Annotated in this window: 115 protein-coding genes (1 of these 115 running past the window's edge); 70 read left to right on the forward strand and 45 right to left on the reverse strand. The window is 66.6% G+C overall.

Going from position 1 to position 111414, the window contains the following annotated elements; translation table 11 throughout:
• Nucleotides 1-128: 128 nt before the first annotated feature.
• From MU856_RS14550 to MU856_RS14580, 7 genes are all read right to left on the reverse strand, one after another.
• On the reverse strand, nt 129-911 hold the full coding sequence (locus tag MU856_RS14550) for an enoyl-CoA hydratase-related protein (RefSeq protein ID WP_263587803.1): 783 nt from the start codon (nt 909-911) through the stop codon (nt 129-131).
• A 74-nt stretch (nt 912-985) separates the two neighbouring features.
• Nucleotides 986-2032 carry an enoyl-CoA hydratase/isomerase family protein gene (locus MU856_RS14555; RefSeq protein WP_062901650.1) on the reverse strand — a complete coding sequence of 349 codons (1047 nt, stop codon included), beginning with the start codon at nt 2030-2032 and terminating at the stop codon, nt 986-988.
• Nucleotides 2029-3174: an acyl-CoA dehydrogenase family protein gene (locus MU856_RS14560; protein WP_062901649.1), complete on the reverse strand. Its 1146-nt coding sequence runs from the start codon at nt 3172-3174 to the stop codon at nt 2029-2031. Before MU856_RS14560 ends, MU856_RS14555 begins: the two co-directional genes overlap by 4 nt.
• Nucleotides 3171-3572, reverse strand: a complete 402-nt coding sequence (locus MU856_RS14565) for a RidA family protein (protein WP_062901648.1) — start codon at nt 3570-3572, stop codon at nt 3171-3173. The genes MU856_RS14560 and MU856_RS14565 overlap by 4 nt, the downstream gene beginning before the upstream one ends.
• The gene (locus MU856_RS14570) at nt 3565-3873 is read right to left on the reverse strand and encodes an I78 family peptidase inhibitor (RefSeq protein WP_062901647.1); all 309 of its coding nucleotides are present in this window, start codon (nt 3871-3873) and stop codon (nt 3565-3567) included. The genes MU856_RS14565 and MU856_RS14570 overlap by 8 nt, the downstream gene beginning before the upstream one ends.
• A 21-nt stretch (nt 3874-3894) precedes the next feature.
• A complete protein-coding gene (locus MU856_RS14575) occupies nt 3895-4470 on the reverse strand; it encodes a hypothetical protein (protein ID WP_238929623.1) in 576 nt (191 codons plus the stop codon).
• Nucleotides 4471-4557: 87 nt separating this feature from the next.
• Nucleotides 4558-6054, reverse strand: coding sequence for a CoA-acylating methylmalonate-semialdehyde dehydrogenase (locus MU856_RS14580; RefSeq protein ID WP_263587804.1), 1497 nt, complete (start codon nt 6052-6054; stop codon nt 4558-4560).
• Between the two features lie 101 nt (nt 6055-6155).
• Here MU856_RS14580 and MU856_RS14585 point away from each other — a divergent pair, with 101 nt between their 5' ends.
• The 7 genes from MU856_RS14585 (at nt 6156) to MU856_RS14615 (ending at nt 18559) form a co-directional block, all read left to right on the forward strand.
• Nucleotides 6156-7103, forward strand: coding sequence for a LysR family transcriptional regulator (locus MU856_RS14585; protein ID WP_263587805.1), 948 nt, complete (start codon nt 6156-6158; stop codon nt 7101-7103).
• A 59-nt stretch (nt 7104-7162) separates the two neighbouring features.
• Entirely contained in the window at nt 7163-8353 is a 1191-nt protein-coding gene (locus MU856_RS14590; protein ID WP_263587806.1) for an efflux RND transporter periplasmic adaptor subunit, read from the forward strand.
• A gap of 6 nt (nt 8354-8359) precedes the next feature.
• Complete coding sequence (locus tag MU856_RS14595) at nt 8360-11554, forward strand: efflux RND transporter permease subunit (RefSeq protein ID WP_263587807.1); 3195 nt, start codon at nt 8360-8362, stop codon at nt 11552-11554.
• Nucleotides 11551-12960: an efflux transporter outer membrane subunit gene (locus tag MU856_RS14600; protein ID WP_263587808.1), complete on the forward strand. Its 1410-nt coding sequence runs from the start codon at nt 11551-11553 to the stop codon at nt 12958-12960. Before MU856_RS14595 ends, MU856_RS14600 begins: the two co-directional genes overlap by 4 nt.
• A 79-nt stretch (nt 12961-13039) precedes the next feature.
• Nucleotides 13040-13825 (forward strand): ImuA family protein, encoded by a 786-nt coding sequence (locus MU856_RS14605; protein ID WP_263587809.1) that lies wholly within the window; start codon nt 13040-13042, stop codon nt 13823-13825.
• Nucleotides 13734-15278, forward strand: coding sequence for a Y-family DNA polymerase (locus MU856_RS14610; RefSeq protein ID WP_263587810.1), 1545 nt, complete (start codon nt 13734-13736; stop codon nt 15276-15278). Before MU856_RS14605 ends, MU856_RS14610 begins: the two co-directional genes overlap by 92 nt.
• Nucleotides 15275-18559: an error-prone DNA polymerase gene (locus tag MU856_RS14615; protein WP_263587811.1), complete on the forward strand. Its 3285-nt coding sequence runs from the start codon at nt 15275-15277 to the stop codon at nt 18557-18559. Before MU856_RS14610 ends, MU856_RS14615 begins: the two co-directional genes overlap by 4 nt.
• A 125-nt stretch (nt 18560-18684) precedes the next feature.
• Here the strand turns inward: MU856_RS14615 and MU856_RS14620 are convergent, their stop codons facing one another.
• Nucleotides 18685-19503: a flagellin gene (locus MU856_RS14620; RefSeq protein ID WP_003041418.1), complete on the reverse strand. Its 819-nt coding sequence runs from the start codon at nt 19501-19503 to the stop codon at nt 18685-18687.
• Nucleotides 19504-19749: 246 nt separating this feature from the next.
• Between MU856_RS14620 and fliE the strand changes: the two genes are divergently transcribed.
• Genes fliE through fliS form a run of 17 tightly spaced genes read left to right on the forward strand, consistent with a single transcriptional unit; the run spans nt 19750 to nt 33555 of the window.
• Nucleotides 19750-20091, forward strand: a complete 342-nt coding sequence (fliE, locus tag MU856_RS14625) for a flagellar hook-basal body complex protein FliE (RefSeq protein ID WP_003041419.1) — start codon at nt 19750-19752, stop codon at nt 20089-20091.
• Between the two features lie 3 nt (nt 20092-20094).
• Nucleotides 20095-21747, forward strand: coding sequence for a flagellar basal-body MS-ring/collar protein FliF (gene fliF, locus MU856_RS14630; RefSeq protein WP_263587812.1), 1653 nt, complete (start codon nt 20095-20097; stop codon nt 21745-21747).
• Complete coding sequence (locus MU856_RS14635) at nt 21740-22786, forward strand: flagellar motor switch protein FliG (RefSeq protein ID WP_263587813.1); 1047 nt, start codon at nt 21740-21742, stop codon at nt 22784-22786. Before fliF ends, MU856_RS14635 begins: the two co-directional genes overlap by 8 nt.
• The gene (locus tag MU856_RS14640; RefSeq protein WP_062901636.1) at nt 22779-23375 is read left to right on the forward strand and encodes a FliH/SctL family protein; all 597 of its coding nucleotides are present in this window, start codon (nt 22779-22781) and stop codon (nt 23373-23375) included. The genes MU856_RS14635 and MU856_RS14640 overlap by 8 nt, the downstream gene beginning before the upstream one ends.
• A complete protein-coding gene (locus MU856_RS14645; RefSeq protein ID WP_062901635.1) occupies nt 23372-24703 on the forward strand; it encodes a FliI/YscN family ATPase in 1332 nt (443 codons plus the stop codon). Before MU856_RS14640 ends, MU856_RS14645 begins: the two co-directional genes overlap by 4 nt.
• The gene (locus MU856_RS14650; RefSeq protein ID WP_263587814.1) at nt 24700-25143 is read left to right on the forward strand and encodes a hypothetical protein; all 444 of its coding nucleotides are present in this window, start codon (nt 24700-24702) and stop codon (nt 25141-25143) included. The genes MU856_RS14645 and MU856_RS14650 overlap by 4 nt, the downstream gene beginning before the upstream one ends.
• Complete coding sequence (locus MU856_RS14655) at nt 25140-26564, forward strand: flagellar hook-length control protein FliK (RefSeq protein ID WP_263587815.1); 1425 nt, start codon at nt 25140-25142, stop codon at nt 26562-26564. The genes MU856_RS14650 and MU856_RS14655 overlap by 4 nt, the downstream gene beginning before the upstream one ends.
• A 20-nt stretch (nt 26565-26584) precedes the next feature.
• Nucleotides 26585-27202, forward strand: a complete 618-nt coding sequence (gene fliL / locus MU856_RS14660; RefSeq protein WP_062901632.1) for a flagellar basal body-associated protein FliL — start codon at nt 26585-26587, stop codon at nt 27200-27202.
• Complete coding sequence (locus tag MU856_RS14665) at nt 27199-28128, forward strand: flagellar motor switch protein FliM (protein WP_263587816.1); 930 nt, start codon at nt 27199-27201, stop codon at nt 28126-28128. The genes fliL and MU856_RS14665 overlap by 4 nt, the downstream gene beginning before the upstream one ends.
• Nucleotides 28121-28459: a flagellar motor switch protein FliN gene (gene fliN / locus MU856_RS14670; RefSeq protein ID WP_003041437.1), complete on the forward strand. Its 339-nt coding sequence runs from the start codon at nt 28121-28123 to the stop codon at nt 28457-28459. The genes MU856_RS14665 and fliN overlap by 8 nt, the downstream gene beginning before the upstream one ends.
• Nucleotides 28459-28737, forward strand: a complete 279-nt coding sequence (locus tag MU856_RS14675) for a flagellar biosynthetic protein FliO (protein ID WP_003041439.1) — start codon at nt 28459-28461, stop codon at nt 28735-28737. Before fliN ends, MU856_RS14675 begins: the two co-directional genes overlap by 1 nt.
• Complete coding sequence (gene fliP, locus MU856_RS14680; RefSeq protein WP_058812233.1) at nt 28727-29512, forward strand: flagellar type III secretion system pore protein FliP; 786 nt, start codon at nt 28727-28729, stop codon at nt 29510-29512. Before MU856_RS14675 ends, fliP begins: the two co-directional genes overlap by 11 nt.
• Nucleotides 29513-29516: 4 nt before the next feature.
• The gene (locus MU856_RS14685) at nt 29517-29786 is read left to right on the forward strand and encodes a flagellar biosynthetic protein FliQ (RefSeq protein WP_058812234.1); all 270 of its coding nucleotides are present in this window, start codon (nt 29517-29519) and stop codon (nt 29784-29786) included.
• A gap of 7 nt (nt 29787-29793) precedes the next feature.
• On the forward strand, nt 29794-30573 hold the full coding sequence (gene fliR / locus MU856_RS14690; protein WP_003041447.1) for a flagellar biosynthetic protein FliR: 780 nt from the start codon (nt 29794-29796) through the stop codon (nt 30571-30573).
• Nucleotides 30574-30575: 2 nt separating this feature from the next.
• The gene (flhB, locus tag MU856_RS14695) at nt 30576-31715 is read left to right on the forward strand and encodes a flagellar type III secretion system protein FlhB (RefSeq protein ID WP_062901630.1); all 1140 of its coding nucleotides are present in this window, start codon (nt 30576-30578) and stop codon (nt 31713-31715) included.
• Nucleotides 31716-31771: 56 nt separating this feature from the next.
• On the forward strand, nt 31772-33154 hold the full coding sequence (gene fliD, locus MU856_RS14700; protein ID WP_062901629.1) for a flagellar filament capping protein FliD: 1383 nt from the start codon (nt 31772-31774) through the stop codon (nt 33152-33154).
• Nucleotides 33155-33165: 11 nt separating this feature from the next.
• A complete protein-coding gene (gene fliS / locus MU856_RS14705) occupies nt 33166-33555 on the forward strand; it encodes a flagellar export chaperone FliS (RefSeq protein WP_062766132.1) in 390 nt (129 codons plus the stop codon).
• A gap of 152 nt (nt 33556-33707) precedes the next feature.
• Here fliS and MU856_RS14710 read toward each other — a convergent pair whose 3' ends face one another.
• The 14 genes from MU856_RS14710 to flgB form a co-directional block, all read right to left on the reverse strand.
• Entirely contained in the window at nt 33708-34778 is a 1071-nt protein-coding gene (locus tag MU856_RS14710; protein ID WP_120694154.1) for a sigma-54 interaction domain-containing protein, read from the reverse strand.
• A 179-nt stretch (nt 34779-34957) separates the two neighbouring features.
• Nucleotides 34958-35818, reverse strand: coding sequence for a flagellar motor protein MotB (locus MU856_RS14715; RefSeq protein ID WP_263587817.1), 861 nt, complete (start codon nt 35816-35818; stop codon nt 34958-34960).
• Complete coding sequence (gene motA, locus MU856_RS14720) at nt 35818-36681, reverse strand: flagellar motor stator protein MotA (protein WP_003041465.1); 864 nt, start codon at nt 36679-36681, stop codon at nt 35818-35820. Before motA ends, MU856_RS14715 begins: the two co-directional genes overlap by 1 nt.
• Nucleotides 36682-36774: 93 nt before the next feature.
• Nucleotides 36775-37605, reverse strand: a complete 831-nt coding sequence (locus MU856_RS14725; RefSeq protein ID WP_186402825.1) for a flagellin — start codon at nt 37603-37605, stop codon at nt 36775-36777.
• 39 nt (nt 37606-37644) lie between these two features.
• A complete protein-coding gene (flgK, locus tag MU856_RS14730; protein ID WP_062766134.1) occupies nt 37645-38973 on the reverse strand; it encodes a flagellar hook-associated protein FlgK in 1329 nt (442 codons plus the stop codon).
• Nucleotides 38970-39263: a rod-binding protein gene (locus MU856_RS14735; protein ID WP_082819888.1), complete on the reverse strand. Its 294-nt coding sequence runs from the start codon at nt 39261-39263 to the stop codon at nt 38970-38972. The genes flgK and MU856_RS14735 overlap by 4 nt, the downstream gene beginning before the upstream one ends.
• Entirely contained in the window at nt 39260-40372 is a 1113-nt protein-coding gene (locus MU856_RS14740) for a flagellar basal body P-ring protein FlgI (RefSeq protein WP_062901626.1), read from the reverse strand. The genes MU856_RS14735 and MU856_RS14740 overlap by 4 nt, the downstream gene beginning before the upstream one ends.
• A 23-nt stretch (nt 40373-40395) precedes the next feature.
• Nucleotides 40396-41079 carry a flagellar basal body L-ring protein FlgH gene (locus MU856_RS14745; protein ID WP_062901625.1) on the reverse strand — a complete coding sequence of 228 codons (684 nt, stop codon included), beginning with the start codon at nt 41077-41079 and terminating at the stop codon, nt 40396-40398.
• On the reverse strand, nt 41060-41848 hold the full coding sequence (gene flgG / locus MU856_RS14750; RefSeq protein ID WP_062901624.1) for a flagellar basal-body rod protein FlgG: 789 nt from the start codon (nt 41846-41848) through the stop codon (nt 41060-41062). Before flgG ends, MU856_RS14745 begins: the two co-directional genes overlap by 20 nt.
• A 12-nt stretch (nt 41849-41860) precedes the next feature.
• On the reverse strand, nt 41861-42604 hold the full coding sequence (flgF, locus tag MU856_RS14755) for a flagellar basal-body rod protein FlgF (protein ID WP_062901623.1): 744 nt from the start codon (nt 42602-42604) through the stop codon (nt 41861-41863).
• Nucleotides 42605-42636: 32 nt separating this feature from the next.
• On the reverse strand, nt 42637-43467 hold the full coding sequence (locus tag MU856_RS14760; RefSeq protein WP_003041489.1) for a flagellar hook-basal body complex protein: 831 nt from the start codon (nt 43465-43467) through the stop codon (nt 42637-42639).
• Nucleotides 43468-43471: 4 nt separating this feature from the next.
• Nucleotides 43472-43798 (reverse strand): flagellar hook assembly protein FlgD, encoded by a 327-nt coding sequence (locus MU856_RS14765; protein WP_003041492.1) that lies wholly within the window; start codon nt 43796-43798, stop codon nt 43472-43474.
• A 3-nt stretch (nt 43799-43801) separates the two neighbouring features.
• Nucleotides 43802-44209, reverse strand: a complete 408-nt coding sequence (flgC, locus tag MU856_RS14770) for a flagellar basal body rod protein FlgC (protein WP_003041494.1) — start codon at nt 44207-44209, stop codon at nt 43802-43804.
• Nucleotides 44206-44559 (reverse strand): flagellar basal body rod protein FlgB, encoded by a 354-nt coding sequence (flgB, locus tag MU856_RS14775; protein ID WP_062766137.1) that lies wholly within the window; start codon nt 44557-44559, stop codon nt 44206-44208. Before flgB ends, flgC begins: the two co-directional genes overlap by 4 nt.
• 335 nt (nt 44560-44894) lie before the next feature.
• On the opposite strand from flgB, the gene MU856_RS14780 reads away from it, so the two are divergent.
• From MU856_RS14780 to MU856_RS14805, 6 genes are all read left to right on the forward strand, one after another.
• The gene (locus tag MU856_RS14780) at nt 44895-45401 is read left to right on the forward strand and encodes a flagella basal body P-ring formation protein FlgA (protein ID WP_062901622.1); all 507 of its coding nucleotides are present in this window, start codon (nt 44895-44897) and stop codon (nt 45399-45401) included.
• A 169-nt stretch (nt 45402-45570) separates the two neighbouring features.
• A complete protein-coding gene (gene flgM, locus MU856_RS14785; protein WP_062901621.1) occupies nt 45571-45876 on the forward strand; it encodes a flagellar biosynthesis anti-sigma factor FlgM in 306 nt (101 codons plus the stop codon).
• Complete coding sequence (locus tag MU856_RS14790) at nt 45876-46181, forward strand: hypothetical protein (RefSeq protein ID WP_058812243.1); 306 nt, start codon at nt 45876-45878, stop codon at nt 46179-46181. The genes flgM and MU856_RS14790 overlap by 1 nt, the downstream gene beginning before the upstream one ends.
• A gap of 78 nt (nt 46182-46259) precedes the next feature.
• Nucleotides 46260-47081, forward strand: a complete 822-nt coding sequence (locus MU856_RS14795; RefSeq protein ID WP_062901620.1) for a transglycosylase SLT domain-containing protein — start codon at nt 46260-46262, stop codon at nt 47079-47081.
• On the forward strand, nt 47078-49198 hold the full coding sequence (gene flhA, locus MU856_RS14800; RefSeq protein ID WP_058812245.1) for a flagellar biosynthesis protein FlhA: 2121 nt from the start codon (nt 47078-47080) through the stop codon (nt 49196-49198). The genes MU856_RS14795 and flhA overlap by 4 nt, the downstream gene beginning before the upstream one ends.
• Nucleotides 49188-49934 (forward strand): sigma-70 family RNA polymerase sigma factor, encoded by a 747-nt coding sequence (locus MU856_RS14805; protein ID WP_062901619.1) that lies wholly within the window; start codon nt 49188-49190, stop codon nt 49932-49934. Before flhA ends, MU856_RS14805 begins: the two co-directional genes overlap by 11 nt.
• A gap of 54 nt (nt 49935-49988) precedes the next feature.
• Here MU856_RS14805 and MU856_RS14810 read toward each other — a convergent pair whose 3' ends face one another.
• Genes MU856_RS14810 through MU856_RS14825 form a run of 4 tightly spaced genes read right to left on the reverse strand, consistent with a single transcriptional unit; the run spans nt 49989 to nt 51863 of the window.
• On the reverse strand, nt 49989-50483 hold the full coding sequence (locus MU856_RS14810) for a MarR family winged helix-turn-helix transcriptional regulator (protein ID WP_003041520.1): 495 nt from the start codon (nt 50481-50483) through the stop codon (nt 49989-49991).
• 30 nt (nt 50484-50513) lie between these two features.
• Entirely contained in the window at nt 50514-50927 is a 414-nt protein-coding gene (locus tag MU856_RS14815) for a hypothetical protein (RefSeq protein ID WP_003041525.1), read from the reverse strand.
• 27 nt (nt 50928-50954) lie between these two features.
• Nucleotides 50955-51335, reverse strand: a complete 381-nt coding sequence (locus MU856_RS14820) for a hypothetical protein (protein WP_062901618.1) — start codon at nt 51333-51335, stop codon at nt 50955-50957.
• A gap of 48 nt (nt 51336-51383) precedes the next feature.
• On the reverse strand, nt 51384-51863 hold the full coding sequence (locus MU856_RS14825; protein WP_231292865.1) for a response regulator transcription factor: 480 nt from the start codon (nt 51861-51863) through the stop codon (nt 51384-51386).
• A gap of 181 nt (nt 51864-52044) precedes the next feature.
• On the opposite strand from MU856_RS14825, the gene MU856_RS14830 reads away from it, so the two are divergent.
• On the forward strand, nt 52045-52737 hold the full coding sequence (locus MU856_RS14830; protein WP_003041534.1) for a Crp/Fnr family transcriptional regulator: 693 nt from the start codon (nt 52045-52047) through the stop codon (nt 52735-52737).
• A gap of 69 nt (nt 52738-52806) precedes the next feature.
• On the opposite strand, the gene MU856_RS14835 is transcribed toward MU856_RS14830, so the two are convergent.
• Nucleotides 52807-53478 (reverse strand): OmpW/AlkL family protein, encoded by a 672-nt coding sequence (locus tag MU856_RS14835; RefSeq protein ID WP_003041537.1) that lies wholly within the window; start codon nt 53476-53478, stop codon nt 52807-52809.
• A gap of 171 nt (nt 53479-53649) precedes the next feature.
• On the opposite strand from MU856_RS14835, the gene ccoN reads away from it, so the two are divergent.
• From ccoN to hemN, 10 genes are all read left to right on the forward strand, one after another.
• Entirely contained in the window at nt 53650-55308 is a 1659-nt protein-coding gene (gene ccoN, locus MU856_RS14840) for a cytochrome-c oxidase, cbb3-type subunit I (RefSeq protein ID WP_003041542.1), read from the forward strand.
• A 14-nt stretch (nt 55309-55322) separates the two neighbouring features.
• The gene (ccoO, locus tag MU856_RS14845) at nt 55323-56096 is read left to right on the forward strand and encodes a cytochrome-c oxidase, cbb3-type subunit II (RefSeq protein WP_003041545.1); all 774 of its coding nucleotides are present in this window, start codon (nt 55323-55325) and stop codon (nt 56094-56096) included.
• Complete coding sequence (locus MU856_RS14850; protein ID WP_003041548.1) at nt 56093-56257, forward strand: cbb3-type cytochrome c oxidase subunit 3; 165 nt, start codon at nt 56093-56095, stop codon at nt 56255-56257. Before ccoO ends, MU856_RS14850 begins: the two co-directional genes overlap by 4 nt.
• Nucleotides 56244-57185 carry a cytochrome-c oxidase, cbb3-type subunit III gene (ccoP, locus tag MU856_RS14855; RefSeq protein ID WP_263587818.1) on the forward strand — a complete coding sequence of 314 codons (942 nt, stop codon included), beginning with the start codon at nt 56244-56246 and terminating at the stop codon, nt 57183-57185. Before MU856_RS14850 ends, ccoP begins: the two co-directional genes overlap by 14 nt.
• Nucleotides 57172-58644 carry a cytochrome c oxidase accessory protein CcoG gene (ccoG, locus tag MU856_RS14860; protein WP_062901616.1) on the forward strand — a complete coding sequence of 491 codons (1473 nt, stop codon included), beginning with the start codon at nt 57172-57174 and terminating at the stop codon, nt 58642-58644. The genes ccoP and ccoG overlap by 14 nt, the downstream gene beginning before the upstream one ends.
• Nucleotides 58641-59102: a FixH family protein gene (locus MU856_RS14865; RefSeq protein WP_062901615.1), complete on the forward strand. Its 462-nt coding sequence runs from the start codon at nt 58641-58643 to the stop codon at nt 59100-59102. Before ccoG ends, MU856_RS14865 begins: the two co-directional genes overlap by 4 nt.
• Nucleotides 59099-61222 (forward strand): heavy metal translocating P-type ATPase, encoded by a 2124-nt coding sequence (locus MU856_RS14870; RefSeq protein ID WP_234178470.1) that lies wholly within the window; start codon nt 59099-59101, stop codon nt 61220-61222. Before MU856_RS14865 ends, MU856_RS14870 begins: the two co-directional genes overlap by 4 nt.
• Nucleotides 61219-61374: a cbb3-type cytochrome oxidase assembly protein CcoS gene (gene ccoS, locus MU856_RS14875; protein WP_062901613.1), complete on the forward strand. Its 156-nt coding sequence runs from the start codon at nt 61219-61221 to the stop codon at nt 61372-61374. Before MU856_RS14870 ends, ccoS begins: the two co-directional genes overlap by 4 nt.
• Nucleotides 61371-61598 carry a hypothetical protein gene (locus MU856_RS14880; RefSeq protein WP_003041565.1) on the forward strand — a complete coding sequence of 76 codons (228 nt, stop codon included), beginning with the start codon at nt 61371-61373 and terminating at the stop codon, nt 61596-61598. The genes ccoS and MU856_RS14880 overlap by 4 nt, the downstream gene beginning before the upstream one ends.
• A gap of 65 nt (nt 61599-61663) precedes the next feature.
• A complete protein-coding gene (gene hemN, locus MU856_RS14885) occupies nt 61664-62989 on the forward strand; it encodes an oxygen-independent coproporphyrinogen III oxidase (protein ID WP_202988478.1) in 1326 nt (441 codons plus the stop codon).
• A gap of 93 nt (nt 62990-63082) precedes the next feature.
• On the opposite strand, the gene MU856_RS14890 is transcribed toward hemN, so the two are convergent.
• The gene (locus MU856_RS14890) at nt 63083-63367 is read right to left on the reverse strand and encodes a hypothetical protein (protein ID WP_003041572.1); all 285 of its coding nucleotides are present in this window, start codon (nt 63365-63367) and stop codon (nt 63083-63085) included.
• Between the two features lie 242 nt (nt 63368-63609).
• On the opposite strand from MU856_RS14890, the gene MU856_RS14895 reads away from it, so the two are divergent.
• From MU856_RS14895 to MU856_RS14930, 8 genes are all read left to right on the forward strand, one after another.
• Entirely contained in the window at nt 63610-64419 is an 810-nt protein-coding gene (locus MU856_RS14895; protein WP_202988459.1) for an AcvB/VirJ family lysyl-phosphatidylglycerol hydrolase, read from the forward strand.
• 1 nt (nt 64420) lies between these two features.
• A complete protein-coding gene (locus MU856_RS14900) occupies nt 64421-64819 on the forward strand; it encodes a DUF2147 domain-containing protein (RefSeq protein WP_062901610.1) in 399 nt (132 codons plus the stop codon).
• On the forward strand, nt 64816-67413 hold the full coding sequence (mprF, locus tag MU856_RS14905; RefSeq protein WP_062903101.1) for a bifunctional lysylphosphatidylglycerol flippase/synthetase MprF: 2598 nt from the start codon (nt 64816-64818) through the stop codon (nt 67411-67413). Before MU856_RS14900 ends, mprF begins: the two co-directional genes overlap by 4 nt.
• Before the next feature lie 72 nt (nt 67414-67485).
• Complete coding sequence (locus MU856_RS14910; RefSeq protein ID WP_062901609.1) at nt 67486-67917, forward strand: PDZ domain-containing protein; 432 nt, start codon at nt 67486-67488, stop codon at nt 67915-67917.
• Entirely contained in the window at nt 67886-68572 is a 687-nt protein-coding gene (locus MU856_RS14915) for a response regulator transcription factor (RefSeq protein WP_058812258.1), read from the forward strand. Before MU856_RS14910 ends, MU856_RS14915 begins: the two co-directional genes overlap by 32 nt.
• A 7-nt stretch (nt 68573-68579) precedes the next feature.
• Nucleotides 68580-69959 (forward strand): ATP-binding protein, encoded by a 1380-nt coding sequence (locus MU856_RS14920; protein WP_263587819.1) that lies wholly within the window; start codon nt 68580-68582, stop codon nt 69957-69959.
• A gap of 87 nt (nt 69960-70046) precedes the next feature.
• The gene (locus MU856_RS14925) at nt 70047-70217 is read left to right on the forward strand and encodes a hypothetical protein (RefSeq protein ID WP_263587820.1); all 171 of its coding nucleotides are present in this window, start codon (nt 70047-70049) and stop codon (nt 70215-70217) included.
• Between the two features lie 30 nt (nt 70218-70247).
• Complete coding sequence (locus tag MU856_RS14930) at nt 70248-70697, forward strand: response regulator transcription factor (RefSeq protein WP_263587821.1); 450 nt, start codon at nt 70248-70250, stop codon at nt 70695-70697.
• A 212-nt stretch (nt 70698-70909) separates the two neighbouring features.
• On the opposite strand, the gene MU856_RS14935 is transcribed toward MU856_RS14930, so the two are convergent.
• Nucleotides 70910-71959 (reverse strand): hypothetical protein, encoded by a 1050-nt coding sequence (locus MU856_RS14935; RefSeq protein WP_003041586.1) that lies wholly within the window; start codon nt 71957-71959, stop codon nt 70910-70912.
• Complete coding sequence (locus MU856_RS14940) at nt 71956-74157, reverse strand: thiamine pyrophosphate-dependent enzyme (RefSeq protein WP_263587822.1); 2202 nt, start codon at nt 74155-74157, stop codon at nt 71956-71958. The genes MU856_RS14935 and MU856_RS14940 overlap by 4 nt, the downstream gene beginning before the upstream one ends.
• A gap of 164 nt (nt 74158-74321) precedes the next feature.
• Between MU856_RS14940 and MU856_RS14945 the strand changes: the two genes are divergently transcribed.
• From MU856_RS14945 to MU856_RS14980, 8 genes are read left to right on the forward strand one after another with little or no spacing between them, the layout of a single operon-like run.
• Nucleotides 74322-75017 carry a DUF4129 domain-containing protein gene (locus MU856_RS14945; protein WP_263587823.1) on the forward strand — a complete coding sequence of 232 codons (696 nt, stop codon included), beginning with the start codon at nt 74322-74324 and terminating at the stop codon, nt 75015-75017.
• Entirely contained in the window at nt 75014-76249 is a 1236-nt protein-coding gene (locus MU856_RS14950; RefSeq protein ID WP_263587824.1) for a DUF4350 domain-containing protein, read from the forward strand. Before MU856_RS14945 ends, MU856_RS14950 begins: the two co-directional genes overlap by 4 nt.
• Nucleotides 76239-77204, forward strand: a complete 966-nt coding sequence (locus MU856_RS14955; RefSeq protein WP_086456496.1) for an AAA family ATPase — start codon at nt 76239-76241, stop codon at nt 77202-77204. Before MU856_RS14950 ends, MU856_RS14955 begins: the two co-directional genes overlap by 11 nt.
• The gene (locus MU856_RS14960; protein ID WP_062766190.1) at nt 77201-78523 is read left to right on the forward strand and encodes a DUF58 domain-containing protein; all 1323 of its coding nucleotides are present in this window, start codon (nt 77201-77203) and stop codon (nt 78521-78523) included. Before MU856_RS14955 ends, MU856_RS14960 begins: the two co-directional genes overlap by 4 nt.
• Complete coding sequence (locus MU856_RS14965) at nt 78523-79548, forward strand: stage II sporulation protein M (protein ID WP_263587825.1); 1026 nt, start codon at nt 78523-78525, stop codon at nt 79546-79548. Before MU856_RS14960 ends, MU856_RS14965 begins: the two co-directional genes overlap by 1 nt.
• A complete protein-coding gene (locus tag MU856_RS14970) occupies nt 79545-80414 on the forward strand; it encodes an RDD family protein (protein WP_263587826.1) in 870 nt (289 codons plus the stop codon). The genes MU856_RS14965 and MU856_RS14970 overlap by 4 nt, the downstream gene beginning before the upstream one ends.
• Nucleotides 80401-81090 carry a nitroreductase gene (locus tag MU856_RS14975; RefSeq protein WP_263587827.1) on the forward strand — a complete coding sequence of 230 codons (690 nt, stop codon included), beginning with the start codon at nt 80401-80403 and terminating at the stop codon, nt 81088-81090. Before MU856_RS14970 ends, MU856_RS14975 begins: the two co-directional genes overlap by 14 nt.
• 2 nt (nt 81091-81092) lie before the next feature.
• Nucleotides 81093-81602 carry a hypothetical protein gene (locus MU856_RS14980; protein ID WP_062901600.1) on the forward strand — a complete coding sequence of 170 codons (510 nt, stop codon included), beginning with the start codon at nt 81093-81095 and terminating at the stop codon, nt 81600-81602.
• Between the two features lie 9 nt (nt 81603-81611).
• On the opposite strand, the gene MU856_RS14985 is transcribed toward MU856_RS14980, so the two are convergent.
• Nucleotides 81612-82046 (reverse strand): hypothetical protein, encoded by a 435-nt coding sequence (locus MU856_RS14985; RefSeq protein WP_263587828.1) that lies wholly within the window; start codon nt 82044-82046, stop codon nt 81612-81614.
• Between the two features lie 118 nt (nt 82047-82164).
• Here MU856_RS14985 and gyrB point away from each other — a divergent pair, with 118 nt between their 5' ends.
• Nucleotides 82165-84714, forward strand: a complete 2550-nt coding sequence (gene gyrB, locus MU856_RS14990; RefSeq protein WP_263587829.1) for a DNA topoisomerase (ATP-hydrolyzing) subunit B — start codon at nt 82165-82167, stop codon at nt 84712-84714.
• Nucleotides 84715-84820: 106 nt separating this feature from the next.
• Nucleotides 84821-85198, forward strand: a complete 378-nt coding sequence (locus MU856_RS14995) for a septal ring lytic transglycosylase RlpA family protein (protein WP_003041611.1) — start codon at nt 84821-84823, stop codon at nt 85196-85198.
• A 2-nt stretch (nt 85199-85200) separates the two neighbouring features.
• Here the strand turns inward: MU856_RS14995 and MU856_RS15000 are convergent, their stop codons facing one another.
• Nucleotides 85201-86127, reverse strand: coding sequence for a glutaminase (locus MU856_RS15000; RefSeq protein ID WP_263587830.1), 927 nt, complete (start codon nt 86125-86127; stop codon nt 85201-85203).
• A gap of 97 nt (nt 86128-86224) precedes the next feature.
• Here MU856_RS15000 and MU856_RS15005 point away from each other — a divergent pair, with 97 nt between their 5' ends.
• Genes MU856_RS15005 through MU856_RS15015 form a run of 3 tightly spaced genes read left to right on the forward strand, consistent with a single transcriptional unit; the run spans nt 86225 to nt 87508 of the window.
• Complete coding sequence (locus MU856_RS15005; RefSeq protein WP_263587831.1) at nt 86225-86698, forward strand: VOC family protein; 474 nt, start codon at nt 86225-86227, stop codon at nt 86696-86698.
• Nucleotides 86695-87027: an ArsR/SmtB family transcription factor gene (locus tag MU856_RS15010; protein WP_202988456.1), complete on the forward strand. Its 333-nt coding sequence runs from the start codon at nt 86695-86697 to the stop codon at nt 87025-87027. Before MU856_RS15005 ends, MU856_RS15010 begins: the two co-directional genes overlap by 4 nt.
• The gene (locus MU856_RS15015; RefSeq protein WP_263587832.1) at nt 87005-87508 is read left to right on the forward strand and encodes an SRPBCC domain-containing protein; all 504 of its coding nucleotides are present in this window, start codon (nt 87005-87007) and stop codon (nt 87506-87508) included. The genes MU856_RS15010 and MU856_RS15015 overlap by 23 nt, the downstream gene beginning before the upstream one ends.
• A 31-nt stretch (nt 87509-87539) precedes the next feature.
• On the opposite strand, the gene MU856_RS15020 is transcribed toward MU856_RS15015, so the two are convergent.
• The gene (locus MU856_RS15020) at nt 87540-88202 is read right to left on the reverse strand and encodes a YggS family pyridoxal phosphate-dependent enzyme (RefSeq protein ID WP_062901592.1); all 663 of its coding nucleotides are present in this window, start codon (nt 88200-88202) and stop codon (nt 87540-87542) included.
• 93 nt (nt 88203-88295) lie between these two features.
• Between MU856_RS15020 and MU856_RS15025 the strand changes: the two genes are divergently transcribed.
• Nucleotides 88296-88874, forward strand: coding sequence for a thiamine phosphate synthase (locus tag MU856_RS15025; RefSeq protein WP_238929768.1), 579 nt, complete (start codon nt 88296-88298; stop codon nt 88872-88874).
• A 60-nt stretch (nt 88875-88934) separates the two neighbouring features.
• On the opposite strand, the gene MU856_RS15030 is transcribed toward MU856_RS15025, so the two are convergent.
• Entirely contained in the window at nt 88935-89564 is a 630-nt protein-coding gene (locus tag MU856_RS15030; RefSeq protein WP_231292868.1) for a hypothetical protein, read from the reverse strand.
• A gap of 363 nt (nt 89565-89927) precedes the next feature.
• On the opposite strand from MU856_RS15030, the gene MU856_RS15035 reads away from it, so the two are divergent.
• The 4 genes from MU856_RS15035 (at nt 89928) to holA (ending at nt 94708) form a co-directional block, all read left to right on the forward strand.
• Nucleotides 89928-90389, forward strand: a complete 462-nt coding sequence (locus tag MU856_RS15035) for a DUF3576 domain-containing protein (protein ID WP_058812276.1) — start codon at nt 89928-89930, stop codon at nt 90387-90389.
• A gap of 194 nt (nt 90390-90583) precedes the next feature.
• Nucleotides 90584-93133 (forward strand): leucine--tRNA ligase, encoded by a 2550-nt coding sequence (leuS, locus tag MU856_RS15040; RefSeq protein ID WP_062901590.1) that lies wholly within the window; start codon nt 90584-90586, stop codon nt 93131-93133.
• Nucleotide 93134: 1 nt separating this feature from the next.
• Complete coding sequence (gene lptE, locus MU856_RS15045) at nt 93135-93671, forward strand: LPS assembly lipoprotein LptE (protein ID WP_003041627.1); 537 nt, start codon at nt 93135-93137, stop codon at nt 93669-93671.
• Between the two features lie 5 nt (nt 93672-93676).
• Entirely contained in the window at nt 93677-94708 is a 1032-nt protein-coding gene (holA, locus tag MU856_RS15050; RefSeq protein WP_263587833.1) for a DNA polymerase III subunit delta, read from the forward strand.
• Nucleotides 94709-94718: 10 nt separating this feature from the next.
• On the opposite strand, the gene MU856_RS15055 is transcribed toward holA, so the two are convergent.
• The 8 genes from MU856_RS15055 to MU856_RS15090 form a co-directional block, all read right to left on the reverse strand.
• Nucleotides 94719-96542, reverse strand: coding sequence for a cation:proton antiporter (locus MU856_RS15055; protein ID WP_062901588.1), 1824 nt, complete (start codon nt 96540-96542; stop codon nt 94719-94721).
• A gap of 116 nt (nt 96543-96658) precedes the next feature.
• A complete protein-coding gene (locus MU856_RS15060) occupies nt 96659-99475 on the reverse strand; it encodes a TonB-dependent receptor (RefSeq protein WP_062903099.1) in 2817 nt (938 codons plus the stop codon).
• A 159-nt stretch (nt 99476-99634) separates the two neighbouring features.
• A complete protein-coding gene (gene pdeM, locus MU856_RS15065; RefSeq protein ID WP_412072832.1) occupies nt 99635-100351 on the reverse strand; it encodes a ligase-associated DNA damage response endonuclease PdeM in 717 nt (238 codons plus the stop codon).
• 57 nt (nt 100352-100408) lie between these two features.
• On the reverse strand, nt 100409-101467 hold the full coding sequence (locus MU856_RS15070; RefSeq protein ID WP_062901587.1) for an aspartyl protease family protein: 1059 nt from the start codon (nt 101465-101467) through the stop codon (nt 100409-100411).
• A gap of 77 nt (nt 101468-101544) precedes the next feature.
• Entirely contained in the window at nt 101545-103953 is a 2409-nt protein-coding gene (locus tag MU856_RS15075; RefSeq protein WP_062903097.1) for a ligase-associated DNA damage response DEXH box helicase, read from the reverse strand.
• 100 nt (nt 103954-104053) lie between these two features.
• Nucleotides 104054-104935 (reverse strand): OmpA family protein, encoded by an 882-nt coding sequence (locus MU856_RS15080; RefSeq protein WP_062901586.1) that lies wholly within the window; start codon nt 104933-104935, stop codon nt 104054-104056.
• Nucleotides 104936-105094: 159 nt separating this feature from the next.
• The gene (locus MU856_RS15085) at nt 105095-105715 is read right to left on the reverse strand and encodes a LysE family translocator (RefSeq protein WP_263587835.1); all 621 of its coding nucleotides are present in this window, start codon (nt 105713-105715) and stop codon (nt 105095-105097) included.
• Nucleotides 105712-106179: a cupin domain-containing protein gene (locus MU856_RS15090; RefSeq protein ID WP_062901584.1), complete on the reverse strand. Its 468-nt coding sequence runs from the start codon at nt 106177-106179 to the stop codon at nt 105712-105714. The genes MU856_RS15085 and MU856_RS15090 overlap by 4 nt, the downstream gene beginning before the upstream one ends.
• Nucleotides 106180-106298: 119 nt before the next feature.
• Here MU856_RS15090 and dapE point away from each other — a divergent pair, with 119 nt between their 5' ends.
• A complete protein-coding gene (gene dapE / locus MU856_RS15095) occupies nt 106299-107432 on the forward strand; it encodes a succinyl-diaminopimelate desuccinylase (RefSeq protein ID WP_062903096.1) in 1134 nt (377 codons plus the stop codon).
• 3 nt (nt 107433-107435) lie between these two features.
• Here the strand turns inward: dapE and MU856_RS15100 are convergent, their stop codons facing one another.
• Genes MU856_RS15100 through MU856_RS15110 form a run of 3 tightly spaced genes read right to left on the reverse strand, consistent with a single transcriptional unit; the run spans nt 107436 to nt 110044 of the window.
• Complete coding sequence (locus tag MU856_RS15100; protein ID WP_062901583.1) at nt 107436-108008, reverse strand: Smr/MutS family protein; 573 nt, start codon at nt 108006-108008, stop codon at nt 107436-107438.
• Between the two features lie 6 nt (nt 108009-108014).
• Nucleotides 108015-109367, reverse strand: coding sequence for a murein transglycosylase A (locus MU856_RS15105; RefSeq protein ID WP_062901582.1), 1353 nt, complete (start codon nt 109365-109367; stop codon nt 108015-108017).
• 8 nt (nt 109368-109375) lie between these two features.
• Nucleotides 109376-110044 (reverse strand): Tim44/TimA family putative adaptor protein, encoded by a 669-nt coding sequence (locus tag MU856_RS15110; protein ID WP_238929766.1) that lies wholly within the window; start codon nt 110042-110044, stop codon nt 109376-109378.
• A 262-nt stretch (nt 110045-110306) separates the two neighbouring features.
• Here MU856_RS15110 and secB point away from each other — a divergent pair, with 262 nt between their 5' ends.
• Both secB and murJ read left to right on the forward strand, forming a co-directional pair.
• The gene (secB, locus tag MU856_RS15115; RefSeq protein WP_003041665.1) at nt 110307-110819 is read left to right on the forward strand and encodes a protein-export chaperone SecB; all 513 of its coding nucleotides are present in this window, start codon (nt 110307-110309) and stop codon (nt 110817-110819) included.
• A gap of 27 nt (nt 110820-110846) precedes the next feature.
• A protein-coding gene (gene murJ, locus MU856_RS15120) for a murein biosynthesis integral membrane protein MurJ (protein WP_263587836.1) crosses the window boundary here: on the forward strand, nt 110847-111414 show its 5' end (the start). The gene runs 1031 nt beyond the window's last position; only the first 568 of its 1599 coding nucleotides appear in the window; its start codon is at nt 110847-110849; the stop codon falls past the right edge of the window.

Raw genomic sequence — 111414 nt, forward strand, 5'->3', positions numbered from 1 at the left:
ACTTGTGTGTCCCCGCGAAGGCGGGGATCCATCATCCGGCAGTTTGAATTGCGCCGTCCGATGATGGGCCCCCGCCTTCGCGGGGGCACACAGCTTTTCACTCAAAAGATGGATTATGTTCGAGACGATCACCGCCCCTTCCACAAGCCTTCGCGTTTTTCGATGAACGCGGCCATGCCTTCGACCTTGTCCTCGGTCGCGGCGAGGATCTGGAACAGGCGGCGTTCGTAGAGAAGGCCCTGGTCGAGCGTCGTTTCGAACGCCGCGTTGACCATATCCTTGTTCACCATCGCAGCCATCGGCGGCATGCCTGCAATCGTGGTCGCGGTCTTCACCGCTTCGTCGACGAGCGTTTCATGCGCAACCACGCGTGCAACAAGGCCCGAACGCTCGGCTTCGGCGGCGTCCATCATCCGGCCGGTGAGGCACATTTCCATCGCCTTCGCCTTGCCCACCGCGCGGGTCAGCCGCTGCGACCCGCCCATGCCGGGGGCGACGCCGAGCTTGATTTCGGGCTGGCCGAATTTCGCTTTTTCCGACGCGATGATGAAGTCAGCCATCATCGCCAGTTCGCAGCCACCGCCCAAGGCAAAACCGTTGACCGCGGCGATCCACGGCTTCCTGACCTTCTTCGCGAAGTCGCTCGTCCATTTCGAGAAGAAGTCCTCGAGATAGAAATCGGCGGCGGGCTTGTCGGCCATTTCCTTGATGTCGGCGCCCGCGGCGAACGCCTTGTCGCCCGATCCGGTAAGAACGGCGCAGCGCTGGCTGTCATCGGCCTCGAAAGCCGCGAATGCGGCGATAAGGTCGTTCAGCACATCGGAGTTCAGGGCATTGAGCGCCTGCGGGCGGTTGAGCGTGACGAGCGTGACGGCGCCGCGCTGTTCGACGAGGAGGGTTTCGTAAGTCATTCGGTATCTCCTTCGTCATTCCGGCGAAGGCCGGAATCTCAACGGTGAGACCCCGGCCTTCGCCGGGGTGACGGTTAGGCTAGAGGGGTCCATTTCTCATTCTCGGGCAGCGGCGCGAAGATCGCGTCGATCCAGTCGTCGGTGACTGCCTCTGGTGTCGGCGGGTCCCATTTCGGGCTGTTGTCCTTGTCGATGATCAGCGCGCGGACGCCCTCGATGAAATCGTGCATCTGCACCACCCGGCTGCCGATCGCATATTCCTGCGTCATCTGCGCGGCGAAGTCGTGCATCGCACCGCCTTCCTTGAGCTGGCGGAGCGCGACCTTGCAGGTTTGCGGCGATTTGCCGTGGAGCGTCGCCAGTTCCTTTTCGGCCCATTCTCCGCCATCGGCTTCGAGCGCGGCAAGAATCTCTTCATAGCTGTCGCTGGCGAACAGGCGGTTGATCCGGTCGATATGCTGCATGATCGCGGCGGGCGGCGCGGTGACCGACAGCTCGCCCAATATGCCGCCAATGCGGTCGGGGTGCTGCGCGATGCGCGCCTTTGCCTCGGCGAGCTTTTCGGACGGCAGATAGTGGGTCGCGAGGCCCAGCGCGAGACATTCGGCCCCGTCGAGCCGCGCGCCGGTGAGCGCGAGATACGCGCCGACGCGCCCTTCCAGCCGCGGCAGATACCAGCCGCCGCCGACGTCAGGGAACAGGCCGATCCCGGTTTCGGGCATCGCAAAGCGCGTATGTTCGGTCGCGACACGATATTTCGCCGGCTGCGAAATGCCGACCCCGCCGCCCATGGTAATGCCGTCCATGAAGGCGACGACGGGCTTCGCATAGGTGAAAAGCAGATGGTTGAGGCGATATTCGGTGTGGAAGAACTGCCGCGCCTCCATTCCGTCCTTGGCGCCGCTTTCCGCAAGCATGCGAATGTCGCCCCCGGCGCAGAAGCCGCGGCCTTCGCTATGGTCGATAATGACCGCCTCGACGGCCTCGTCATCGCGCCATCCGAGCAGCGCATCGATCATCGCCCGGCACATCGGCAGGTTGAGCGCGTGGATCGCCTTCGGACGATTGAGCGACAAGCGGCCGGCATGGCCGTCGATCGAAATCAGAACATCTTCGGTCATTGGCGCAGCAAATCCCTTCCCACGATCATCCGCATGACCTGATTGGTGCCTTCGAGGATCGAATGGACGCGCAGGTCGCGCCAGAAACGCTCGATCGGATAATCCTTCAGATAGCCGTAACCGCCGAACAATTGCAGCGCGTCGTTGACGATCTTGCTGCCGTTGTCGGTCGCAAGCCGCTTCGCCATCGCCGAGAAGCGCGACTTGTCGGGCGCGTTCGCGGTGACCTTTGCCGCCGCCATATAGAGGAGGGCACGCGCGGCTTCGAGGTCGGTTGCCATGTCGGCAAGCATGAACTGGGTGTTCTGGAAATCCGAAATCGGCTGGCCGAACTGCTGGCGGTCCTTGGTATAGGCGATCGCCTCGTCAAGGCAGCGCTGCGCCCCGCCGAGCGAGCAGGCGCCGATGTTGAGGCGGCCGCCGTCGAGCCCCGCCATCGCAAAGCGGAAGCCGTCGCCTTCCGCACCGACGCGGTTTTCGACCGGCACCTTCACATTGTCGAAGATCACCTGCGCGGTCGGCGAGGCGTTCCAGCCGAGCTTGCGTTCCTTCGCGCCGAAGCTGACACCGGGCATGTCCTTTTCGATGACGAGGCAACTGATCCCCTTCGGTCCCGGCTGGCCGGTGCGCACCATCGTCACATAAAGGTCGTTGACGCCGGCGCCCGAGATGAACTGCTTGGTGCCATTGACGACATAATGGTCGCCGTCGAGCGTCGCGGTGGTCTTGAGCGCCGCAGCGTCGGACCCCGAACCGGGTTCGGTGAGGCAGTAGCTGGCCATGCGGTCCATGGTGACGAGATCGGGAAGATATTTCGACTTCACCGCAGCGCCGCCGAAGCTGTCGATCATCCAGCTCGCCATATTGTGGATCGAGATGAAGGCGCTCGTCGCCGGGCAACCGTAGGACATCGCCTCCATGATCAATGCCGCCTCGAGCCGGCCGAGGCCGATACCGCCCGATTCCTCGCTGACATAGATCGCCGCAAAGCCGAGTTCGGCCGCCTGCTTGATCACGTCGCGCGGGAAATGCGCCTTTTCGTCCCATTCGGCCGCAAAGGGCGTGATGGCGTCGGCGGTGAACTTGCGCGCCATGTCCTGGATCGCGCGCTGGTCGTCGGTAAGCTGGAACTGGTCGGTCATATCCCTGTCTCTAAAATGGCCTCGGCCTCGATTTCGACTTTCCATTCGGGGCGGATCAGCGCCGGAATGACGAGCATCGTGGCGGCCGGGCGGATCGCGCCGAATATGGCGCCATGCGCCTGTCCGACGCGATCGGCATCGGCGGCGTCGGTGATATACATGCGGGTGCGCACGACGTCGGCGAAGCTGCCGCCCAGGGCTTCGAGCGCTTCGCCGATGATCGTCAGGCAGCGCGCGGCCTGCACTCCGGCGTCGCCGACGGTCGACGAACCGTCGGGCTCGATCGGCGCGCAGCCGGCGACGTCGATGCGATTGCCGACCCGGACCGCGCGGCTGTAACCGTACACGGGCTCAAAGGGCGACGCCGAGCCGTGATTGCGCCGCCAACCGTCAGCCACACGTAACCTGCGTGATCTTGTAGGCGTCGTCGTACATGACGTTCACCCGGTCCTGCCGATAATCCATCGTCATCGCGCTGCGCGGCGGGCCCCAGCGCAGCGTGCGCGCGCCGGTCGCTTTCAGGATGGCGCCGCCCAGCTCGGGGCTCGCGGTCTGGCCGACATAGCTTTGCGCCGCATCGGCGCTGCACGTCATCGCGGCCGGCGGCGGCGCGGCATCGGAGGGAGAACCGTCCCCGGCGCTGGCGCAGGCGGCGAGCGGCAGGACGGCGGTGAGGGTCAGAAAACGGATATCCATCATATATCTCCCTTTCTTCGCAAGTCAGGCGCAGCGGGTATAGCGCATCGCGTCGGGCGCGGCACCATCGCCATAATCGCGGCGAACGAGCGTCTTGCCGCCGTCGGCGAGGCCGAGCAGCATCAGCCGGTCCCACTGCTGCCCTTCGCCGCTGAATTTATAATCGGCGACGATGCGGTTTACATCGCGGTCGCGCACCCGCGCCAGATCGCCCGCCGATTCGAAGAAGCGCAGCGTCTTTGCGTCGATCACCAGCGCGGTCAGGTCGGTGCCGGGACGCGCGCCGCAATCCTCCGCCTTCAGCGCCCAGCGACCGCGGATGGCAACCGGAATCGCCTGCTCGCCGATACCGACCCCCGCTTCGGGTGCCTTCGGCGGGGCCACCGACGGATCGGCAACATAGGCGAGGTCGGCATCGCTGGCGCCGCCCGCGGCGGGCGCCGGTTGAGCAGGCGCGTTTTGCGAAGGCCCGGCCGGCGCATCGGCCGCCTGTTCCTCAGCGGCGGGTGCCTTGTCATCGGTGCCATCGGTGCCGTCGCTGCCGCCGCTGCACCCGGCAAGCAGCAGCAAGGGAGCGGAAAACAGCCAGCGCGTCATCATTCGATCTCCTGCACGGCGCCAGCGACCGGCCGGCGCCCCAACAGGAAATGCCCGATGACGGGGGCCGGTTTCATCGCCAGCGCGCCGTCAGCCCATGGTCGGGATGACGAAGGCGTTGCCGCCGTCAAGCGACCCATCGGGCCAGCGCGCGGTCACGGTCTTGACCTTGGTCCAGAATTTGACCCCCTCCATGCCGTGCTGGTTGGTATCGCCGAACGCCGAGCGCTTCCAGCCGCCGAAGGTGTGATAGGCGACGGGCACCGGAATCGGCACGTTGATGCCGACCATGCCGACATTGACGCGCGCGGCAAATTCGCGCGCGGCGTGGCCGTTGCGCGTGAAGATGGCGACGCCGTTGCCATACTGATGCCTCGACGGCAGTTCGAGCGCGGTTTCGAAATCGGGCGCGCGGACGATCTGCAGCACCGGGCCGAAGATTTCTTCCTTGTAGCTTTCCATCTCGGGGGTGACATGGTCGAACAGCGTCGGGCCGACGAAGAAGCCCTTTTCATGCCCCTGCAAGGTAAAGCCGCGCCCGTCGACGACCAGCTCGGCGCCTTCGTCGGCACATTTCGCGATCCAGCCTTCGACCTTTTCCTTGTGCGCCTGCGTCACCACGGGGCCGTAATGCGCGTCGGGATCGGTCGATACGCCGACGCGCAGCGCCTCGATCGCCGGGACCAGCTTGTCGCGCAGTCGCTGCGCCGTATCCTCGCCCACCGGGACGACGACGGGCAGCGCCATGCAGCGTTCGCCCGCCGAGCCGAAGGCGGCGCCGGTCAGGTCGCTGACCACCTGGTCGAGATCGGCGTCGGGCATGACGATGCCGTGATTCTTCGCGCCGCCCATCGCCTGCACCCGCTTGCCCGCGCGCACGCCGCGTTCATAGACATAATGGGCGATGTCCGACGAGCCGACGAAGCTGACCGCGGCGATGTCGGGATGATCGAGGATGGCATCGACCATTTCCTTGTCACCGTGGACGACCTGGAAAATCCCCTCGGGCATTCCGGCTTCGAGGAACAGTTCGGCCAGGCGGACGGGAACCGACGGGTCGCGTTCGCTGGGCTTCAGGATGAAGGCATTGCCGACCGCGGTGGCGACCGCGCCCATCCACAACGGAATCATCGCGGGAAAGTTGAACGGCGTGATGCCGACGCCGATGCCGAGCGGCTGGCGCATCGAATAGACGTCGATGCCGGGGCCGGCGCCCTGCGTATATTCGCCCTTCAGCACATGCGGGATGCCGCAACAGAATTCGACGACCTCCAGCCCGCGCTGGATGTCGCCCTTGGCATCGGCGATCACCTTGCCATGTTCGGCCGAGAGCATCTGGGCAAGCTCGTCCATATTGGCCTCTACCAGCCGCTTATATTCGAACATCACCCGCGCGCGGCGCTGGGGATTCACTGCGGCCCAGGCCGGCTGCGCCGCCTTGGCCGCCGCGACCGCGCGATCGAGGAGCGCCTTGTCGCCAAGCGCCACCTGCGCCTGAACGCCGCCATTGTTCGGATCGAGCACGTCGCCGAGCCGTCCCGCATTGCCGCCGGCGCCGCCGACGATGTGATGATCGATCTGTCGCATGAGGGTCGAGTCTCCCGTTTCTGACGTGTCGCAGCCACAAACCAAAACCAGCGCGATTGCAAGGGATAGACTTGCAGCCATATCCTGCATATTTGCAGCATATGGATTGGGACAGCCTGCAATATTTCCTGATGGTCGCGCGTCATGGCACGCTGGCGCGAGCCGGCCAGGCGCTCCACGTCGACGCCACGACGGTCAGCCGCCGCATCAGTGCACTGGAAAGCGCCTTGCAGCAGACGCTGTTCGAACGCGCGCCGACGGGTTTCGTTCTGACCGCGGCCGGTCGGGCGCTCGTTCCGCACGCCGAAGCGATGGCGGCAGCGGCCGCGCGCATCCATTCGGCAGGCGATGGCGGCGCGGCGCTGTCGGGGCAATTGCGGATCAGCGTCTCCGAAGGTTTTGGGGGCAGCTTCATCGCGCCGCGCCTCGCCGCCTTCGTCGCGGCGCACCCCGAGCTCGAGATCGACCTTGTCGCTTCGTCAGGTTTCCTCAACCCCTCGCGGCGCGAGGCCGATATGGCGGTGCTGCTCGCGCGGCCCCGCAAGGGCCCGCTGATCACGCGCAAGCTCGCGGACTACAGCCTCGGCCTCTACGCCCCCGCCGACCGCCGCGACTGGCATCGGGCGGTCGAAGCGGCGCCCCTCTCGCGTACCGGTATTCCCGTCGTCGGCTATGTCCCCGACATCCTCTATGCCCCCGAACTCGACTATCTGGGCGAGATCGAACCGGGGTTGCGCGCTGGCATCCGATCCTCTTCGATCCTCGCGCAGCGGCGGATGATCGCGGGCGGTGCCGGAGTCGGCGTCCTGCCCTGCTTCCTTGCCGCGGGTGACCCCGCGCTCGTCCGCGTCCGCCGAGACCAGACGATCGCGCGCGCCTTCTGGCTGGCGCTGCACCGCGACATCGCGCCGCAACCGCGGATCCGCGCCTTCATCGACTGGCTCGACGCCGAAGTGCAGGCCGCACGCACGCTGTTCGTCCCTGCGCCAGGAAAATTGTCGCAATTTGTCGCAAAGCCGCCACGGGGCTTGCATGGTGCGGCGCAATAGGTTGAATAGGCGCCCTTCCCCCCGCCCTCCCCGGCGGTTTCGACACGAGACAACAGACTATGCTGCACAAGAAGCCGCTGCTCCTTGCCGGAGCGCTGTGCGCGATGACGCTTTCGCTGGGCGCCTGTTCGGGCAAGGACGACAAGGGCGGCAACCGTGCGGCGCAGGTCGGCTTTGTCGTGGTGCGCGAGGAGGCCGTGCCGATCACCACCGCGCTCGGCGGCCGCACCGTCGCCTTCGAGACGAGCGAAGTCCGGCCGCAGGTAAACGGCATTGTCCGCCAGCGCCTGTTTACCGAGGGCGGGACGGTGCGCGCCGGCCAGCCGCTGTTCCAGATCGACGCGAGCCTTTACAAGGCGGCGGTCGATCAGGCCGCGGCCAATCTGGCGAGCGCCCGCGCGAGCGCGCAGGCGGCCGAGGAAAAGGCCAAGCGCTTCGAGCCGCTCGCCAAAATGCAGGCGGTGGCCGAACAGGATTATACCGACGCGCTGGCACAGGCGCGCGTCGCGCGCGCCGCCGTCGCGCAGAGCGCCGCATCGCTCGAAACTGCGCGGATCAACCTGCGCTATTCGACGATCACCGCGCCGATCGGGGGCCATATCGGCCGCTCGCTCGTTACTCCCGGCGCGCTCGTCAGCGCCAGCCAGGCGACGCCGCTCGCGGTGATCCAGCGCACCGACCCCATGTATGTCGACATCCAGCAATCGGCCGCCGACATGACGCGCCTGCGCCAGTCGCTTGCCAGCGGCGGGGTGACCGCCGGCAGCACGAGCGTGCGGCTGAAGCTGGAGGACGGCAGCGATTACGGCCTGCCCGGCACCGTGCAGTTTTCCGAAGTGACGGTGAACGAAGCGACGGGGACGGTGACGCTGCGCGCGCGCTTCCCCAACCCCTCGGGCCTGCTGATGCCCGGCATGTTCGTGACCGCGCTGTTCGACCAGGCGGTGAACCCCGCGGCAATGCTGGTGCCGCAGGCCGCGGTGCAGCGCGATTTCGACGGATCGGCTTTCGTCTATCTGGTCGGCAACGACAATAAGGCCGAACGGCGCAAGGTCGACGCGGACCGCACGGTCGGCGCGAACTGGGTCGTCACCGGCGGGCTGAAACCGGGCGACCGGGTCATCACGCAGGGTGTCGGCAACCTGAAGCAGGGATCGGCGATCAAGCCAGTGCCCGCGACCAGTCCGCAGCGGGTGGGGGCGCCCGCGGGGAAGAGCGCCGACAAGAGCGCCGCGACGAAAGGACAATAACGCCCCATGTCGCGCATTTTCATCGATCGGCCGATCTTCGCCTGGGTGCTGGCCATCGTCGTCATGCTCGGCGGGCTCGGCGCGCTGTTTTCGCTGCCGATCGAACAATATCCCGACATCGCGCCGACGCAGGTCAATATCCGCGCCAGCTATCCCGGCGCCTCCGCCGAGACGATCGAGAACAGCGTCACGCAGGTGCTCGAGCAACAGCTCACCGGTATCGACGGCCTGCTCTATTTCAGCTCGCAGTCGAGTTCGCGCGGGCAGGCGACGATTACTGCCATCTTCGCCAAGGGCACCGATCCCGACATCGCGCAGGTGCAGGTGCAGAACAAGATCGCCTCCGCCATCTCGCGCCTGCCGCAACAGGTGCAGAGTCAGGGCGTGCGCGTCACCAAGTCCAATTCGGATTCGCTGCTGCTCGTCGGCGTCTATGACACCACCGACACGCGATCGAACCAGGATGTGTCCGACTATCTGTCGTCGAACGTGCAGGATCCGCTGTCGCGCGTCGAAGGCGTAGGCGACGTCAATGTCTATGGCTCGCCGCATGCGATGCGCATCTGGCTGAACCCGCAGCGGCTCGCCGCGGTGTCGCTGATGCCCGGCGACGTCGTCACCGCGATCACCGCGCAGAACAGCGAGGTCGCGGCGGGCGAGGTCGGCGGTACCCCGGCGCCCGAGGGACAGATGCTGAATGCGACCGTAACCGCCCAGTCGCGGTTGCAGACGCCCGAAGAGTTCGAGAATATCCTGCTCAAGACGCTGCCCGACGGGTCGACCGTAAGGATCAGAGACGTCGCGCGGGTCGAGGTCGGCGCCGAAAATTACGGCACCATCGTGCGCATCAACGGCCATCCGGGCGCGGGCATCTCGATCTCGCTGTCGCCCGGCTCCGACGCGCTGGAAACCGCCGACCGGGTCAAGACGCGCGTTGCCGAACTGGCGCAGGATTTCCCCGACGGCCTGACCTATGCCTATGCCAACGACGCCACCGCCTTCATCAAGCTGTCGGTGAGCGAAGTGCAGAAATCGCTGTTCGAGGCGATCCTGCTTGTCGTGCTGGTGATGTTCGTCTTTCTGCAAAGCTGGCGCGCGGTGCTGATCCCGGCGATCGCTGTGCCGGTCGTGCTGCTTGGCACCTTCGGCGTCTTCTATATCGCCGGTTTCACGATCAACACGCTCACCCTGTTCGGCCTGACGCTCGCGATCGGCCTGCTCGTCGACGACGCGATCGTGGTGGTCGAGAATGTCGAGCGGCTGATGGAAGAGAATCCCGGCATGTCGGCGCGCGAGGCGACGATCCAGTCGATGAAGGAATTGCAGGTCGCCTTGATCGCGATCGCGATGGTGCTGTCGGCGGTGTTTCTGCCGATGGCCTTTTTCGGCGGATCGACGGGCGTCATCTATCGTCAGTTCTCGATCACCATCGTGTCGGCGATGGCTCTGTCGGTACTCGTCGCTCTGATCCTCAGCCCGGCGCTGACCTCGACCCTGCTGAAGCCGCGCAGCCATGGCGGGGACGAGGATCGGCCGCACCGTTTCCCGCGCGTGCACGCCGCGATGATCCGCGCCCGCGACGGCTTCAACACGCGGTTCGACCGCACGGTTCGCGGCTATGTCGGCAGCGTGACCCGCGTCGTCGATCGCAAATGGCTGTTCCTTGGCATTTACGCCATCATTCTGGTGCTGCTGGTGCTGATGTTCGTGCGCCTGCCGACCGGCTTTCTTCCCAATGAGGATCAGGGCCGCGTTTCGGTGCAGTTCCGCTTGCCCGCGGGCGCGACGCAGGAACGCACGCTCGCAGTGCGCGACAGCGTCGAAAAATATCTGCTGAGCCAGGAAAAGGCCAATGTCGGCGCGCTCTTCCTCGTCGCGGGCGGCGGCGGGGGCGGTGCTACCGGCCAGAATACCGGCCAGGGCTTTTTGAATCTCGTCCACTGGGACGACCGTCCCGGCAAGGAAAACACCGCCGACGCGATCGCCGACCGGACGCGCAAGGCGCTGTCGGGCCTGCGCGACGCGCAGGTCTTCGCCCTCGTTCCCGGCGCGGTGCGGGGTCTTGGCGATTCGTCGGGCTTTACGATGGAGTTCCAGAACCGCAGCGGGATGAGCCGCGCCGAATTCATCGCGGCGCGCGACCGGCTGCTCGACATGGCCAATGCCAATCCCAAGCTCACCTCGGTTCGGCTCAGCGATCTTCCCGATGTCGCGACGTTGAAGGTCGATATCGATACGCAGCGGCTGACCGCCTATGGCCTCAGCAACGGCGATGTGAACAACACGCTGGCGACCGCCTGGGGCGGCCGCTACGTCAACGACTTCATCGACAAGGGCCGCGTCAAGCGCGTCTATGTCCAGGGCGACGCCCCCTATCGCGCGAAGCCCGACGATATCGGGCAATGGTATGTCCGATCGTCCGATGGCGAGATGTCACCTTTCTCGGCCTTTTCGAGCATCGGCTGGTCAACCACCCCGGCAAGCACGTCGCGCTTTCAGGGCGTCCCGGCGTTCGAAATTTCGGGGCAGGCAGCCGCCGGCGTCAGTTCGGGCGAGGCGATGGATGAGATGGAGCGGATGGCGGCCGAAATTCCCGGCACCAGCGTCGCCTGGGCGGGCGCGTCCTATCAGGAACGCCTGTCATCGGGGCAGGCGCCCCTGCTCTATGGCCTGTCGCTGCTCGTCGTCTTCCTCTGCCTTGCCGCGCTTTACGAAAGCTGGTCGATCCCGCTTGCGGTGCTGCTCATCATTCCGCTCGGGCTGGTCGGCGCGGTTTTCGCGGTGACGCTGCGCGGGCTGGAAAACGACGTCTATCTGCAGATCGGGTTGCTGACGACGATGGGACTGGCGGCGAAAAATGCGATCCTGATGATCGAGTTCGCCGAACAGGAGGAACGCAAGGGTCGCCGCGTCATCGAAGCGGCGGTCGAGGCGGCGCGTATCCGTTTGCGTCCAATCCTGATGACCAGCTTTGCCTTCATCTTCGGCGTCCTGCCGCTCGCCATTGCGACCGGTGCGGGGGCCAACAGCCGCGTCGCGATCGGCACCTCGGTGATCGGCGGCATGCTGACCGCCGCGCTGCTCGCCATTTTCTTCATTCCGCTCTTCTTCGTGCTCGTCCGCCGCGGCGTGCGCGACGGGCTTGCCGCGCTGCGCCGGCGCTTCGGCAAAAAGGATGGCGGCGCGGAGGTGACGGCATGAAACGCGCGCCCTTCCTGATGATCGCATCGGCGCTGCTGCTCGCGGGCTGTTCGCTTGCGCCGAAGACGGCGTTGCCGTCGCCCCCGGTGCCGCAGGGCTGGCCGGTCGGCGACGCCTATCTGATCCAGAGCGAGGCAGCGCTGCCGATCCTGTCCTACAAACAATTGTTCACCGACGCGCGCCTGCAATCGCTCGTCGAACAGGCGCTCGCGAACAATCGCGACCTGCGCACCGCCTATGCCAATCTGGCGGCGGCGCGCGCGCAGGTGCGGGTCAGCCGGGCGGCGCAATTCCCGGCGATCGGCGTCAGCGCGAGCGGCGACTATGCCGACCGTGGCGGCACCGGGGGCTCCGGCGGCGCGGGCAGCAGTTTCGCGCTTCAAGGCGGGGTCACCGCCTTCGAACTCGACCTGTTCGGGCGCCTCGCCAATGCGAATGCCGCCGACCGCGACCGCGCGCTGGCGACCGAGGCCGCGTCGCGCACCGTGCGGCTGAGCCTGATTGCCGATCTTGCCAATGCCTGGGCCGCCTATGGCGCCGACCGCGACCTGCTCGCCATTGCACAGGAAACCGCGACCAATGCGCGCGAAAATGTCCGGCTGACGAAGGCGCGGCTCGACGGCGGTGTCGCGCCGCGCACCGACCTCAGGCAAGCCGAACAGATATTGGCGACCGCCGAGGACGCGATCGCGCAGCAGCAGACTGCGATCGCGCAGGGCGAAAATCTGATCCGCCTGCTCGTCGGCGGCGATGTCGATCCGGCGCTGTTCCCCGCCAGCCTGGCCGAGGTGACGCCCGCGGTTGCGGCGCCCCCGGCCGGGATGCGGTCGGAAATCCTGTTGCGGCGGCCCGACGTGATCCAGGCCGAATATCTGCTGCGCGCCGCCAATGCCGATATCGGCGTCGCGCGCGCGCGGTTGTTCCCGACGATTTCGCTGACCGGCCTGCTGGGCTTTGCCAGCGACGCGCTGTCGAGCCTGTTCGACAAGGGTTCCTTCGCCTGGTCGGCGGGCGGCGATGCCAGCGCCTCGATCTTCGATTTCGGTGGCCGCCGCGCCGGGGTGGCGGTGAGCGAGGCGCAGCGCGATGCCGCGCTTGCCAGCTATGAAGGCGCGATCCAGACCGCCTTTCGCGAAGTCGCCGACGCGCTCGCGGTGCAGGGCACGATCGCCGAGCGGGTCCGCGCCGCCGCCGCCAACACCGAAGCCGCAGCCGATACGGCGAGACTTAGCGAGGCGCGCTACAAGGGCGGGGTCGACAGTTTCCTCGCCAGCCTCGACGCGCAGCGCAGCCTCTATGCCGCGCGGCGCAGCGAAATCGCGACGGGCCTGCTGCTTGTCCAGACCCGCATCGCATTGTTCCGCGCGCTTGGCGGCGACAGCAGCGCGGGGTCCGCGGCGCCTTAGAGCGCAATCAAGACGCGAATCCCGACTCCGCTTGACAACCCCATCCGCTCGCGCGCTAATAGAACAAATCAGGAACATTATGCGCGAGTCGTCTTCCTCTCTCGCCGCGCTGCGCCAACGCGTCGCCCGGCTCGCCGATAGCGGCGCCCCGTCCGGCGGGGGCGATGGCGGCTGGCTGACGAGCGGCCATGCGGATTTCGATGCGGCGATCGGCGGCGGGCTGGCGATCGGCAAGACGCATGAATTTTTCGCAGCCGACGCGCTCGATGCGACGAGCGCCGCGGCCTTTGCCGCGTTGCTCGCGCTGCGTACGCCCGGCGCGGCGCCGCTGCTGTGGCTGCGCACCGCCGATGCCGCACGGCGCGCGGGGCATATCTATGCGCCTGGCATCGCCGAGCTTGGCGGCGACCCCGACCGGCTGCTGCTCGTCGAAACCGCCGACCCCAAAATGCTCCTCGCCTGCGCCAATGACGCGGTGCGGTGCGGCGGCTCGGCGGCGGTGATCGTCGAAAGCTGGGGAGCGTGGCCCGCGCTCGACCTGACCGCGGGGCGGCGGCTGGCACTCGGCGCACGCGATGCGGGGACCGTGCTCCTGATGCTGCGACTCAACACGCTTCCCGCTCCCAGCGTGGCGGAAACGCGCTGGACGGTCGCCGCCGCGCCCTCGACGGCGCTCGAGGCCGATGCGCCGGGCGCGCCGGGCTTCACCCTCGACCTGATACGCTGGCGCGGCGGCCCCGCGGGCGCCCGCTGGCAGATGGAATGGAATCGCGATGAGCAAGTCTTCCGGGGGGCGGCGCTATCTGGCGCTCTTCTTCCCGTGGCTCCCGGCCGAACGGCTGTGCCGCGCCGCGCCGCCGCCTGACGCTCCGATCGTCTTTGCCGAAAAGCAGCGCGGGGCACTCCGTCTTGCGAGCGTCGATCCGCACGCCGCGGCGCTGGGGCTCGGCCCCGGCATGCCGCTCGCCGATGCCCGCGCGCAGGTCGGCGACCTTGCCGTCGTGCCGCACGATCCCGTCGCCGATGCCGCCTGGCTCGACCGGCTCGCGCAGGGCTGCGCGCGCTACACGCCGCTCGTCGCGCTCGATGCCCCCGACGGGCTGATCCTCGACATCGCGGGCGCGGCGCATCTGTTCGGCGGCGAAGCAGGACTTGTCGCCGATGTCGAAGAGCGCATGGACCGGCTGGGGATGACGCTGCGCAGCGCGCTTGCCGGCACCGCCGATGCGGCGCGCGCGCTCGCCCGCTACCAGGCGCTCCCCGCCCCCGACGAGGCGGCGGCGGTGCGCCGCCTGCCCGTCGCGGCGCTGGGGCTGGAGGCGGAGGCGACGACCGCGCTCGTCCGCGCGGGGCTCAAGACGATCGGCGATCTTTCGGGCCGCCCGGTCGCCGCGATCGCCGCGCGCTTCGGGGCCGAGGCGGCGAACGCGCTGCGCCGGTTGCTCGGCGATGCACCGAGCCCGCTCGACCCGCGCATCCGGCCCCCGCCGATCGTCGTCGAGCGCCGTTTCGCCGAACCGCTAGGCAGCAGCGCCCATGCCGCTGCTGTGCTCGCCGAGCTTGCCGCCGAGGCCGCCGTCGCGCTCGGCGAACGCGGCAAGGGCGGGCGCCATTTTCGCGCGACCTTCTTTCGCAGCGACGGGCTGGCGCGCAGCATCGCAATCGAAACCGGCCAGCCGACGCGCGACGCCGATCTGGTCATGCGTCTGTTCGCCGAACGGATCGACAGCCTGCGCGATCCGATCGACCCCGGTTTCGGTTTCGACATGATCCGCCTCGCCGTGCCGCGGATCGAGGCGCTGGGTGCCGGCCAGCTCAGGCTCGAGGGCGGCGCGGCGAACACCGCGCCGGGCGCCGCCGCCGTCGACGAACTCGCCGACCGGCTGGCGACCCGGCTCGGGCGCGGGCGCGTCCGGCGGCTGCGCAGCGCCGATACCCATATCCCCGAACAGGCGCAGCTTGCCTTGCCCGCGGTCGAGGCGCCGCCGCCGACGCCCTGGACCGCGACCGAGCCGGGCGAACCGCCGCTGCGCCCCTTTCACCTGTTCGACCCGCCGCAGCCGATCGAAGTGATCGCTGAAGTCCCCGACGGCCCGCCGCAGCGCTTCCGCTGGCGCCGCACGCTCCATGCGGTACGCCGCTTCGAAGGCCCCGAACGCATCGCGGCCGAATGGTGGCGCCGCCGCGACAATGCCGGGCTGACGCGCGACTATTACCGCGTCGAGGATGCGCAGGGTCGCCGTTACTGGCTGTTCCGCCACGGCCTCTACGATGAAAAGCCCGACCCGCGCTGGTATATCCATGGGGTCTTTGCATGAGCGCGCCTTGTCCCGACGCCGATCCCGGTTTCGCCGAGCTGGTCGCTGCGACCAACTACAGCTTCCTGCGCGGCGCCTCGCACCCCGCCGAAATGGTCGCGCGCGCGCTCGAACTCGGCATGACGGGCATCGGCATCGCCGACCGCAACAGCGTCGCGGGGGTGGTGCGGGCCTGGGCCTTCCTGAAAGAGCTGCAGGTCAAGCAGCCGGAGGCGGTGGCGGGATTCCGGCTGGTCGTCGGCGCCCGGCTCGCATTCGCCGACGGCACCCCTGACATTGTCGCCTATCCGGTCAGCCGCCATGGCTGGGGCCGCCTGACGCGCCTGTTGTCGACCGGCAATCTGCGCGCGCAGAAGGGCGACTGCATCCTTCACCTCGAAGATCTGCTCGCCTATTGCGACGATCTGTTGCTGATCGCGACGGTGGGCGACGAGGCCCTGCTGCGCCAGCTCAAGCACGCACGTCCCAAATCGCTCTGGCTCGCCGCGACCATGCCCCGGGGCGGCGCCGACGCGCGGCGGCTGGCGCGACTGCACCGTCTGGCGGCGGCGGTGAACGTCCCGCTGCTCGCTACCTGCGATGCGCTTTACGCAACCCCCGCGCAGCGCCCGCTCCACGACATCGTCACCTGTATCCGCGAGGGCACAACGCTTCACAAGGCAGGGCGGCGCCTCCACGCCAATGGCGAACGCCATCTGAAAGCGCCGGCCGAGATGCGCCGGCTGTTCGCGGCCTGTCCGGGAGCGGTCGAGCAAAGCGCGCGGCTGCTCGACCGCATCGGCTTCGCGCTCGACGAACTGCGCTATGAATATCCGCACGAGCCGGTACCGCCGGGATGGAAGCCCTTCAACTATCTGCACCATCTGGTGAAGACAGCGGCCGAAGCGCGCTATGGCACGCCCTTGTCGGCGAAAGTCCGCAAGCTGATAGGCAACGAACTACGGCTGATCCGGCGGCGGAATTACGTCTATTATTTCCTCACCGTCCACGATCTCGTCCGTTTCGCGCGCGCGCAAGAACCCCCGATCCTCTGTCAGGGGCGCGGATCGGCGGCCAATTCGATTGTCTGCTTCCTGCTCGGCGTCACCTCGGTCGATCCGATGCAGCACGACCTGCTCTTCTCGCGCTTCGTCTCGGCCGAGCGCGACGAGCCACCCGACATCGACGTCGATTTCGAGCATGAGCGGCGCGAGGAAGTGATCCAATATATCTACCGCCGCTACACGCGCGACCGCGCCGCGATCGCCGCGACCGTCATCCATTATCGCCCGCGCAGCACGATCCGCGAGGTCGGCAAGGCGCTGGGCCTCAGTGAGGATGTGACCGCGCGGCTCGCCGATACGAGCTGGGGCAGCTGGGGCGACGAGGTGCCGGTCGAACGGCTGGCCGAAGCCGGGCTCGACCCCCATAATGGCGAAATCGAGCGATTGCACCGCTTCGTCGGCGAATTGCTGAAGGCGCCGCGTCACCTGTCGCAGCATGTCGGCGGCTTCGTGCTGACCCAAGGGCGGCTCGACGAACTGGTGCCGATCCACAATGCCGCAATGGAGGACCGCACCTTCATCGAATGGGACAAGGACGATATCGACGCACTCGGCCTGATGAAGGTCGATGTCCTCGCGCTCGGCATGCTGACCTGCATCCGCAAATGCTTCGACCTGATGCGGGCGCACGGGCTGGGCGACCATACGCTGGAGGTCGACATCGATTGCGGCGACGAGGCCGTCTATGAAATGCTCCAGCGCGGCGACAGCATCGGGGTCTTTCAGGTCGAGAGCCGCGCCCAGATCAACATGCTGCCGCGCCTGAAACCCAGGATATTCTATGACCTTGTCGTGCAGGTCGCGATCGTCCGGCCGGGCCCGATCGAGGGCGACATGGTGCACCCCTATCTGCGCCGGCGATGCGGCGAGGAGCCGGTTGAATTCCCCGAGCCTGCCCCGCCGCACCCGCCCGACGAACTGCACGACGTGCTCGGCAAGACTTTCGGCGTGCCGCTGTTCCAGGAACAGGCAATGAAGCTGGCGATGGTGGCCGCCGATTTCACGCCCGACGAGGCCAATGGCCTGCGCCGCGCGATGGCGACCTTTCGCAACGTCGGGACGATCGAGAATTTCCGGGACAAGATGATCGGCGGCATGGTGCGGCGCGGCTACACGCAGGATTTCGCCGAACGCTGTTTCAAGCAGATCGAGGGTTTTGGCAGCTATGGCTTCCCCGAAAGCCATGCGCAGTCCTTTGCGCGGCTTGTTTATGTCTCGTCATGGATCAAGCATTACCACCCCGCCGTCTTCACCTGCGGCTTGCTCAATTCGCAGCCGATGGGTTTTTATGCGCCGGCGCAGCTTGTCCGCGATGCCCGCGAGCATGGCGTCGAGGTGCGCGCGGTCGACGTCAATTCCAGCGATTGGGACAGCAGCCTTGAACCCCGCGCCGACGGCAGCCTCGCGCTGCGGCTCGGCTTTCGGCAGGTGGACGGGTTTCGCCAGGAGTGGGCGAAGCTGATCGCCGACGCGCGGAATGCCGCGCCCTTCGCGTCGGTCGAGGAACTCGCGCGCCGCGCGAACCTGCCTCCGCGGGCGTTGCGCCTGCTCGCCGATGCGGATGCATGCCGGTCGATGGGACTCGATCGGCGCCCCGCGCTATGGGACGCGCGGCGCGTCCGTCAGGGGGTGTTGCCGCTGTTCGGTGCGGCGGGCGCCGACGAACTGGGCACCGAAGACGATGCACGCCTGCCGCCGATCCCGCCGGTCGAACAGGTGCTGACCGATTATCAGACGACGCGCCTGTCGCTGAAGGGCCATCCGATGGCCTTTCTGCGTCCCGCCTTCGCGCGCGAAGGCGTGCTGAGCGCGGGCGAAGTTGCGGCGGCGAAGAACGGGTCGATCGTTTGCACCGCGGGGGTCGTGCTGATCCGCCAGAGGCCGGGCAAGGGCAATGCGATCTTCATCACCATTGAGGATGAGGGCGGGATCGTGAACATCCTGCTGTGGGCGCGCCATTTCGAACGCTATCGCCGCGCCGTCATGGCGTCGCGGCTGATGCTGGCCGAAGGCGAGGTGCAGCGCAGCAAGGAGGGCGTCATCCACCTGATGGCGACCCGCATCGTCGATCGCACCGCGATGCTCGACGCACTGGGCAGCGATCGCGGCTTCGATCCCGACTTGTGCCGGGCCGACGAGGTCAAGCACCCGCAAATGCCGCGCGACCGCGCGCCGGGCGCGCGCCACAGCCATCCCCGCAATGTTCGCATCTTGCCCAAGTCACGCGATTTTCATTGAAGCGGGGGAGCGGCCATTTGCCCCGCACGCAAAAAGATGCCCCGGCTGTGGGGAGCCGGGGCATCCGATCAGGCTATTAAAGGGACCAACCAAATATAGCCTGAGATGTTTGCGATGTTCCGCGCTTAGCGCAGCAGGTTCATCACACCCTGGGCGCTCTGGTTCGCCTGGGCGAGCATCGCCGTCGAAGCCTGCGACAGGATCTGCGCCGCCGCCAGCTTCGTCGATTCAGCCGAGAAGTCGGCATCTTCGATGCGCGAGCGCGATTCGTCCAGATTGGTGACACGCGACGTCAAATTATCGACAGCCGCCTCAAGACGGTTCTGCTGCGCACCGAGGTTGGCGCGTTCGCCGGCAACCGTGGTGATCGCGGTGTCGAGCGTCGCCAGTGCACCGGTCGCGCCCGAAGCCGTGGCAACCGAAAGAGCGTTGACGCCCAGCGTCGTCGCATCAAGCTTGCCGATCGTGATGTTCACGTTTTCACCGGTGTTGATGCCGGTCTGGATATCGAAGCCTGCGGTGACGCTGCCGTCGAGCAGTTTGTTGCCGTTGAACGTCGTCTGGCCGACGATGTCGCCGATCTGCGAGATCAGTGCGGTAACTTCCTTCTGCACCAGACCGCGGTCGGCATCGCTGAGAGTGCCGGTCGAAGCCTGCATCGCCAGGTCGCGCATACGAACCAGGATGTCCGAAACGCTGCCCGCAGCGCTGTCGGCGGTCTGCGCCAGCGAAATGCCGTCGTTGGCATTGCGGATCGCCTGGGTGAAGCCGCGCGAGGCAGCCTGCATGCGAGTTGCGACGGCGAGGCCGGCGGCGTCGTCCTTGGCGCTGTTGATGCGCTTGCCGCTCGACAGACGTTCCATAGCCTGCGACTGCATGCGATTGGCAACACGCGAGCTGTTCTGGGCGCGAAGCGCGCTCACATTGGTGTTGATGACAGTCATAATGTTCCTTTCCGGCCCCTTGGCCATTCCCGTGGTGTGAGGGCTCAGCGAGCGGTCACGAAAGCTGTAACGGCGGCGGCGGCGGCGGATTAAGCCGGCGCGTCAAAAAAACGCCGCGGAGCGCAGGCTGCGTTAGGATCACTCTATCAAATAGCTGTTTTTCAACGAAAAGAATTTTTGGCATGAGCTTTGCATTACTCTTTGTGCGTGCGGTGAACCGCCGCGCACCAGGACGGATGAAAGCTTATGAGCACGATTGACCAGAGCCGACTGCTGCAAATGCGCAGTTCGATTCTCAATCAGAACCAGGCGCTGCAGCGCGCCGCCGGCGGCGCGGCTGCGGGCGGCGCCGCGGGTGCCGGTGCGGCACCCGATTTCGGATCGGCGATCGCCAGCGCATTGCAGCAGGTCAATACCCAGCAGGCGAAGGCGAGCGACCTCAGCGAAGCCTATGAACGCGGCGACACGCACGACATCGTCAGCGTGATGATCGAACGCCAGAAGGCCTCGCTCGGCTTCGAAACCACGTTGCAGGTCCGCAACAAGCTGCTGTCAGCCTATCGCGACATCATGAACATGCCGGTGTAATCCATGGCCGAAGCTCAACTCCTCGCCCCCGTTGCCGATACGAACCGGCTGCCCCTTCCTGCGATGGGCGGCCGCTTTGCGCCGGTCCAGCAGTTCGTCCGCCAGCCCGCCGTCCAGCGCGCGCTGCCTGCGATCGCCACGACGACCGCGATCGGCCTGGCCGCGCTCGCCTATTTCATGACCCAGTCGGCGCCGCAGGCGCAGCTTTTCGCGGGGCTCGACGACAGCGACAAGGCCGCCGTCGCCGATGCGCTCCAGTCGCAGGGGATCGGCCACACCATCGATCCGACGACCGGCGCACTGACCGTCGATGCCGACAAGCTGTATCAGGCGCGCATCGCGCTCGCCGGGCAGGGATTGCCCAAGGCGCAGCCGAGCGGTGACAGCCTGATCGCCTCGCTCCCGATGGGGTCGAGCCGCGCGATCGAAGGCGAAACGCTGCGCTCGGCGCGCGAAGCCGACCTGTCGCGTACGATCGAGACGATCGACGCGGTCAAGACCGCGCGCGTCCACATCGCCGCCGCCGAACCCAGCCTGTTCGTCCGCGACGACAAGCCCGCAACCGCGTCAGTGATGCTGACGTTGCAGAACGGCCGCAACCTCAGCGACGCGCAGGTTCAGGGGATCCGTTTCCTCGTCGCCTCCTCGGTTCCCGGCATGAACGCCGACGAGGTCCAAGTGATCGACCAGCGCGGCGCGCTGCTCTCCGACGGCGCCAGCAGCGGCGACATGAAGAGCTTCCAGCTCCAGATGCAGATGGAGGATCGCTTCCGCCGCGCGCTCGAAACGCTGCTCGGTCCGATGCTCGGCTCGGGCAATTATTCGGTCGAAGTTCACGCCGACGTCGACATGTCGGAAAGCCAGGCGACGCGCGAAAGCTTCCCCGAAAACGACCGCGCGCTGAGGACCGAACAGGTGAGCCGGGTCGTCAGCGGCCAGAGCACGCCGCCCGCCGTGGGCATCCCCGGCGCGCTGTCGAACCAGCCGCCGCAGGCGACTACGGTGACGAACAATGCCCCCGCGCCGACGCCCGCCGGCGCGCCGACCACCGACACGCAGAGCAACGAAAATTCCGCCCGCGCCTATGAGGTCGGCCGAGAAATCTCTGTCACGCACCAGCCGCAGGGTCGCCTGAAGCGCCTGTCGATCGCCGTCGCGCTGAACCAGGGGCAGAAGGCGCTGACCCAGGCCGACCTCGCGAAGATCGAGGGGCTGGTGAAGGGCGCGGTCGGATACGATCAGACGCGCGGCGACGTCGTCGCGATCAGCCAGCGTCCCTTTGCGAAGGTCGACGATGTCGCACCCGCCTTCTATGACCAGCCGTGGTTCATGCCGCTCGCCAAGCAGATCGGCGCCGTGCTCGCCGCGCTGCTCGCCTTTCTGTTCATCGGCCGTCCGATGATCAAGTCGGCCAAGCAGCGCGCCGCCGCGCGCGCCGAACGCGATGCCGAAATCGAACAGTCGCTGCTCACCGCCACCGAAAACCGCGCCGCACTCGACGCGCCGCGCGGCGGCAGCGCAATCACGCTCGAGATGATCGAGGCCGCGCCAAGCTATGAAGCGCGCGCCAATCTGGTCCGCGCCTTCGTCCGCCAGGACTCGGCGCGCGCCGCGCTCGTCGTGCGCCAGCTGATGCAGGAGGGTGCCCATGGCTGACGACACCGACGTCGCCGGCGATATCGCACCCGCGGTCGGCCTGCGCCCCGCCATCGAAGGATCGGCCGCCGCCGCGATCCTGCTGATGCTGCTCGAAGAAGGCGACGCCGCCACGATCCTCAAGCATCTCGATCCCGATGAGGTGCGCCTGCTTGCCAAGGGCATGTTCGACGCCGCCAACGCCAGCGAAACGCAGATCGAACAGGCGCTCGACCAGTTCGTCGTGCGCAGCCGCGACGTCAGCGCGCTCGCCATCGGCGCCGAAACGCGTATCCGCACCGTCATCAATCAGGCGGTAGGCAATGTCCGCGCCGACAATATCCTGGCCGCCGTCGCGCCGCAGTCGAGCGCCGCGTCGCTCGAGATGCTGCGCTGGATGGATGTCGAGGCGATCAGCGCGCTGCTCGCCAGCGAACATCCGCAGGTCGGCGCGCTGATCCTGTCGGTGTTGATCCCCGACGTCGCCGCGCGCGCCATCGAAACGCTCGACGAGGTGCTGCAGGCCGATCTGGTGCTGCGCGCGGCGCAGCTCACCACCGTCCCCGCCGCCGCGATCGAGGATCTGGAATCGGTGCTCGCTTCCGCCAATGTCGGCGGCCAGCGCGTCGCCAAGCAGCCGATCGGCGGCCCGAGCGACGTCGCGAAGATCATGAAGAAAATGCCCAAGTCGCTGTCCGAACGCACGATCCGCGCGCTCAAGAAGCAGGACAAGCTGCTGGCACAGGCGATCGAGGAAGAGATGTTCATCTTCGAAAATCTGCGCGAGCTCGACAAGAAGAGCATCGGCACCGTGCTGCGCTCGGTCGATGCAGCGATCCTCGCGGTCGCGCTCAAGGGTACCGACGCCGACATGGTCGATCTGTGCCTGTCGACGATGTCGCAGCGCGCATCGGAAACGATCCGCGACGAAATGGCCGAAATGACGATGGTCAAGCGCACCGACGTCGACGAAGCGCAGAAGTCGATCATGCAGATCGTCCGCCAGATGGCAGCATCGGGCGAAATCATGCTCGCGGGCGGGGGCGACGATTATGTCTGATCTCGCGTCCGAATCGACCGTCGCCGCACTGGCGCATGCGATGGCGCGCGACGGCGGCTTTCGCCCGCTGCAGTTCGGCCAACCGCGCAGCGCTCCGCTAGCGCCGGCCCCCGAAGTGGCGGCCGAGCCAGCCGACGACCCCTTTTCGCGCGGGCTTGCCGAAGGCCAGCGCCTGGCCGAAGCCGCCTTTGCGGTCGAACGCCAGCAATTGCTCGCGATGGTCGCCGCCGCCGAAGCGCTGCAAGACGAACCCAGCGAGGAACTCGCGCAGCTGATCGCCGAAACGGTCGAGCGGCTCGTCCGCCAGATCGTCGAGGCGGCGCCGATCGAGGCCGACTGGCTGCGCGCGCAGGCCGAAACCGCCGCCGCGCTGGTCGCTGAAGCTGACAAGGCGCGCACCCTGTGGGTCAATCCCGCCGACGCAGTGCTCCTCGTCGACGCGCCGATCGCGCTGCCGATCGAAAGCGATCCGTCGATGGCGCGCGGCACCGTCCGTGTCGAAACCTCGGCCGGCTGGATCGAACATGGCCGCGCGGTCTACCTCGACGAGCTGCGTGCCGCACTCGGCGGCCAGGGCGGCGCCGCATGACGCGCCGCCTCGCCATGTCCGCCCGCCAGTTGCTCGACCCCGTCGACCTCAGTGACGCATCGCCGCGCCGCATCGGCACGCTCGTCGCGCACGAAGGCATCATGCTCGAAGTATCAGGCTTTCCCCAGCCGCTCGGCAGCAATGTCCGCATCAAGTCGGCGAACAACGAATATGTGAACGGCGAGGTCGTGGGCTTTCGCGGGCACCGCAGTCTCGTGCTGCCCTTCGACACCAACATGCCTCTCGTCACCGGCGCGCCGGTCGAACCGCATGGCGCGTCGAGCATGGTGACCGTCGGCAAGGCGCTGCTCGGCCGCATCATCGACGCGCAGGGCAATCCGCTCGACGGCCGCCCGCCGGTCAAGTCGCAGTTCCAGTGGCCGCTCGCCGGCCGCAAGGTCAATCCGCTGCGCCGCGGCCGGGTGACCAAACCGCTCAACATGGGCGTGCGCGCGATCAACGGCCTGCTCACCGTCGGGGAAGGCCAGCGCGTCGCGATCATCGCGGGGTCGGGCGTCGGCAAGTCGGTACTGATGGGCCAGATGATCGCGGGCACCGAATGCGACGTGATCGTCGTCGGCCTGATCGGCGAGCGCAGCCGCGAGGTCAGCGACTTCGTTGAGACCAAGCTGCCGCCCGCCGTCCGCAAGAAATCGGTGGTGGTCGCGGTTCCCGCCGACCATCCGCCGCTGCTTCGCCTGCGCGCCGCGATGCGCGCGACCGCGATCGCCGAAGCCTTTCGTCAGGACGGCAAGAAGGTGCTGCTGCTGATCGACAGCCTGACGCGTGTCGCGCACGCGCAGCGCGAGATAGGGCTGACGCTGGGCGAACCGCCGACGATGAAGGGCTATCCGCCCTCGACCTTCGCGCTTATCCCCTCGCTCGTCGAACGCGCCGGCAACGACCGCCTCACCGGCGGGTCGATCACCGCGCTCTATACCGTACTCGCCGATGGCGGCGACATCGAGGATCCGGTCGTCGATTCGGCGCGCGCGATCGTCGACGGGCATATCATCCTCTCGCGCCAGCTTGCCGAACAGGGGGTCTATCCCGCGATCGACATCGCCCGGTCGCTGTCGCGCACCATGGCCGATTCGGTCGATGCCGATCACGCCGCCGCCGCCGCGCGCTTCCGCCAGCTCTGGTCCGCCTATGAAGAGAATCGCGACCTGATGCTGATGGGCGCTTATGTCGCCGGCACCGATCCGGTGCTCGACACCGCCATCGCGCGGCGCGCCGACCAGCTTGCATTCGTTACCCAGCCCGCCGGCACCCAGGTCGATTTCCAGACCGCACGCCAGTCACTCATCGAAGGATATTCTGCATGACCGCCCGCACCGCACGCCGCAAACGTATCATTCGCGTGCGCACCGTCGAACATCAGATGGCGGAGGCCAATCTGGCGCGCGCCAATGGCGAGCTCGCGAGCCTCATCGAGCTGTCGCGCCGCCTCGAGGCGCTGCGCGCCGACCTCGCGGTCGCCCGCGGCGTCGTCGCGGGCCGCGCGCTCAATACGGTCGGCGAACTTGGCATGCGGCTCGACATGGCGAAGGAAAATCTTGCAACCCCGCTGGTCAACGCCAGCGCGCGCCGCGACGAAATGGGCGTGCTTGCGCAGAGCGCGCTGATGAAGGAAGAATCGGCGGTGCGCCTCTATGAACGCAGCCGCAAGTCGGCCGAAGTCGAGATGGAACGCCGCGCCGACGCTAACCGCCCGCACCGCCGCCGCACGATGAGCCTGCGCCTGGTCGAAGGCGGCCCGCAATGATGCCCGGCCTGCCCCAGAGCGCGAGCCAGCCCGGCTTCGCGGCCTTTCTGTCCAATATCGGCCAGGCGCCCGCCAGCGGCGCCGGCGAGGACGGCGGCTTCAGCCAGCTCCTCGCCGCGCTTCCCGGAGCCGCGACGATTGGCAAGACCGGCACGCCCGGCGCTGCGCCGACCGGCGATACTCAGGCGACGGCGACGGCCGCGAGCGTGATCGCGCTCGCAGGCGCCGAAGCGGCGGGCGCGGTAGCGCCGACAGCGGATGCCCTGCCGCCTACGGCCACCAACCCCGACGGCACCACCGCGGCCGGGACGCCGCACGTCGTGACACCCGATTTCGCCGCCATCGTCGGCGGCAAAAAGCCCGCTACCGAGGCCAAGACGGCACCCGCCGCCGATACCGAAGCCGCGCCCGCGATCCCGGCCGACGACACGTCGCCCAAGGCCGCGCCCAAGCGCGGTGGCCCGGAGGTCCCGCAACCCGATGCGCAGGATGCCGCGGCACATGCCGCCAGCCTGCTCGCCGCCCTGACCGGCAAGCCCGCCAAGCCAGCCGTCGATCCGGCGAAGACCGGCACCGACGACGCCGATGCCGAAGCGACCGACGCCGCGCCTACGGCCGACGCTGCCGCGACGGCGAGAACGACGCCTCCCGCCGTGACCCTGCCTCTCAATCCGGCGCCTGCCGCCGCGAATGGCGTGGTGCCCGAAGCCTCCGCGCCGGTTGCCGACAAGCCCGCGAAGGCTGCCAAGCCTGTGCTGGCCCCGGCCGCGCCGCAAGGCCGCGACGCCCCCACCGCACCCGCGGTAACGCCTGCGAAGGCCGAGAGCGCCACCGCTACGCCGGCGCCCGCCGCCGAACCCGCGGCCAAGCCGATCCGTGCCGAAGGCGGCGCTTCCATGACCGTGCTGTTCAATCAGCCCGCCACGCCCGGCGCCACAAGCATCGGCGCCCCGGCACAAGCGGCGCCGCTCGCCGAACGCACGCTCGACTTGACGAGCGATGATCGCTGGATCGCGCAGCTCGCCGCCGATATCGCCGCGACCAAATCGGACAAGGGCGACCTCAGCTTCCGCCTGATGCCGCGCCACCTCGGCCGGCTCGACGTCGCGATGAAACTCGACGGCGACAGCGTGTCGATGAAGCTCGACACCCAGCATGAAAGCACCGCCGCGATCGTCGCCGCCGCACAGCCGCGACTGGTCGAGGATCTCCGCCAGCAGGGCGTCCGCGTTGCCGGCGCCGAAGTGACCTGCACCCCCGATCAGGCCGGGCGCCCGTCGCTTGCCCAGGGTCAGGGACAGGGCCAGAACCAGGGACGCGGCGCTGCGCCCGACGCGAGCCATTTGATCGAAACCGCCAATGATCGCGCCGACGCGCGCGACGACGACAGCGCCGCGAACCGCCGCGGCCGCTTTGCCTGATATCGAAAGGAACCGACGAGATGAGCAAGGACAAGGCCCCCGAAGCAGCGCCCAAGAAGGGCGGCAAGATGAAGAAGCTGCTGGTGGTCGGCGTCGGCGGAACCGCGCTGATCGGCGCCGGCGCGGGCGCGGGCATCTATCTGGGTGGCGGCCTCGGCGAGCATAAGGCGACGCCGCAGGACAATTACCCCAAGTTGGTCGAGCGCAGCGAAAAGGAAGAAGCGGCCTCGGGCGAGGGCGGCGAAGGCGGCGGCGCGCCGCCGCTGAAGGTCGGCACCGTCTCCGTTCCCAACGATCATTACAAGGTCGATCCCCGCAAATATGAGATCACCTATTATCCGATCGAACAGCCCTTCACGACCAATCTGGCCGACGGATCGGGCTTTCTTCAGGTCGGGATCAGCCTGTCGACCTATTATGACGGCAAGCTGATCACCAACATCAAGCGGCAGGAGGTGCCGATCCGGTCGGCCGTCCTGATGACGCTTGCCGAACAGGATCCGGCGCTGCTTTCGACGTCGCAGGGCAAACAGCGGCTTCAACGCCAGTTGACCAATGCGATTAACCAAGTACTGCGCGACAAGGAGGGGTTCGGGGGCATCGACAATGTCTATTTCACAAGCTTGGTGATTCAGTGACGCTAAACGCCAAACCCGTAGCGGCCGCAGACGCCGCGGCGCGGCAGGAGGCCGAGGCGCAGGCGTCGCTGCTGCTCCGCCGGTCGGAGGGCAGCTATGCCTTTCCGCTGCTCGACGCCGTGAGCAACCAGTTCGCGCGCAGCCTGCGCGATCTGGTGCGCGCTCTCGGCGCGCCGCTCGTGCAGATCGAGCGCGCGCCCGCCGAAACGATGCGCTTTGCCGACTGGTGCGCCGTCGTCGAACCGGCGATTTTCTGGCGCTATCACGCGCCGCCGCTCAAGGGGCCGGTGCTGATCACCGGCGGCCGCGCGCTTGTCCTCCAGCTCGTCGACATCTTTTACGGCGGCAAGGGTCAGCCCGCGGGCGAGCGCGAGGATCTGACCGACGCCGAAGAACGCTTTGCCGCGCGCCTCGGCCGCGACATGGGGTTGCAGCTCGCCGCCGCGTGGCGCGACAAGCACCCGATCGATCCCGAACTCGATTTCGTCACCACCGAAAGCGCCAAGCTCGCCGCGGTGCGCGCCGACGACGAACTGCTCGTCCAGCGGTTCACGCTGCGCGGCGCGCCTTTCGATGGCAAGACCGTAATGTGCGCTTATCCGCAGGCGGCGCTGCGCGGAATCGCGGGGGCCGAACCGGTGCCCGAAATGCGCGACCTGCCGCAGACCGATCCCGTCTGGTCGAACGCGCTCAACAAGGCACTCAAGGACGTCCGCCTGCCCGTGCGTTCGGTCCTCGCGCGTCCCGAGATCAGCCTTGTCAAACTTCTGTCGCTCGAAGTCGGCGACATCATCCCCATCACCATGCCGCGCCAGGTGCCGGTGACCGTCGCCGGACGCAAATTCGCGCTCGGCAGCATCGGCGAAGCCAATGGCAACGCCGCCATCATGATCGATCAAATCGAAAAAGGACCGGACAATGACTGACCTCAGCGACGCGCCCGCAGCGCCGCAGCGCGACCGCCGCGAAGGCAAGACGATTGCCGCCGCCCCCAATTTCGACCTGCTCGCCGGCGTTTCGCTGCGTGTCTCGGTCGAGGTCGGATCGACTTCGATGACGCTCGCCGAGCTGCTCACGATGACCGAAGGCAGCGTGATCGAACTCGACCGCGCGGCGACCGACCTGCTGGACATCTATGCCAATGGTACGCTGATCGCGAAGGGCGAGATCGTCAGCGTCGAGGGCCGCTACGGTATCCAGGTCGCCGAAGTCGTCGCGCCCGACCGCGGCATCGCCGGCTTCGACCGGAGGGCCTGATGCTCGAATATATCCTGCGCCTGCTGATCCTGCTGCCGATCGTCGGCGGCATGGCCTGGGGCAGCCTGTGGCTGTGGAAGCGCGTCCAGATGGGCGTGCCGCTGGGCGGCGGCGCGAAACAGGATCGGCCGGTCGACCTTGTCGGCGTGCTCCCCCTCGGTCCGGGGTCGAAGCTCGCGGTGGTCGAATTTGCCGGGCAACAGATTTTGATCGCGGTATCGCGCAACGGCATCACGCGCCTTGCCGACAACAGCCAGGGCGATTTTCATGTCGACTGACGCCGCCCCGGCGCGCGGCCGCTGGCTGCGCCGCGCGGCGATTGCCGGCGGCATCGCGCTGTTCGTCGCAGCGGCGCCCGCGGCGCATGCGCAGGCGGCTGACGGCCTGACCCGCGCGGTCGGCGAAATCGGCGGCGACGGCCGCCCATTGAGCCTGTCGCTGCAGATCCTGCTGCTGATGAGCCTGCTGACGGTGCTGCCGTCGCTGCTCCTGATGATGACCAGCTTCACGCGCATCATCATCGTGCTGTCGATCCTGCGCCACGCACTCGGCCTGCAACAGACCCCGCCCAACCAGGTACTCGTCGGGCTCAGCCTCTTCCTGTCGCTATTCGTGATGCAGCCGGTGCTCAGCGAGGTGAACCGCGTCGCGATCACCCCTTATGGTCAGGAACAGATCGACATCGGCGAGGCGGTCGTCCGGTCGGGCGACGCGCTCCACGGCTTCATGATGAAGCAGACGCGCAAGACCGACCTGATGATGTTCGCCAAGATCGCCAAGGCGCCCGAATATGCGAGCCCGAAGGACGTCCCCTTTTCGATCCTGCTGCCCGCCTTCGTCACCAGCGAACTCAAGACCGCCTTCCAGATCGGCTTCCTGATCTTTCTGCCCTTTCTCGTCATCGACCTGATCGTCGCCTCGGCGCTGATGTCGCTCGGCATGATGATGCTGTCGCCGACGGTCATATCGATGCCGTTCAAGCTGCTGCTCTTCGTCCTCGTCGACGGCTGGGCGCTGACGATGGGGTCGCTCGCCTCGTCGTTCGGGACATAGGGCGATGGAGGCCGATTATTTCATCGGTGTCGCACAGCAGGCGCTGTGGATCCTCGCGCTCGCCTCGGCGCCGATCCTGATTCCGGTGCTGGTCATCGGCGTGCTGCTCGGCATGGTCCAGGCGGCGACCTCGATCAACGAACAGACGCTCAGCTTCGTACCAAAGCTCATCATCACCGCCATCTGTCTGGCGATCTTCGGCAGCAGCATCCTGGTCCTGCTTACCGATTTCACCCGCGACCTGTTCGCCCAGATACCCAATCTGGTCCGATAGGGCCGCGATGAACCCGGCCGATATCCCGAATATCGAGGCGATGCTCCAGCTCTGGATGCTGGGGATGATCCGCCCCGGCGCCGCCTTTTTGGCCGCGCCGGTGTTCGGGGCGACCAACGTGCCGGTGCAGCTGCGCCTCGTTATCGCGCTCGCGGTCGGCGTTCCCGCGGTCGCGGCGTCGGGGCTCCATCTGCCGCCCGAAGGGCTCGTGTCCTTCACCGGCCTGCTTCTCGTCGCGGGCGAGGTCGTGATCGGCCTCGCGATCGGCTTCGTGCTCCAAATGGGTCTCGCCGCGGCACTGCTCGCGGGCGAGGCGATCAGCAACGCGATGGGCCTCGGCTTTGCGGCGATGGTCGATCCGATGAGCGGACAGATGAGCTCGGCGGTCGGCCAGTTCCTCTCGATGCTGGCCACCGCGCTGTTTTTGGCGGCGAACGGCCATCTGCTGCTCATCGAGATCATCGTGCAGAGCTATAATGCGCTGCCGCCGGGCAACGCCTTTCCCTCCTATGGCGCGATCGAAGGCATCTTGCGCTTCGGCAGCCTGATGTTCGCGGCGGGGCTGACCATCGCCCTGCCTGTCGGCTTCGTGCTGATCATGGTCCAGATGGTGATGGGCGTCATCGGGCGCTCGGCTCCGGCGATGAACCTGTTCGCCGTCGGCCTGCCGGCGACGCTGCTTGCCGGGGTCATCCTGCTCGGCATCGCGACCCCCGCAATGGCCGAGGCGATCGCCCGCTTCCTCTCCGACGCGCTCGACATGGCGCGCCTGCTCGCGGGGGGCTGACGATGGCCGAACAGTCGGACAAGGACCAGAAAACCGAACAGCCAACCCCGAAAAAGCGCGCCGATGCCGCACGCGAGGGCGATGTGCTGATGTCGCGCGAACTTGCGACCGCGCTGATGATGCTCGCGGGTGCCGGCTGGCTTTTTGCTGCGGGCGGCTGGCTCGTTCAGTCAGCGGGCGACCTCATGAAACGCGGCCTGACGCTCAACGCCGACGATGTCGCGCATTTTGCGCCGGGCGAAGCAGTGATGCGCAACGGGGTCGAGATTCTGCTGCCGCTCGGCAGCCTGTTCGCGCTCGCCTTCGTCGCCGCGATCGCCGCACCCGCGATGCTCGGTTCGCTCGGCTGGCGCGGCAAGGCGCTCAATTTCAAGGGTAACCGCATCAATCCGCTGAACGGCCTCAAGCGCATCTTCGGGCCGCAGGGGTTGATCGAACTGGTCAAGTCGATCGCCAAGGTTCTGCTGCTGGGAACGATCGGCTATTGGCTGATCGCGGTCAATCTGCCCGCGATCATGACCATGGCGTCGACCGACCTCAATGCGGCGATCGGGCTCGCAGGCAGCGCCATCGGCCATTCGATGCTCGCTATGGCGGGCGGGCTGGTGGTGATCGCGCTGATCGACGTTCCCGCCCAATGGTATCAGCGCAACCGGCGGCTGATGATGACCAAGCAGGAAGTCAAAGAGGAGATGCGCCAGTCGGACGGCGCTCCCGAGCTCAAGCAGGCGCAGCGCCAGCGGGCGCATGAAATATTGAGCGGGTCGGCACGCAAGGCGGTGACCGACGCGACGGTCGTGCTCACCAACCCGACGCATTTCTCGGTCGCGCTGCGCTATCGCCCGGGCGTCGATGCGGCGCCGGTCGTCGTCGCCCGCGGGCGGGGCGATGTCGCGCTGGCAATCCGCGAGCTTGCCCGCGGCGCCGACATCCCGATCCTGGAATATCCGCAACTCGCCCGCGCCATCTATTTCACCGTGCGCGCCGGGCGGACGATCCCCGAAGAATTGTTCATCGCGGTCGCCACTATCCTCGCCTTCGTGTTCCAGCTCGAACGCGCGGTCGCCGAGGGACGCAGCCAGCCCGATGTCGAGATTCCGGTGTCGCACCAATTCGATCCCGACGGGCGCCGGCAGGGCTGATTTCGCGCTTAATGTCGCGCGCGTGCGGCCGTTAAGAAGAGCGAAGGATATTTGCCATGGCTCTCACTTCCATTGCCAGTTCGCTCGGCGCCGGGTCGGGGATCGACATTCCCAAGCTTGTCGATGATCTTGCGGCTGCCTCGCGCGAGCCCAAGGTTACGCGGCTCTCGACGCTGGCGCAGCAGAATCAGGCGCGGATCAGCGCCGTATCGCAGGCGCGATCGAACCTTGAAGGCTTTGCCGATTCGCTGGCGCAGATGGTGTCCGACGGCACCTTGCGCAGTACGCCGACGGTTTCGGACGAAAGCGTGATTTCGGCAACGACGCGCGCCGGTATCAACGCCGACAGCTTCTCGGCGACGGTGGTCGTCGACCAGCTTGCCCGGGCGCAGACCGCCTATTCGGCGGTGGTCGCCGACAAGACGGCGGCGATCGGGACCGGCACGATGACGCTCAGCGTCGGCGGCACCGACCATGTGATTACAATCGACGGCACGAACAACAGCCTCGAAGGGCTGGCAAAAGCGATCAACGCCAGCGGCAGCGGCGTATCGGCCTCGATCGTGTCCGACACTGGCGGCAGCCGGATCGTGCTCAAGGGCGCGACGGGAGCGGCGAACAGCTTCACGCTGACTGCCGACGCGGGCGCCGATCCGGCGCTCGCGGCGTTCGGCTATGGTGCGGGCGGCGGCATGACGCTGGGCCAATCGGCGACCGATGCCCAATTCACGATCGACGGCGTGGCCTATAGCCGCAGTTCCAATATCGTCGACGACGTGATTCCCGGCATGTCGCTCACGCTTAAAAAGGCATCGCCAGGCCAGGAGGTGGATGTAGGGGCAAGTCGCCCGCTCGATATGATCCGGCAGACGGTGAAGGATTTTGTCGACGTCTACAACCAGCTCAAGAAGAGCATCACCGATGCCGCCGCGATGTCGGGTGACACGCGCGGCCTGCGCGAGCTCGAGGGCCAGCTGCGCGGCATGATGTCGCAAACACTGACCAGCAGCGGCACCTATACGACGCTCGCCGACATCGGCATCTACACGAACAAGGACGGCCTGCTTGCCGTCGATCAAACCCGGCTGGAAACCGCCCTGACGACCGACGCCGGCGCGGTCGAAGCATTGTTCAATCCGCCGCGCGATGGCGCGCATACCGACGTCAGCGATCCGGGCATCGCCGGTGTGCTTGACGCTCTGCGCGACAAGGCCGTGGGGACAGGCGGTGTGATCGATCGCGTCACCAGGACACTCGATGCCAAGAGCAAGGATCTTGCCGACGAGCTCGACAAGGTCAACGAGCGCGAAGACGCCTATCGCGCGCGGCTGGAGAAAAAATACAGCACGCTCGACGCAAAGCTGGCAGCCTTCAAGGCGACCCAGGCCTATCTGGAACAGCAGATCCAGATGTGGAACAACCAGAACAGCAATAACTAAGGGTTTTCGCCGTGCCTGCCACCGCCTCGATCGTCCGCGCCACCGGCACCTACCGCCGGCTGCAGCAGGAAAGCCGTGCCGAGGGCGCCGACCCGGTCGAGCTCGTCGCCATGCTCTATGACGAGCTCGAAACGGCCGTTGGCGTGCTCGGATCGATGGCGCGGCAGGGACAGCGCGTCTCCGCCACCGACCCCGCGCACCGCGCGCGCGCGATCCTGATCGGACTCGACGCCAATCTCGATCATAGCGCGGGCGGCGATGTCGCCGCGGCGCTGTCGCGCGTCTATCGCAGTATGCGCCGCAAGCTCGATGAGGCGATCGCCGCCAATCGCGAAGACGGTTTTGCCGAGGTGCTCGACGGCATCCGTACGATTGCCGAGGCTTGGCGCCAGCTTCGCTGACGCGCCCGCGTCGTCTCTTCATTATCGATCGGTAAAAAAGGGTTCGGCACCGGCCGCGGCCCGCGCCGTCGCTATAAGTGGGGACAAGCGACGACTGGGGTGGGGTGCGACCGGTGCCGAATTCAGCGGCGCCGAAACTGGTGGGGTAGTTTTCAGGCGGCCTGCTGCTGAACTCCATATTTGCGCATCTTTTCGATCAGCGTCGTGCGCTTGAGCGACAGGAGGCGGGCAGCCTCCGAAATGATGCCGTCGGCAAGGTCGAGCGCGACGTGAATCTGTTCCAGTTCGATCGTCTCGATCTCGCGCTTGAGGTCGATCGGCTGACCCGGCGCGGGCTTTTTCGCCTGCGCGCCGGCGGCCGCCGGGATGTCCAGCCCGCCGGCTGGTACCGCGACCGTACCCGTGGGGAGGATCGGCCGCGGTGCCAGCGCTGCGGTGGGGTTCAAAAGCATCGCGACATCGTCGCAGCCGAGCGTTTCTCCGCCGAACAGGACGCTGGCACGCTCGACGAAGTTACGCAGTTCGCGGACATTGCCCGGCCAGCGATGCTGCATCAGCATCGCGATCGCAGCGTCATCATAGCGGCACTTGGCGTCGGCCGGCATCTTGCGCTGGAAATGGCGGATCAGCGCGGGAATATCCTCGACGCGGCTTGCGAGACTCGGCACCTGCAGGACGACGACGCCCAGGCGGAAGAAAAGATCTTCGCGGAATTTGCCCTCGGCGATCGCCGCGCCCAGATCCTGGTGCGTGGCCGAAATGACGCGGACATCGACCGGGCGGACCTCGCTGCTGCCGACGCGAACGATGGTGCGTTCCTCGAGCACGCGGAGCAGCTTGACCTGCATGTCGAAGCGCATGTCGCCGATTTCGTCGAGGAAGAGCGTACCGCCGCTGGCGACTTCGAAATGACCGATACGGCGCGCCGTGGCGCCAGTGAACGAGCCCTTTTCGTGACCGAAAAGTTCGGATTCGATGAGTTCGCTGGGGATAGCACCGCAGTTGATTGCGGCGAAGGCCTTGCCAGCGCGGACGCCTTCGTCGTGGATGGCGCGGGCAACCAGTTCCTTGCCCGATCCCGATGGACCGCACAGCATGACCGAGGCGTTCGATCGCGCCACCCGGCGGATCATCTCGCGCAGCTGGCTGACCGCCGGGCTGTTGCCGATGATCAGCGCTTCGAGCGCTGCGTTATTGCCCTTGTTCTGCCCCACCTCAGTCATTTTCGTCTCCATGGCGCCCCCCATGGCGCCTTTCCGATGAGCCGAGAGATTGAGGAAAATGGTAAACGAAAGATTATCCAGACTATTACAACCCATTGAAAATAAAGCGTTATTGCCAATATGGTAGCAATGGTGGCGCAATTGCGCTGTTAAGGATTTATCTTACTGCCAATCTGGCACTAATATTTGGCCGCGCTGCCCCAGCCGAGCGTGATCGAAATGCGCCGGTTGCGCGGGTCGAAGCGATTCGACGGGACATAGGGTTCGCGATCGGCGACCCCTTCAATGCGCGAGAAGCGGTTTGAATCGATCCCGCGGAACTGGAGATAGTTGCGCACCACCTCCGCCCGGTCGACCGACAGCTGCCAGTTGTTGGTGCCCGCGCCTGCCGACCAGGGTGCCGCATCAGTGTGACCGCGGATCATCAGCTGGTTCGGCACGCCCCCGATCGCCTCGGCCACTTCCTGGAACAGCCGCACGCCTTCAGGGGTGAGCTGGCTCGTTCCCATCGTGAACATCGAGAAGTCGGCATCGTCGACGACGTCGATGCGCATGCCGTCGATGGTCTGGGTAAAGCGCAGGTTGCGCGCGAGGCGGCGCAGATCACCCTTGCGCTGGACGCGCTCGGCGAGCGATTTCGCGACCTGCTGGAACTTCTTGGTTTCCTGTTCGCGGCCCGAAGCCTCTTTGGGTCCGCCGACAACGTCGCGCGGGATCGTGATCGACCGCGTTCCCGTCTGCCCGGCGCGATGCGGATAATTGTCGGCCGAAACGATCGAATCGCCGCCGAACATGCCGTTGGACCCGGCGCTTTCCTGCTTGGTCTGGACGATCGTCGGCGCGAAATAGTCGGCAAGCGCCTTGCGCTGCTTTTCGGTGGTGGCGCCGAGCAGCCACATGAGCAGGAAGAAGGCCATCATCGCGGTCACGAAGTCGGCATAGGCGACCTTCCACGCACCGCCATGGTGGCCGCCATGGCCCCCCTCGATCACCTTTTTGACGATGATCGGCCGCGGCGGCGTGTTGGGACGCGCGGCCATCAGCGGCCCCGCATTCCGTCAAAGACCTCGGCGAAGCTCGGCTGGTTCGAATGTTCGACACCCGAACGCGCTGCTTCGATGACGAGCGGCTGCGGGTGGCCGTGGAGCGATGCGATGATGAGCTGCTTCACCGTGTGATAGATGGCGCCGTCGCTTTCGATCACGCTTTTCGCGCGCGTCGCGAACGGGCCGACGAGCCCGTAGGCGAGCAACACGCCGAGGAAGGTGCCGACGAGCGCCGAACCGATCATTCCGCCCAGAATTTCCGGCGGCTTGTCGATCGAGCCCATCGTCTTCACCACGCCAAGCACCGCCGCGACGATGCCGAGCGCGGGGAGCGCGTCGGCGAGATTCTGCAAGCCGTCGGCCGGCTTCATCGCGTGGTGGTGGTGGTTCTTCACCGCATTGTCCATCACGTCCTCGACCGCGTGCGGATCGAGCGTTCCCGACGACACGACGACCAGGCGCAACGTATCGCAGATCAGGTGGACGAGCGTGCTGTCCTTGAGCAGCCTGGGATATTGCTGGAAGATGGGGGAGCTTTTGGGGTCTTCGATATGCGGTTCGACCGCGACCGGGCCTTCGGTGCGCATCATCTTCATCAGCGAGGACACGAGCAGGATGACGTCGAGATAATCCTGCTTCTTGTACTGCGGCCCCTTGAACACCTTGCCGAGCCCGCCGGCGAGCGCCTTCAGGTCGGCGCCCGAATTGCCGATGATCAGCGATCCGACTGCGGCGCCGCCGATGATGAGCATTTCGTGCGGCAGCGCGTGCATGACGGGACCAAGATTGCCGCCCGTCAGCGCAAAACCCCCGAACACCAGCAGGATCAGTACGACGATGCCGATTACGGGAAACATGCGCGCTCAACTCCATCCGGACCCGCCCGGGGTCCGCCTAAACAGGGACGTCTCTTATGCTTAACGGCAGCGGCGCCGGAAACTTGAGGCCGCTCAGCTCAAAAGATCGAACAAACTCTGCCGGTTGATCTTGGCAAAGGCCGCCTGCGCGGCGCCGAGCGTCAGATCGGCAGCGTTGAGCTGCGCGATCGCAACCGAAAGATCGGTATCCTCGACCGACGAGCGTTCATCGGCCAGCGTCACGCCGCGCGCCGCAAGACTGTCGCCGATCCGCTCGAGGCGGCCGGCGGCGAGGCCTATGGCCGCGTTCTGGTCTGCGGTGTGGTTGATTGCGGTGTCGAGAGCGGTCATCGCCCCACCCATCGCCGTCTTGTCGCCTGCCGCCACCGCGGCCGCGGCATCGCGGACGAAAGTCGACAGGCTCGTCCCGCTGACGGCCAGGGCATCGGCCGCAGATGGCACCGGGGCGAATACCGTGTCCGAATCGAACCGCATTGCGCGCGCATTGCCGGTTGCGAAAAGCGGTTCGCCGTTCGCATCGCGCGTCGCGGCCAGCCCGTCGATCTGGTCGGCAATCGCGCTCAACTCCGCGGCGATCGTCGCGCGATCCGCCGGACTCGCGGTGTCGCTCGCCGCATTGAGCGTGAGTTCCCGAGCGCGGGTGAGCAGATCGCTCGTCGATTGCAGAACACCGTCGGCCTGCGCAGCGAGCGCCTTGCCGGTGTTGATGTTGGTCGCCCAGGTGTCCATCGCCGCCTGGGTCTTGCCGATCGTCGCGATCCGTTTCGACGCCACGACATCGTCGGACATGCGCTGGAGCCGCTTGCCGGTCGAAACCTGGATCTGCAGCTTTTCGATCTGTTCGGCGAGCTTTGACTGGCGCGCGATCTCGCGCGTCATGCGGTTGCCGGTGGCGTTAATCATCGTTCTGCCCCTTGTGGCTCATGGCCCCAAATCCTTCGCCTACACCGCGTTCAGCAGCGCCTGCATCGTGTCGCGCGCGACCTGGATCGTGCGCGCCGCCGCCGAATAGGCTTGCTGGAAACGCAGCAGATCGGCCGCCTCGCGGTCGAGATCGATTTCGCTGACCGCGCTGCGTGCCGCCGAGGCGGCGTCGCGGCGGGTCGTCGCAGCGGCGTCCTGCGCGCGCGCCGATGCGGTCGCCTGCGCCTGCGTCGCCATATGCGCCGCCCAGGCGCTTTCGGGATCGTTCGACCCGCGCATCCCGCCGATCGCAAGCATATTGCCGTTGCTGCTCGTCGCATCGGCCGCCGCGACCTGTGCGGTCGTCAACGGCGCCGCGGCCAGTGTCGCAGCGCTGCCGACGCCAGCGAACAGCGGCTGGCCCGGATTGCCATTGGCATCGACGCCCGCCTGGTGCGCGGCATTGACCTGGTTCGCGAACTGCGCCGACATGGTGTCGAGCCCTGCGCGCTGGTCAGCGACATGGTTCGCCGCCTCAGCCAGTCCGGCGAGCGAGCCCGTCGCGGTCGTGAACGGCGATCCGCCGATACTGTAGGACAGCCGGCCGTCGGCCGCAGCGCTGACCGAAATCGGCGTCACGACGCCGCCGCCGACCAGCGTATCGCCGGTCGCCGTTGCGGTCAGCGTTACCGCGCCATGGCTGTCGAAACTCGCGGTGACGCCGGCCTGCGTCGAAAGCTCGTCGAGCAACCGGTCGCGCTCGTCGAGCAGCGATGCCTCGTTGGTCGATCCCGGGCGCGCCTTGCGCAGCCCGATGTTGATCTGTTCGAGGGCGTTCAAATTGGTGTTGAAGCTATCGACTTCGCCCGCCGCGGCGCTCGAAATCCCGTCGGCCATGCTCGAAAGCTGGCCCGCCGCGGTGCGGAAGCCCGACGCGACATCGTCGACCGATTGCAGAAACTGCGCCCGCAGCGTCGGGTTCGACGGATCGGCGGTGAGCAGATCGGCAGTGTTGAACAGCTTGCCCAGCCCGGTCGCGATCCCGTTCGAATCGTCGCTCATTGCGGCCTCGACCTTGTTCATCCAGTCGAGTTTGGTCGCCGAGCGCTCGGCGTCGCCCGACGAAATGCGCGAATCCTGAATGAGCCACTGGTCGACCGAGCGCGTCACGCCCTGGATCGCCACGCCGCCCGGCTTGATCGAACTGCGATAGAGCGGCATGTTGCTCGCCGCCTGATTCTCGACCAGTTCAAGTGTACGCCGCGCATAGCCGGGCGTCTGCGCGTTGGCGATATTGTCGCCGATCGTCGACAGCGCGCGCGAATAGGCGCGCAGGCCGCTGGCGCCGATGTTGAGAAGGTCGCTCACTGCGCGCCTCCGACCCGGGCGCGGAACTGCGCCTCGACCATGTCGGCGATGCCGAACTGGCGCATTGAGGCAATGCTGTCCGCGGTCTTGGCGTCGGCCATTTCGCGGAAATTGTCAGTCGCACTCGATCCGAAGATGTCGTCGCCCAGCTTGGCCTGCCGCATCGACGAGAGGAGTTGACGCAGGATGACTGCCTCGAAGGATTCGGCCGCCTTGCGCAGTCCGCCGTCGCCGCTGCCGGGGGCGGCGCTGGCGGCGGGGGCGCCGATCGAAGAAAGAGGTGTCGTCATATGATCACCAGTTCCGCAGTGAGCGCGCCGGCCTGGCTCAGCGCCTCGAGGATGGCGACAAGGTCGCCGGGAGGAACGCCCATGCGATTGATCGCATCGACGAGCTCGGAAAGCGATGCGGTGGGCTTCACCATCATCACCGGACGATATTCCTGGTCGACGCCGATCTCGCTCGACTGTTCGACCGTCGTTTCCCCGCGGCTGAACGGTGCAGGCTGCACCACCGTGGGCGATTCCTTGACCGAGACGGAGAGCTTGCCCTGCGTCACCGCCGCGGTGCCGACCCGAACCGCACCGTTGATAACGACCGTTCCGGTGCGCGCATTAACAATGACTCTGGCGGGCGGTTCGGCGCGGATAACCTCGAGATTCTCGATTCGGGACATCAGGCGCATGCGATCGTCGCCGCTGCCGCCGGCGCGAATCGAGATGCTCGCACCATCGAGCATCGTCGCCGCACCCGGCCCGACCGCACGGTTGATCGCATCGGTTACGCGCTGCGCGTTGGTCGCATCGAACTGGTGGAGGTTGAAGGTCAGCTGGTCGCCATAGGCAAATCCCGTATCGACCGCGCGCTCGACTGTCGCGCCGCCGGCGATCCGTCCGCTCGACGGCACATTGACCGTCAGCTTGGAACCGTCGGCGGCGTCGACCCCCAGACCGCCGATGACGAGGTTGCCCTGCGCCATCGCGTAAATCTGTCCGTCCGCGCCATAGAGCGGCGCAAGCACCAGCGTGCCGCCGCGCAGGCTCTTGGCCTTGCCGATCGCCGACACGGTGATGTCGAGCCGTTGACCAGGCTTGGAAAAGGGCGGAAGTTCGGCGGTGACCATCACCGCAGCCGCATTTTTGAGCGCCGGGTTAACCCCTGCAGGAAGCGTCATGCCAAAGCGCGACATTGCGCCCTTCATCCCTAGCGTCGAATAATCGAGGCTGTCGTCGCCCGTTCCGGCGAGGCCCACGACGATGCCATAGCCGGTAAGCTGGTTGGCGCGCAGGCCCTGGAACTGGCCCATGTCCTTGATCCGCTCGGCCGACGCCGGCGCCGCGAAGGCGAAGCCCGCGATCAGCAGGAGGAAGAGGGCGAGAAGGGTGGGACGCTTGGTCACGGCACTATCCTTTAAAAAGGCGTTCAGAAGGGGCTGATGATCGAGAAGAAACGCTGCAGCCAGCCCTGCTTGCTGGCGCGGGCGATCTCGCCCTTGCCGACGTAGCGGATCGTCGCGTTGGCGACGCGGGTCGACAGGACGCGGTTGTCGGGGCCGATGTCGATCGGCCGCACGAGGCCAGAGATCTGGACGCGCTCGTCGCCGCGATTGAGCGTCAGCAGCTTTTCGCCGCGCACCAGCATCATCCCGTTGGGATAGACTTCGGCGACGGTGACGCTGATCTCGCCCGACAGCGCGTTCGACTGGGCGGCATCGCCCTTGCCCTTGAACTGCTGGTCGCCGCTCGCGCCGATGTCGCTGGGCGAAAAGAGCGACAGGGGACCGGTCGATGGCGGGGTCAGGCCGATGCTGCCGCCGCGCTGCGTCGTCGCGCTGTTGCTCTTGGTCGCCGCGGTGCGTTCGACGAGCTGGATCGTGACGATGTCGCCGACCCGGCCGGCGCGGCCACCCGAGGTGAGCGGCGTATAGCCCCCTTGGAAGATTGCACCGTTGGGCGTCGGCGGCGGCGCAGGATCGACGGGCATCGCGACGGCAAAGGCGTCGGGTGCAAGCTTGTCCTTCGCCTGCGCAGCGCCCGGTGCCAGCGTGCCGAAGGGCAGCAGCAGCGCCGATGCGAGGAGCAGGGCCTTAGAGCGTTTGCGTGGCATTTTTCATCATCTCGTCGGTGGCCTGGATCATCTTTGAATTGACTTCGTAGGCGCGCTGCGTCTCGATCATGTCGACCAGTTCCTCGACGACATTGACGTTCGATCCTTCGAGCATGCCCGACCGCAGGATGCCGCGGCCCTCCTCGCCTGCAGCGCCGACCTGCGGTGCGCCCGAAGCGGCGGTTTCGACGAGCATATTGTCGCCGATCGCCTGCAGGCCCGACGGATTGACGAAGCGCGCGATTTCGATGCGGCCGAGCTCGGTTGCCTCGGCCTGGCCGGGAACGGTCGCCGAGACGGTGCCGTCGGCTCCGACCGACACGCCGGTCGCGCCTTCAGGAACCTGGATGTTGGGCTGCAGCGGCTTGCCGTCGGGCGTGACGATCGTGCCATCGGCCGACATGGTGAAATTGCCGGCGCGGGTATAGCCGGTGCGGCCGTCGGGCAGCAGCACCTGAAAGAAGCCGGCGCCTTCGATCGCCATGTCGAGCCCGTTGCCCGTGGCGTTGAGCGAACCCTGCGTATCGATGCGCGCGGTGCCACCCAGTTCGACGCCGGTGCCGAGGTTGAGGCCGGTCGCGTAGCGGTTTTCCGACGACGAGGGCGCACCCGGCTGGGTCATCATCTGATAGCCCAGCGTTTCGAAATTGGCGCGGTCGCGCTTGAAGCCCGTGGTGTTCACGTTGGCGAGGTTGTTCGCGATCACCTGCATCCGGAAGCCCTGGGCATCCAGACCGGTCCGCGCGACGTGCAAGGCACCGAAGCTCATTGTCTATTCTCCTTAACGGGGGAGCTGCATCAGGTTCGCGGTCGCGCTGTCCATGTCGCGCGCGTCGCTGATGAGCTTGAGTTGCGAATCCCAGCTGCGGCTCGCCTCGATCATCTCGACGAGAGCGCTGGTGGCGGCGACGTTCGATCCCTCGAGCGACCGCGTGACGACGCGCGCTTCGGGATCGTCGGGCAGGATGCCGCCGCCCTTGACGCGGAAAAGATTGTCGAGCCCCTTGACGATGTCCGATCCCGCGGGGGTCGTCAGACGCAGTCGGTCGACTTCCTGCGGGTTCTGCGGATCGCCGCCCGTGGGCACGACCCAGATGCGCCCTTCGCTGTCGATGCTGACCTTGTCGGCGGGCGGAATGGTCACCGGGCCCTGCGCCCCCTGGACGGGGTGGCCGTCGCCGGTGGTGAGCAGCCCGCTCGCCGAAACCTGCAGATCGCCGCGGCGCGTATAGGCTTCTTCGCCATTTTCGGCCTGCACGACGAGAAGCGCGTCGCCGGTCACCGCGACGTCGAGGTCGCGGCCGGTGGCGAATACCGCACCGGCGCGCATGTCGGCGCCGATCACTTCCTCCGACGACATGGCACGGGCATTGACGCCGCTGCCCTGAAGCCAGAGCGACTGCGCCTCCGCCATGTCGCCGCGAAAGCCGGGCGTCTGAGCATTGGCAAGATTGTTGGCGATCGCCGTCTGCCGGGCCTGGCTGCCCCGCATCGCGGTGAGGCTGGTGTAGATGAGACGGTCCATCTTCTGGCTCCCGGCAGACGGCTAATCGGAAATTACGAACGCATGTTGATCAGGGTCTGCGTCAGCGTCGACGCGCCCTCGATCGCTTTCGCGTTCGCCTGGAAGTTGCGCTGGGCGGCGATCAGCAGCACCAGCTCTTCGGTGATGTCGACGTTCGAGCGTTCGAGCGCGCCCGAGCGGATCGTACCCATCGGGCCGTTGGTCGCGGCGTCGATCGTCGGCTGGCCGCTTTCGCCCGTCGACTGGTAATGCGCGTCGCCGACGGGGCGCAGCCCTTCCATCGAGGGGAAGCTCGCCATCGCGACCTTGCCGAGCACCTGGCCCTCGCCATTGGCGAAGGTCGCGGTCACAAGGCCGTCGAGGCCGACCGACACATTGACCAGCGCCGAGGTCGGATCCGACGGCGCGCCCGCGGGGAGCACGAAGTCGGTCATGCCGGCAAGCGTGCGGTCGGTGACATTGCCCGACGCATCTACCGGGAGCAGCTGCAGCTTCTGGCCGGTGGTGTCCACGATATGGCCGTCATCAGTCGGGGTGAAGGCGCCGTTGCGGGTGTAGGTCACCTGCTCGCGCGGCGGCTCGCCCTTGACGACGAACATGCCTTCGCCCGCGATCGCGAGATCGAGCGTCTTTTCGCTCGCCTCGAGCGTACCCTGCGTGAACTGCTGGATGATGCCGTTCAGGCGCTGGCCCTGACCTGCGACCATGCGCGTCGACTGGGTCGGCGACGAGGCGAACAGATCGCCGAACTGGGCGCGGCTGCGCTTGAAGCCCGTCGAGCTGGCGTTGGCGATATTGTTCGAGATGACCGACATGTCGGTCTGGGCACCCTTGAGGCCCGAAAGCGAAGTATAGAATGACATGGACTTATCCTTCCTGCGTGGTCGATTGAGTGGCTGCGGCGGCCGCCGCGGCGGCGTCCTGAGCGGTCTTGATGTCCTGAAGCAGCGCGGTCTGCGCCGTGAGCTGGTCCGAGATCGTCTTCAGCGTCGTGTTGGTTTCGGTGACGCCGGCCAGGCTCGAGAATTGCGCCATCTGCGCAACCATCTGCTGGTTGTCGACGGGGTTGAACGGGTCCTGCTGCGACAGCTGAGCGGTCATCAGCCGCAGGAAATCCTGCTGGCCGAGCTGGGTGCCGCTGTTCTTCGGCACCACCGTGATATTGCTTCCGTTAACGGCAGAGGTGGTCGTCATGGCTTATTGTCCCAACCGCAGCGTTTCGTTGATCAGGCCCTTTGCGGTTTCGAGGACCTGGACGTTGTTCTGATACTGGCGAGCCGTCTCGACCATCTCGACCAGTTCGGCGGCGCTATCGACCGCGGCCTCCCAGACGTTGCCGTCCTTGTCGGCGAGCGGGTTCGACGGGTCGTGCCGTTTCGACGGGGCCATTTTGCTGACCGTCACCTGGTCGACCGCGACGGTCGCGCGCCCCGCGCCGTCCATGACGGTGCGGAACACGGGCTTCAGCGAACGGAAGGCTTCCTTTTCGCTGCCCGCGACCGTGCCGGCGTTGGCCAGGTTCGATGCCGTTGTGTTGAGGCGGACTAGCTGCGCCGACATGGCGCGGCCGCTGATGTCGAAGATCGAGAGCGCGCTCATCGTCATTCGCCCTTCAGCGCGCGCGTCAACGTGCCGATCCGGCCCTGCAGAAAGGACAGGCTCGAGCGGTAGGCGAGCGCGTTTTCGGCAAAGGCGGTCTGTTCAGTCGCCATTTCGACGGTGTTTCCGTCGAGCGAGGCCTGCACCGGCACGCGGTAGGCGATGGCGCCTTCGATCGCGCCGTCGGTCGATGCGCCCTGCTGGGCCAGATCGAGCGCCTTGGTAAAATCAAGGTCGCGCGCCTTGTAATTGGGGGTCGCGGCGTTGGCGATGTTCGACGCGAGCATCATCATGCGCTGGCTGCGCAGCTGGAGCGCTGTCGCATGCAGGCCAAAGAGCTTCTCGGATGCCATCATCACTTTCCTTCGCAAGCCACCTTTCGGTAGCGGGCCTTCGCTTGCCGCCATCAAGTGGCGGGCTTCGATCCGTCGCCCCGCCTCGCTGCCGGCGGTCCGGCGCAGGGGCGCGATGAATCACCAAGGCATGATGCAATCGCCGTGCCAAATTGCATTATCGCTTGTTTTTCAGTGCTCTGGGGCAACGTGGCGGCGGGAGCAGGCCCGGCCCGCCAGGCGCTCGTCAAAAGATTGACGGCAATGGGTGCGCAGGCCGCAAATTCGGCGGTTGCCCGCGATTGGCACGCATCCTGCACCGTGACCGGCGACAAAGGACCAGCAAAGGAGATTGGGTCATGTATCGCAGGACGATCGCTGCCCTCGCCGCCGGCATCGCGATGGCGCCCGCCGCAACCGCGCAGCAGGCGACCGAGGATTGGCAGACCATCGACACGCTGACCGCGATGGTCGCAAATGCGATGGGGCGTACCGCGACACCGATCGACCGGCGCATCAAGCTGGCGCGCTGCCCCGAACAGGCATCGATCACCGCGATCGACAGCCAGACGCTCGCTGTGCGCTGCGAATCGCTTGGCTGGCGCTTGCGGGTGCCGATGGCGGCGCAGGCGGGCGCGGCGACCTCCGCCGTCTTCGCCCGCTCCGCCCCGGCCGCCGCGCCGGTCATCCGCCGCGGCGACAATGTCCGCGTCTCGATCGACACCGACAGCTTTTCGGTAAGCTACAACGCCATCGCGACCGAAGACGGCCGCGTCGGCGAAACGATTGCCCTGCGCGGCAATGACGCGAAAAACATGATCAGCGCCACCGTCACCGGTCCGGGCCGCGCGAGCCTTCAGGACTGATTTTCAATCAGTTAAGCCCCACTGGCCCGGTGGTTGTCGATTTTTCGACGCCGCCGGGCCTCTTTTTTTAATTTTTTGGCAACCCGCCCCTTAAAGCGCCGCCCCACCCGCCGTTAAAGGCTCTGAAGCAGTGCCGTCGATTTTCCGACGGTGCATGATGGAGGCTAAGATGGCAGGTGACGACAAACTCGTCCTGCAGGTCGGCGGTGTCACGCGAGCGACACCCGTGCGCAGGACGGCAAGCGGTTCCATCGCTTCGGCGAATCCGCGCACGACGGCCCAGCCCGCTCCGACGGCGGTGCCCGTCGCGCGGCTGATCAGCCTTGCCAACGAAATGGCCGCGCAGGAGCCGCCGGTGGACTATGCCCGTATCGCATCGCTGCGCGCCGCCATTGCGAGCGGCGAATATAGCGTCGATCCCGTCGCGATCGCCAAGTCGATGGCGCTTTTCCACAGCACGGGCGGCAATTCGTGATGATCGAACAGATGCACGAAGTTCAGGCCAAGCTCGATTTGCTCGTCGGCGCGCTCGACGGGCATGATGCCGGGGCGATCGTGTCGGCGACCGAGGATCTGGCGACGGCGGTCATCCTGTTTCGCGGCGCCGGCGTTCCGGCGGGCAGCGAAATGCAGGCACGGGCGCTGATCGGCAAGACGCTGGGCCAGCTCGAAGCGGCCGCGATCCGTATCAATGTCCTGAAGAACTGGACGCGTCAGAGGATTGACATGAACCATGCAATCCGCGGCACGCAACCCAGAGGCCCCGCTTTAACCTATTGATAAGCAAGATTTTCGGGGGCTTTCCCGGAAATGGCACGATGATTGCTTCTCTCCTGCTGAAACAGCGGAACAGAGGCAATGAACGCAATCAACAACCCCCAGGCAGCGAACCGGATCGCCGCACCCGTCATGGATGCGGTGCAGACGGCGTCGGCGCGCACGGGGGTCGATTTCGACTATCTGGTCGATGTCGCCCGCGTCGAAAGCCGCTTCAATCCCGGCGCCAAGGCCGCAACCTCGTCGGCGCGCGGCCTCTATCAGTTCACCAATCAGACCTGGCTCGCAACGCTCGAACGCCACGGCGCCAATCACGGGCTCGCCTGGGCGGCCGACGCGATCCGCCGCGATGGCGCGGGCCGCCTGTCGGTCAGCGATCCGGCGCTGCGCAACCAGATCATGGCGCTGCGCGACGATCCCTTTGCCGCATCGAACATGGCGGCGGCGCTGACCGCCGATAATCGCGAGTTCCTCGAAAGCCGGATGGGCCGCACCGCCGAACCGGTCGATCTCTACCTCGCGCATTTCCTTGGCAGCGCGGGGGCCGCGCGCTTTCTGACCGCGCTCGACGCGAACCCCGACCAGCCGGGCGCCACGCTGTTGCCCGAAGCCGCTGCGGCAAACCGTCCGATCTTTTATGCGCCCGACGGCAGCATGCGCAGCGTCGGCGAGATCCGCCATCTGTTCCGCGCCAAGCTCGACGCCGGCGGCGGGGCACCGCTGCCCGCCGCGGCAGCGCCCGTTTCGACATGGCGCAGCGCCGCAACCAGTTTTTCGGGCGAAGCCGCCGGACGGCCGCCGCTACCGATGATGGATATTCAACCCATGCCCAGGAAATTGTCGATGGACTTTGCCGCCAGTGCCTATCAGCGGCTCGCTTCGCTGTCGGGAGACACCGCATGACCGGGCTCGACGTCCGCAATGCGGCGCGCTTCGCGACTGCCGCGGCACTGCCCGCGGCGATGCTGATTCTCGTCGCGTTGATGGTGATCCCGGTCACGCCGATCATCCTCGACATCAGCTTCATCGGCAATATCATGATCAGCCTCGCGATCCTGATGGTCGCGCTGTCTGCGTCGAAGCCGCTCGATTTTTCCGCCTTTCCGACCGTCTTGCTGCTCGCGACGCTGTTCCGTCTCGCCCTCAACGTCGCCTCGACGCGCGTCGTGCTGGTCCACGGCCACGAAGGCACGTCAGCGGCGGGCCATGTGATCGAAGCGTTCGGCCAGGTGCTGATCGGCGGCGACTATGTCGTCGGCCTGTTCGTCTTCGGCGTGCTGATGATCATCAACCTTGTCGTCATCACCAAGGGCGCAGGGCGCGTGTCCGAAGTGTCGGCGCGCTTCACCCTCGACGCCCTGCCTGGCAAGCAGATGGCGATCGACGCCGATCTCAACGCCGGCCTGCTGACCCCCGACGAAGCCAAGGCGCGGCGTCAGGAAGTCGCTACCGAGGCCGATTTCTACGGCTCGATGGACGGTGCGTCGAAATTCGTGAAGGGCGACGCGGTCGCCGGCCTGCTCATCCTGTTCGTCAATATCGTCGGCGGCCTGATCCTGGGCATGTTCAGCCACGGCCTGTCCTTCTCGCAGGCGGGCAGCACCTATGTCACGCTGGCGATCGGCGACGCGCTCGTCGCCCAGATTCCGGCGTTGCTGCTCTCGATCGCGGCCGCCGCCATCGTCACGCGCGTGTCGTCGCCCCACAACCTGTCGGGCCAGATCGGCAGCCAGTTCGCTTCCCCCCATGTATGGATGGCGGTCGGCGGTATCCTGTTCATCCTCGGCCTTGTCCCCGCAATGCCGCAGATGCTGATCCTGCCTGCTGCGGCGCTGGCCTTCACCATCGGCTGGCAACTCCGGCGCGCAGCGGCCGAAGTCGCTGCCCAGCCCGAACCCGCGGCCCCGGCGCCCGACCCTCATCATATCGAGTGGGCGGATGTCAGCGACATCGGCCCGTGCCAGCTCGAAATCGGCTATGCACTCGTCAGCTTGGTCGACGAACGCAAGGGCGCGCCGCTGATGACGCGGATCACCGGTATCCGGCGCCAGTTGTCGAAGGAACTCGGCTTCGTCGTGCCGCCGGTTAAGGTCGCCGACGACCTGTCGCTGCCCGGCAACGTCTATCGCATCTCGATCGCCGGGGTGATCGTCGGCGAGGACGAGGTCTTCCCGAACGAAATGCTCGCGCTCGATTCGGGCGAACTGGTGACCAAGGTGACGGGCCGCCCCTGCAAGGATCCGACCTTCGGCCTCGACGCGCTGTGGATTCCCAAAAGCGCGCAGAATGACGCGATCGCGGCGGGCTATACCGTCGTCGATCCCGCCACGGTCGTCGCGACGCACCTCAACAACAGCATCATCGCTTCGGCCGCCGAACTGTTCGGCATCGACGATGCCCAGTCGCTGATCGACAATCTCAAGACCCATTATCCGCAGCTTGCGGCGAACCTCAGCCCCCAGGGCTATGCGCTGCCGCGCGTCGCCGCGCTGTGCAAGGCGCTGCTCATCGAGCGCGTGCCGCTGCGCGACTTCCGCAAGATTGCGGAGGCTATGGTCGCGCTCGTCGGCCAGCAGCTCGGCGATGGCGACCTGATCGAAGCGGTGCGCCAGCGCATCGGCGCGCTGATCGTCCAGACGATCGTGCCGAGCCGCATGCCGCTGCCTGTCGTGACCTTCACCCCCGATATCGAAGTGCTGCTCAATCAGGCGGTGCGCGCAAATCCGGGCGCCGAATGGCCGTTCGAACATGGCATGGCGATGAAGATCGTCGAACAGATCGGCCAGGCGGTCGAGCCGCTGCTGCTCCAGACGCGTAGCTTCGCGCTCGTCGCCTCCCCCATCTGTCGCCCGGCGCTGTCGCGGCTGGTGCGCGCGACATTCCCCGATGTTGCGGTGATCTCCTACCTCGAAATCCCGGCGACCAAGGCAACCGAAATCGTCGCGACGATCGGTGCCGATCAACCGCGGCTGACCAGCGGCGAAGAAGCCTATCAGAAGGACGAGCCCCATGAAAATTGAGCCCGCCGAGCAATTTGCGGGAAAGACCGCGCACGCCCTGCGGCCGCAAGGCTATGGCGAGAATGTCGAGGCGCTGATCGCCGAACATGCGCCGCTCGTGCGCAAGATCGCCTGGCAGGTTCATTCGCGCGTGTCGCGGACGAGCGATCTTGAGGATCTGATCCAAGTCGGGCTGATCGCGCTGATCGAAGCGAGCCGTACCTATGAAGAGCGCGGCTTCGCCTTCACCACCTATGCATCCACGCGGATTCGCGGCGCAATGATCGACCAGCAGCGGCGCGAGGCCGATGTCGGGCGCGCCGCGATGGCGGCCGCCAAGCGGCTCGCGGCGACGCGCGCCGCGCTCGAACAACAGCTGATGCGGGCGCCGGGCGCCGCCGAAATGGCCAAAGCGATGGGGATGGGTGCCGAGGAATATTTCGAGTTCGAACGCAGCGCGACGCACGGCCGCTCGACCTCGCTCGACGAAATGATGAACGAAGGCGATTTCCTGTTCGCCGACGACCGGCTCGGCGCCGGCGAGCTGCTCGAACAGGAAGGAATGCTCGACGCGCTGCGCGCCTGCATCGGGCGCCTGTCGGACCGCGAACAGATGGTCCTGCAGCTCTATTTCTTCGAAGAGCTCAATCTGCAGGAAATCGGGCTGACGCTCGACGTCAGCGCGGCGCGGGTCTGCCAGATCAAGCGCGACGCGATGGCCAGGATCGACCGCATGATGCGCGAAATGACCGAATGACGCGAACGGCCGGATGCGGCGGCGACCAGCAGAAGCCGCATCCGGCCGCGCCGGTCAACCTGCGCGATTGCTCCGCAACGCCAGGCCGACTTTCTCGAAATAGCTGGCCATCCGCTCGGTCCCCGCATCGGTCAGGCGGACGATGGTCCGGCGGCGGTCGCGTTCGTCGATCGACCGTTTGACGAGCCCCATCGCCTCGAGCGAGGCGATCATCCGCAGCCCCGACGACAACGGCACGCCGGCCCCCGTCGCGAGGTCACTCGCGCTCAGGATACGGCCATTGGCATTGGCCAGCATCAGGTCGAGCATCATGTCCCACGTCGGGCCCGACATCTGCGCGCTGCCGAAATGATGGCGCCGCATACGGCGGGCCTGGATACTGAACGACAATTGGTCGACCAGCCGCGGCGCCGCCACGTCGCTGCGCGGTTCGAGCTCGACGCGGACCGGCGCCGCCGACTCGTCGCCGCCGCGCGCGGCGAGCAGCTCGTGAATTTCGTCGATACGCGATTTCAGATCGGCAATTTCTTGGTTGGAAAATTGCTGCATGTGATGGGACCCCTGGTGCGCCTTCAGGCGCTACACTCCGACACCACCCCTCCGCCTGGTCGAACCCGATGCGTACAGAATGACGAACAAGATCGGGTAAGAGATATACATTGAAAGCAGCGCGTAGGGACGCGCCAATATCTCCGAAAACATCAGCTTCTGGACATGGCCGAAAATGGCGATCAACTGCCATCCCGTGATCCAATAGGGCCAGAAACGCTGCGTTTTCAATGCGATGAACCAAAAGCTCGCGAGCGCGACCAGGTCTATCGCAAAGATATTATATTCAATATGCGACCAATCCGGATTGGGTGCGAGGAGGGTGGTGCACACCGACGCGAGCAGGGCCGTATAGGCGGCCCAGCGCTCGAGGGGACCGCCGCGCCACATCGCGACGGCCACCGTGGTCAGCAGAACCGCATAATAGCCCGCTACGGTCCACATGTGGTTCGTCCACCCCCGCTCTTGAACTTACGACGCTTTGGCGAGCGGCAGATGCGCCACCGCGGGATCGCCGTGATCGTTGCTGCCATCCTCGACCAGCGTTGCCGCCGGCGGCTTGACGCCTGCACCGAACATGCGCGTGCCGAGACCGACCTGCTTTTGCGTGACGCTGAGCGCGAGATGCGCGTCGGTCAGCAGCTGACGGACTTCGCCGGCCGCGGCAAGCGCCTGCGCAACCTTGGCCATCGCTTCCTGGCCGACGATCGCCGACATATTGGTATCGCGCCGTGCGGTGGGCAGCGTCGCGGCGAGACGCGCGATGCTGATCATCGTATCGTCGATCGCATCTTCGGCCTGATGGAGGTCCGAGGCGATCTTCTTGGCGGCAGACATGCGTTCATTCAGCATAATCCTGGTCCTTGTATACGAATGCCGACGGAATCCCCCCCGCAGCATTCAGGTCAACACACGACCAAGACCGACAAGGATCGAATAGAGGGCGGAAAAAGCCAAAATGGTCGCAAATGCGATCAGGATTGGCCAGATAATCCTTTCCATCAACCCGTGCCGGTTGGCCGGCTGGGACGCGGTAGGAAATGGCGAACCGATATCGAAAAGCCGCCGGATCGAACTGCGCCCCACACCGGCTTCATCGGCGGGCGCCTCGTCGCCTAGGCTGATCAATTGATATCTCAATGGCTGATAGGGAGTAACTTGGTCGAATACACCGTTACGTGCCAAAATCGTCGCAGCCTCTATCCTGTTGGATGCATTGAGTTTTTTCAAAGCGCGCCGCACACGCTCATCAACCGTGTGCGGGGATACATCCATAATGCGAGCAATCTCTTTGGAATTTTTGTGCTCAAAAACCAGCCGCAGCGTTTCGATTTGCGCGGCCGAAAGGAGACTGATGTAATTGTCTGGGTCACCCTGCACACAAAAGGGCATAGAGGATCATGATTCGAAATCAAGTTACGAGGGGCGCGATAGGCGTATCATCCTGCGTCACCGGCACGCCCGAGGCGCGAATTTCCGGGATTCCGCGACGGCGCCTCATCCCGCCAGAGCGGAAGCTCTCGCTATTTCCAAATGCCGCGCATTCGGCTAGGCGAACGGCGTGACCGACTGTGCATCCTGCGTCGTGCGAAACCGCGCGATCTGTGCGAGCCTCAATCCCGAGGAGCTGTTGCTGCTCGGCAAGATGGGGCGCAAGCAGCGCGTCAAGGCGGGCCAGACGCTGCTCTGGGAAGGCGACGACGCACCGGTGGTCGCCAATGTCCTCGAAGGCGTACTTAAACTGGTCGTCGCGACCGCCGACGGGCGCGAGCAGATCGTCGGCATCGTTTTTCCGTCGGATTTCATCGGCCGCCCGTTCGGCAAGGAAAGCCCGTACAGCGTCACCGCGATGACCGATGCCGAAGTCTGCATTTTCAACCGCAACGCCTTCGACGAATTTGCAGGCAACCATCCCGACCTGCAACAGAAGCTCTTGCGCCGCACGCTCGACGAACTCGACCGGGCGCGGCACTGGATGATGCTGCTCGGTCGCAAATCGGCGTCGGAAAAGGTCGCCTCCTTCCTCCTCGAAATGTCCGAACGGCTTTCGGGGCAGGGATGCCAGGTCGGCGGCACGCGTAACGGTTTCGAGTTACCCTTCGGACGCCAGCAAATCGCCGACATATTGGGGCTGACGATCGAAACGACGAGCCGTCAGCTCACCCGGATGCGCTCCGACGGTCTTCTGGACCTCCCCTCGCGCCGCGAGATCGTGATTACCGATCGCGACGCGATGGAAGCGATGGCGGGATAGCCGGCGGCGTCGGCGACACACCCCCACCACCCGGCGGGGACATGTCGCCGATCAGCGCCGCGCGCCGCTTCAGAAGCGGAACGCCACCCCCGCGCTGATCACCCACGGGTCGAGCTTGTGCTTGGTTTGCAGCACTTCGGTCGTACCCGCATACCAGGTCGCGGTCGGACGCAGGAAATAGCGCTTCGCATCGAACGAGACCGCCAGCCCCTTGTCATTCACGGGAATATCGATCCCGGCCTGCACCGCGGCGCCGAACTTGTCGTTGATCTTCTGCCGCGTCGCGCCCAGTCCGCGCGTCGTCACGCCCGGCTTTTCGTCGATGAAGAAGAAATAGCTCGGGCCGGCGCCGACATAGGGCTGAATCCCGCCGTCGCGGCCGAAATGATATTTCAGCGTCAGCGTCGCCGGGATGATCTTGACGTCGGACACCAGCTCGGCACCCGCCAGCGCCCCGGCGCCATCGACGTCGTGCTGGGTCACGCCGGCAATGGTTTCGAGCGAGACATTGTCGGTGACGAAATATTCGACCGCGATCGTCGGCGTGACATTGTCGTTCGCCTTGCTCTGCGTCCCGGCGGGCAGGCTGAGGCCGTCATATTTAACGTCGGTGATCTTGCCGTCGGGCGCGACGAGGGTCGCGAGCAGCTTCACCTGAACGTCCCCGGCCTTGGCCTGGGCCTGGCCCGGAACCACCATCGCGGCGGCCAGAGCGGCGAGGGAGAGATAATGCGTCTTCATGTCGTGACTCCTTGCGTTGACGAGCGCCTCCCTGCGCTTGCCCGCCGCACCGCGCATTGATGGAACGCAAAAAATTGCTTGATCCTGGTCAATGTTTTGGCCACCGTCCCCGTCCATGAGCGGTTCCCAGCCGTGCGGTCGAAGGGACCGCGCCAAGCAGGGACAAGCATTATGGACGGTGTGGTATTGAAAGCGGGCGGCTGGCTGGGCCTCGCCCTTCTCGCGCTCGTGATGGCGGCGCTCGCGGTCGATGCGCCCTTTGCGGTGCATATGGGGATCGTCGCGGTCGCCTGCCTCGCCGTCCTGTGGGCCACCGTCTCGCGCGCCGATTTCGACGGCATCGCGCGCGGCATATTGAAAATGCCCGCGGACGAAGGCGTCTATGACGACGACCCGATCCGCTGGGGGGTGATCGCGACGATCTTCTGGGGCGCCGCGGGTCTTATCGCGGGCCTTTATATCGCGCTCCAGCTTGCCTATCCCGCGCTTAACCTGGGGTTTGAATATACGACCTTCGGACGGCTGCGCCCGCTGCACACCTCGGGCGTGGTTTTTGCTTTCGGCGGCAATGCGCTGATCGCGACCAGCTTCTATGTCGTCCAGCGCACCTGCCGCGCGCGGCTCGCCTTTCCGGGCGCCGCCCGCTTCGTCTTCTGGGGCTATCAGCTTTTTCTGGTGCTCGCAGCCACCGGCTATCTGATGGGCGTCACCGAAGCGCGCGAATATGCCGAACCCGAATGGTATGTCGATCTGTGGCTGACCATCGTATGGGTCGTCTATTTTGTCGTGTTCGTCGGCACGATCGTCAAACGCCGCGAGCCGCATATCTATGTCGCCAACTGGTTTTACCTCAGCTTCATCATCACCATCGCGATGCTCCACATCGTCAACAATCTGTCGGTGCCGGCAACGATCTTCGGGTCAAAAAGCTATTCGGCTTTCGCGGGGGTGCAGGATGCGCTGACGCAATGGTGGTACGGGCACAATGCGGTCGCCTTCTTCCTGACCGTACCCTTCCTTGCGATGATGTATTATTTCGTCCCCAAGCAGGCCGAACGGCCGATCTACAGCTATCGCCTGTCGATCATCCACTTCTGGTCGCTGATCTTCCTCTATATCTGGGCGGGTCCGCACCATCTGCACTATACCGCGCTGCCCGATTGGGCGCAGACGCTGGGCATGGTCTTTTCGGTTGTGCTGTGGATGCCGAGTTGGGGCGGCATGATCAACGGGCTGATGACGCTGAACGGCGCATGGGACAAGATCCGCACCGATCCGATCATCCGCATGATGGTGATCGCCCTCGCCTTCTATGGCATGGCGACCTTCGAGGGGCCGATGCTCTCGATCAAGGCGGTCAACTCGCTCAGCCATTATACAGAATGGACGATCGCGCACGTCCATGCCGGCGCGCTGGGCTGGAACGGCATGATCACCTTTGCCGCAGTCTATTATCTGGTGCCGCGCCTGTGGGGACGGCCGCGCCTCTATTCGCTGCGCATGGTCAACTGGCACTTCTGGCTCGCGACACTGGGGATCGTCTTCTACGCCGCCTCGATGTGGGTCGCCGGGATCATGCAGGGTCTGATGTGGCGCGAATATGGCGCCGACGGCTACCTCGTCTACAGCTTTGCCGAAACCGTCGCGGCGATGCACCCGATGTATCTGATCCGCGCTGCCGGCGGGGCGATGTATCTCGCCGGCTTTGTCCTGCTGATCGTCAACGTCTGGGCGACGATTGCTGGCAAGGTCCGCGAAGAGAAGCCGATGACCGAGACCCCCTATAACGCCGCCGCGGACCGCCCGCTGGCGCCCGTTCCCGCCGAATAAGGAGCCTCCAGGCCATGGCCACCCAATCCACCGAAAAGCGCTTCAGCCACAAGAAGCTCGAACGCAATATCACCCTGCTTGGCTTTTTTTCGCTCGTCGCCGTGGCGATCGGCGGCATCGTCGAGATCGCGCCGCTGTTCTGGATCGACAATACCGTCGAAAAGGTCGACGGCATGCGGCCCTATACTCCGCTCGAACTCGCCGGCCGCAACATCTATATCCGCGAGGGCTGCTACCTTTGTCACAGCCAGATGATCCGACCCTTCCGCGACGAGGTCGAACGCTATGGCCACTACAGCCTGGCGGCGGAAAGCATGTACGACCATCCCTTCCAATGGGGGTCGAAACGCACCGGCCCCGACCTGGCGCGCGTCGGCGGCCGCTATTCGGACGAATGGCATCGCGCGCACTTGATCGATCCGCGCAGCGTCGTGCCCGAATCGATCATGCCGCCCTATGCCTTCCTTGCCGAAAACGACCTTCGGACCGACGATCTGCGCAACGACCTGACCGCGCTCTATCGCGTCGGCGTTCCCTATACCAAGGAGGATATCGCCAAGGCCAACGAGGATTTGAAGGCACAGGTCGATCCCGCGTCGGCCGCCGATCTCCAGAAACGCTATCCCAAGGCACAGGTCCGCGATTTCGACGGCGATCCCGCGCGTCTTACCGAAATGGACGCGCTGATCGCCTACCTCCAGATGCTCGGAACGCTCGTCGACGTCGACAAGGCGGCGCCGCAGGAACAGGCGCACGCCGCCGACATCGCGCAGGAGAAAGCGCGATGACCTATGACGAGATACGGCATTTCGCCGATAGCTGGGGCTTGATCGTCATGGTGGCGATGTTCCTCCTCTTCATCGCCTGGCCGTTCCGCAAGGGAGCCGCCCGCCACCATGACGAAGCAGCGAACATGATCTTCAAGGAAGACGACAATGGCCGAAGATAAGCGCATCGACGAAGTGACGGGCACAGCCACCTCCGGTCACGAATGGGATGGCATCGAGGAACTCGATACGCCGATGCCGCGGTGGTGGCTGTGGTCACTCTATGCGACGATCATCTGGGGGATCGTCTATGTGATCCTCTATCCCGCCTGGCCGATGATCCGCAGCGCGACCGAGGGCACACTCGGCTGGAGCAGCCGCGGCCAGCTCGAAAAGGAACTCGCCGCCGAAACCCGGCGGCGCGCTCCGATCGTCGACGCAATCGCCGCGACGCCGATCGCCGAACTGCCCGCCAGACCCGACCTGATGCAGGCGGCCACCCAGGGTGGCGGCGCGGCATTTCGCGTCCATTGCGTCCAATGTCATGGTGCCGGCGGCGCCGGGGTCAAAAACCTCTATCCCAGCCTGACCGACGATGATTGGCTGTGGGGCGGCGACCTTGCCGCTATCCATTATACGATCACCAACGGCATCCGGAATCCCGACGTCGCAGCGACGCGGACCAGTCAGATGCCCGCCTTCGGCCGCGACGGCATCCTCGACGCCCGACAGATTGCCGATGTCGTCAGCCATGTCCGCGTGATCAGCCGCCAGGAAAAACCCAGCGCCTCGTCGGCGCGCGGCGCCGCGCTCTTCTCGGCCAATTGCGCGGTCTGTCACGGCGTGGGGGGCGAAGGCGGCCGCAGCGTCGGCGCCCCCAGGCTGACCGACGCCATCTGGCTCTATGGCGGCGATCGCGCCAGCCTGACCGCGACGATCAACCATCCGCGCAACGGCGTGATGCCGCACTGGGGCGAACGGCTCGATCCGGTGACGATCAAGATGCTGGCCGCCTATGTCTATTCGCTGGGCGGCGGCGAAAAGGCGCCCGCCCCCGCAGCGGTCGCCGCAGCCGCCCCGAAAGGACAGGGAGCCGATGGCCAGCCCTGACGATCCGACCGGCGGCACGGCATCGCTCTACGCGGCGCGCAAGGGCGTCTATCCCAAGCGGGTGGACGGCCCTTTTCGCCGCCTGAAATGGGCGATCATGGCGGTGACGCTGGCGATCTATTACGCGACGCCATGGATTCGCTGGGACCGTGGCCCCTATGCGCCCGATCAGGCGGTGCTGGTCGACCTCGCGCACCGGCGCTTCTACATGTTCCAGATCGAAATCTGGCCGCACGAATTCTATTATGTCGCCGGCCTGCTGATCATGGCGGGCATCGGCCTGTTTCTGGTGACGAGCGCGGTCGGCCGCGCCTGGTGCGGCTATGCCTGTCCGCAGACAGTGTGGACCGACCTGTTCCAGCATGTCGACCGGCTGGTCGATGGCGACCGCAACGCGCAGATCCGCCTCGCGCAGGGGCCGTGGACGGCCGAAAAGATCGCCAGGCGCGCGCTCAAATATGCGATCTACCTGACCGTCGCCTTCTGGACCGGCGGCGCGTGGATCATGTATTTCGCCGATGCGCCGACGCTGACGCACGATTTCTGGACCGGCCAGGCGGCGCCCGTCGCCTATGGCACCGTCGCGGTGCTGACCGCGACAACCTTCGTCCTCGGCGGCTTCATGCGCGAACAGGTGTGCATCTACATGTGCCCCTGGCCGCGCATCCAGACCGCGATGATGGACGAAAAGTCGCTGCTCGTGACCTACAAGGACTGGCGCGGCGAACCGCGCGGCAGCACCAAGAAGGCGATGGCGCACCCCGGCGCCTTCGGCGACTGCATCGATTGCAACCAATGCGTCGCGGTCTGCCCCACCGGCATCGACATTCGCGAAGGGCCGCAGATCGGCTGCATCACCTGTGCGCTGTGCATCGACGCCTGCGACGGGGTGATGGCGCAGGTCGGCCGTCCGCGCGGCCTGATCGACTATTGCACGCTGGAGGATGCCGCCGCGGAAAAGGCCGGGGGCACCGCGCGGCCGGTGCGCAAGACGCTGTTCCGTCCGCGCACGATCATCTATTTTTCGATCTGGTGCGCGATCGGCGCCGCGATGCTGTTCACGCTGGGCCAGCGCACGCGGCTCGACCTGGCCGTCCAGCACGAGCGCAGTCCGCTCTACGTCCAGCTTTCGGACGGGTATATCCGCAACAATTACACGCTCAAGCTGCGCAATATGGAAACGCGCCCGCGCGGCGTCGAGGTGACGGTCAGCGGGCTCAAGGACGCGGCGCTGTGGACCGAGGAGGGCTCGCGCGACAAGGCGGCGCAGCGGATCACGCTGACGCTCGCACCCGACAGCGTCACCCGCGTCAAGCTGTTCGTCGCCGCCCCCGCCGCGGGCGCGGCGCGACAGGATTTCACCATCGCGACGCGCGGCCTCGACGGCGATCCGCGCGGCGACAGCGAGACCATCCAGTTCGACCGGCCGCCGGCCGACAATCAGGAGCCCGGACAATGAGCAAGGCGCGCCGCTTCACCGGTTGGCACATGACGACGATCCTCGTCGCCTTCTTTGCGGTCGTCATCACCGTGAACATCGTCATGGCGCGCTTTGCCCTCTCGACTTTCGGCGGCACGGTGGTCGAAAACAGCTATATCGCGAGCCAGCACTACAACGAATGGCTCGCCCGCGCCGCCGCGCAGGACCGGCTGGGCTGGGACAAGAGCGCCACGCTCGATGCCGACCGCCACATCGAACTCGCCGTCCGCAGTCAGGGCAAGCCGCTCGGCGGGCTGGCGACGACCGCGACGCTCAGCCACCCGCTCGGCCAGTTGCCGGCGCGCGCGGTGCATTTCGCGCCGGCAGCGGACGGCCGCCTGATCTCGCGCGAAACGGTGCCGGCAGGCCGCTGGCGGCTCGACCTTTCGGTCCGGCACGGCGCCGACGAGGCCCGCTACCAGATCGATCTGCAATGAGCGTTGCCACCGCCTCGCCACTGGTCGAGCGCGACTTCGCGGTTCCCGATATCCGCTGCGCGGGCTGCATCTCGAAGCTTGAACAAGGGCTGGTCCGCGACCGGCGCATCGCTTCGGCGCGCGTCAACTTCACCGAAAAGCGCGTCCATATCGCCTGCACCCCCGACGCCGAGACGCCCGATCTGGTCGGCGCCTTCGCGCTGCTGGGGTTCGAGGCGCATCCGATCGGCGACGCCCCCGGCGAAGGCGATCCCGAAGCGGCGAGCAGCCGCGAATTGCTGCGTGCGGTGGCCGTCGCGGGCTTCGCGATGATGAACGTCATGCTGCTGTCGGTATCGGTCTGGTCGGGCGCCGAGGGCGCGACACGCGACCTGTTCCACTGGCTGTCGGCGGCGATCGCGCTGCCGACCGTCGCCTATTCGGGGCGCCCCTTCTTCCGCTCGGCATGGCGCGCGCTGCGCCACGGCGGGACCAATATGGACGTGCCGATCAGCATCGGCGTCGTCATCACCAGCGCGCTCAGCGTCTACGAAACCGCGACGCACGGCCAGCACGCCTATTTCGACGGCGTCGTCATGCTCCTCTTCTTCCTGCTCTGCGGACGTTGGCTCGACAGCGTGATGCGCGACCGCGCCCGCGGCGGCGTTACCGCCCTGCTCCGCAACATGGGCACCGGCGCGACGGTGCTGCGCGGTGAAGACAGCGGCCATTGGGTCGATGCGACCGCGCTTCAGCCGGGCATGGTGATGCTGGTCGCCGCCGGCGAACGGCTCGCCGCCGACGGGGTGATCGTCGCGGGGTCGACCCAGATCGACCTGTCGCTGCTCACCGGCGAAAGCGCGCCGCAGGCGGTGCATGTCGACGACCATGTCCACGCGGGCACGCTCAATCTCGGCGCGCCGATCCGCGTCCGGATCACCGCCGCGGGCGCCGACACCGCCATCGCGGATATCGCACGACTGATGGGCGAGGCGGCGCAGGGCAAGTCGCGCTATGTCCGCATCGCCGATCGCGCCGCACGCTTCTATGCGCCCGCGGTCCACACGCTCGCGCTGCTCGCATTCACGGGCTGGATGATCGCGGGCGCAGGCTGGCATCATAGCCTCCTGATCGCGGTCGCGGTGCTCATCATCACCTGCCCCTGCGCACTCGGCCTTGCGGTTCCGGCGGCGCAGATCGTCGCAGCGGGGGCGCTGATGCGGGTCGGTGTGCTGATCAAGGACGGCTCGGCGCTCGAACGCATGGCCGAGGTCGACCGGGCGCTGATCGACAAGACGGGGACGCTGACGCTCGGCCGGCCGGTCGCCACCGATCTCGACGCCGTCGATCCCGCCCATCGCCCGCTGCTCCTCGCGTTGGCGCAGGCCAGTCGCCACCCGCTCAGCGAAGCGCTGACGCGCGGTCTGTCGGCGCTCGGCGTGGTACCCGAAGCGGTCCAGACTATACGCGAAACGCCGGGTTTCGGGATCGAGGCGGACTGGCATGGTCACAAGGTCACGCTCGGGCGCCCGCAAAGCCCCGCGGCGGGCACCGCGCTGGCCACCGAACTCGCCATCGACGGCGATCCGCTCGCGACGATCCGCTTCGCCGACCAGCTTCGCCCCGACGCACGCGCCGCAATCGACGCGCTGGCGGCCGAGGGAATCGACGCGACGATCCTGTCGGGCGATCGGGCCGAGGCGGTGGCACCCGTCGCCCGCGAACTCGGCATCACCGCCCAGACCGGCATGACGCCGCAGGACAAGCTCGCCGCGATCGCCCGTCATGCGGGCGCCGGACACCGGGTGCTTATGATCGGCGACGGCCTCAACGACGGCCCGGCGCTGGCCGCCGGCTATGCCTCTATGGCGCCGGGATCGGCAAGCGACGCGGGCAAGAATGCCGCCGACTGCATCTTCCTCGGCGACCGGCTGATGCCGGTGGTGCAGACGGTGCGCATGGCGCGCCGGACGCAGCGGATCGTGAAGCAGAATTTCGCGCTCGCCATCGGCTATAATATCATCGCGGTGCCGCTCGCCATCTTCGGCCACGTAACCCCGTTGATCGCGGCCATCGCGATGTCGGGTTCGTCGCTGATCGTGGTGGGCAACGCGCTGCGCCTGAAGGCGGCGATCCGGTGAACGGCCTGCTTTTCCTGATCCCGATCGCGCTCGGGCTGGGACTGCTCGGTCTTGCGGCCTTCTTCTGGTCGCTGCGCCACGGCCAGTTCGACGATCTCGACGGCGCCGCATTGCGCATCTTCGTCGAGGATGAAGAGGATGCCGTGCCATGATCCTGCGCCCGCTCGCCTCGCTCGCCGCCGCCACCGGACTCGCCTTCGCGCCGCTTGCCAGCGATGCGCAGATCTTGCTGCTTCCCGCATGCGGCGGCGGGACGCATCTGCTCGTCATTCCCGGCGCCCCGGACAAGCCCGGCGACCACCCCTGTTCGAAGCCCTGCCATGCCGTGACCGAGCGGCGCAGCAAGCCGACCGACGACAAAAAGGGTTGTTGCTGACATGGCCGCCGCCGCTTTGACCTTGGTCAATGCGGCAAAGACCGCCCGCCCGTAGGACCATGGCCATGTGGACCTATTATCCTGAGCTGCTCGCAAAGCCCGTGCCGCGCTACACCAGCTATCCCACCGCGGTGGAATTCGGCGACGCGGTGGGCGAAGCCGATTATGCGCGGGCGCTTGATGCGATCGAGCCGGCCACGCCGCTTTCGCTCTATGCCCATATCCCCTTTTGCGAACAGATTTGCTGGTATTGCGGCTGCAATACCGGGGCCGCGGGCCGCAAGCAGCGGCTCGCCGACTATCTCGTCGCGCTACGCGCCGAAATCGCGATGGTGGCGAAACGGATCGGCGGCCGCGCGCGCGTCCAGCATATCGCTTTTGGCGGCGGCAGCCCCAATGCGGTCGCGCCCGTTGAATTCGTCCGCATCCTCGACCGCCTGCTGACCGTCTTCGACGTCAGCCGGCCCGAAATATCGATCGAGATCGATCCGCGCGGCTTCACGACCGAATGGGCGCTTGTGCTCGCCGCGTCGAACGTCACGCGCGTCAGCCTGGGCGTTCAGACCTTTGCCCCGCACATCCAGCAGGCGATCGGCCGCGTCCAGCCGCTCCGCGATATCGAGGCGACGGTCGCGGCGCTGCGCCTGCGCGGGATCGACGCGATCAATTTCGACCTGATGTACGGGCTGCCGGGGCAGAGCATCGCCGATCTTAACGCGACGCTCGACGAAACGATCCGCCTCGCTCCCAGCCGGATCGCGCTGTTCGGCTATGCCCATCTGCCCGCGATGTTGCCGCGGCAACGACGCATCGACGCGACCGACCTGCCCGACGACCGGTTGCGCTTCGAACAGGCGGCGCACGGTTTCGAACGGCTGACCGCGGCGGGCTATATTCCCGTCGGCTTCGATCATTTCGTGCTGCCGGGCGATCCGCTTGCCGCGGCGGCCAAGGCGGGGCGCGTCAACCGCAATTTCCAGGGTTTTACCGAAGACGACGCCCCCGTCCTCCTCGGCTTCGGGGCGAGCGCGATCAGCCGCTTTCCGGGGTTGATCGTCCAGAATGAAAAGCGCGCCGGCCCCTATCGCGACCTGATCGGCGAAGGGCGGCTTGCCGCCGTGCGCGGCGTCGCGGTAGCCGATGAAGACCGCCTGCGCGGCGCGATCATCAAGGCCATCCTGTGTCAGGGACGCGCCGCGCTGCCCGCGGCATGGGCCGATGCCGCGCGCCCGGCGCTCACCGATGTCGCGCAGCGCGGACTGATCCGCTGGGATGGCGACGAACTGGTGCTGGATGAGGGGTCGCAGCCTTATGCCCGCACCATTGCGGCGCGCTTCGACCGCTTCCGCGGCACCATCGCCCCTGCCGATACCGCCGCCATCGCGCGCTGATCGCGCGCCGCGCTTCGCCGGAACAAGAAAGGCCAGCTCTCGGGGCGCGAGAGCTGGCCAGCAGCAGGTTGTTCGGGGCTTCGGGTGCCGGGGTCAGCCCTTGCAAGCCTGCTTGTTCTTGTTGCCGGGAAGGCTGCAATTATAGGTCACGGTCTTGCCGTTCGCCTGCTTCGCCTTGACCATATGGCCGGTGGGGCGGGCTGCGGCGACGCGCTGCGATGCGGCCTTCGGCTTGGCGGCAGCCTGCTTGACGGGCTTTGCGGCGGGCTTGACCGCGGTCGTCGCGGGCTTCGCCGGGGTGGTTGCCGCAAAGCTCGGGGCGGCGATCATCATCGTCGCGGCCAGGCCGACGCCGATCAGGGAACCAAAACGTGCCATCTCTATCACTCCGAATGGTCCCGCCGCACGGTCCCGGTCAACGCGACGGGGCCGGCGGGGAAACAGGACGTCCAGGGCGGGGTCTGGGTGGACAGGGGGCGATCCCGCCTTGGACAAACCCCTATTAGGCGGCCGCGACCGACGGGGTGATGGCCGCGACATGACAATATGGTAATTTGCGCGCCAGCATCCGGACGGCCGACCGGTTTCATAACGCGATCCTGCTCAATGGGAGTATCCCCGTGACCGCGCACGCCGACCTGGCATCGATCGCCGAACCCGCTTCGCCCGCCGCCCGCCGCGGCGGCGTGGGGCGCGGCGTCCGGCTGGCGCTCGCCGGCCTGCTGCTGGCGCTGCTCGCGCTCGGCGATTTTTATGTCTGGGCGGGCTATTATCACGGACCCCTCTACCGCGATCTCGCGTCGGACGCCGCCGGACCCGACCGGCCTGCGATCGTGATGCTGTCGGGCGACATGGGGAACAAGGTCGGCATGACCCCGCCGGTGTCGCGGCGGATCAATCGCCGCGGCTACGCGGTAGTGACAGTCAATTCGCTCGCCTATTTCTCGCCGCGCCGGACGCCGCAGGAAGCGGCAACGCTGATCGAGAATGCGATGGCGCGGGCGATGCGGCTCGGCCGCACGCGCCGCGTCGTCCTGATCGGGCAATCCTTTGGCGCCGACATGTTGCACGCCGGCCTCGCCGCGATGCCCGCGGCCGACCGGACGCCGATCAGCGCCGTCATCCTGATCGTCCCCGGCCACGATATCATCTTCCGCGCCTCGCCGATCGAACTCGCCGGTCTCGAAATCCCCGACCAACTCGCCCTGCCGACCGCATCGCAGCTCGACTGGGCGCCGCTCACCTGCATCTGGGGCATCAAGGAAAATGACAGCCTGTGTCCCGAACTGACCTTGCCCGGCGTGCGCAAGATCGCCTTGCCGGGCGGCCACAAGCTGCAATCCGACGACGCGGCGCTCGAGGCCGCGATTTTCCCTGCCATTGCGCATGCGACCGACCGGATGCACGCACCGCCCCAACGGAGAAACTGATATGAAGGCTCTGGCAATCGCTCTGCTGCTCGGCGCCGCGACCGGCATTCCGGCCCCGACGCCCGCCGCCAGCCCGATCGGCGTCTGGCAGAATCCGAAAGGCACCATCCTGGTGCGCACGCGCAATTGCGGCGCGATGCTGTGCGGCAATATCGTCTGGGCCAGCCCCACCGCCCTCTCCGACGCGCGCGACGCCGGTGTCACGGCATTGATCGGCACCGAATTGCTCAGCGACTATCGCGCGACGGGTGCGGGGCGCTGGACCGGGCAGGTCTATGTGCCCGACCAGGGTCGTCGCTTTTATTCGACGATCGAGGTAAGGAACCCGAACAGCTTGCGAATTTCGGGTTGCATCCTGGGCGGGCTGATCTGCAAACATCAGGAGTGGACGCGTCGATGACGGTTTTCGGGGGCGTGCGATCCTGGGCCTCGCGGCATCGCCGGACGTTGTCGATCGCAGCCGCGCTGGTCGTCGCGGCGCTCGGCTTCACCGCGCTCTATCATTTGCTGCATTCGGTGCGCCCGCACGCGATTCGAGAGGCTTTTCGCGCGGTTTCGAACGTGCAGATCGGATTCGCGCTGCTGCTCACCGCGGCCAGCTATCTGCTGCTCACCCTCTACGACACGGGGGCATTGCGCGTCATCGGCCGCAAACTGCCCTGGCGCACCGCGGCCCTTGCCTCCTTCACAAGCTACACGCTCAGCCACAATCTGGGCCTGGCCCTGCTGACCGGCGGCTCGGCGCGCTACCGCGTCTACCGCGCCGCCGGGCTCAGCGGCGGAGAGGTCGGCAGCGTGATCGCGCTCGCCAGCCTGAGCTTCTGGAACGGCGTCGTTCTGCTCGCGGGTCTGGCGGCCATGGCGAGTACGCAGTTGCTGCCGATTTTCGACATCGGCCTGTCGCTGCACTGGTTGCATCTCGGCGGAATGGTCGTCGCGACCCTGTGCCTGATCCCGCTGCTGCTCCGCCATTTCGGGCTGACCGCGCTCGACATCGGCGGATGGCGCACCCCGATCCCGGACCTGAAGACAAGTGCGTCGATGACGCTCGTCGCCGCGCTCGATCTGGCTGCGGCCAGCGCGGCGCTGTTCGTGCTGCTGCCGGCGCCCGACCCAGCCGCCTACCCCGCCTTTTTCCTTGGCTATGCCTTTGCAATCATTGCCGCGCTGATCAGCCATGTGCCCGGCGGGCTCGGCGTGTTCGAGGCGGTGGTGATCGCGATGGTCCCCGGCGACAAGGCGCAGCTCCTCGCCGCGCTGCTCGCCTATCGCGTCATCTATTATCTGCTGCCGCTGCTGCTCGCCGCGCTGCTGCTTGCCTGGCACGAAAGCAAGGCGTGGCACGCCCCGGCGCGCCAGTTCGCCGCGGCGAGCGAATCGCTTCTCCGCGAACTGGCACCGCCGCTGTTCGCCGCACTTGTCTTCGCCGGCGGCCTGATCCTGCTCCTGTCGGGGTCGACCCCCGCCGAGGCGGGACGGATGCACGATTTGCGGCATATCCTGCCGCTGCCCTTCGTCGAGGCATCGCATATCGCGGCCAGCCTGTCGGGTACGCTGCTGCTTTTCCTGGCGCCCGGCCTGCTACGCCGCCTCAACGGCGCCTTCGTTGCGACGCGTGCGCTGTTGCTAGCGGCCGCCATCTTTTCGCTGACCAAAGGGTTCGACTATGAGGAGGCGGTCATCCTCCTCGCCATCTGCGCCGCGCTGCAATGGAGCCGCCCGGCCTTTTATCGCAAGACCGCGCTGATCGACGCACCGCTGTCGACCGGCTGGATCGTCGCCGCGCTGATCGCCATCCTCGGCTCAGCCTTCGTCGGCCTCTTTGCCTATAAGCATATCGATTATACCAGCAGCCTGTGGTGGCAATTCAGCTTGCGCGGCGACGCGCCGCGTTTTCTGCGCGCGAGTTTCGGGATCGCGGTGCTGATCACCGGCCTCGCGCTGTGGCGGCTATTCGCGCCGTCGGCCCGCACGGTGCGCGATACGCCGGTGGGGTTCGATGCCCTCGAACCGGCGCTGGCGCTCAGCGACAGCACCGATGCCTTTCTGGCCTATACCGGCGACAAGCGCTTCCTGCTCGCCGACGAGGGCGACGCCTTCCTGATGTACCGGGTGCAGGGCGGCAACTGGATCGTGATGGGCGATCCGGTCGGCAACGAGGACCGATGGGCCGATCTCTTGTGGAAGCTGCGCGAGATGGCCGACGCGGCGCAGGGGCGTATCCTGCTCTATCAGATCAGCGCGGCCTGCCTGCCGCAAGCGATCGACCTTGGGCTGTCGATCGTCAAATATGGCGAAGAGGCGCGCGTCGAGCTTGCCCGCTTCACCCTTGCCGGGCCGCAGGCAAAGACGCTGCGCCACGCCGAGCGCCGCGCGGTGCAGGACGGCGCCGAATTCGCCGTAATCGCCGCCGCCGAGGTTCCCGCGCATCTGGCCGAACTCAAGGCCGTGTCGGACGATTGGCTACACGCGAAGAAGCAGCGCGAAAAAGCGTTCAGCCTCGGCCGCTTCGATCCCGCCTATATGGCGCGCTTTCCCTGCGCGGTGGTCCGGATAGGGGGGCGGATCGTCGCTTTCGCCAATATTTTGGCGACCCCCAATGGCACCGAAATGTCGGTCGACCTGATGCGCCATGTGAAGGACATCCCCTATGGCGTCATGGACTTCCTGTTCATTCGCCTGATGCAACATGCGCAGCAAGCGGGATACCGCTGGTTCACGCTCGGCATCGCGCCACTGTCGGGGATCGAGGGGCGCAAGCTTGCGCCCGCTTGGGCGAAGGGTGCCGCCTTCGTCTTTCGCCATGGCGAGATGCTCTATGGTTTCGAAGGTTTGCGCAGCTACAAGGCAAAATTCGCGACCGATTGGCAGCCGCGCTACATCGCCGGACCCCGCGGCATGGCCTTTGCGCAGGCGATGGCGGCGGTGCACCAGATCGTCTCGCGTGCGCCGGTGCGCAATGACACGCGCGCGCCCGTCGCCGCCACGGCCTGATCGCCGGCAAGATTACCGCAGTTTCATCTTCGCGCCATCGGGCGGTGGGACGCGGCCTGCTACGCCGGTCCAATGGACCCGCCGCGCATCCGATCCATGCCGCCGACGGCCTTGTTGATCCTGCTGCTGGCGGGGATCATTTTTCTGTCGGCGCGGCTCTATGCCTCGCCGCATTCGCGTGGCGGGGGGCAGGTGGGGGGATTGACCTTCGAAGCGGAGCCTGTCCGGCGCCACCAGCCGATCGCGCTCGTCGTCACCAGCGTCGAGGACGGCGGTCCGGCGGCAAAAGCCGACATTGCGGCGGGCGACCGGATCGACCGGATCGATGGCCGCCCCATTGCGTCGGCGGCCGATGCCGCCGCGCGGCTACGCCGCGACGCGCGCAAGGGGGTGACGCTGCGCATTCGCCGTGGCATCCGGACAAGCTATAAGCATCTTCCCGCGACGCGCGGGCCACAGCCGGGGACAGTGCATGTCGCAGAAAATATTGCTCGTCGAAGATGACCGGACGACCGCCGATTTCATCAGCAAGAGCCTGACCGGCGAAGGCTTCGTCGTCGATCATGCCGCCGACGGCCGCGACGGCCTGTTTCATGCAACCGATGGCAGTTACGACGCGATCATCCTCGACCGCATGCTGCCCGGCATGGACGGCATGGCGCTGCTCGCGGCGATGCGCGCTGCGCAGATCGCGACGCCCGTCATCATCCTGTCGTCGCTGGGCGCGGTCGATGCGCGGGTCGAGGGACTGACGTCGGGCGCCAATGATTATCTGGTCAAGCCCTTCGCCTTCTCCGAGCTGCTGGCCCGGCTCAAGCTGCTCCTTGCCAAGCCCGGCAACGGCCCCCAAGTCGAAACGGCGCTGCACTGCGAGGATCTGGAAATGAACCTGCTCAATCGCCGCGTGACGCGCGCCGGCAAGCGGATCGAACTGCAGCCGCGCGAGTTTCGCCTGCTCGAATATCTGCTCCGCCACAAGGAGCAGGTGGTGACGCGCACGATGATGCTGGAGGGGGTTTGGGAATATCATTTCGACCCCGGCACCAATGTCGTCGATGTCCATGTCAGCCGTCTGCGCCGCAAGATCGACGACGGGTTCGCAACGCCGCTGGTCCATACGATCCGCGGCGCGGGCTATATGCTCGGCGCCGCGAGCTGACCGCCGGATGCGCGCAGGCTTCTTTCAATCGACGATCGTCCGCCTGACGCTGGCGCTGGTGATCGCGCAGGTCGCGGCGCTGGCGCTCGGCCTGACGATCATCCACCGCTTCACCCAGGCGACGATCATCGACGACGCGCGAATCGCGGCCGAAGTCGCGCGCGACGATTTTGCCGAAACCCAACGCCAGCAAGGGCCCGAAGCGCTGGTTCAGGCGATCCGCGACCGGCTCACCCGGCGCGACGACCGCAATTTCGTCGTGCTGTTGAAGGCACCCGACGGCACGCGCGTCGTCGGCAATCTCAGCCAATGGCCGGCGACGGTGTCCGACCATGAAGCGTGGCGCGAAATCCGCCTGTTCCGGCAGGATGCGGCCGAGGCCGAACCGATCGGGTTGATTACCACGCCGCTTCCCGGCGGCTATGCCCTGCTGACGGGCGAAGTGCTCGAGGCGCAGGTTCAGCTCGCGCGCGCCAGTCAGGCCGCCTTTCTGTTCGCGCTCGCGGTCGGCATCACGATCGCCGGAATCGTCGCCGCGTTCGTCGCCTGGCTGCTCGGGCGGCGCATCGACGTCTTTTCGCGCGCCGCCTCCGCAATTGTCAGCGGCCGGCTCGACGCGCGGGTGGAGCGCGACCGGACCGGTGACGCCTTCGACCGGCTCGGCGTATCGATCAACGCGATGCTCGACCGGATCGAAACGCTGGTCGGCGAGCTGCGCATGCTTACCGATTCGATGGCGCACGATCTGCGTTCGCCGGTCGCGCGGATGAAGGCGAAGCTGGAACAGGCGCTGGGCCGCGCGCGCGACCCCGAAACGACGGCGGCGCTTGCCGGTGCGATCGACGAGGCCGACAGCCTGCATCGCCTGCTCGACACCGCGCTGGAGATCAGCCGCGCCGAGGCAGGCATCGGCCGCGACCAGTTCACGCGGTTCGCACTCGCGCCGCTGCTCGAAGACATGGCCGAAGTCTATGGTCCGCTCGCCGAGGATGAGGGCTTTGCCATTGCGGTCGCGGCACCCGCGGACCTTGAGGTCGTCGCACACCGCGAGATGCTGGTGCGCGCGCTGTCGAACCTGATCGACAATGCCCTGAAATATGCGGCCGGCGGCACGCAGATCCGGTTGACCGCGGCCCGAGAAGCCAGCGATGCGATCGACCTCGCGGTAATCGACGACGGTCCCGGCATCCCCGCCGACCGCATCGCCGAAGCGACGCGACGCTTCGTCCGGCTCGATCCTGCGCGCGGCGGATCGGGCGCGGGGTTGGGATTGTCGCTGGTCGAGACGATCGCGCATATGCACGGCGGTCGGATGACGATTACACCCGGGCAGCCGCACGGCACCGTCGTCACGCTCCGGCTGCCGGTCGTCGCGCCGGCCGCCTGAACGCTACGGCCCCGAACGCTTCGAATTGACGCCGAAGCCGAGGCGACGCTGCTCGGCAGCGGCGGACACCGCTGGCACCATGGCGTCATGCAGATGTCCGGTGCGCATATCCATCTCGTGCTTCCCGACGCCACCGAGCGCGCCGCCTGTTTCCGCGCGCTTGCCGATGGCCGCCATATCGTCCGCAGCTTTGCGAACGGCGCCGACTGGCTCGACGCGGGGGCGGCGGACGATTGCGCCGTGCTGCTTTTCCACTGAGCCCAGCCCGGCGCGGTCGATGGCAGCGCAATGCTCGCGGCGATCGCACAGTCGCCCGATATCGCCTGCTTCGTCGCCGCGAGTCGGCTGAGCGTCGGCGAAAGCCGCGCCATCCTGCGCGGCGGCGCGACCGATCTGCTGCCCGCCCCGCTCGATCCGCGGCTCGTCCGGTCGGTGATCGGCGATGCGTTGACGGCTTGGGAGCGGCAGCGTGCAATGCACGCGGACCGGCGCGCCGCCGAGGCGCGCCTCGCCGCGCTGACCCCGCGCGAACGCGATATATTGGATGCCATAGCGGCGGGGCTCGGCAACAAGGCAATCGCGCGGCGGCTCGACGTCAGCCCGCGCACCGTCGAGGTGCACCGCGCCAATATCATGCGCCGGTCGGGCGCGGCGAGCGTCGCCGAGCTGCTGCGGCTGCGCTTCACCGTCGAATTCGCGCGGGGCCCGAGCGCCAATCCCGTCCATTTCGGAGCTTGATGTCTGCCCGCCTCCGGCCAGCGCGATAGATTGGCCCCTATAAGAGAATCGAACGGTCCGTCGCCCCTGTGTTGGTCCCCAAGGGCGATCCGTTCGACCGCGCGTGCCATCCCCACCTGGCCGCGCATCCCAGCCGGGCCGGCGGAGGATGTTCCACTTCCGTCGGCCCCTTTGGCGCTGGCCCCTTCGCGGGACCTCGACAGACAGACGGGCTAGCCCGTGACGAGCGCGCGCTGTTCCGGGCGGCCCATCGACAGCAGGATCGGGTCCGCCGCCTGACGCGCCATGAAGTCGGCCTTGCCCGCGATTCCCTGCCATTCGATGCCGATCAGCGCCTGCGCGATCGCGCCGCCCAGCGTATCACCGGGGCCGGGCAGGATGATCACGTCGGGCGCATATTCCTTGACCGCAACCTGCACCGACAGCGCGAAATCATAGGGCGCAAGGATCTGATGCCCGAAGGTATAGTCCCAGATGCCCCAGGGATTGCTGGAAAAGCGCCGCCAGATATGACCGCGACCGTCGACCATCGGCAGGTTGGGCATGCCGAACAGCGCCGGGGGCAATTCGATCTTCGCCTTGTCCGAACTGCCGACCATCAGCGGCGTATGAAAGGGGCCATGTCCCGCCAGCCGCAGCGGATCGCGGCCCGGCGTCGGCGCCGCCTCGGCAAGCAAGGCGGCCAGCCCCTCTTCATTGCCCGCGAGGACAAGCATGCCGGCAAGGTCGATCGAAAGCGCGAGCGCATGACCCGGGCGCGCGGCGATGTCGGCGACGAGCCCCAGCAGGCTGGCGCGCAGCCCCGGCACCGGGCGCCAGTCTTCATCGACGATCTGCACCAATATCTGCCCGCCCGGCCCGTGCGTCTGGCTGTTGAGACCCATAGCATTGGCGATACGAAAGCCGTCCTCGACCGACACCGCGCCGCCAAGCGCGAGCGCGCTGTACCAGCCCATCGAATTGCCCGCGACGGCGACGATGTCATATCGGGCGCGGTCGATGCTGAGCCAGTCGAGCAGGGTCGCGGTGTAGATCAGCGGGGCCGCGACATCGCCGCGCATGTGCGTCGCGACGCTGAAGCGATCGGCGCCGTCGAGTTCGCTGACCGTCGGCTGGTCCCGCTCGCGGCGCTGGGCGTCGAACCCGGCGATGATATCGCCGAAGCGTGCGCCGTGCAGCCGCGCGATGCTGCCAAGCTCGCCCTTGCCATAGGTGCCGCGGCCGGGGGCGACGACAAGCGCGGTCTTCTTCGCCGCCGTCATGCCAGCAGCTCCTTCGCGGCGGCATAGATCGAATCGCGGCTCGGCAGCGTCACCGTCGCCGCCTTGCCCAGCGGGATGAAGCTGTCCTCGGCGGCGATGCGCGCCAGCTTCTTCTCCGGCGTGCGTTCAGTAAACAGCGCCATCAGCGCCTCGCTTTGCGAACCGGTGATGCGGCATTCGTCGACGATCAGGACGCGTTTCGCCTCGCCGACCGCGGCAACGAGCTTGTCGGCATCGACGGGACCGAGCCAGCGCAGGTCGATTACGCGCGCCTTGACGCCGTCGGCGGCGAGCAGCTTTTCGGCCTGCCGCGAGAGATAAGTGCCGTTACCATAGGTCACGATCGCCAGATCGGTTCCGTCGCCATGCACGCCGACATCGCCCAGCCGGATCGGCGTCCCTTCGCCGGGCGCTTCATAGGCGCTCGTCCACAGGCCATCGCCCTCTTCGTGCAGGTCGCGCGTCATATAGAGCGCGATCGGTTCGACGAAGACCACGACGCGCTGCTCCTCGCGCGCCAGCCGCACGCATTCGCGCAGCATCTGCACGGCGTCGCGCCCGTTCGACGGCACCGCCAAGATTACCCCGGGAATGTCGCGGAACACCGCCAGGCTGTTGTCGTTGTGGAAGTGTCCGCCGAACCCCTTCTGATAGCCGAGCCCGGCGATCCGGATCACCATCGGGTTGGTATACTGGCCGTTCGAAAAGAAGCTCAGGGTAGCCGCCTCGCCGCGGATCTGATCCTCGGCATTGTGGACATAGGCGAGGAACTGGATTTCGGGCATCGGCACGAAGCCGTTGTGCGCCATGCCGATCGCGAGGCCGAGGATCGCCTGTTCGTCGAGCAGCGTGTTGATAACGCGCGCCGAACCGAAGCGCTGATGCAGCTTGGCGGTTACATTGTAGACGCCGCCCTTCGGCCCGACATCCTCACCCGCGACGACGATTTCGGGATAGGCGAGCATCAGGTCGGCGAGCGCCCAGGAGAGCAGCCGCGCCATATGCATCGGCTTGTCCATCTGGTTCGCGTCGCCGGCGAACAGCGCCGCGCGCTCGTCGGTCGAGGGGCGATTGGCCGGCGGGCGGTCGATCTTCGGCGGAACCAGGCTCTCCATTACCGCCGCGGCGGTGGTCAGCTTGGGGCGGCGTATCGCAGCTTCGGCCTGCCGCGCCAGCGTTGCGCTGATCTCTTCATAGGCATCGGCGACTTCGGCGGCCGACATCCATCCCTGTTCCACCATCAGCGCCGCACCGGCGAGCAGCGGATCGCGCGCCTCGTCGGCTTCGATCAGCGCCTTGGGCAGATAGGCGCCCTGCACGTCCGACCCGGCATGTCCGTAGAGCCGCACCGTTCCCATATGGAGAAACACCGGCTTGCGCGTGCGGCGCGCGAAGTCGGCGGCCTCTTTTGCGCCCGCGTAGGCCGCGACAAGGTCGGTGCCGTCGCACTGGATATAATGCAGCCCGGCGCGGTGGCGGAACTGCGCCTCGATCCACCCCGTCGGAGTGCGCGTCGAGATGCCGATGCCGTTGTCTTCGCACAGGAAGATCAGCGGCAACGGCGTGCCCTGAAAGGCCGACCAGCCCGCGGTGTTGAACGCGCCCTGCGCGGTCGAATGATTGGCCGACGCATCGCCGAAACTCGCCAGAACCACCGCGTCTTCGGGCAGCGGGAGGCCGCACATGCCCAGTCGCCGCGCGATACCGATCGAAAAGGCGGCACCCACGGCCTTGGGCAGATGCGACGCGATCGTCGATGTCTGCGGCGGGATCGCGAGCGGCTTCGACCCGATGACCTTGTGCCGCCCGCCCGAAATCGGATCCTCGGCCGAAGCGGCGAAGCTCAGCAGCATGTCCCAGTCGGGGGTCTGCCCGGGGAGCTGGCGCGCGCGGTGAAGCTGAAAGGCGTTCGAGCGATAGTGGAGGAACGCCATGTCGGTGACGCGCAACGCCGCCGCGACCGCGGCATTGCCCTCGTGCCCCGACGATCCGATGGTATAAAAGCCCTCGCCGCGTGCCTGCAGCGTCCGCGACAGCCGGTCCATCTGGCGACTGGTGAGCTGCGACAGGAAAATGTCGGTGGCATCCGACCGCGTCAGCCCGGCACGCGCGGGATCGGGCGCATCGGCGCGGCGCGCGAGCGTTCCGCTCGCCAGCGCGCCGAGAAATTTTTCATGTACCGCCTGTGCCGCGTCCACGCTGTCCTCCTGCCGGTCTTCCGGTTGCCGGTGCAACCATTTGCCGCCGTCTCGCGCAGCTAGAACGGGGGCTGCGGGCGTGCAAGCATCCTCTTGCGTCGGTGCTGCGCCTCGCGCTACCACCGCAGGGCGATGGTGCAGCGGGGCGAGGCCATAATTTCAATATGATGTCGATCTGCATCGCCCAGGCGTCGGCCGCCGCCGCCGCACCCGATCAGGGCTGGCTGCTCGATCCCGAACTCGTCGATCCGGCTTATGGTCAGACGGTTGCCCGCGGCGATATCCAGACGGCCTTTCCCGCGCCGCCGCCGCCGCCCGACGTTCCCGACTGGCTGAAATCGCTGTTCGAAGCGATCGGCCGCTTCTTCGAATGGAGCGCGCCGGCGCTGAAGCCGATGCTGTGGGGCGGCGCAATCTTGCTCGTCCTGCTGATCCTCTATTTCACCGTCCCCGCCTTTGCGCGCTGGGTCAACGCGTTGCCCTTCCTGCGCAAGACCGGAGCGGGCGCCGAGACGGATGAGGCGGGCGCGGTCGAAGCGGGTGCGGCGCGCGCGCTGCTGGCCGAAGCCGACGCGCTCGCCGCCGAGGGGCGCTTTGCCGAGGCGGTTCATCTGCTGCTCTATCGCAGCGTCGAGGATATCAGCGCGCGGCGGCCGGGGCTGGTGCGGCCCGCGATGACCTCGCGCGAACTGGCGGAAGCGCGGGATCTGCCGGGCGTCGCGCGCAACGCGTTCAGCCGCATCGCGCGCTCGGTCGAAATCAGCCTGTTCGGCGGACGGTCGATCGACGCAGCGGCATGGGACGCGTGCCGCGGCGCCTATTCGGAGCTGACGGTACCGAAGAATTGGGCGCGGGCATGACGGGGCGCAGCGATCGCGACAATCCCTTCGACCCGCGGCTGATCGCGGCGGTGGTCGCCGTGGGTGTCGTCGCCTTCATCGCGCTGTGGGCGCTGGTTGCGCTTGGCCCGCAGCTGTCGAGCGGCAATGACGGCGGCGGTCACGCGCTGTCGAAGGCGGCGCCGGGCTTCGCGGGGATCGTCGACCTCGCCGAACGCGCCCGCGCCGATGTCGAGCTGCGCCGCAGCGTCGAGACGGCGACCTATGAGGACGACAAGCCGTTGCTCGTCCTGACCCCCGCAGCCGACACCAATGCCGAAGATGTGGCCGATATGCTGGCGAGACAGGGCAATGGTCCGGTTCTGCTCGTTCTGCCCAAGTGGCGGACGATGCCCGGCACCGGCGAGGGCCATAAGCCCGGCTGGGTCGGCTTCGGCGTGCCGCTGCCCGCCCCCACCCGCCTGTTACCGCAAAACTATTTCGGGACGGTCGAGATCGCGATGCCGCAGGCGAAGGCGCAGGCCGTCACCGCCGATGTCGCGCGGCGCCGCTTTGCCGTGCCGCTGCCGGACAATGCCCAGACGGTCAGCGGCGCCGATCTCGAGACGCTGATCCCCGGCGCGAACGGCGGCGCGGTGCTGGCGCGGACGACCAACCGCGAATTCTATGTTCTCGCCGAGCCCGACCTCCTCAACAATCTGGCCTTTGCGTCGCGCGACAAGGCGCATGCAGCGGCCATGCTGATCGACGCGGTCGGCGAGGATGCGGAAGCGGCGGGGCTCGCCTTCGACCTGACGCTCAACGGCTTCGGCGGCGGTCGGTCGCTGCTGCGCTTCGCCTTTGTCCCGCCCTTCATCGGGATCACCCTGTGCCTGATCGCCGCCGGCCTGCTGGCGTTGTGGCAGGCATGGGCGCGCTTCGGCCCCGCGCTGCGTCCGGCGCGCGCGATTCCGATTTCCAAACAGGCGCTGATCGCCAACAGCGCCGACCTGATCCGGCAGGCGCGCCGCGAACTCGACGGTGCCGATGCCTATGTGCGCAGCCAACGCGGCGCGATCGCACGCCGGTTGCACGCCCCCGGCGGTCTGAGCGCCGAGGAAACCGACGCGTGGATCGACCGCCATCTGAAGGCGGATAGCGCCTCCTTCGCCACTCTCGCGCGCCGCCTCCCGCTCGCGCGCAACACCCATGAATTTCTGGCAGACGCGCAGGCGCTGCACGACATCAGGAAGGAATTATTGCGTGACGGCTGACACTATCGAGGGCGTTCAGGCGCTCGGCGCCGCGATCGAGGGCGAAGTCGCCAAGGTCGTGTTCGGGCAGCGGGATCTGACCCGCATGGTCACGATCGCGCTGCTCGCAGGGGGCCATGTGCTGCTCGAAGGCCCGCCGGGAACCGCCAAGACGCTGCTCGCGCAGGCTTTCGCCCGCGCCGTCGGGCTCGATTTCGGGCGCATCCAGTTCACCCCCGACCTGATGCCCGGCGACATATTGGGATCGAACCTGTTCAACTTCCAGACGTCGAGCTTCACCCTGACCAAGGGGCCGATCTTCACCGAGCTGCTGCTTGCCGACGAAATCAACCGCACCCCGCCCAAGACGCAGGCGGCGCTGCTCGAGGCGATGCAGGAACGGCGCGTGACGATCAACGGCGAGCCGCACCCGATGAGCCCGCGCTTCACCGTACTGGCGACGCAAAATCCGATCGAGCAGCAGGGCGTCTATCCGCTGCCCGAAGCGCAGCTCGACCGCTTCCTGTTCAAGCTGGTCGTCGATTATCCCGACGCCGACGAGGAGCGGCGCATCGTGGCCGAACATGGCGGGCGCTTCAAAAGCCCCGTGGTCGCCGATTTCGGCGTCGGGCAGGTTGCCGACGCCGCGACGATCGGCACCGCGATCGACACGATCGCGACCGTCCGCCTGGCCGACGAGATCGTCGACTATATCGTCCGGCTGGTGCGCGCGACCCGCGAAAGTGCCGACCTCGAATGCGGCGCGAGTCCGCGCGCGGCGAGCCTGCTTGCCCGCGCCGCCTGCGCAGCCGCCGCGCTCGACGGCCGCGACTATGTGATCCCTGACGACGTGCAGCGACTCGCCGGCGGCGTATTGCGCCACCGCGTGATCCTGTCGGCCGCGGCGGAGATCGAGGGGCGCGGCGTCGAACAGGTCGTCGCTGCGCTGCTCGACCGGGTGGACGTGCCGCGGTGATCTACCCGACGCGGCGCGCGATCTATTTGCTGCTGCTCGGCGCCCCCGTGGCGCTGGCGCTCGGCCTGCTGCGCCCGGACCTTTGGCTCGTCGCGCTCGGCTGGATCGCGCTCGTCGCCCTGGGGCTGCTCCTCGATACGCTGACCGGCGCGGCGCCGCGCAAGCTCGCGCTCGACGCGCAGTTCCCCCTGCAGATCGGGGTCGGCGAGCCGTTCGAAATGATGCTTGCGGCGCGCGCGCCCGCCCTTCCGCGCCGCGCCGAGTTTGCGCTGTCGCTCGACGACCGGCTGGCGCCCGGTGGCCGCATCGCGGCGGCTTTCGATATGGTGGGCGAAGGCGAAGATGCGGCGCTCACCCATCGGCTTCCGCTTACCGCGTCGCGACGCGGGCAGGCAGCCGTGGATGCGCTGTGGGTGCGCTGGGCGGGACCGCTCGGCCTGGTCTGGAAACAGCGCCGCTTCGCGATCGATCGCGCGATCAGCGTCGTGCCCAACATGCGCCTCGTTACCGACGAAGGCCGCCGCCTGTTCCAGCGCAACAGCTGGTTCGGGCTCCGCCAGCAGAAGCTGCGCGGCGAAGGCCATGAATATGAGGCGCTGGCAGAGTATCAGCCGGGCATGGATCGGCGCGCGATCGACTGGAATGCATCGGCGCGGCACGTCAAGCTGCTTGCCAAGGAATATCGGGTCGAGCGCGACAACCGCGTCGTGCTGGCAATCGACGCCGGTCGCACGATGGCCGAGCCCGTTGGCGCGATGCCGCGCGTCGACCGCGCGGTATCGGCGGCGCTGCTGCTGGCCTATGCAGGGCTGAAGCTCGGCGACCGGATCAGCCTCTTTTCCTTTGCCGCCAAGCCGATCGGCATGACCCCCGCCTATATGCACACGCAGGATTTTCCGGCGCTGCAACGCGCGGCGAGCCGCATCGATTATGCGCCGGTCGAGAGCAATTTTACCCTCGCGCTGTCGACGCTCGGCGCCGAACTCAACCGCCGGTCGCTGATCATCCTGTTCACCGAATTCACCGATGCGACGAGCGCCGACCTGATGATCCGTGCGGCGGGCCGGCTGGTCAAGAAGCACCGACTGCTGTTCGTCGTCATCAAGGATGAAGAGCTGGAGGACGAGGAACGCCGCCGTCCCGAAAGCGGATCGGACGTGACGCGCGCCAATGTCGCCGCGGCGATGCTGCGCGATCGTCAGCTGGTCATCGCGCGGCTCCAGCGGCTGGGCGCCGACGTCATAGAAGTCCCCGCCGATGCGATGGGGGCGCATGTCGTCGAAGCCTATCTGGGCATCAAACGGCAGGGGAGCCTGTGATGGAAACCGCGCGCGCGACCGACGCCCCCGGCTTTTCGACCAGTCGTTTTCGCGCCGAGCGCGAGGCTGACTGGATCGCCTTCGACACGCTGCTCGGACGTCTCGAGACGCGCAGCGCCAAGGCGCTGTCGAGCGACGAACTGCTGCAGCTCCCGATCCTCTATCGCGCGACGCTGTCGTCATTGTCGATCGCGCGCGCGACGATGCTCGACAAGGCCCTGCTCGACCACCTCGAAGGGTTGGCGATGCGCGGCTATTTCCTGATTTACGGCGTCCGCGAAACGCGGCTCAGCCGCCTGCGCCGCTTCTTCCTTTACGACTGGCCGGCGGCGGTGCGCGCGGTGTGGAAGGAAACGCTGATCATCGCGCTGATCATCACGCTCGGCGCGCTGACAAGCTGGTCGCTCGTCGCGCATAATCCCGAATGGTATTATAATTTTGTCCCCGAAGAGATGGCCGGCGGGCGCGACCCGCGCGCGACAGTGGAGTTTCTGCGCTCGACACTGGGTCACGGCAAGGCGGGGGGCGAGGATCAGGGCGCGCTGCACGTCTTTGCGACCTTCCTGTTTACCCACAACAGCCGCGTTTCGATCATGTCCTTCGCGCTCGGCTTTGCCTTCGGCGTTCCGACGATGATGCTGGAATATTATCAGGGGATCGGGCTGGGCGCGATGCTCGCGGTCTTTTCGTCCAAAGGGTTGGGCGTCGATTTCGGCGGCTGGCTGTTCATCCACGGCACGACCGAATTGTTCGCCGCCGCCCTGTCCGGAGCGGCGGGGCTGCGGATCGGCAGCGCGGTCGTCTTTCCCGGCGCCCGCTCGCGCCTCCAGGCCGCCGCCGAGGCAGGCCGCACCGCGGGCAAGGTGATGGTCGGCGTCATCCTGATGCTGCTCGCCGCCGGCTTGCTCGAAGGGTTCGGGCGCCAGCTCATCACCGATACCGTGATGCGCTATGCGATCGGATCGCTGATGCTCGCCTTCTGGCTTGCCTATTTCTACATTCCGCGCCGCGAGAATGTCGCTTGAGCGCGGCGGGCAACCTGCGGATGCGCGCGGCGCAGGAAAAGAAGCTGCGCGAATTCGTGACGCCCGAAGGGGTCGACCTGCAATTGCGCATTGCAAGCGCGGCGCTCCGGCTCGGCGCGCTGCTGATCGACCTGATCCTCATCGTCCTGACGCTCATCCTGTTCACTCTGCTGATCCTCTGGGCCGGGCTTGCGTCCAATTCCTCGATCGCGGTGACGGTCTGGCTGCTCGGCGCCTTTGTTCTGCGCACCTTCTGGTTCATCGGCTTCGAACTTGGCGCGCGTGCGGCGACCCCCGGCAAGCGGCTAATGGGCATCCGCGTCGTCGCGCGCGACGGCGGCCGGCTCACCGCCGATGCGGTGGTCGCGCGCAACCTGATCCGCGAGCTTGAGCTCTTCCTTCCCCTCACCATGATGGGCGTCGGCGCGGCCGAGGATATGGTATCGGGCTGGACTGCGCTCGCGGGGGTCGCCTGGTCGCTGACGCTCAGCCTGTTCCTGCTCTTCAACCGCGACCGGATGCGGATGGGCGACCTGATCGCCGGCACCTGGGTCGTGATGGCGAAGCGCGCGAAGCTTGACCGCGACATCACCGCCGATGGCGGCGGGGTCGACGCGATCCGCTTCACCGACGCCGAACTCGCCGTCTATGGCATCTATGAATTGCAGGAACTGGAGCGCGTGCTGCGCGGCGCCGATCCGCGCGCGATGCGCGATGTCGCTGACACGATCCGCGGCAAAATCGGCCGCCCCGTCGCCGAAGAGGATGACGTGTTCCTGACGAGCTATTATCGGCAGCTCAAGGCCCGGCTCGAACGCGGCTTGCTGTTCGGAAAACGCCGAGAGGATAAATATGCCAGCGAATGATGCCCTGTCCGTTGCCGAAGCGTTGCACCGCCGCCGTTCGGTGCGCGCCTTTTCGGACTGCCCGATCGACCGGGCGGTACTGGCGCGGGTTTTTGCCGACGCGCAGCGCGCGCCATCGGGCGGCAATCTGCAGCCGTGGCAGGTGACGGTCGTTACCGGCGCGCGCTGGGAGCGGGTGAAGGCGGCGGTGGCGGCGCGGATCGCGATGGGACGCGACGGCCAGCAACCCGAATATGACATCTACCCGCGCGGACTGACCGACCCGTGGGAAAGCCGGCGTTTCGGTGTCGGCGAGGCGCTCTACGCCTCGCTCGGCATCCCGCGCGAGGACAAGCCGGGCCGGCTCGCTCGGTTCATGGAGAATTACCGGGGTTTCGGCGCACCGGTGATGCTTTTCCTACATTGTTCGCGCATCATGGGACCGCCGCAATGGGCCGACATGGGCATGTGGCTCCAGTCGGTGATGCTGTTGCTCGTTGAACATGGCCTTGCAAGCTGTCCGCAGGAATGCTGGGCGATGTACGGCGCGACGATCCGGCACGAACTGGAACTGGGCGACGACCAGATCTTGTTCACTGGGCTGGCGATCGGTCATGCCGATGCGGCCGCACCGGTGAATCAATGGCCGGTTCCGCGCGCCGAACTGGATGAGGTGATCGATTGGCAGGGATTTTGAGGATGGTTTTGCGCGGCAAGACGGGGGGACTGACGGCCATGGCGGCGACGGGGCTGCTGCTCGCCGGCTGCGCCGCGATTCCGAAAGCGGCGGCACCACCGCCCGCCCCCGCGCCGGAACCGCCCGCCGCAACACCGCCGCCGCCGGCCCCCGCGCCGACGCAAGGGTGGGACGACCGCGCGCTCGATCGCGGCGCTTGGCGCTATGATGCCGGCAGCCGCAGCGCGATCTTCGCACCGTCCGCTGGCGCGGCGCCGCTGTTGACCATGGCGTGCAGCGGCGGCGCTATCCGGCTGACTGCCGCGCTCGACGGCACCGTCGCACTGCGCACCAGCGCGGCCACCGACCAGGTGCGTTTCGACGGCGGTACGGCGATCGTACCGAGCCGCGATATCCGGCTCGACCGCATCGCCTTCAGTCGCGGCCGCTTCGCGCTCGAAGCCGCGAACGGCCGGGCGCTGACGCTGCCCGTCCAGTCCGAAATCGGCCGCGCGATCGAGGATTGCCGTTAGGCAGCCGCGCTAGGCGCCGAGCCGCACCGTTCCGCCGCGGATCCAGCCCCAGCGGCACGGTCCCTGATATTCGCGCGCGCTGCTGACCGAGCGGCCGACGCCGCACATATCCTCGTCGGTGCCGGGGGCCGCGAAGACGATGCCGAACCAGGCGTCGTTATCGGTAGCTTCGCACACCGACACCTTCATCGCGCCGGGCAGCCTCGCCTTCACGGCGCGCGTTTCGCCCGGCGCCCAATAGACGTCGGTGCCGCCATCCTTGACGCGGCTGATGCTGGAGCAGGCGGGAAGCGTCGGGCCTTCGGTGCCGGTCATGACCGCGCGCGTCGCGAGCGGCGGACCGGCAACCGCAGGGGCATTGTCGGCGGGCGGTGCGGGCTGCGAGCAGCCGGCGAGCGGCAGCGCGGCAAGCGCGATGGCGGCAAGGATCGAACGGGGGGTCACAGGGCTTTTCATCCTTCGAAACTAGCCGCCGCCGCCGCCGTGCGCAACGCCCGTCGGCAGCGCGCCGAGCGGCGCATTTTTGCTTGGGTTTTGCGGCCGCCGACCCTATATAATCGGCATGACAGACACCCCCGCGAGCGGCGCGAGCGAAAGCGCCCCCAAGCAGCCCAATCAGAACAGCTACGGCGCCGATTCGATCAAGGTGCTGAAAGGCCTCGATGCGGTGCGCAAGCGGCCTGGCATGTATATCGGCGACACCGACGACGGGTCGGGTCTGCATCATATGGTCTTCGAAGTCAGCGACAATGCGATCGACGAGGCACTCGCCGGCCATTGCGATCTGGTACTCATCACGCTCAACAGCGACGGATCGGTCAGCGTCGAGGACAATGGACGGGGCATCCCGACCGGCATCCATGCCGAGGAAGGCATTTCGGCGGCCGAGGTCATCATGACCCAGCTTCACGCGGGCGGTAAGTTCGAGAACACGAGCGACGACAATGCCTATAAGGTGTCGGGCGGTCTGCACGGCGTCGGCGTATCGGTCGTCAATGCGCTCAGCGAATGGCTCGAACTGACGATCTGGCGCGATGGCGAAGAGCATTGGATGCGCTTCGAGCATGGCGATTCGATTGCGCCGCTCAAGGTCAACGGGCCGGCGCCTGCGGGCAAGAAGGGCACCCGTGTCACCTTCATGGCATCGACCGATACCTTCAAGAATGTCACCGAGTTCGATTTCGAAAAGCTGGAACATCGCTATCGCGAGCTCGCCTTTCTCAATTCCGGCGTAAGGATCAAGCTGGTCGACGCGCGCCACGCCGAACATGTCGTCCACGACCTGTTCTACGAGGGCGGGATTGCGGCCTTCGTCAAATATCTCGACCGCAACAAGAATCCGCTGCTGCCCGATCCGATCGCGATCAGCAGCGAACGCGACGGCATCGGCATCGACGTCGCGCTCGAGTGGAACGACAGCTATTATGAAAATGTCCTCTGCTTCACGAACAATATCCCGCAGCGCGATGGCGGCACCCACCTCGCCGCTTTCCGCGCGGCGCTGACGCGCACGCTCAACGGCTATGGCGAAAAATCGGGCCTGCTGAAGAAGGAAAAGGTCAGCCTGACCGGCGAGGATATGCGCGAAGGCTTGACCGCGATCGTCTCGGTCAAGCTGCCCGATCCGAAATTCTCCTCGCAGACCAAGGACAAGCTTGTCTCGTCGGAAGTGCGCCAGCCGCTCGAAAGCCTGATGGCCGACCGGATGACCGAATGGCTTGAGGAAAATCCCGCCTATGCCAAGGCGGTGATCCAGAAGGTGATCGACGCCGCCGCGGCGCGCGAAGCCGCGAAGAAGGCGCGCGAATTGACCCGTCGCAAGGGCGCGATGGATATCGCGAGCCTGCCCGGCAAGCTCGCCGATTGCCAGGAGCGCGACCCCAGCAAATGCGAACTCTTCCTGGTCGAAGGGGATTCGGCAGGCGGCAGCGCCAAGCAGGGCCGCGACCGGCATGTGCAGGCGATCCTGCCGCTGAAGGGCAAGATTTTGAACGTCGAGCGGGCGCGCTTCGACCGCATCATTTCGTCGAAGGAAGTCGGCACGCTGATTCAGGCGCTCGGCACCGGGATCCGCGACGAATTCAACATCGAAAAGCTGCGCTATCACAAGATCGTGATCATGACCGACGCCGACGTCGACGGCGCGCATATCCGCACGCTGCTGCTCACCTTCTTCTACCGCCAGATGCCCGAGATCATCGAGAACGGCCATCTCTACATCGCCCAGCCGCCGCTCTACAAAGTCGCAAAGGGGCGCAGCGAGGTGTATCTGAAGGATGACACCGCGCTCGAAAATTACCTCGTCGATGCCGGGATCGACGCGCTGATGCTCGAAACGCCGGGCGGCGCACGATCGGGCAACGATCTGCGCGGCCTGATCGAGCATGGCCGACGACTCCGCGCGCTGATGCGTTACGTCCCCCGCACGCTCGATCATGGGCTGGTCGAGGCACTGGCGCTGGTCGGCGCCCTCGATCCGGCGCTCGATACGGCCGGACGCCACAGCGCTGCGGCAACTGCCGCGAACTGGCTCAATGCCGCCGAGCGCGCGCTGACCGGCGGCGCCGAAGCGGTGTGGACCGTCGAGGCGGTCGAAGGCGGCGGCTATACGCTCGAACGCCGCTGGCGCGGAGTGAGCGACCATCACGCGATCGATTCCGGTTTCCTCGCGAGCCAGGAGGCGCGCCGCCTTCACAAACTCGCCGCCGAACAGGCCGAAACCTATGGTGGCCCCGGACGGCTGGTGAAAGCCAGCGCTGCTACGGTCGTCGAGGCCGACAGCGATGCCGAGGGCGAGGATGGCGAGGCACCGACCGCCGCGAGCGCCGCAAAGGCCGCGCCGGTGACGCGCCCGTCCGAATTGCTCGATGCCATCTTCACGCACAGCCGCCGCGGCCTGTCGATCAGCCGATACAAGGGACTGGGCGAGATGAATGCCGAGCAATTGTGGGAAACCACCCTCGATCCCGCCAACCGCTCGCTGCTGCGCGTCGAGGCCGAACAGGCCGATGTCGCGCATGAAATCTTCGAGCGGCTGATGGGCGACGAGGTCGAGCCGCGGCGCGATTTCATCCAGACCAACGCGCTGTCGGTTGCCAATCTGGACGTCTGAGGCACCAAACCACTAGGCGCAGAATCAAACCGGCACGGCGCGGGCGGCTTGCAAGCCGCTCGCGCCGCTGCTTTGAGCGCTCCACCTGAAACGGGGGAGGCTGCGCATGCGGCGCGTGATGGCGATGAGTTTGGCGTTGATGCTGGCGATGCCGGCGGTGGCGCAGGATCAGATCGGCGGCGGCGAGACCGAAATCGGCAACGGCACGGCAAGCTATTACGGCCGCGAACTCGCGGGCAATCGCACCGCGAGCGGCGAGCGCTTCGACCCCGATCAGATGACCGCCGCGCACCCCACGCTCGCCTTCGGCAGTAAGGTTCGCGTTACCAACCTGTCCAACGGCCAGAGCGTGATCGTCCGCGTCAACGACCGCGGCCCCTTCGGCGGCCGCCGCGTCATCGATATTTCGCAGGCCGCGGCAAAGGAAATCGGCATGCACCGCAGCGGTACCGCCAAGGTCAGCCTGACGCTCGTCGCCGACTAGAATTAATCGAACACCGACCAACCCGCCGCATAGGCGAAATGTTCGAGCGCGAGCGCGCCGACGAGCGATGTTCCGGCTTCGTTGAGGCCCGGCGACCAGACCGCGATCGACCCCTGCCCCGGTGCGATGCACAGGATGCCCCCGCCCACCCCGCTCTTGCCGGGCAGGCCGACGCGAAAGGCGAATTCGCCTGAATTGTCGTAATGGCCGCACAGCATCATGATCGCGTTGATGCGCCGCGCGCGGTGCGGGTCGAGAAGCTGTTCGCCGGTGCGCGGGTCGCGGCCCTCGAAGGCCAGGAACTGGCCGGCCTGCGCCAGCTGGCGACAGCTCATCGACAGCGCGCATTGGCGGAAATAGACCGACAGCACCGTCTCCACCGGGTGGCGCAGCGTCCCGAAGGCGTCCATGAAATAGGACAGGCTGCGGTTGCGCGCGCCGGTGTCATTTTCCGATCCCGCAACCCCGGTGTCGATCGCCACGCTAGCGTCGCCCGCTCGCGCTCGCATGAAGGCGACGATCTCATCGACCGCCTCGTCAGCCGAGCGACCGTCGATCAGCCGGTCGGTGGTCGCGATCGCCCCGGCGTTGATGAACGGATTGCGCGGCACCCCCTGCTCGCTTTCGAGCTGGACGATCGAGTTGAAGGCGCTGCCCGACGGTTCGCGGCCGACGCTGTCCCATAGCGAGCTGCCGACCCGGCGCAGCGCGAGGGCGAGCGTGAACACCTTTGACACCGACTGGATCGAAAAGGCTTCGTCGGCGTCGCCCGCGGTGTGGACTGTTCCGTCTGGGAGCGCGAGGGCAAAGCCGAAGCGATCGGGATCGACCCCGGCAAGGGCGGGAATATAATCGGCGACCTTGCCCTGGCCGCGGTGCGGCAGCGCGGTCTGATAGGCTTCGGCGACGCAGCGGGCGAGATCGGGCATGCCATTTTCCTAGCAACTTCACACGGAATTGCATTTAGTTTCGTTTTTTGATAAATATTCTCCATCGATGAAATAATGAGTCGGGAAGGAAAGAGGCATGGCCGAAACGCACCGCCCCAAGGGGCTGTCGAGCGCGATCAGCTATCGCGACAGCAAGGCGGCATTCCGCTGGCTGGAAGAGGCGTTCGGATTCGAACCGCTGTTCGTGCTGCTCGATGCCGACGGCAATCTCGCGCACAGCGAAATGGGCTATGGCGCCTCGGTGGTGACGATCGGCAACGAATGGTCCGACGATCACAAGAGCCCGCAGTCGATCGGCGGCAAGAACACCCAGAGCGTCCATGTCCAGCTCGCCCCCGGCGACGATATCGATGCGCATTGCGCGGCGGCGCGCGCGGCGGGCGCCGCGATCATCGCCGAACCCGAGACGCAATTTTATGGCGACCGCACCTATCGCGCCAAGGATCCCGAGGGGCATATCTGGACCTTCGGCGTCACGGTCGCGGCCAAGACCGCCGCCGAATGGGACGCCGAGGGCGGCTTCACCACCCAGACGCGGCTCGACGATTGAGCGCGGCCGCGGTCGACGCCGTGTTTGCGGCGCTTGCCGACCCGCGGCGGCGGCGCGCGGTCGAACTGCTCGGTCGGCGCCCCTATAGCGCCGGCGAGCTGGCCGACACGCTGGGCCTCGCGCCGCCCGCGATGAGCCGGCACCTCAGGGCGCTGAAGGACGGCGGGCTGGTCGAGGATCATTATCTGCCCTTCGACGCCCGCGTCCGCATCTATCGCCTGAAGGACGGCGCAACCGACGCGCTCAAGGGCTGGCTCGCCGAAACCGAAAGCCTGTGGAGTGAGCAGCTCGCCGCCTTCAAGGCGCATGTCGAGCGCAGCGCGCCATGAGCCGCTCGCCATGAGCGGTGCGGCGGTGATCGTCGCCCTGCGCGTCGCGGCCACCCCGGCGCGCGCCTTCGAGGTGTTCACCCGCGACATCGGCAGCTGGTGGCAAAGCCATCCGCTGTTCGAGCTGGCGCGCGGCGACGACGGCGTGCCGCGCTTCGACCCCGCGGGGCCGAGCGGTCGGCTGGTGACGCGCTTCACCGACGGCCGCGAATGGGAGATCGGCCGCGTCCATGCGTGGGAGCCCGGCAAGCGGCTTGCCTTCGGCTGGCGCGTTCCCGGCTTTGCCGCCGACCAGACCACCGAAGTCGAGGTGCGCTTCGACGCCGTCGGCGCCGAAACGCGCGTCACCGTCGAGCATCGCGGCTGGGATCAAATCCCGCAAAGCCATGCCGCGCGCCACGGATTCGACCTGATGCTGTTCCAGCGCCGCCTCGGCGAACATTGGCGCGCGTTACTAGCTGTGATGGACCGCAATTTGTAAGGCGGGCCGCAGGCTCCTGCGGGTTTGGGCCCTAGTCGCGCGCGCCGAACAGGGCGGTGCCGACGCGGACGTGGGTCGCGCCGAGCATGACCGCTTTTTCATAATCGCCGCTCATTCCCATCGAGCGTAGCGGCAGGCCGTGGCGCTCGGCCAGTTCGTCGAGCAGCGCGAAATAGGGCGCCGGGTCCACATCGGCGGGCGGGATCGCCATCAGGCCGTCGATCGCCAGCCCCGCCGCCTTCGCCTCGGCGAGCAGCGCCGCGAGATCGGCGACGGCGCAGCCGCCCTTCTGGTCCTCGTCGCCGATATTGACCTGAACGAAAAGCTGCGGCCGCTTGCCGAGCTTGTCGCACGCCTTGGCGAGCGCCTGGACGAGCGAACTGCGATCGACCGAGTGAATGGCGTCGAACAGCGCGACCGCCTCTTCGGCCTTGTTCGACTGGAGCTGACCGATCAGGTGCAGCGTCACATCGGGGGCTTCACCGCGCAGGGCGGGCCATTTGGCCGCCGCCTCCTGCACGCGATTCTCACCGAAATGGCGCTGGCCGGCGGCGATCAGCGGGCGGATCGCATCGGCATCATGCGTTTTCGTCACCGCGATCAGGCAGACGTCGCCCGCCTTGCGCCCGGCGCGGCGCGCCGCCTCTGCAATGTTCGTCCCTACCTCGGCCAGCCGGCTTGCCGCATTGCTCATATCGTCATCCTCGAAGGGCGCGTTGCGTGCGCCCGCGACGCGCCTATAGGAAGGGCGATGGTCCGACGCCACCCCCTGCCCGCATGCTGGCTGATGAGCGACGCACGCAGCGCGGCCGGGACGGTGGCGCTCGCCGCGCTGTTGCCGCCGGGAAGCGGCATCGTCCTGCGGCACGACGCGCTGCCGCAAGGCGCGCGCTGGCGCCTCGCGCGCCGCCTCGCGCGTATCGCAAAAGCGCGCGGGCTGACGCTGCTGATCGCGGGATTGCCCGCCGAGGCGCGACGCTTGGGGGCCGATGGCGTCCATCTGCGGCAGCATGCCGCGCGCCGGGCGGCGCAGGCGCGCGCGAACGGCCTGATCGTCACCATGCCGGTCCATGACCATCGCGAGGCGCACCGCGCCCGGCGGGCGGGCGCCGACGCCGCATTCGTCTCGCCGCTTCACCCGACGCGGTCGCACATCGATGCCGCGCCGCTAAGCCGCGAGGCGTGGCTGCGGCTCGCACGCGCGGCCGGCGGCCAAGCGATCGCGCTGGGCGGGATGACCCCAGCGCGCGCCCGCGCGCTGATCCGCGCCAGCGCCGCAAGCGGCGTCCGGCCCGGCTGGGCCGCCATCGACGCATGGGAGAAAAAGGCAGCGACGCGCAAAGCGCGGCGCGGTCGGGCGCGTTAGTAGCCGACGCTGGGGGCATGATCGCCTATGGGCGGCCTGGCCCGACGATCGGTACTGCTCTTAGAAGCGGAAAGCGGTTCCGACATAGACTGCCTGACTGTCGCGGCGCGCGTCGGTCAGCGGCTGGAAGCGGTCGTCGGCCTTGTAACGGACGCCCGCGGTCACATCGAGGTTCTTGGTCAGGCGATAGCTGCTGACGACATCGACGGTCTGCTCTTCGCCCGGCGCGGTGATGCGGTCGGTTGCGCCGGCCGGATCGGTCGGACGGCTGACCATCTTGGTCGCGAAGCGCGATTTCTTGTTGTCGGCCTGTTCGGGCGCGCGCGCGACCGGCAGGTTGCGCAGGTCGGTGCCGCTGGGCAGCGCCGGGGTCACGAATTTTTCGAACCCGACCGACGCGCCCAGATTATAGGTCACAGGGGCGATCGAGATCGGCGATTTGGTGCGGCCGGCGGCAAGCGCGGCGGTGCGTGCGCTCGACGAATCGTCGCGGGCGCGAATCACGACGGTGATCGCGCGATTCTTATGTCCGTCATCGGGCAACGCGGGCGTGAAGCTGAAGCCGCGGCGCGCCTCTTCCGAGATTTTGATATAGCGGGCGATCAGGCGCGGGTCGCCCGACGCCGGGGTGAATTGGCCAAGCACCGAATTCGAAAGCTGGGTGTCGCGAATCCGGTCGGCGCGTGTCATCGACGCAAGCGCAGGCGGAAGCGCAACGGTAACCGCTGCTACCGCGAACAGGCCTGCTTTCCAAAAATGTCGCGAATTCCGCGCCATTGCTCTGCGACTCCAACCCCAATCGAATCCTGAGATAGGACGACGGGGGCGACAATTCCAGTGATTCCCGACCGATTGATCGCGCGTCGCCGGCTTTTCGCCGAACATGTTGCGCGAACAGCACAGTGGCGAGCGGAGATGAGCCGGGGATGAACGGTCGAAACACCGGAAATGGCGCGCTTGCCGGACGGCGGCAAGGGCGATAGAGACGCTTGCAAATTTCCGCATGCGCGCCCGCCATTTGCTGCCCGCGCGCCCAGAATAAGGTGTTACGGCATGTCCAAGCTTACCCTTCTTGCCTCGCTCGGTCGTCGTCCGGCCGCGCTCGCCCTGATCGGGGTCGCGGCGCTCGGCCTGTCGGCCTGCGGCGGGAAGGACCGGCCGCGCGCCGACCTGGCGGCGAGCCAAGTGACGACGATCGGCGTCAATTCCTATCTGTGGCGCGCGTCGCTCGACGCCCTGTCGTTCATGCCGCTGCTGCAGGCGGACAGCTCGGGCGGGGTCATCATCACCGACTGGTATGCCAACCCCGGCAATCCGAACGAGCGCATGAAGGTGACCGTGTCGATCCTCGACCGCGACCTGCGCGCCGATGCGCTGCGCGTCGCCGCGCTGCGTCAGGTCGCCCAGAACGGCACCTGGGTCGACGCGCCGGTTCAGGCTGCGACGGTGCAGAAGCTGGAAGAAATCATCCTCACCCGCGCCCGCGACCTGCGCCGCAGCGCGATCGAGGGCTGAGTTTCGGATTTCGGTGTTTCCCCGCGAAGGCGGGGATCCATCTCCGGTTGTTCCGGATTTGAACGGCAGGTGATGGGCCCCCGCCTCCGGCCTTTGGCTGAAGTTTATCCTGAGCGCCCGTCCTGCGGGCAGTCGAAGGGTGGGGGCACGCTATTTTGATCGATGGTATTTTGACAAACGGGGTAGCCGAACAAATGACCCGCGAAACGCGCTTTGGCGCCCTCGCCGCCGACGCCCGCTGGCAGGCGGCATGGGACGCCGCGAACAGCTTTGCGACGACCGACAGTTCGAATAAGCCAAAGGCCTATATCCTCGAGATGTTCCCCTATCCCTCGGGGCGCATCCACATGGGGCATGTCCGCAACTATGCGATGGGCGACGTGCTGGCGCGCTTCAAGCGGATGACCGGGCATGACGTGCTGCATCCGATGGGCTGGGACGCCTTTGGCATGCCGGCCGAAAATGCCGCGATGGAAAAGGGCGTCCACCCCGGCGGCTGGACGCGCGACAATATCACCGCGATGCGCGCGCAATTGAAGCGCCTCGGCCTTGCGATCGACTGGAGCCGCGAACTCGCGACATGCGAGCCCGATTATTACGGGCAGGAACAGGCGCTGTTCCTCGACCTGTTCGCGCACGGGCTGGTCACGCGCAAGGAAAGCTACGTCAACTGGGACCCCGTCGACATGACCGTGCTCGCCAACGAGCAGGTCATCGACGGGCGCGGCTGGCGTTCGGGCGCGCTGGTCGAAAAGAAGAAATTGTCGCAGTGGTTCCTGAAGATCACCGACTTCGCAGACGAACTGCTCGATGGCCTCAAGAGCCTCGACCATTGGCCCGACAAGGTGCGGCTGATGCAGGAAAACTGGATCGGCAAGTCGCAGGGCCTGGAATTCAGCTTCAAGCTCGCGGGCGGCGCGCCAGGCTTCGACGTCTTCACGACGCGCCCCGACACGCTGTACGGGGCCAGCTTTGCAGCGATTTCGCCCGACCATCCGCTGGCCGAGACGCTCGCCAAGGATGCGCCGCGCCTTGCCGCGTTCATCGAGGAGTGCCGCCGTCAGGGGACGTCGGCCGAACAGCTCGAAACCGCGGAGAAGATGGGCTTCGACACCGGCCTGTCGGTGCAACATCCGCTCGACCCCGACTGGCATCTGCCGATCTGGGTCGTGAATTATGTGCTGATGGATTACGGTACCGGCGCGATCTTCGGTTGTCCCGCGCACGATCAGCGCGACCTCGACTTCGCGCGCAAATATGATCTGCCCGTACACCGCGTGATTGCGGACGGCGACGAAACCGGCCAGACCTTCCGCGGCGACGAAGCCTATACCGGCCCCGGCCGCCTCGTGAACAGCCACTTCCTCGACGGGATGAGCATCGACGAGGCGAAGGCCGCGATCATCGCGCGCGCCGAGCATGAAGGCTGGGGCAAGGGCACGACCGTCTGGCGCCTGCGCGACTGGGGCGTCTCGCGCCAGCGTTACTGGGGGACGCCGATCCCCTTCATCCATTGCCCGGCCTGTGGCCTCGTGCCGGTGCCGAAGGACCAATTGCCAGTCGTACTGCCCGACGATGCCGATTTCTCGGTCCCCGGCAATCCGCTCGACCGCCATCCGACGTGGAAGCATGTCGCCTGCCCGACATGCGGCGGCGAAGCGGTGCGCGAGACCGATACGCTCGATACCTTCGTCGATTCGTCGTGGTATTTCCTGCGCTTCGCCTCGGCACCGGCCGACCGGCCGTTCGATCCCGATGTCATCCGTCGCTGGCTGCCCGTCGACCAATATATCGGCGGCATCGAGCATGCCATCCTTCACCTGCTCTACGCGCGCTTCTGGACGCGCGCGCTCAACAAGCTGGGGATGATCGACATCAAGGAGCCCTTCGCCAGCCTGTTCACGCAGGGGATGGTGACGCACGAAACCTACAGCCGTGCGCAGGGCGAGGGCCTCCCTCCCCTCTTCTTCACCCCCGACGAGGTGATGCGCACCGCCGACGGCGCGACGCTGGAGGCCGATGGCGCGCCGGTCGAGGTCGGCCGGGTCATCAAGATGTCGAAGTCGAAGAAGAATGTCGTCGATCCCGACGCCATCCTCGACCAATATGGCGCCGACGCCGCGCGCTGGTTCATGCTCTCTGACAGCCCGCCCGAGCGCGATCTGCCGTGGAGCGAGGCGGGGATCGAGGGTGCGTGGCGCTTCGTCCAGCGCTTGTGGCGCCTGTTCGGCGACACCGACAATGTCGGCGACGGCGGCGAAGACAAGGTGCTGGCGCGCAAGCTGCACCAGGCGATCGCCGGCGTTGCCGCCGACATCGAATCGCTCGGCTTCAACAAGGCGGTGGCCAAGATCCACGCGCTCGCCAACGATATCGAAAAGGCGAAGCCCTCGGCGACCCGCGCCGAAGCGTGCCGGACGCTGATCCTGCTCGTCGCGCCGATGATGCCGCATCTGGCCGAAGAGGCCTGGGCGGTGCTGCCCGCGGCGCAGCGGACGACCCCGATGATCGCCGACGCCGCGTGGCCCGCCGCCGACCCGGCGCTTCTCGTCGATGATGAGGTGACGATCGCGATCCAGATCGCCGGCAAGCTGCGCGACACGATGACCGCCGCGAAGGGCGCCGACAAGGCCGCGCTCGAAGCCGCGGCGCTCGCCCGCCCGCGCATCGCCGAGCTGCTCGGCGGCGCCGCACCCAAAAAGGTGATTGTCGTTCCCGACCGTCTGGTGAATATCGTTCCCTGACATGAAACGCCTGCTCACCTCCTCGCTCGTCGCCGCTTCGCTGCTTCTTGGCGGCTGCGGGCTCCGGCCGCTCTATGCGAACGGCAGCAAGGGCGCGGTGGCGCAGGTGCTGGCCGACGTCGATGTCGCGCCGATCGAGGGGCATAATGGCTGGCTCGTCCGCAACGCGCTGCGCGACCGGTTGCAGGCGACGCAAGGCGGACATGGTGCGGGCCAGCGGCTGCGGCTCGACGTGCGGCTCGAGGATTCGATCACCGGCCTCGGCGTCCGCTCCGACGATGCCGTGACGCGCGAGCGGCGGACGCTGCGCGCCCGCTATCAGCTCGTCGATGCGGCAAGCGGCGAAGTGCTGCTCGACGCGACCGCGGCGCAGGACGGCGGGATCGACGTCGTCGGCAGCGAATATTCGACGATTGCCGCCGAATCGACGACGCTTGAACGGCTCGCATCGGGAATCGCCGACCAGATCGTCGCGCGGCTTGCGGTCTTCGCCGATCGTGGCGGCGGCCAGCCGGCGCCGTCCGCCCCGGCGCCCTGACCGGCATGAAGTCGGTCAAGCCCGGCGAACTCGAACGCCTCAGCCGCCTCGATCCCGCGGTCCGCTTCATCCTACTGACCGGCCCCGACGACGCGACAATGGAAAGCGTCGCCGCGCATCTGATCGCGCTGGCCGGCAAGGAGGCCGAGCGGGTCGATCTGACATCGGGCCAGATGGCACAGGACGGCGCGCTGCTTGCCGCCGAAGCGGCGTCGATGTCGCTCTTTTCGCCCGCGCGCGTGATCCGGCTCGAGATTTCGGGCGGCGGCGACGATTGCCTCGCCGCCGTCGAGGCGCTGCTCGGCGCGGACAGCTTGCTCAACCCAGTGATCGCGACCGGCGCCTCGGTCACCGCGCGATCGAAACTCGTCAAGCTTGTCGAGGGCGCTGATAATGCCGTCGCCGCCATCTGTTATCAGCCCGACCGCCGTGCGCTCGTAGGCATCGCGATGGAAGCCGCGACGGCGCAAGGATTGCGGGTTGCCAATGCCGAGGCGCAATTGCTCGTCGATCTCGTCTCGGGCGATCAGGCGCTGATGCGTCGCGAGATTGAGAAGATCGCACTCTACCTCGACGCCGGTCCCGACCGGCAGCGGCAGGTCACGCCCGCCGACATCGCCGCGCTGGGCGCCGCGACGCACGAAGAGGATGTCAGCGCGTGCATCAACGTCGCGCTCGGCGGCAAGCTGCGCGACCTGCCCGACATGCTCGCGCAAGCGGCGGCGGTCGGCGTCGCCGAGATCCGCATCATCCGCGCGCTGGCGATCCGCGCGATGCAGCTCGCCAGGCTGCGCGCCGAGGTCGATGCGGGCGCGCACCCGGCGACGGTGGTCGCGGCGAAAAGCAGCGGCGTATTCTGGAAAGAGCGCGATGCGGTGACGGCGCAGCTCCACATCTGGGATTCGGTGCGCGTCGCGCGGCTGATGACGCGGCTGCTGGAATGCGAGCGTGCGCTAAAAGCATCGGGCACCGCGGGCGCGGTGCTGTTCCGCAAGCTGATGACCGACATCGCGCATCAGGCCGCGCGAGCGCGCTGACGCCGGACCGTCAGGCTGCCGCGGTCGCCTCCTTCGCCTCGCGGCGCGCCTTCGGGTCGTCGGGCGGAACGAAGGTCCACACCGTATCGCCGGCCTCCACCGTCGGGCGGTGACGCGTCGAAAAGATCGCGAGGTCGCCCGACGCCTTGACCACCATCAGGCTGTCGCCCCCCGACGCCTTCATCCGCGCGACAAAGTCGGCGTAAGGGAATTTTTCGGTGATCCGCGTGCGGCCGAAGGTCCATCCTGCGTGCAGGCGGTCGAGCTGCGTGTCGATTGTGGTGCCGCCGATGGTGAACACGCGACCGAGCCGCTGGCTCGCGCCGGTCGCCTCGCCCGCCACGCGGCTGACGCGGTCGTGGCCGATCTCGGGCGCCAGCTCGCCGCACACCAGCGCGTTATAGCTGTCATTGTCGGTCGCAGCGATGAGCTGCTGATACTGGCCCATGTCGATCGCGTCCTCGTGCACCTCGTCCAATATGTCGCCGTGATAGACGCGAATGTCGGCGCGCCGCGCGCGGCGTAGCGCGAACTTGCTGGCGTCGGCGATCATCGCGCCGCGATCCTGTTCCTTGACGAACTGCGCGAAGGCAATCGTCCAGCTGTTCGCCCCGACGAGCAGAACGCCGTCACCCTTGCCCTGATCGAGGCCAAGCCAGCGCGCGAAGGTTCCAGCGGTAAAGCCATGCGCAAAGATCGTCGCGATGACGACGCCGAAGCCCAAGGGTACCAGCGCCTCCGCCCCCGGCACGCCATAGTCGGTGAGGCGCAGCGCGAAGAGGCCCGTCACCGCGACCGCGACGATCCCGCGCGGCGCGATCCAGGCGACGAACAGCCGCTCCTTCAGCGGGATACGGGTGAACAGCAGCGCCGTCATGATCGTCAGCGGGCGCACGACGAAAAGCAGCAGAAGGAGGAAGATCAGGAATCGGAACTGGAAATTCTTGACCACGTCCCAGTTGAGCGTCGCCGACAGGATTATGAAGACGCCCGACACCAGAACGACGGTCAGATCCTCCTTGAAGCGCTGCAGCGAGCGGGTCGAATAGGTTTCGCGGTTCGCCATCACGACGCCCATGACGGTGACGGTGATCAGACCAGTTTCGTGCATGATGAGGTCCGAAAGCACGAAGACCGCGATCACCGTCGTCAGCAGCACCGGCGCCTTCAGATATTCGGGCACCCAGCCGCGCGGAAAGGCCCAGGTCAGCAGAAAACCGGCCGCACCGCCGATCAGGATCGCGAGCACGCTCGCCGCGACGACGTCGGTGACGATGCTCACGCTATTCGCATCTGCACCGCCGTGGGTGATGTAGCTGTAGATGCCGACCGCGAGCAGCGCGCCGATCGGATCGTTCACAATACCTTCCCACTTGAGCATATTCTTGACGCGCGGCGCGATGTTGAGCGAGCGGAGCATCGGCGCGATCACCGTCGGCCCCGTCACCACCATTACCCCGCCGAACAGCGCCGCGAGCTCGAACGGCAGGCCCGCGCCATAATAGGCCGCCGCGGTGCCGAGCGCCCAGCCGACGGGCACCCCGATGAAGACGAGCATGAAGACCGCGGTTCCCGCCTGGCGCAGTTCGCGGAACTTGAGGCTCAGGCCGCCTTCGAACAGGATCACCGCGACGGCGAGCTTGATCATCGGTTCGCGCAGGGCGCCGAAATCGCGCACCGGATCGATCAGCCCGAGCACCGGCCCCGCCAATATGCCGGCGACGAGCATCAACGCGATCGCGGGTTTGTTGGTCCGCCACGCCACCCATTGGGCGCCGATGCCGATCACGCCGATCAGCGCGATTTTTACGAGCAGGGAGTCGATTGCGAACATGCCCCCAGCCTATGCAGGGTCGGCGCAAAGGTTCCACAAAAAAGAGCCGCCCGCATGCCTTTCGGCAAACGGGCGGTCCCTTATTCGGCCGGACAAGCCGGCCGCATGTTACGCGATCAGAACTTGCCGCGCAGCGTCACGCCATAGGTGCGCGGTTCGGCAAGGAACTGCGAGAAGATCTGGCGCCCACCCGGATACTGGGGATCCGAGAATGCGCTGCTCACGCCGCCTTCCTGGAAGGGCGAGTTGAAGGCAACCTGCGCATATTGCTTGTTGAACAAGTTCTGCGCCCAGAATTCGATGCCCCACTTTTCGTCAGGGCCGCGAACGCCGACGCGGGCATTGAAGATCGCATACCCGTCCTGTTCCTTTTGCGGGAAGAGGTCCGAACCCGTGTTGTAATCGCTGGTCATGCGACCATCGATATAGACGAGGCCGGTCAGACCGCTGCTGCCGATTTCGGGCGTCCAGGTCACGCTGCCGGTCGCGACCAGTTCGGGCGCATTCGACAGATTGTTTCCGGGGAGCTGGCGCAGTGCCTGATCGAGCGGAGCGCCCGAAGCATTGCCGACAAGGTTATTGCGATATTTTGTCCGCGCATACGTCAGACCGGCAGTCATACGGAAGTCGCGAGCAGGAACCAGTGAAGCTTCGAGTTCGAAGCCCTGCGTACGAACGCCCCAGCCCACATTGTCGGCTGCACACGCACCGGTTGTAGCGGCCGCAGCATTATAGTTCGGCGAACCGGTGAACTTGCTCTGATCGCGATCGGCTCCGTTGAGATCAGCCGAACAGCCGTTGACGTTCTGCACGAGGAACACGCTGCCGTTAAACGTGTTGAGCTGGAAGCTGCTGAAATCCGAACGGAAGAAGGTCAGACCTGCGCTGAACGGCCCGGTCGAATATTTGGCGCCTAGTTCGTAGCTGTCGACCGTTTCCGGGTCGAACTGCAGATTGCCCACGAGCGACTGCGCCCCGCCCGCCTGGGCAAAGGACCAGGTCGGAACGCCGCCAACGATCTGGATCGGATTTTTCAGCGCCGATCGGTCGAGATTGAAGCCGCCGGCTTTGTAACCGCGGGCATAGCTGGCGTAGACCAACAGATCGTCGACCGGCTTGTACGAAAGGATCGCGGTGCCGGTCCACTTGTCTTCGCTGCGCTGATCGTTGATCGAAACACCGTTCAATTCGGCAGTCGAGTTGCCTTGACAGGCAAGCCCGATCAGCCCCGCAGAAACCGGCTGCAACGCAGCGACACCAAGAAAACCGCCGACCAGATTCTGGACGTTGACGCACGCCTGATTGTCGTTGGTAAACGTCGCCGCGAACTTCTTCTTATCGTGGGTATAACGCACGCCCAGCGTCAGATCGAGCTTGTCGGTGATGTGGAAGATATTGTGGGTGAAAAGCGCCCAGTTGGTATCGTCCTGGCGGTAGCGATCATTGATGCTGCCCTTGTCGCTGATGCCATCAAGTTGATCGAGTGCCGCATAAATCGCCGGCGAAGCCGCGCCAAAAGCGGCCGGTCGGGCAGCGACACAGCCGGCTGACGTCGGCGAATAGAGCCCCGCAAGCGCCCCGCCCGAGATAAGGCGGCACGCGGCGAAGCGGCCATATTGTGTGCCGAAGCGCAGATTGTCGCGAACAGTCAGCTTTTCATTGGCATAGAAACCACCGACGAGCCAGTCGAGTTTGCCATCGAATGCTTCACCCTGCAGACGCACTTCCTGGGTGAACGTGTGGAACTGGCGATAGGCATCGTCGCTCGGCGCGCGATAGAGAATGTCGACAGCGCCATAGTCGAGGTCACCCGCCTGGCCCGAGCGATATTCGCGATAGCCGGTGATCGAAGTCAGCGTAGCGCCACCGAGATCCCAGTCGACCTGGCCCGAGAAGCCATAATCCTTGGTCTTGCCAGCGAAGCTGCGGCCCGCGCTGACCGACAGATCGCGGCTGTAACCTTGGCTGAAGGCGCCGAGCGGCTGACCAAGGTCGCGCAGAACGTTAATAATATTATTGCCATCGGGCTGCGGCACGTTTGGCGGCGTTCCTGTCGCTCCGGTCGACAGCGGCGTCGACGGATTGTTGAGATTGCCGATGTACGGGTTAACGCTGTTGTCGACATAGATCGCGCCGCAGCATTTTTCGTTGCGATAGGTGTAGTCGGCGATCAACCGGATCGACAGCGCGTCGGTCGGTTCGAACAAAAGCTGGCCGCGCAGGAAATAGCGGTCGCGGTTGTTGACGTCGGTATTGTTCGTCGTGTCGCGCAAAAAGCCGTCGCGCTTCACCCAGACGCCGTCGAGGCGCGCCGCGACCTTGTCGGTGATCGGGCCGGTAACGCTGCCGCTCAGGCGCCAATAGTCATAGTTGCCATAGGTTATTTCGCCGCTGGCGCCGAAGTTGAAGTCGGGCTTTTTCGAATAGATGCTGATCAGGCCCGCCGACGAGTTGCGTCCGCCGAGCGTGCCCTGGGGGCCGCGCTGGACTTCGACGCGGTCAATCTCACCCAGTTCGTTGAGGCCGATGCCCGAACGCGAGCGATAGACGCCGTCGATGAAGACCGGAACCGAACTTTCGAGACCCGGGTTGTCGCCGACGGTACCGATGCCGCGGATACGCGCCGAGCCATTGGCTTCCGAGCCCGTCGACGAAACGAGCAGCGACGGCGCGACCTGGTTGAGCTGGCGAATGTCGTTGGCGCCGCTGTTCTGCAGCGTTTCGGCGCTGACCGCCGAAATGGCGACCGGCACGTCTGACAGCAGCTGCGAACGGCCCTGCGCGGTCACGACGATCGCATTGGCGGTGTCTTCGGCGTTATCGGTGGTGGCATCCTGCGCAAAGGCGGGCGCCGAGACGGCCGCGACGGCAATCGACACGCCGAGCGCGGTCGTGCGAAGCAGACGGGCATTCAGTAGGGAAGATGATGTCACTTTGGGCACTCCTCTCAGATAATTTCTTTTTTCGTTGCCCTTATGTCATACCGCAAATGGCGGCCCATTCCAGCGAGACCCCTGCTTTTTCGACGTTTTTGGACAGGTGATGCTTTTTGGCCACAGCCCGGTCAAGGCGCTATACGGCTCCGCAGGCCGCTATCGCGTCGCCGCCCTTTTGCTTGCCGTAGCGTCATCGTGGGTTGCCGCGGTCGAGGGAAAGGCAAGCAACCGCCCCTGCGCATTTAGCGCCGCATGATAGGAACCGGCAAAATTGGCAGCGATCGCCGGGTCGAATACGTCGAGGCCGCCGGTCAGACTGCCAAAAGCAGGCAGGATCAAGCGCTTGGCGTCATGCGCAAAGCAGGGGCGCGACACCGGGCGGCCGCGAAGCTGCAGCCGCAGCTTGGGGTGAAAATGTCCCGATATCTCGGGCCACGCCTCTTTCGGGCAGCATTGGTGGCGCAGCATGATGCCATCGACGCACAGCGCGTCGGCGATCGTCCCGCCCCATGCCCCGGCGGTCAGCCCGTCGTGATTGCCGGCGACCCAGACAAGTTCGGTCATCGCCCCCAGCGCGCGCAGCCGGTCGGCCGTCGCCGGCGCGATGCGCTCGTCCGCGGTCCGATCATGAAAACTGTCGCCCAGACACCAGACGGCGCGCGCGCGCGTCCGCCGCGCAAGATCGGTCAGCCGGTCGAGCGTATCCTGACTGTCGTAGGGCGGCAGCGGCTGGCCGCGCGCGGCATACCAGCTCGCCTTTTCGAGATGCAGGTCGGCGACGATCAGCGCCCCGTGCCGGGGCCAGAACAGCGCCCGTTCGGCATGCAGGTGAAAGGTCTGGCCGGCAAAGTCGAAGGCGGGCGCGGGCGGCATCGCGCCGCTATGGCGCGCTACCGCGCCGCGGGCAAGCGCCACGAACCGATCGCTTTGCTAGCTCCCGCTCCTCGCATTGTTGAGCGCGAAACGCTGGCCGGTCTCGCGGTTCGCACCGCTCGGCAAATCGAAGACGACGCGGCGGTTGGGGAAATCGATCTCGATCCGGTCAAACAGTGACATGCTGTCCATCCCCAGCAGCAAGGCCGGCCGATCATCGAGACCCAGCGCGCGAAAGGCTTGGCTGTCAGCGAAGCTAACGGGCAAGTCGTTGAGGTCCAGACCCTTGACCGTAATCCGCTTGATCGCCGTCCGCGTCGCAGAAACCGCCTCGCCGGTCACGGCGCTCAGCATAGTCTCGACAAATGGCACGCGGTTGGCGCGCTTCGCCGCAACCAGTCGCTGCAACGCCAGATTTCCGACGCTCGTCTGCGCGCCCGTATCGACGATGAGGTCGATGCGCTTTCCATCGAGCCGGGCGTCGGACAGGATAAGGCGGCCCGCGGCATTGCGCGCGGTGACGACGATGGCGTCGTCGTCGCGGATAATCGGTGTAGCACGCTTTCGCGTTGCCAGTATCTCCATGTGCTGCTTGCGAAAGTCGATCAGTACGCGCCGGTCTTCGAGCATATCGACGCCGATCAGGCCTGCGGCCCCGATATGGCGGCCGTAGAAGGCGGGCGCGACCAAGCCGGTCATCTCAAGGTCGGTCATCTGCAGGGCGGCGACCCGAAAGCTGGGGACGGTCGCAGAGCCGCCGATGGTCGCCAGCCGGAGCTGTTCGCCCGGCGCCAGCTTCAGCCGATCCGCCAGTTCGCGCGCGATTACCGTCCGCTCAGCTCCGGTATCGACGAGGAAGGAGAATGGGCCTTGCCCACCAATCATGACATCGACCGCCATGCGCCGCGTCGCATCGAGATCGAAGGGTTGAATGAAGGGAATGAGCGCGCCGGTTGCGGGATCGACAACCATATCGGGAGTTGGCTCCGCGGCGGCCGGGGGAGCGGCAGGTGCTGCGGGCGCTGCCGGCGCGCCGGCAGGCTGGGCCGATCCGATCAACAGCGGTGCGGCGAGCAACAACGCCATCAGCGCGGGGCGATGCACATTATGCTTCATGGCGGCATCCTCTCTTTATTGTTATACGCTTATAATACGCCCCTTCGCGATTTTCAGCAATCGTGCGACCAACCCCGTCATTCGCTCCCCATCGCGGTTGCCGCGAGCGTATCGGCGAGCTCGCCAAGCAGCGCGTCGTCGAGGTCCGAGGCCGCGACATTTTCGCGCCCGATCAGCACCAGCACCGGGATCGCGAGCGGGCTGATGCGATCGAGCCTTTGATGCACCATCGTCCCCGCCGCGCGGTCGAGCAGGTCGCCGAGCCGCGCGACGTCGGTGAGCCGCTCGCGCGCGTCGGCCCAGGCGGCTTCGATCAGCAGATGATCGGGTTCATATTTGCGCAGGACGTCGAAGATGAGGTCGGTCGAAAAGGTCACCTGCTTGCCCGTCTTGCGCTTGCCCGGATGCTGGCGTTCGATCAGCCCGCCGATCACCGCAACCTCGCGGAATGCGCGCTTCAGGAGGTGCGAATTTTCGACCCATTCGACGAACTCGCCTTCCAATATGGTCGCGTCGAACAGCGCCTCGGGATGCGCGACCGGTTTCAGCGACCAGAGCGCGAGCGCATAGTCGGAGGCGACGAAGCCGAGCGGCTGGAGCCCCGCGCGCTCCATCCGTTTCGACAGCAGCATGCCGAGCGACTGGTGCGCGTTCCACCCCTCGAACGGATAGCAGACAAGATAATGCGCGCCCTCGTGCGGGAAGGTTTCGACGAGCAGTTCGCCGGGGCGCGGCAGCACCGAGCGCAGCGCCTGCATCTCGAGCCAAAAGCGCACATCCTCTGGAAATCGCCGCCAGCTCGCCGGATCGGCCAGGAAAGCGCGCACCCGGTCGGCGAGGCGCGACGACAGCGCCATCCGCGCCCCGACATAGGAGGGAATACGCGCCGGACGCGTCGTTGCGCGCACGATGAGGTCAGTGTCGCGGATCGTCTCGACCTCGAGGCTGAGGCCGGCGAAGGCGAAGGTGTCGCCCGCGGTCAGCGTGCTCGCGAAATATTCCTCGACGCTGCCGAGGCGCCGTCCGTTCTTGAAGCGCACGTCGAGTGTGGGGGCGTCGACGATGATGCCGGCGTTTAGCCGGTGCTGCGCCGCGAGCCGGGGGTGCGCGATGCGCCAGCCGCCCTGCCCGTCGGGCGCCAAGCGGCGGAAGCGATCATAGCTTTTAAGCGCATAGCCGCCGTCGCGCACAAAACCGAGCAGGCGCGCAAAGAGCGCGGCGTCGATCCAGCGATAGGGCTGCGCACCGCGGATTTCGGCGAGCAGATCCTCCTCGCGGAAGGGTGCGGCGCACGCGAGGGCCATGACATGCTGCGCTAGCACGTCGAGCGCGCCGGGGCGGAAGCGATCGGCATCGCGCTCGCCCGCCTCGACCGCGTCGAGTGCGGCGCGCGCCTCAAGATATTCGAAGCGATTGCCCGGCACGATCAGCGCCCGGCTCGGTTCGTCGAGCCGGTGGTTCGCGCGGCCGATGCGCTGGAGCAGCCGCGACGAACCCTTGGGCGCCCCCATCTGGATCACGCAGTCGACATCGCCCCAGTCGAGCCCGAGATCGAGGCTGGAGGTCGCGACGAGCGCCCGCAATCTCCCCTCGGCCATGGCGTTTTCGGCGCGCTGGCGCGCCTCGCGGTCGAGGCTGCCGTGATGGATCGCGATCGGCAGCGACAGGTCGTTGACCTTCCACAATTCCTGGAAAATCAGCTCGGCCAGCCCGCGGGTGTTGCAGAAGATGATCGTCGTGCGGTTCTTCGCGATTTCGGCCATCACCTGATGCACCGCATAGCGTCCCGAATGCCCCGCCCACGGCACCGCCCCTTCAGGCAGCAGGATCGAAATGTCGGGATCGGCGCCGCGCTCGCCCTCGACCAGCGTCACGCGCGCCGGATCGCCCTCGGGCGCGAGCCAGGCGCGATAGGCGTCCGCATCAGCAATCGTCGCCGACAGGCCGACGCGCCGCAGCCCCGGCGCGACGCGTTCGAGGCGCGCGAGCGCGAGGCTGAGCAGATCGCCGCGCTTGCCGGTCGCGAAGGCGTGGATTTCATCGATGACCACCGTCTTCAGATCGGCGAACATCGCGAAGCTGTCGGGGTAGGAGAGCAGCAGCGACAGCGATTCGGGGGTGGTCAGCAGGATATTGGGCGGCCGACTGCGCTGGCGCGCCTTTTTGTCCGAACTGGTATCGCCGCTCCGGCTCTCAACGCTGATGTCGAGATCCATGTCGGCGATCGGACCGAGCAGGTTGCGCTCGACATCGGCGGCCAGCGCCTTGAGCGGCGAGACATAGAGGGTGTGCAACCGGTCGGACGGGTTGGCCGCAAGGTCGATCAGACTGGGGAGAAAGCCGGCCAATGTCTTGCCGGCGCCGGTCGCCGCCACGAGGAGCGCGCTTTCGCCGCGCTGCGCCGCCGTGAGCATGTCGGCCTGGTGCCGCCGCAGCCGCCACCCGCGGTGCGCGAACCAGCCGGCGAAGGGAGCGGGAAGCGACATGCGCAAGATGTGGCGCCGACGCCGCGCCGCGGCAACCCCTTCCCCTTCGCGCCCGCCCATGGGGCGGGGCGGGCGTGAACCCGCCCCGCGTGTGTCTGGCTTAGAGGCCGTCGAGCCCCTTGCTGACGAGGATATTTACGGCCACGCGGCGATTCTGCGCCTTGCCTTCGACCGTGTCGTTGCTCGCTGCCGGATCGGCTTCGGCCATTCCGGTCGGCGTGAGCATGCGATAGGGCTTCCAGCCGCACGCCTGCTGCAGATAATTCACCACGCGTCCGGCGCGCTTTTCGCTGAGCTGCTGATTGAGTTCCTCGCTGCCGGTCGAATCGGTGTAGCCGACGACGAGCAGCAGGGCATTGTCCATGCTTTCCGCCTGCTGCGCGACCGCGCACAGATCGGATTTCGCCTGCGGCGACAGGACCGACTGGCCGGTGTCGAAATTCACCGTCGTCGTGGCTTTCACATTATACTGGTCAATGTCGCCCATCCGGCCGCGCAGCGCTTCGGTGGCCGCGGTCTGTTCGGCGAACCGCTGATCGGTCCCGTTGCGGATCATCGAGGCGGTGCGCAGATCCTTACTCTTGAGATCGATCTGGCTGGCGACCAGCCCGCCTTCCCACTGGCGCGTCTCGACCGACACGGGAAGGCCGTTGAGCAGCGCTTCGGCACCGAGCTTGTCGCGGTTCAGGCCCAGGAAGCCGCCGCTCGACTTGATCGTCGTGGCGTCGGCGATGGTGATCACGGTGTTGCTGCCGTCGGCGGTCGTCACCTGCATCCGGTCGCCGCTGCGCGCCGAGATGATGCCTTCGACCTTCGGGCCTTCGGCCATCTGCGCCATATCTGGCGGCGCGGCGCCGGTTACGAGCAAAGACCCGTCGCTTTCGGGCGCATCCTGCGCTTGCACCGCCACTGCGGTGCTGACCGAGCCGGCAAGCATCGCCAGCAACAACAATCGCTTCGATTTCATGGAAACTGCACGCATTACGCTACTCCTTCATTCCGAGCCGCCCCCGCGAGTTCCCGCCGTCCTTTTCTGCACCTGAAATCGTCCGGCAAGGCCGTTGATTGATCGCGCCGTCCATATGAGCAGATTGTGCGGCGAACCGTTGGTGAGGGCGCACTTTCGGCGCAATTCGGGCGGTCAGCGGCCTGCGGTCAGCGCAAACCATATCGCCACCCCGACGATCGCGAGCGCGAGGATACGGCGGACGGTGCGGGTGCGCGCCGGGTCTGAAATCCAGCCGCCGACCCGGGTCCCCGCCACGACGATCGTCAGGTGCACCGCGGTCGCGATCGCGATGCTGACGAGCGCGAGCGCAATGGCGAGGCCGAAGCCCGGCACCTGCCCGCCATTGAAGCGCGGGATGACGACGACGTAAAAGAGCATCGCCTTCGGATTGAGCAGATTGACCACCAGCCCCGACAGGAAATGGTGCCGCGACCGGCCCGGCGCGGCGATCAGCGCCGGTGAATTTTCGCCCGCGTCGCGCCAGCTTTCCCAGGCAAGCCAGAGGAGGAAGGCGGCGCCGCCCCAGCGCAAGACCTGCCACAGTAGCGGGCTGGCCGACACGATGAAGGCGATACCGAGCGCGCCGGCGACCGCGTTGACGAACAGGCCGATCGCCACCCCAGCGGTTGCGGCCAGCCCCGCGCGGCGCCCTTCGCCCATCGCCAGCGCGGCGAGCCACGCCATGTTCGGGCCCGGCGTCAGTTCGATCAGCAGCACCGCCAGGCCAAAGCCGATCCAGTCGGCGTCGGTCACGGCAGGCGTTTCGTCGGATAGGGCGTGCCATCCTTGTGGAAATAGCCGTCGGGCGTGAACAGCATGTCGATGTCCGAATAGCCGCCGCCGGTATCGTGCAGCTTGCCGCCGCCCAAGGCGACGAAGACGCAGTCGGCGTCCGATTCATTGACCAGATGATGGCCGTTGGTGCTGCCCTTCGGCCATACCGCAATGTCGCCCGCGCGCATCGGCCAGCGCCCCGCGTCCTCGACGAGCGTGGCTTCGCCCGAAATCATCACGAGCATCTCGTCCTCGCCGTCGTGCCAGTGGCGCTGCGACGACCAGGCGCCGGGTTTCAGCACGACATGGCTCGCGGCGAAATCGGCAAGGCCGGAGGCGGGCGCGAGGCGGCGGTACCAGCGCCCCTGTACCGGCGCGTCATAGGGGGCGGGATAGCCGGTGACGTTGGTCTGGGGGATGGTGTCGAGATCGAGCTTGGGCATGGCGGTCCTCCGATCTCCCTTTTGCCTTTCGCATCGAGCGAAGTCGAGATGCCCCTCGGCGCAGCGCACGGACGAATGGTGTCTCGACTTCGCTCGACACGAACGGATAAAGGATGCTCATGACCATGACCATCGACCCCGTCGACCTTGCCCGGGCGCTGATCGCCGCGCCGAGCGTCACGCCCGCGACCGGCGCCGTCTTCGACTTGCTGGAGGCGGCGCTCGCCCCGCTCGGGTTCACGGTCGAGCGCTTCATCGATGGGATCGAACCCGACGGGCCGGTCGAAAATCTGCTCGCGGTACGAGCGGGCACCGGCCCGGTGCATTTCGGCTTTGCCGGGCATCTTGACGTCGTACCCCCGGGCGTCGGCTGGACCGGCGATGCTTTCGCGCCCGAAATTCGCGGCGATCTGCTCTACGGCCGCGGCGCGGTCGACATGAAGGGTTCGATCGCCGCCTTCGTCGCCGCGGCGGCGGCAACCCCCGCCGAAGCAGGAACGATCAGCCTGATCATCACCGGCGACGAGGAAGGCCCGGCGATCTTCGGCACCCGCGCGCTGATGGAGCATATGGATGCGCGCGGGGTGAAGCCCGACATGATCATCGTCGGCGAACCGACGTCGGTGAACCGGCTCGGCGACATGGTGAAGATCGGCCGGCGCGGATCGGTCAATATCTGGATCGACGTGCCGGGGACGCAGGGCCATGTCGCCTATCCGCACTTGGCCGACAATCCGATCCCCAAGCTGGTGCGCATCCTGGCGGCGATCGACACGGTGACGCTCGACGAGGGGACCGCCTGGTTCCAGCCGTCGAACATCGAGTTCACCGACCTTGAGGTCGGCAATGGCGCGACCAACGTGATTCCGGCATCGGCGCGCGCGCGGCTGTCGATCCGCTTCAACGACCAGCAGAAGGGCGCCGATCTGGTCGCGATGGTCGAGCGCATCGCGCAGGACGTCGAGCCCGCGGCCAAGGTGATCGGCAAGATTTCGGGCGAGGCCTTTCTGACCCCGCCGGGCGCGCTGTCGTCGCTCGTCGCCGACGCGATCCGGGCCGAGACGGGCATCGAAGCCGACATGTCGACGACCGGCGGCACCTCTGACGCGCGCTTCCTCCATGCGCTGTGCCCGGTGGTCGAATTCGGGCTGACCAATGCGACGATGCACAAGCTCGACGAGGCGGTCGCGGTTGAAGACCTGCACACGCTGACGGCCATCTATCGCGGCATATTGGACCGTGCCCTTCGCTGACGCCTAATCCTCGCGGCTGCGCCGCAGGATGACATAGACCGCGCCCGCGCCGCCATGGCTGATGTGCGCGGGGCGCAGCGCGACGATGCGGTCGGCATGGGGCGACACCGCCAGCCAGTCGGCCAGCGAAGCGCGGATTGCGCCGCGCGGACGCGGTTCGTGCGGCTGCGGCAAGCGGTCGGCGCCCGGCCGCAGGCGCCCCGCGACGACGAGCAGCACGCGCGCGCCGCGCAGCAGCGCCCGCCCGATCGCATCGTCGAGCAGCGCCTGCGCCGAGGCAAGGCTGTGGCCGTGGAGATCGATGCTGAGGTCGGGGCGGACGTGCCCCTTGCGCAGCCGCCGGTCCCAATGGCTGTCGAGCGTCGCCTGCCCATGGATACGGCGCGGCGGGGGGAGCGCGGCGGGCCGGGCCCGCGCCGCGGCGGCGACGGCGAGGCCGCGCGGCTCCGGCTTGGGGGGACGCACCGTCGGCGGCGCCGCCGGTTCGAGCGGCGACGGTGCGCGATGGAGCGGCTTCACCGTGGCCGCGACCCGTTTCCACAGCGCATTTTCTTCGGGAGCGAGGCGGCGCGCCATCGCCGGTCAGCGCGCGGCGGCGGTGAGCCGCGCGACCGCAGCGCGCGGCAGCAGGATCAGCGCCGAACCGCGCGCCGCCATGCCACCCGCGATCGCACGCGCCTTGTCGCCGGCGCCCCAGAAGCTGTCGAACCGGTTCGCGCCCTTGATCGCGCCGCCGGTGTCCTGCGCCACCCACAGCCCATTGGGCTCGGCGCGGTCGAGCGAGAGGAAGACCGGGGCGCCGAGCGGCACATATTTGGGATCGGCGGCGACGCTCGCGCGGCCCGTGACCGGCACGCCGAGCGCGCCGAGCGGCCCGGGTCCGGTGAGTTCGCGGAAGAAGACCCAGCTCGGATTTTCATTCATCACCGCGGCACCACGCACCGGGTCGGCGCGCAGATAATCGAGGATGCCCTGCATCGAGGCCTGCCCCGGCTGGAGCGCGCCGCGGTCGAGCAGCAGCTTGCCGATGCCGACATAATCGCGGCCGTTCTGGCTGTCGTAACCGATCCGCATGACGCCGCCGTCGGGCAGGCGCAGCCGCCCCGACCCCTGCACCTGCAGGAAAAAGAATTCGGCCGCATCGGCCGCCCAGGCGATTTCCAGGCCGCGCCCGGCAAGCGCGCCGCGTTCGATCGCGAGGCGATCAAAATAGGGGATGAAATTGCTGCCATCGACGCGGCCGCGGATCTTCTTGCCCTGCAAGTCTTTCGAAAACAGGCCAAGGTCGACATCGACCAGATCGGCAGGGCGCCGGTAGATCGGCACGTCATAGCCCGGCCGCCGCGTCCGCGAGGCGGCGATTTCGGGTTCGTAATAGCCGGTGACGAAGGCGGTGCCTGCACCGACCTGCACCGTGCCGAAATAGCGGCTGAAGAAATTACCGGCATCGCGGTCGGCCCAGCCGCTCGCGGCGCTGCACGCTTCGGCCCATTCGCTCGGCTGCGTGAGCCCGCTCGCATCGGTACGGCGCTGCACCGACGGGCAGCTCAGCCGGAAGGCGATCAGCGCGGCGGTCGCCTGTTCGGGCGCAATGCCCAGCGCATTAAATTCGGGACCGGCAACGACGCCGCTTTCGACCGCGCTGGTCGCGGTCGCGGGAACCGGCGGGGCGGCGAGCGGCGGATTGGGGGTTGCGGGAATCGGCTTCGCGGCGGCGCCCGGCGGCACCGAGGGGCGCGGCTGATAAGGGCGCGGGGCGGCGGTCGTGGGGGCCGGAGTCGGTGTCGGGTTAGTCGCAGGGGCGGGGCGCGGTCCGGCGGCCGCCGGGATCACCGAGGCACAGCCCGACAGCAGCGGAACGGTCAAGAGAAGCGCGAGGCCGACGCAGCGAAGGCGCGGCCTGCGATCCGGCACGGCGTCCCCCCGGAACGTCATGCTGCCGCTCAGGCGACGTCGGCTTCGTCGAGCAGCCAGTTGGGATCGCTGCTGCCGACCTTGCGGCGGAAGGTCCACAGATCGTCGGTCTGCACCCCGTCGGTCATCGATCCGGCGATCAGCTTGCCGTCGGCATCGCGCGTCACCGCGCTGATATCCGCCTGGTAGCGCACGGTGATGCGCGCTTCATTGCGGCCGAGTTCGACGGCGGTGATCTTGGCCGAATCGATCCCGATCAGGCGATTTTCCAGCTTTTCGCCGCGCGCTTCACGATCCTCGATCGCCGCGATGAAGCCTTCGTAGCTGTCGTCGTCGCACAGGTCGCGCAGCGTGTCGCGGTCGCCCTTCCAGAAGGCCTCGAGGATCATGCGATAGGCCGCCTGCGCGCCGTCCATGAAGCGGCCGGCATCGAAGTGGCGGTCGCTCGCCAGCAACTGGCGCAGACCGGCTTCGGCAGAGGGTTCATAGACAAGTCCGCTTTTCACCGGTGCCTGATCACGCGACGAGCCCGCCGCATCGGCTTCGTCGAGCCGCACCGGCGCCGGCGCGGCGCGGTCGTCGCGGCGCGGCATCACGGGTTCCTGCTCATGCCCCGTCCGCTTGCCGAGCACCGAATAGAGCCGCATGCCGAGGAAGGCGGCAATCATGGCGAGCAGGATGATCGAGAAAGCGGTCACAAGCAAATCCGATACGGACAAAGGGTAAAGACGTCGCCTTTACATAGGCGATGCCGGCACATGTTTCAAATCTCCATGACCGCACCATCGCGGCGGGTCAACGATTCGTCCCTTCGACGGGCGCCCGGCCGCGGCTCTTGCAGCCATTGTGCTGGCGCGCCGCCGCTGCTAAGCGCCGCCGCAACCATTTGACGCGGGCCTTGCACGGCCTGCGGACGGTGACCCACAGTTCATCCATCGTTTCAACGAAAGCGCATCTGACATGGCCGACGAGACCAGCATCGACATCAATCCCGCACCGCAGGCGAATGGCGAAGACACCAGCCCCGCGATCGGCCTGATTTCGCAATATGTGAAGGATCTGTCGTTCGAAAACCCCAATGCTCCGGCGGTTTTCCAGTGGCAGTCGGCGCCGCAGATGGACGTCCAGTTCAACATCGCCGCCGACGGCGTCGGTGACAATCTGTTCGAAGTGACGCTGAAGATCGATGTCACCGCCAAGCATGACGAAGGCACGGCCTTTGTCATCGAGCTCAAATATGCGGGCCTGTTCGGCGTGCGCAACGTCCCCGACGATCAGCTTCAGCCCTTCTTCCTCGCCGAAGCGCCGCGCATCCTGTTCCCCTTCGCACGCCGCGTCGTTGCCGACGTCGTGCGCGATGGCGGTTTCCAGCCGCTGCTGCTCGACCCGATCGATTTCCACGGCCTGTTCATGCAGCAGGTGCAGGCGCAGGCCGAACAGGCGGGCGACGCCGCGCCGGTCGGCCAGGCCTGATCCCGACAGCGGCGGCCGGCTGATCCGATGAGCAGCCTGGTCAAGAACGTCGGGACGATCGGCGGGCTGACGCTGCTCAGCCGGATCTTCGGCTTCGCGCGCGACATGCTGCTTGCGCGCGTGCTCGGAGCCGGGCTGGCGGCCGACGCCTTTCAGCTCGCCTTCACCCTGCCCAACACCTTTCGGCGGCTGTTTGCCGAGGGCGCCTTCTCGGTCGCCTTCGTGCCGATGTACAGTCGCGCGCTGCACGGCAGCGAAGGCGACGGCGAAGCGGCGGCGGCGCGCTTCGCCGACGATGTGCTGTCGGTCTTTCTGTGGACGCTGCTCGTCTTTTCGGGCGTCATGATGGCCGTAATGCCGGGAATCGTGTGGATTCTCGCGCGTGATTTTGGCAGCGTTCCCGGCAAGTTCGAGCTGGCGGTCTTCCTCAGCCGCGTCACCTTTCCCTATCTGGCGCTGATCAGCCTCGTCGCGATGCTGTCGGGCCTGCTGAACGCGCGGTCGCGCTTTGCGCCCGGCGCCTTTGCGCCCGTGCTCCTCAACATCGTGCTGATCGGCGGGATCATCACCGGCTGGTGGCTGCGCGGCGACAGTC

It is taken from the genome of Sphingopyxis sp. GC21 (genome assembly GCF_025727575.1).
In the GTDB taxonomy this organism is placed as follows: domain Bacteria; phylum Pseudomonadota; class Alphaproteobacteria; order Sphingomonadales; family Sphingomonadaceae; genus Sphingopyxis; species Sphingopyxis terrae_A.

Bases quoted from the DNA above. Each gene is read 5' to 3' on its own strand.
- MU856_RS14765 (WP_003041492.1), bottom strand. From the start codon at position 43,798: ATGACGACCACCTCTGCCGTTAACGGAAGCAATATCACGGTGGTGCCG.
- MU856_RS15035 (WP_058812276.1), top strand. From the start codon at position 89,928: ATGTCCAAGCTTACCCTTCTTGCCTCGCTCGGTCGTCGTCCGGCCGCG.
- MU856_RS14820 (WP_062901618.1), bottom strand. From the start codon at position 51,335: ATGCTGAATGAACGCATGTCTGCCGCCAAGAAGATCGCCTCGGACCTC.
- MU856_RS14910 (WP_062901609.1), top strand. From the start codon at position 67,486: ATGGACCCGCCGCGCATCCGATCCATGCCGCCGACGGCCTTGTTGATC.
- MU856_RS14890 (WP_003041572.1), bottom strand. From the start codon at position 63,367: ATGGCACGTTTTGGTTCCCTGATCGGCGTCGGCCTGGCCGCGACGATG.
- secB (WP_003041665.1), top strand. From the start codon at position 110,307: ATGGCCGACGAGACCAGCATCGACATCAATCCCGCACCGCAGGCGAAT.
- MU856_RS14615 (WP_263587811.1), top strand. From the start codon at position 15,275: ATGAGCGCGCCTTGTCCCGACGCCGATCCCGGTTTCGCCGAGCTGGTC.
- MU856_RS14900 (WP_062901610.1), top strand. From the start codon at position 64,421: ATGAAGGCTCTGGCAATCGCTCTGCTGCTCGGCGCCGCGACCGGCATT.
- MU856_RS15030 (WP_231292868.1), bottom strand. From the start codon at position 89,564: ATGACACGCGCCGACCGGATTCGCGACACCCAGCTTTCGAATTCGGTG.
- MU856_RS15055 (WP_062901588.1), bottom strand. From the start codon at position 96,542: ATGTTCGCAATCGACTCCCTGCTCGTAAAAATCGCGCTGATCGGCGTG.
- MU856_RS14790 (WP_058812243.1), top strand. From the start codon at position 45,876: ATGATCGAACAGATGCACGAAGTTCAGGCCAAGCTCGATTTGCTCGTC.
- MU856_RS14735 (WP_082819888.1), bottom strand. From the start codon at position 39,263: ATGACGACACCTCTTTCTTCGATCGGCGCCCCCGCCGCCAGCGCCGCC.
- motA (WP_003041465.1), bottom strand. From the start codon at position 36,681: ATGTTTCCCGTAATCGGCATCGTCGTACTGATCCTGCTGGTGTTCGGG.
- MU856_RS14995 (WP_003041611.1), top strand. From the start codon at position 84,821: ATGCGGCGCGTGATGGCGATGAGTTTGGCGTTGATGCTGGCGATGCCG.
- fliP (WP_058812233.1), top strand. From the start codon at position 28,727: ATGTCGACTGACGCCGCCCCGGCGCGCGGCCGCTGGCTGCGCCGCGCG.
- MU856_RS15075 (WP_062903097.1), bottom strand. From the start codon at position 103,953: ATGTCGCTTCCCGCTCCCTTCGCCGGCTGGTTCGCGCACCGCGGGTGG.
- lptE (WP_003041627.1), top strand. From the start codon at position 93,135: ATGAAACGCCTGCTCACCTCCTCGCTCGTCGCCGCTTCGCTGCTTCTT.
- MU856_RS14760 (WP_003041489.1), bottom strand. From the start codon at position 43,467: ATGTCATTCTATACTTCGCTTTCGGGCCTCAAGGGTGCCCAGACCGAC.
- MU856_RS15080 (WP_062901586.1), bottom strand. From the start codon at position 104,935: ATGCGTGCAGTTTCCATGAAATCGAAGCGATTGTTGTTGCTGGCGATG.
- ccoG (WP_062901616.1), top strand. From the start codon at position 57,172: ATGGCCAGCCCTGACGATCCGACCGGCGGCACGGCATCGCTCTACGCG.
- MU856_RS14870 (WP_234178470.1), top strand. From the start codon at position 59,099: ATGAGCGTTGCCACCGCCTCGCCACTGGTCGAGCGCGACTTCGCGGTT.
- MU856_RS14590 (WP_263587806.1), top strand. From the start codon at position 7,163: ATGCTGCACAAGAAGCCGCTGCTCCTTGCCGGAGCGCTGTGCGCGATG.
- MU856_RS15020 (WP_062901592.1), bottom strand. From the start codon at position 88,202: ATGAGCAATGCGGCAAGCCGGCTGGCCGAGGTAGGGACGAACATTGCA.
- MU856_RS14975 (WP_263587827.1), top strand. From the start codon at position 80,401: ATGCCAGCGAATGATGCCCTGTCCGTTGCCGAAGCGTTGCACCGCCGC.
- mprF (WP_062903101.1), top strand. From the start codon at position 64,816: ATGACGGTTTTCGGGGGCGTGCGATCCTGGGCCTCGCGGCATCGCCGG.
- MU856_RS14925 (WP_263587820.1), top strand. From the start codon at position 70,047: ATGCAGATGTCCGGTGCGCATATCCATCTCGTGCTTCCCGACGCCACC.
- MU856_RS15000 (WP_263587830.1), bottom strand. From the start codon at position 86,127: ATGCCCGATCTCGCCCGCTGCGTCGCCGAAGCCTATCAGACCGCGCTG.
- fliF (WP_263587812.1), top strand. From the start codon at position 20,095: ATGGCCGAAGCTCAACTCCTCGCCCCCGTTGCCGATACGAACCGGCTG.
- MU856_RS14935 (WP_003041586.1), bottom strand. From the start codon at position 71,959: ATGACGGCGGCGAAGAAGACCGCGCTTGTCGTCGCCCCCGGCCGCGGC.
- flgG (WP_062901624.1), bottom strand. From the start codon at position 41,848: ATGAGCTTCGGTGCCTTGCACGTCGCGCGGACCGGTCTGGATGCCCAG.
- ccoN (WP_003041542.1), top strand. From the start codon at position 53,650: ATGGACGGTGTGGTATTGAAAGCGGGCGGCTGGCTGGGCCTCGCCCTT.
- gyrB (WP_263587829.1), top strand. From the start codon at position 82,165: ATGACAGACACCCCCGCGAGCGGCGCGAGCGAAAGCGCCCCCAAGCAG.
- dapE (WP_062903096.1), top strand. From the start codon at position 106,299: ATGACCATGACCATCGACCCCGTCGACCTTGCCCGGGCGCTGATCGCC.
- MU856_RS14620 (WP_003041418.1), bottom strand. From the start codon at position 19,503: ATGACTGTCATCAACACCAATGTGAGCGCGCTTCGCGCCCAGAACAGC.
- MU856_RS14650 (WP_263587814.1), top strand. From the start codon at position 24,700: ATGACCGCCCGCACCGCACGCCGCAAACGTATCATTCGCGTGCGCACC.
- MU856_RS15015 (WP_263587832.1), top strand. From the start codon at position 87,005: ATGTCGAGCGCAGCGCGCCATGAGCCGCTCGCCATGAGCGGTGCGGCG.
- MU856_RS14880 (WP_003041565.1), top strand. From the start codon at position 61,371: ATGATCCTGCGCCCGCTCGCCTCGCTCGCCGCCGCCACCGGACTCGCC.
- leuS (WP_062901590.1), top strand. From the start codon at position 90,584: ATGACCCGCGAAACGCGCTTTGGCGCCCTCGCCGCCGACGCCCGCTGG.
- MU856_RS14595 (WP_263587807.1), top strand. From the start codon at position 8,360: ATGTCGCGCATTTTCATCGATCGGCCGATCTTCGCCTGGGTGCTGGCC.
- flgB (WP_062766137.1), bottom strand. From the start codon at position 44,559: ATGATGGCATCCGAGAAGCTCTTTGGCCTGCATGCGACAGCGCTCCAG.
- hemN (WP_202988478.1), top strand. From the start codon at position 61,664: ATGTGGACCTATTATCCTGAGCTGCTCGCAAAGCCCGTGCCGCGCTAC.
- fliL (WP_062901632.1), top strand. From the start codon at position 26,585: ATGAGCAAGGACAAGGCCCCCGAAGCAGCGCCCAAGAAGGGCGGCAAG.
- flgC (WP_003041494.1), bottom strand. From the start codon at position 44,209: ATGACGATGAGCGCGCTCTCGATCTTCGACATCAGCGGCCGCGCCATG.
- MU856_RS14560 (WP_062901649.1), bottom strand. From the start codon at position 3,174: ATGACCGACCAGTTCCAGCTTACCGACGACCAGCGCGCGATCCAGGAC.
- MU856_RS14645 (WP_062901635.1), top strand. From the start codon at position 23,372: ATGACGCGCCGCCTCGCCATGTCCGCCCGCCAGTTGCTCGACCCCGTC.
- MU856_RS14930 (WP_263587821.1), top strand. From the start codon at position 70,248: ATGCTCGCGGCGATCGCACAGTCGCCCGATATCGCCTGCTTCGTCGCC.
- MU856_RS14575 (WP_238929623.1), bottom strand. From the start codon at position 4,470: ATGATGACGCGCTGGCTGTTTTCCGCTCCCTTGCTGCTGCTTGCCGGG.
- MU856_RS14805 (WP_062901619.1), top strand. From the start codon at position 49,188: ATGAAAATTGAGCCCGCCGAGCAATTTGCGGGAAAGACCGCGCACGCC.
- MU856_RS15025 (WP_238929768.1), top strand. From the start codon at position 88,296: ATGAGCGACGCACGCAGCGCGGCCGGGACGGTGGCGCTCGCCGCGCTG.
- fliR (WP_003041447.1), top strand. From the start codon at position 29,794: ATGAACCCGGCCGATATCCCGAATATCGAGGCGATGCTCCAGCTCTGG.
- MU856_RS14915 (WP_058812258.1), top strand. From the start codon at position 67,886: ATGTCGCAGAAAATATTGCTCGTCGAAGATGACCGGACGACCGCCGAT.
- fliN (WP_003041437.1), top strand. From the start codon at position 28,121: ATGACTGACCTCAGCGACGCGCCCGCAGCGCCGCAGCGCGACCGCCGC.
- MU856_RS14550 (WP_263587803.1), bottom strand. From the start codon at position 911: ATGACTTACGAAACCCTCCTCGTCGAACAGCGCGGCGCCGTCACGCTC.
- MU856_RS14555 (WP_062901650.1), bottom strand. From the start codon at position 2,032: ATGACCGAAGATGTTCTGATTTCGATCGACGGCCATGCCGGCCGCTTG.
- ccoO (WP_003041545.1), top strand. From the start codon at position 55,323: ATGGCCACCCAATCCACCGAAAAGCGCTTCAGCCACAAGAAGCTCGAA.
- MU856_RS14710 (WP_120694154.1), bottom strand. From the start codon at position 34,778: ATGACTGAGGTGGGGCAGAACAAGGGCAATAACGCAGCGCTCGAAGCG.
- MU856_RS14635 (WP_263587813.1), top strand. From the start codon at position 21,740: ATGGCTGACGACACCGACGTCGCCGGCGATATCGCACCCGCGGTCGGC.
- MU856_RS14570 (WP_062901647.1), bottom strand. From the start codon at position 3,873: ATGATGGATATCCGTTTTCTGACCCTCACCGCCGTCCTGCCGCTCGCC.
- holA (WP_263587833.1), top strand. From the start codon at position 93,677: ATGAAGTCGGTCAAGCCCGGCGAACTCGAACGCCTCAGCCGCCTCGAT.
- MU856_RS14640 (WP_062901636.1), top strand. From the start codon at position 22,779: ATGTCTGATCTCGCGTCCGAATCGACCGTCGCCGCACTGGCGCATGCG.
- MU856_RS14795 (WP_062901620.1), top strand. From the start codon at position 46,260: ATGAACGCAATCAACAACCCCCAGGCAGCGAACCGGATCGCCGCACCC.
- MU856_RS14920 (WP_263587819.1), top strand. From the start codon at position 68,580: ATGCGCGCAGGCTTCTTTCAATCGACGATCGTCCGCCTGACGCTGGCG.
- MU856_RS15100 (WP_062901583.1), bottom strand. From the start codon at position 108,008: ATGGCGCGCCGCCTCGCTCCCGAAGAAAATGCGCTGTGGAAACGGGTC.
- MU856_RS14580 (WP_263587804.1), bottom strand. From the start codon at position 6,054: ATGCGACAGATCGATCATCACATCGTCGGCGGCGCCGGCGGCAATGCG.
- MU856_RS14725 (WP_186402825.1), bottom strand. From the start codon at position 37,605: ATGATTAACGCCACCGGCAACCGCATGACGCGCGAGATCGCGCGCCAG.
- MU856_RS14675 (WP_003041439.1), top strand. From the start codon at position 28,459: ATGCTCGAATATATCCTGCGCCTGCTGATCCTGCTGCCGATCGTCGGC.
- MU856_RS14780 (WP_062901622.1), top strand. From the start codon at position 44,895: ATGTATCGCAGGACGATCGCTGCCCTCGCCGCCGGCATCGCGATGGCG.
- MU856_RS14835 (WP_003041537.1), bottom strand. From the start codon at position 53,478: ATGAAGACGCATTATCTCTCCCTCGCCGCTCTGGCCGCCGCGATGGTG.
- MU856_RS15090 (WP_062901584.1), bottom strand. From the start codon at position 106,179: ATGCCCAAGCTCGATCTCGACACCATCCCCCAGACCAACGTCACCGGC.
- MU856_RS15070 (WP_062901587.1), bottom strand. From the start codon at position 101,467: ATGAAGCATAATGTGCATCGCCCCGCGCTGATGGCGTTGTTGCTCGCC.
- MU856_RS14965 (WP_263587825.1), top strand. From the start codon at position 78,523: ATGGAAACCGCGCGCGCGACCGACGCCCCCGGCTTTTCGACCAGTCGT.
- flgM (WP_062901621.1), top strand. From the start codon at position 45,571: ATGGCAGGTGACGACAAACTCGTCCTGCAGGTCGGCGGTGTCACGCGA.
- MU856_RS14810 (WP_003041520.1), bottom strand. From the start codon at position 50,483: ATGCAGCAATTTTCCAACCAAGAAATTGCCGATCTGAAATCGCGTATC.
- flhB (WP_062901630.1), top strand. From the start codon at position 30,576: ATGGCCGAACAGTCGGACAAGGACCAGAAAACCGAACAGCCAACCCCG.
- MU856_RS14815 (WP_003041525.1), bottom strand. From the start codon at position 50,927: ATGTGGACCGTAGCGGGCTATTATGCGGTTCTGCTGACCACGGTGGCC.
- ccoP (WP_263587818.1), top strand. From the start codon at position 56,244: ATGGCCGAAGATAAGCGCATCGACGAAGTGACGGGCACAGCCACCTCC.
- MU856_RS14605 (WP_263587809.1), top strand. From the start codon at position 13,040: ATGCGCGAGTCGTCTTCCTCTCTCGCCGCGCTGCGCCAACGCGTCGCC.
- MU856_RS14655 (WP_263587815.1), top strand. From the start codon at position 25,140: ATGATGCCCGGCCTGCCCCAGAGCGCGAGCCAGCCCGGCTTCGCGGCC.
- MU856_RS14685 (WP_058812234.1), top strand. From the start codon at position 29,517: ATGGAGGCCGATTATTTCATCGGTGTCGCACAGCAGGCGCTGTGGATC.
- MU856_RS14950 (WP_263587824.1), top strand. From the start codon at position 75,014: ATGACGGGGCGCAGCGATCGCGACAATCCCTTCGACCCGCGGCTGATC.
- flgF (WP_062901623.1), bottom strand. From the start codon at position 42,604: ATGGACCGTCTCATCTACACCAGCCTCACCGCGATGCGGGGCAGCCAG.
- MU856_RS14865 (WP_062901615.1), top strand. From the start codon at position 58,641: ATGAGCAAGGCGCGCCGCTTCACCGGTTGGCACATGACGACGATCCTC.
- MU856_RS14610 (WP_263587810.1), top strand. From the start codon at position 13,734: ATGAGCAAGTCTTCCGGGGGGCGGCGCTATCTGGCGCTCTTCTTCCCG.
- MU856_RS14715 (WP_263587817.1), bottom strand. From the start codon at position 35,818: ATGGCCGCGCGTCCCAACACGCCGCCGCGGCCGATCATCGTCAAAAAG.
- MU856_RS15005 (WP_263587831.1), top strand. From the start codon at position 86,225: ATGGCCGAAACGCACCGCCCCAAGGGGCTGTCGAGCGCGATCAGCTAT.
- fliD (WP_062901629.1), top strand. From the start codon at position 31,772: ATGGCTCTCACTTCCATTGCCAGTTCGCTCGGCGCCGGGTCGGGGATC.
- MU856_RS14600 (WP_263587808.1), top strand. From the start codon at position 11,551: ATGAAACGCGCGCCCTTCCTGATGATCGCATCGGCGCTGCTGCTCGCG.
- MU856_RS14945 (WP_263587823.1), top strand. From the start codon at position 74,322: ATGATGTCGATCTGCATCGCCCAGGCGTCGGCCGCCGCCGCCGCACCC.
- MU856_RS14980 (WP_062901600.1), top strand. From the start codon at position 81,093: ATGGTTTTGCGCGGCAAGACGGGGGGACTGACGGCCATGGCGGCGACG.
- MU856_RS14850 (WP_003041548.1), top strand. From the start codon at position 56,093: ATGACCTATGACGAGATACGGCATTTCGCCGATAGCTGGGGCTTGATC.
- MU856_RS14745 (WP_062901625.1), bottom strand. From the start codon at position 41,079: ATGCCACGCAAACGCTCTAAGGCCCTGCTCCTCGCATCGGCGCTGCTG.
- fliE (WP_003041419.1), top strand. From the start codon at position 19,750: ATGAGCACGATTGACCAGAGCCGACTGCTGCAAATGCGCAGTTCGATT.
- flhA (WP_058812245.1), top strand. From the start codon at position 47,078: ATGACCGGGCTCGACGTCCGCAATGCGGCGCGCTTCGCGACTGCCGCG.
- MU856_RS14585 (WP_263587805.1), top strand. From the start codon at position 6,156: ATGGATTGGGACAGCCTGCAATATTTCCTGATGGTCGCGCGTCATGGC.
- MU856_RS15105 (WP_062901582.1), bottom strand. From the start codon at position 109,367: ATGACGTTCCGGGGGGACGCCGTGCCGGATCGCAGGCCGCGCCTTCGC.
- pdeM (WP_412072832.1), bottom strand. From the start codon at position 100,351: ATGCCGCCCGCGCCCGCCTTCGACTTTGCCGGCCAGACCTTTCACCTG.